We start from the raw sequence: 111015 nt of genomic DNA on the forward strand, positions 1-111015 counted from the left end.
ACCCTCGGCATGCTCGGTCACGGTGAACTGGGCGGGGCCGTGGCGCGCCTGGCCGAAGCCTTTGGCATGCGCGTGCTGCTCGGGCAGTTGCCCGGGCGCCCGCCTCGTGAAGACCGTTTGCCCCTGGATGAACTGCTCCCGCAGGTCGATGCGCTGACCTTGCACTGCCCGCTCAACGAACACACCCGCAACCTGATCGGCACCCGCGAACTGGCCCTGCTCAAGCCCGGCGCCTTTGTCATCAACACCGCCCGCGGCGGCCTGATCGACGAGCAGGCGCTGGCCGATACCTTGCGTTCCGGCCATCTGGGCGGTGCCGCCACCGACGTGCTGAGTGTCGAACCACCGGTCCATGGCAACCCGTTGCTGGCCAAGGACATCCCACGCCTGATCATCACCCCGCACAGCGCCTGGGGCGCGGTGGAGTCACGCCAGCGCATCGTCGAGCAGTTGTGCGAAAACGCCGAGGCGTTTTTTGCCGGCAGTCCGCGTCGACAGGTCGGTTAAGCCGCGTCTGGCTCTGATAAACTGCGCCACTTTTTCAGGAGCCCTCACCCATGGACCCGCGCAGTGAAGTGTTGCTTCGTCAGGCCGAGCTTTTCCAGGGCTCGCTGTTGCTCGCAGGCTTGCCCGCCGACGACCTGCTCGGCAAGCTACCGGCCGCCCACGGCTGGAGCTGGCATGCCGGCGATCAGACGGCTATCGATGCCCGTTTTGGCGGTCGCAGCCATTTCGGCGTAGAGCCACCTGCCCAGGCTTTCGACGCAGCCGTACTGTTCCTGCCCAAATCCCGCGAGCTGGCCAACTACCTGCTCAATGCCCTGGCCTCGCGCCTGGCTGGACGCGAGCTGTTTCTGGTCGGGGAAAAGCGCGGCGGCATCGAAGGCGCGGCAAAACAGCTGCATGCCTTTGGCAAGCCACGCAAGCTCGACAGTGCCCGCCACTGCCAGCTGTGGCAAGTCACCGTAGAACACGCACCGGAAGCCAGGTCGCTGGAAAGCCTGGCCGAACATTTCGAACTGGAGCTGGCTGACGGGCCACTGAAGATCGTCAGCCTGCCTGGCGTGTTCAGCCATGGCCGTCTGGATCGCGGCAGCGCCCTGCTGCTGGAAAACCTTGATCAACTGCCGGTCGGCCATGTCCTCGACTTCGGCTGTGGCGCCGGCGTGCTCGGTGCGGCGATCAAGCGTGGTTATCCACAGAGCCGGATCACCCTGCTTGATGTCGACGCCTTTGCCGTCGCCAGCAGCCGCCTGACCCTGGCGGCCAATGGTCTGGAAGGTGAGGTGATCTGCGGTGACGGCATCGATGCCGCACCCCGTGATCTGGATGTGATCCTGAGCAACCCGCCATTCCACACCGGCGTTCACACCAATTACCAGGCCTCGGAAAATCTGCTGAGAAAATCAGCCGATCATCTGAAAAAAAGCGGAGAAATGCGTTTAGTCGCCAACAGCTTCCTGCGCTATCAACCGCTGATTGAAGAAGCGCTGGGCAATTGCCGGATACGCGCCGAAGGGCAAGGCTTTCGCATCTACCAGGCAACACGCGGTTAAAATCAGCGCTTGCCGAAACGGATTTGCCTAGGCAGAATCCGCTCCGTCCTAGGGGAGTAGTCTCCCGCGAGCACCCAGCTCGCCCGGTACGCGTCAACATACTTGGTCCACAGACCATGGCGCGTGCGACCCACGGTCCGCACAGACGGACCCAGGGTTTGACAAGACCTATGACACGCACACCTTACCCGGGGCGGGAAGGCTGTACGTGTCATAGCCGTGTCGACCCGCCCCCGTAGGAATCCTGATGCTGGAATCATTGCTCGTCCCGACCGCGATCGTGGCCCTCGCCGAAATTGGCGACAAAACCCAATTGCTCGCGCTCATCCTCGCTGCCCGCTTCCGCAAGCCCTGGCCGATCATCGCCGGCATCATCGCCGCGACCCTGGCCAACCATGCGGCTGCCGGTGCTGTCGGCGCCTGGGTCAGCACCTTCTTCTCCGCCGCCACCCTGCACTGGATCCTCGCTGCGAGCTTCGCCGCCACCGCCTTGTGGACACTGATTCCGGACAAGATGGATGACGACGAGGCCAGCACCGCGCGGCGCTTCGGTCCGTTCCTGACCACCCTGATTGCATTCTTCATCGCGGAAATCGGCGACAAGACCCAGGTCGCCACAGTGATGCTGGCGGCTCAGTATCCGCACCTGATCATGGTGATCATCGGCACTACCCTGGGCATGCTGATTGCCAACGTGCCGGTCGTGCTGGCGGGCAACTTTGCCGCCGAGAAGCTGCCTTTGACCCTGATCCGTCGCCTGGCTTCGGCCGCGTTCTTCGTGCTGGCCGCCGTGGCGGTGTATTCGGCGATGCAGGTCAGTGGCTGGATAGGCTGATTGGTGTTGAATTCATCGCCGGCAAGGCCGGCTCCCACAGGTCCCGCGCTGTACAGGCCATTGTGGGAGCCGGCATTGCCGGCGATAGGCCGTAAAAAGCGGCCCCGACTCGGCTTACTTTTTAGCCTGCTCGTACAACGGCATCACCTTCGGAATCGCCGCCCGCAACGAAGCCTGACGGCTGGCAGAAGCCGGGTGAGTACTCATGAACTCAGGCTGCGAGCCCCCCGACGCCTGGCTCATTTTGTCCCACAGGGTGATCGCGGCGTTAGGGTTGTACCCAGCACGAGCGGCCAGCTCCAGGCCAATCAGGTCGGCTTCGTTCTCGTTCTCGCGGCTGTTGGGCAGAGTCATGCTGTACTGCACCACAGTGTCGGCAATTGCCAGTGTGTCCTGGCCAAGGCCGAGCAAGGCGCCCGCGCCCTGACGCGCCATCTGCACACCATAGGCCTTGGACATGGCTTCACGGCCATGCTCACGCAAGGCGTGGGCGATTTCATGGCCCATCACCGCGGCGATCTCGTCGTCGGTCAGCTTCAGCTTGTCGATAAGCCCGGTGTAGAAAAAGATCTTGCCGCCAGGACCGCAGTTGGCATTGAGCTCGTCACTCTTGATCAGGTTGACTTCCCAGTTCCACTGCGCCGCATCCGGACGGAACTTCGGTGCCTGGGCAATCAGGCGGTCGGCAATAACCTGGACACGCTTGGCCTCGGCACTGGTCTTGTCGAGCACACCCTTGCTCGAAGCCTCGCCCAGGGTCTGCTGGTACGACTGGGCATACATCTGGTTGACCTCATCGGTCGACAGCATGCTGAACATATATTGCTTACGCTCGACACCCACGGCACCGCCGCTGGTGGTGCTCACTGCCTGGCATCCGGAAAGCAGTACGCTGGCGCTCAAGGCGCCGACAACTAATGACTTACGCATGAAAACACTCCATTCGAACATGCCGCGTATCCTAGGCTGACTCGACTGAGCCCGCTACACCCCACACGAAGATTTCTCTGGACGACACTCATGCTTTGACCCGCACACGCCGATAACGCAAGGCAGACGAAATTTCTTGTGCTTGGAGCCCTTCATGAAGTTCAGGTCGATCCAGTTTTCCGTTGCGGCCCTGGCCGGCGCCATTGTCTTAAGCATAGTTGCCGCTCTGGTGCTTTACGCCGTGTATTCCGGCCAGCGCACCCAGGAGCTGGTGCAGACCCGCACCCAGCAGCAATTCGAGGCAGTGATCGAGCAGCGCCTGACTGCCCTGGCCCGCACGCAGGTCAGCGAAATCCAGCGTGGCCTGGAAGCACCATTGCTGATCGCCCGCGGCCTGGCCACCAGCAACGCCATGCTGGGTATGAAGGATGCCAACGGCAACCCGCTGCTCAAGATCGAGCGCGAACAACTGATCGCCCTGCTCAAGCAGACAGCCGTGACCAACCCGTTGATCCTGGGTACTTACCTGGGCTGGGAAGCCAACGCCCTGGACCATGACGACAGCCGCTTCGTCGGCACCTCCGTCACCGGTATCGACAGTGCCAACGGACGCTTTCTGCCCTGGTGGTTTCGCAACGATGACGGCAGCCTCGGCCTGGACAAACTGGCCGACGTCAATGACCAGACCGTTCTCGCTACCGGCGTACGAGCCAGTGAGTACTACCTGTGCTCGCGAGAGTCGAAAAAGGCCTGCGTGATCGACCCGGCGCCTTACAAGGTAGGCGACAAGATGGTCATGCTCGCCTCTTTCGTCGAACCGATCCTGATCGATGGCCAGTTCCAGGGGATTGCCGGTGCCGACCTGTCGGTAAACTTCATCCAGGAGCTGCTCAATACTGCGGATAAACAGCTCTATGACGGTGCTGGCGAACTCGCACTGGTCTCCGGCAACGGCCGCCTGGTGGCGTTCACCAAAGACCCGAGCAAGTTCGGCGAGAAAGCCCGTGACGTCCTCGACGCCAGTGTCGCCACTACCCTGAGCCAGCTCAGCGGCGAAAACCTGCGCTACGAGGTCAACCAGAACGCCGGGCGCATCGAGCTGTACCTGCCGTTCAAGATCGGCAATACCGATGCGCGCTGGACGCTGCTGCTGGAGTTGCCGCTGAGCGCGGTTATGGCTGACGTGAACAAGCTCCAGGACGAACTCAGCGCCCAGCGCAGCACCGACCTCACCGGTATGACCCTGATGGGCCTGGGCATCGCCGCCCTCGGCTTGCTGGTGATCTGGCTGCTGGCTCACGGCATCGCCCGTCCGCTGCGCCAGATGGTGGCCATGCTCGACGACATTGCCCAGGGCGAAGGTGACCTGACCCGCCGCCTGAGCAGTGACCGCGCCGATGAACTGGGCTCGATCGCCAAGGGCTTCAATACCTTCCTGGCCAAGCTGCAGGCGATGATCAGCCAGGTAGTGGCCTCGGTGCAGAAAGTCAGCGATTCCTCGGAGCACACTGCCGACATCGCGATCCGCACCAATCAGGGCGTACACAAGCAAATGGCCGAGATCGACCTGGTGGCCACCGCCGTGCACGAGATGACCGCTACCGCCCAGGATGTGGCGCGTAACGCCACCCATGCCGCCCAGGCTGCCAGTAACGCCGACCAGGCGGCCCATCAGGGCCTGCAGATCGTGCGTAACACTTCAGACTCGATCAGCGCCCTGGCCGAAGAGATTGGCCGCGCAGTCGGCGTGGTACAGACCCTGGCCCGCGACAGCGAGAACATCAATGCGATCCTGACGGCTATTCGCGCCATTGCCGAACAGACCAACCTGCTGGCACTCAATGCGGCCATCGAGGCGGCACGCGCCGGCGAACAGGGTCGCGGTTTTGCCGTGGTTGCCGACGAGGTGCGCAATCTGGCGCAGAAGACCCAGCAGGCCACTGAAGAAATCCAGCAGATGATTCAGCAACTGCAGCAGGGTACCCGCGATGTCGTAAGGGTCATGGAAGACAGCCAGGGCAAGACCGATGACAGCGTGCAGCAGGCAGCTCGCGCTGCAGAGGCGCTGGAGAGCATCACTCAGGCGGTATCGGTGATCAACGACATGAACACCCAGATCGCCAGCGCTGCGGAAGAACAGAGCGCAGTGGCTGAGGATATCAACCGCAATGTGATCAATATTGGCCAGGTGGCCAATGAAGTGGCCGGCGGCGCGGATGAGTCGAGTACCGCCAGTGCCGAGCTGACCAAGCTGGCCGAGCAGCAGCGGCGGTTGATCAATCAGTTCCGGGTGTAAACCTGTAGGAGCGGATTCATCCGCGAAGGGCTGTGTAGCAGCCCAGCTTCTGGGGCCGCGCTGCGGCCCATCGCGGATAAATCCGCTCCTACAAAGCCGGGGTCAGGCACTCCGGCCCATTAAGCTTCGGATCATTGACAAAATTGGCCAGCACCCGCTCACGCAGCGGCGCCTGGCTGCTCGCCAGCAATTCATACAACCGCGCCACAGGTGTCTCAGGATCGAGCCAGGCCGCCTGCCCCGCCGCATCGAGCATCAGCGGCCGCCGTTGATTCACCGCCGCCTGGGTTACCACTGCGGTGCTCAACCAGACCTGATCCTGCACCGGATAGGCCTCCCAGATCGCCGCAAAGAACAGCGAAGAACCCTCCCCCGGCGTCAACCAGTAGGGGCGCTTGCGCTGGGTACCGCGCCATTCATAAAAGCCGTTGGCCGGCATCAGGCAACGGCGCAGGCGAAACGCCTCGCGAAACATCGGTTGCTCGGCCAGGGTTTCGGCCCGGGCATGGGCAGGTGTGCGCGACAGGTCGGTGAGCCAGGCCGGGGTCAGCCCCCAGCGTGCTCGCGCCAGCTCCAGCTGACCCTCTTCGAGGCGGCGCTGGATCAGCACCGAGGCGCCGGGGGAGATATTCCATTGCGCCTGCTGGTCACTGGGAAATCCCGGCAACGCAGCAAAGGCGGGAGACCAGCGAAACAGCGCATAACGTCCACACATGAGGGCAAAAACCTAGCAAATCAGGGTTCCGGGGATAGTCTCCGGTTCGTCGCCCGCAAGTGGCTGGGCAGTATTGTACGCGGCGATCAGCTGGCGTGCGCAGTCGGCCTGTTCATCGGCGACCGCCAAGCCCAGCAGGCCGTGCACCGGCAGGTCGCCGATGGCCCCCATCAGGTCACGACCCACCAGGTGCACCTGGATACCTTCACTGGCGAGCATGCCGATCAGCATTTCAGCTTCCAGCAGGTTTTCCGGATCATAGATTCGCTGCATCAGTCATTCTCACCGTAAACGTCCAGCATCCATTCCTCACCATGCACTTGAAGCACGAATCTGATCGGCTTGCAGCAGACCTGGCAGTCCTCGATGTATTCCTGGTCACCGCCAGACAGGTCCACTGTCGTTTCGACTTCTTCACCACAATAGGGGCAATCGTAGATCGCAGTTTCCAGCATCGCGGCCTCCCGAGTGACTTGTGCGTATAATTGCCGGTCTATTTACAGGACCTGCGCGTGCTCGAGCCGTTTTTCGAGCCCCGGCCCTACCTATTACCCTAGCCGTTTCCAACAAGAGAGCATGATGGGCGAATTCGATGCCATCCGACCGTACGACGACGCTGAGGTCCCTGCCGTTCTGGCACGCCTGCTCAGCGACCCGGCATTCCTCGATATCCTCACCCACTTCCGCTTCCCGCGCATGGCCGGAGCTTTCGGCTGGCTGCTCAAGCCGCTGATCGCCCGGCGCCTGCGCAAAGAGTTTGCCGGTGTCAGTTGCGTTTCGACCCTGCAGGACAAGGTCGAGTACTACGTCGACCATACCATCGAGCGGGCTACCGACGGCGTGACCTACACCGGCGTCGAGCTGCTCAAGTCCGGCACCGCTTACCTGTTCCTGGCCAACCACCGTGACATCGTCATGGACCCTGCGTTCGTCAATTACGCGGTGTACCACGCCGGCCTGCCGACGCCGCGGATCGCCATTGGCGACAACCTGCTGCAAAAGCCGTTCGTCAGCGACATGATGCGCCTGAACAAAAGCTTCATCGTCCACCGCTCGATCAGCGGGCGCCGGGAAAAACTGGCGGCCTACCAGCTGCTCTCGGCCTACATCAACCATTCGATCCGCAACGACGGGGCGTCGATCTGGATTGCCCAGGCTGAAGGCCGGGCCAAGGATGGTGACGACCGCACCGATTCGGCAATCCTGAAAATGTTCCACATGAGCCGCAAGGACGAGCCGTTCGGTGCGGTGATCCAGTCGCTGAACCTGAGCCCGGTGTCGATCAGCTACGAGTACGACCCGTGCGATCAGGCCAAGGCCCGCGAGCTGTATATCCGCGCCACCACTGGCAGCTACACCAAGGCGCCGGGTGAAGATGACGTCAGCATTGCCCAGGGCATCACCGGCTATAAGGGACGGGTGCACATCAACTTTGCCCCGCCGGTGACGGCATTCTTCGAGGACACCAAGCAGCTGGCGGTGGAAATCGATCGGCAGATTCTCGGCGGCTACCGGCTGTTCCCGGTGCATTACCTGGCCTATGCGCAATGGGCTGAGGCCGATCCTGCCCTGCAGGTGCCGACGGCGGCCAAGCTGTTCCCGGCCGACGAACTGGCCCGCGCCCAGGCCGAGTGGCAGCGTCGTCTGGACGCCTGCCCGGCCGAGCAGCAGCCGTACCTGGTGCAGCAGTACGCGACGCCGGTGCGCAATCAGTACCGGGTTAAAGCTGGGTTGGCGCTTTGATCATCGCGGGGCAAGCCCGCTCCCACTGGAGGTACCAAGTGCCCTGTGGGAGCGGGCTTGCCCCGCGATTACGGTTCAGACCCAGGTACTGAACCAGGACAGCAGCAAGGCCAGCGCCAGGAAGGCAAAGCCGAGGATGTAATAGAAGCGGTTGATGCGCAGACCCATGCCATCGACCACCGCTTCATCGGCGGCCATACCGGCCAGGGTTTGCGCGGCACGGCGCCGGGCGCTGTGCAGCAGCAGCCCGCCTGGGCAGGTCAACACCAGGGCCAGCAGGTTGATCAGCTTGGCCGGATGGGCGGCAAACAGCCCCCAGATCACTTGCAACGACATCGCAGAACCTCAGAAGAAGTACATCGAAACACTCGACACGGCGCGCATTCTACCCAAGCGCCACGCGTATTCCTGCCCTTTGCGACAAACGACGATTAATTTCCGCCGTCATACGTTCGTCATCAACACACGCCACCCTACCGGCCTTCGCAACGAACCGGAGCTTGTCATGCTGCACGCCGAAAACCAGGACCGCCTCTACCTGATCGCCCAGAGCGACGAGCAGCAGGCCTTGATCGATGGCCTGGCCTTCAACGTTCAGGACCGCCAGTGGCTGGTTTACTGCGCCCTGGGCGGCCATGCCCACGACGACCTGCCGGAGGTCGATGGCCAGACCGGCATCAGCGTGTTGGACTTCTACGTCGAAGCGGCCTGAAGCCAGAAACACAAAAGCCCGATGCCTGCACTGCAGCCATCGGGCTTTTACTTGTGTGCGAACTGCCCGGCTTATTCGCCCAGGATCTGGCCGATGGCCTGGTCCTTGAACAGACGGGTCAGGGCGTCGCTGAGGACGTCGCTCACCAGCTTGGTGTTGGTTTCCTGGTTTGGCGCCATGCCGAAGCGCTGGTCCAGGGAGGCACCATAACGGCCGCTGTAGCGACGGTTGGCATTGGACACGTCAGCTTTGAAGGTCGCACCGATGGTGGCTTCCGTCACGTACATGCCTTCTTTGGGCGACTGGTACTTCAGCTCGGCCAGGGTCACGGTCAGTTGCGGCGCGTTGTAGGCGTTTGGCGTCGGGGTGAAGCCCAACAGGCGCACGGCGGCTTCAGCCTGGGCTTGCAGCTTCGGCAGGATGTCGTTGCCTGTCACGGTGATGGCGCTGGTTTCAGGGTACAGGCCACCGCGGGTGCCCAGGGTTTGCGAAGCGCGGCCATCGACCACCTTGACCACCACCGGCTGGCCGTGACCGACCGGGGCGAGCTGGGCGGTGAGTTTGGGTTGCGGGCTGAGTTGTTGCGGGCTGTGGGCACAACCGGCCAGGGTCAGACTGGTCACCGCGATCAAACCGAACAACAAACGTTGCAACATGCTCATCTCTCCAGAATAGGCAGCAAAGGCCGCCAGTATAACCAGCACGACGCGGCCCAGCCATCGCCATGCCATTAGCGAATAAGACCGGCGCGAGCGCTGCCGGTTCGCTGTCACATTGGTTTAATCACCTGGCGACTATGCTGGCGCCCAGAACTCTCAAAGAGGTAGACCGCCATGTCCTGGTTCTGGGCTTCACTGTTCAACCGCCGGCCAATGCGCAGCTTCGCACGACTCGACGCCCAGGGTCTGTGCCTGGCCTTCAAACAGTGCGCAATCCGGCCTGATGCTGGCAACTGGGTGGAAATCGACGAAATTCGCCTCAGCTGGCTCAACCGTCCCCTGCCCGCCAGCGCCCGGGTTTGTGCGCGTCCCCGCGGTAACTGGGTACAGCGCAGCCTGGCCGCCTGAACCGTGCATCAATAAAAGTCGCTAATAAAGATCATTTCTGCCCGAGACATCGTTATAATCTCCCCCCGATTATAAGGACGTCTCCTGATCGGGCCTCGCAGCACCGCCAATGTTCACCATCGGCATCCTCCGCACCGCCCACAGAGAGCCTTCCACACAGGTCTTGCACCAGCCAGTGTGCCCGCAATATTCGGCCCTCTGCTCTGCCTGAACCTGCCGGGCCTGCCATCGCGCAGACCATTTTGAGGTTCACGACTCCAAAAGAGCGTGAAAAAACGGGTTTTCACAACTTCACGAGAGTGTGGCGAGCAATGAACAGTCTGGCATGTGCAAAAGCACCTAAAGTGTCCCGAACAGCCCTGAACAGCTGGCAACAGTACTCATCCAGGATGAGTGCCTGAGGCCGGTCCATAACGCACGACGGACACCTTGACCATAAGTCGAATTGCCGCACCGGTCTTAAAATGCGTTCATAGGCAACGCAAAGCCCGTTTGGCGGTGTCCGCTGAAGTTGCAAAAACTGCGAAGAATCGGACATGGCGATCCTGGCCAAGCCAGAGATCCTATGCTGTCAATTTGGTGCTGTAGATTTTGGAGACGCGTTAAATGGCGCAGAACGAAGCAGTCGATGTAGTACTGGTAGGGGCAGGCATCATGAGTGCCACCCTGGCCGTACTGCTCAAGGAACTCGACCCGGCGATCAAGCTGGAAGTCGTCGAGTTGATGGATTCGGGTGCCGCGGAAAGTTCCAACCCGTGGAACAACGCCGGGACCGGCCATGCCGGACTGTGTGAACTGAACTACACGCCGCAGGCTGCCGACGGCAGCATCGACATCAAGAAAGCGGTGCACATCAACACCCAGTTCGAGGTGTCCCGGCAGTTCTGGGCCTACCTGAGCAAGAAAGGCGCGTTCAGCTCGCCACGGGCGTTCATCAACCCGGTGCCGCACCTGAGCTACGTCGAAGGTGACAAAGGTGTCGATTTCCTCAAGAAGCGCTTCGAGCTGCTCAAGCAGCATCACGCCTTCAGCGAGATGGAGTACACCGAAGACAAAGCGCTGATGAACGAGTGGATGCCGCTGATGATGCCGGGTCGCCCTGCCGACCAGAAAATCGCCGCCACCCGCGTCATGAAAGGCACCGACGTCAACTTCGGCACCCTGACCAACAAACTGCTCAAGCACCTGGCCAGCGCGCCGGATGCTCAGGTCAAGTACTGCAAGCGGGTCACTGGCCTGCGCCGTAACGGCAGTGGCTGGACCGTCAGCATCAAGGACGTCAACAGCGGCAGCAGCCGCGACGTCAACGCCCGCTTCGTCTTCCTCGGCGCCGGTGGCGCGGCCCTGCCGCTGCTGCAGCAGTCGGGCATCGAAGAGAGCAAAGGCTTTGGCGGCTTCCCGGTCAGCGGCCAATGGTTGCGCTGCGATAACCCGGAAGTGGTCAAGAAGCACCAGGCCAAGGTTTACAGCCAGGCCGCAGTCGGTTCGCCGCCAATGTCGGTGCCACACCTGGACACCCGCGTCGTCGACGGCAAGACCTCGCTGCTGTTCGGTCCGTATGCCGGCTTTACCACCAAGTTCCTCAAGCATGGCTCGTTCCTCGACCTGCCGCTGTCGGTGCGCATGAGCAACATCGGCCCGATGCTCGCCGTGGCCCGCGACAACATGGATCTGACCAAGTACCTGGTCAGCGAAGTGATGCAGTCGATGGAGCAGCGTCTGGACTCGCTACGTCGCTTCTACCCCGAGGCGAAAGCCGAGGACTGGCGCCTGGAAGTGGCCGGTCAGCGCGTGCAGATCATCAAGAAAGACCCGAAAAAAGGCGGCATCCTGCAGTTCGGTACCGAACTGGTAGCAGCCAAAGACGGTACCCTGGCCGCTCTGCTGGGCGCCTCTCCTGGTGCTTCGGTGACGGTATCGATCATGCTTGAGCTGATCGAACGCTGCTTCCCCGAGCAAACCAAGGGCGCCTGGGCGGCCAAACTCAAGGAAATCTTCCCGGCCCGGGAAAAGGTCCTGGCTGCAGACGCTGCGCTGTATCACAAGATCAGCGCGCACAACGACGAGGTCCTGGGCCTGGTCGAAAACAGCCCGGCGCAGCACTACGCGTAACGCACCGGCATAAAAAAACGCCCTTCGGGGCGTTTTTTTATGCGCGCAGGATAATCAACCGCGGGCCTTGTCGATGATCTCGATGTACTCAGCGGCGTTGCGCTGGTCGCGGATCTGATCAACAAAGGTCTTGCCGTGCTCGTCTTTACCGTCCAGGTCAAAGCCAGCCGCAACGAAGAAACCGACAAAGCGCTCGAAGTCGTCGATACGCAGGCCGCGATAGGCCTTGATCAGTTTGTGCAGCGAAGGTGAAGTGGCATCCGCCGGTTCGAACTGCAGGAAGGATTTGACGTACTCGTCGCTGATCTCATCCCCAATCACTTGCTTCTTGTCTTTACGCATTGCCGACTCCAACTGAACCATCACGGACATTTTCACGGGCCGGCAGTTTACCCCTGCCCGGCACCACCACTCAACGCGCGCGTACGGCGCCGGTATGCAGATCGGCCCAGACGTGGCCGTTGGCATAACTGAGAAACTGCACGTAGACGGTGTTGTTGCGCAGCAGGTCGACAATCACCTGATACTGACTGATCGGGTAGTTCAGGCTCAGGACTTTGCGTTTGTCATCGAATACCGGTTTTTTCAGGCTCTTGCTCTCGGCATCGAAACTGATCAGCACCTGGCTGACCGTTGCCCCCTTGTTCATGGGCTTGCCCTTCAGGCGCAGGATCAAGGGTGAAGTCACCGGAATCGGCTGCTGGTTGGACTGACGCTGGTTGCCCACCACCACTGAGTAATCGGTGACCTGCAGCAGTTGCTGGGCTTCCGGGGCTTCCTGGCGTAGCGCCAGGTCGTCGGGCGGCAGGAACTGACTGTGCAAGGGGGCAGCAGCCAGGGGCATGCTCAGTAGCAGGAGAAAGGGGACAATCGCACGCATGACAGGCTCCTTGAGGCGGCCTGGCACTCTAGCATGGGATGACGCCATCGCGGGGCAAGCCCGCTCCCACAGTTCAATATCCTGTAGGAGCGGGCTTGCCCCGCGATCGGACCTCAGAGTCCTTTGACGGCAAAGATACCGTTGGCGTTGCGCCAGTAACCCTTGTAGTCCATGCCATAACCGAACACGTAACGGTCAACGCAGCTCAGGCCACAGAAATCAGCCTTGAGCTCTGCACTGGCCTTGCGGTCGTGATCCTTGTCGATCAACACGGCGGTGTGCACGGCGCGGGCACCGGCGTGCTTGCAGAAGTCGATGATCGCGCTGAGGGTGTGTCCTTCGTCGAGGATGTCGTCGATGATCAGCACGTCACGGTCGATGAACGAGACTTCCGGCTTGGCTTTCCAGAACAGATCGCCACCGCTGGTCTGATTGCGGTAGCGAGTAGCGTGCAGGTAGGACGACTCAAGCGGGAACTGCAGGTGAGTCAGCAGCTTGCCGGCGAAAATCAGACCACCGTTCATCACGCAGAACACCACCGGGTTGCTTTCGGCCAGCACTTCGCTGATCTGCGCGCCAACGCGGGCAATGGCGGCCTCTACTTCGGCTTCGTTGTACAGGCAGTCAGCCTCTCGCATGACTTGACGGATATGCTCGAGATCAGCGGACATGGCGCTCTCCAGGGGGCTGCAAATGAGAAAAGCGGGCAAAGGTACGCATCCAAAGGCGTCAGATCAAGCATTTATGGACTAACGTCCAGAATGCCTATAGGACACACACGGCTGAATAGATTAATCTACCGCGGTTTTTTTGCCCGCCCCCGGAGCTTTCCCTATGCCTACCCGTGAGATCCGCCATCCGCTGATCCGTCACAAGCTCGGCCTGATGCGCCGCGCTGATATCAGCACCAAGAACTTCCGCGAACTCGCCCAGGAAGTCGGCACGCTCCTGACCTACGAGGCCACCAAAGACCTGCCACTCGAAACCTACGAGATCGAAGGCTGGTGCGGTAAGGTCCAGGTCGAGAAAATCGCCGGTAAGAAGATTACTGTAGTACCGATCCTGCGCGCCGGTATCGGCATGCTCGACGGCGTACTCAGCCTGATTCCAGGCGCCAAGGTCAGCGCCGTGGGCGTTGCCCGCAACGAGGAAACCCTCGAAGCGCACACCTACCTGGAAAAACTCGCCCCGGAAATCGACGAGCGCCTGGCGCTGATCATCGACCCGATGCTGGCCACCGGCAACTCGATGGTCGCCACCATCGACCTGTTGAAGAAAGCCGGCTGCAAGGACATCCGCGCCATGGTCCTGGTTGCCGCCCCTGAGGGTATCGACACCGTCGAGAAGGCCCACCCGGACGTACAGATCTACACCGCTTCGATCGACGAGCGCCTGAACGAGCACGGCTACATCATTCCGGGCCTGGGCGATGCTGGTGACAAGATCTTCGGTACCAAGCAGAAGGACGCCTGAACATGCAGGATGAGTTCAACGACCCGCTCTGGCGCCAGGTCGTCTCCGGCGCGCAGATGCTCTTTGTAGCCTTCGGCGCGCTGGTGCTGATGCCGCTGATCACCGGCCTCGACCCGAATGTCGCGCTGTTCACCGCAGGTTTGGGAACTCTGCTGTTTCAGGTAGTCACCGGCCGTCAGGTACCGGTATTCCTCGCTTCGAGTTTTGCCTTCATCACCCCGATCATTCTCGCCAAAGGCCAGTTCGGCCTGGCCGAGACCATGGGCGGGGTCATGGCGGCCGGTTTCGTCTACACCTTCCTCGGCCTCGCGGTGAAGATCAAAGGCACCGGTTTCATCGATCGCTTGCTGCCGCCTGTGGTGATCGGCCCGGTGATCATCTCGATCGGCCTGGCCATGGCTCCGATTGCCGCCAACATGGCGATGGGCAAGGCCGGTGATGGCACCGAACTGCTGCCTTACAGCACGGCGATGATGATCTCCATGCCAGCGCTGCTGACCACCCTGATCGTCGCGGTGTTCGGCAAGGGCATCTTCCGCCTGGTACCGATCATCGCGGGTGTGCTGGTGGGCTTTGGCCTGTCGTTCTACTTCGGCGTGGTCGATACCGCCAAGATTGCCGCTGCACCGTGGCTGGCGCTGCCGCACTTCACTGCGCCGGCGTTCAACTGGCAGGCGATCCTGTTCATCGTGCCGGTTGCTCTGGCGCCGGCTATCGAGCATATCGGCGGCGTGATCGCGGTAGGTAGCGTGACCGGTCGGGACTACCTGAAAAAGCCCGGCCTGCACCGCACCCTGCTCGGTGACGGTATCGCCACCACCACTGCCGGCCTGTTCGGTGGCCCGCCCAACACCACCTACGCCGAAGTTACTGGCGCGGTGATGCTGACCAAGAACTACAACCCGAAGATCATGACCTGGGCGGCGGTTTTCGCCATCACCCTGGCCTTCATCGGCAAGTTCGGTGCCTTGCTGCAGAGCATTCCGGTGCCGGTGATGGGCGGGATCCTCTGCTTGCTGTTCGGCTCGATTGCAGCGGTGGGCATGAACACCATGATCCGCCACAAGATCGATCTGGGCGAAGCGCGCAACCTGGTGATCGTTTCGGTGACCCTGGTGTTCGGTATCGGCGGCGTGCTGGTCGGTACGGGTACCGGTCCGGACGATTGGGGCCTCAAAGGCATCGCCCTGTGTGCAGTGGTGGCGATTGCCCTGAACCTGCTGCTGCCAGGTAATGACAGCTGGAAGCATAAGGCGCAGAACGACCAGTTGCCTTGAACTGCTCTTCTTGTAGGAGCGGATTTATCCGCGAAGGGCCGCAGTGCGACCCTAAATAGGCCTGCTATGCAGGCCATCGCGGATAAATCCGCTCCTACAGCGCTTTTTCGCACATCCCCTTCAACGCCTGTACCCACTGCGGGTGATCGTTCAGGCACGGCACCAGCAGCAACTCCTCCCCGCCCGCCGCAACAAACTGCTCACGCCCGCGATCGCCGATCTCTTCCAGCGTCTCGATACAGTCGGCAACAAACGCCGGGCACATCACCAGCAGCTTTTTCACCCCTGACTTACCCAGCTCGTCCAGACGGGTTTCGGTATAGGGCTCGATCCATTTCGCCCGGCCCAAGCGCGACTGAAACGACACCGACCACTTGCCGTCGGGGATGCCCATTTTTTTCGCAAACGCCTGCGCCGTACGCAAACATTGGCCGCGATAGCAGACAGCAAGCATCTCGGGCGTTGAATCGCGACAGCAATCCTCAGCCTGGAAATCATGCTTGCCAGTCGGATCGAGCTTCTTCAAATGCCGTTCGGGCAAGCCATGGAAACTCAGCAGCAGGTGGTCGTAATCCTGCTCAAGGTAAGGCCGGGCACTTTCCACCAAGGCGTCGATGTAATCTGGCTGGTCATAGAATGGCTGCAGCACAGCCATCTCCACTGGCAACTTGTGCTCGGCGATTACCTGCCTGGCCTGCTCGACCACGGTGGTCACCGTGCTATCGGCGAACTGTGGATAAAGCGGCGCCAAGGTAACCTTGCGCACGCCTTGCGCGGCCAGACGCTGCAGCACCGTCGGCAAGGACGGCTCACCATAACGCATGGCGATTTCCACCGGCCCATGCTGCCAATGCTCACGCATCGCAGCCTGCAGGCGGCGGGTCAGCACCACCAGTGGCGAGCCTTCATCCCACCAGATCGAGGCATAAGCATGAGCCGACTGCTCAGGACGCTTGATCAAAATCAACGACACCAGCAAACGACGCACCGGCCAAGGCAGGTCGATGACGTAGGGGTCCATCAAAAACTGATTGAGATAGCGGCGCACATCGGCCACCGAAGTGGAGGCCGGTGAGCCCAGATTGACCAGCAGCAGAGCGTGATCGGTCATGCAACGTCCTAATTTCAGAGGCGCCTGGACAAATCATCCAGCGCCGATTGCAAATCATTGAAGCGGAAAGTGAACCCCGCAGCGAGCAAACGCACCGGGCGTGCCCGCTGTCCGCCCAGCAGCAGGGTCGACAGCTCGCCCAACCCGGCCTTCAGCACCAGTGCCGGCAACGGCATCAATGCAGGACGATGCAGGGCGCGGCCCAGGCACCTGGCAAACTCGCGGTTGCGTACAGGTTCCGGGGCGCAGGCATTATAAGGACCGCTGGCGTCCTTGTGCTGCAAGAGAAAATCAATCAGGGCGACCTGGTCGTCTATATGAACCCAGGGCATCCATTGCCGGCCATCGCCAATCGGCCCGCCCAGGCCCAGTTTGAACGGCAGGCGCAGGCGCGACAAAAAGCCTCCCTCACTGGACAGCACCAGACCGGTACGCACCAGCACCACGCGTATGCCCAAGGCCTGGGCGTGTTGTGCGGTTTCTTCCCAGGCAATGCACAGCTGACTGGCAAAATCCTCCTTGACCGGCTGCGAGGCCTCGGTCAGCTCACGTTCACCACCGTCGCCATACCACCCTACCGCTGACCCGGAAATCAGCACCTCAGGGCGCTGTTGACGGCTTTCGAGCCAGGCAAGCAACTGCTCGGTAAGGGTGATCCGGCTGCTCCACAGCAGCGCACGCCGACGCGTGCTCCATGGACGATCGGCTATCGGTGCGCCGGCCAGATTGATCACCGCATCGACAGGATCATCCGCGCCTAAAGCCTCGAGCCGAGCGATACCCTGCACACCGACCCCACACAATTTACCCACCTGTTCAGGGCGCCGGCTCCAGACCGTCAAACGATGCCCTTGCGCCAACCAGCGCTGGCAAAGCTGTTGACCTATCAATCCCGTACCGCCGGTCAGCAATATATGCATGGCTGTGTCCTCACATGGCGCACCCTGGTCTATTTTTAAGATCAAGGCACTTTTTTGACCGATCACTCTCGGATAAACATAGGCCAACCTGCGGTAATGAACGGAAGCACCTTATACAGAACTTACAGGATGTAAAGGTTTGCCCGGCAGAAGAGAAGTCTGCTCCCATAAGGTTCGAAGAGGCCATCATGACTGTACCTATTGCCATCATCGGTGCCGGTATCGCCGGGCTGTCAGCAGCCCAGGCACTGCAAAAAGCCGGGCAGACCGTCCACCTGTTCGACAAGGGGCACGGCAGCGGTGGCCGCATGGCCAGCAAACGCAGCGATGCCGGCGCCCTGGACCTCGGCGCCCAGTATTTCACTGCCCGTGACCGGCGCTTTGTCGATCAGGTCCAGCAGTGGGTCGCCGCCGGCTGGGTCGCAGAGTGGAAACCCCAGCTTTACAACTACCAGAATGGCGTCCTGAGCCCATCGCCGGACGAACAGACCCGCTGGGTTGGCGTACCGCGCATGAGTGCCATCACCCGCGGCCTGCTCAAAGATGTGACGGTCAATTTCAGCTGCCGGATCGCAGAGGTCTACCGTGGCCAGAAGTTCTGGCATCTGCAGGATACCGACGGCTGCAGTCATGGCCCTTACAGCCGGGTAGTGGTTGCAGTGCCGGCGCCCCAGGCGACCCAGCTGCTGGCTGCAGCGCCCAAACTCGCCGCCACCGCCGCCAATGTGCAGATGGACCCGACCTGGGCAATTGCCCTGGCTTTCGATACCCCGCTGGACACCCCGATGCAGGGATGCTTCGTGCAGGACAGCTCGCTGGACTGGCTGGCTTGCAATCGCAGCAAACCGGGCCGTGATGAGCACATGGACACCTGGGTCCTGCATGCCACCTCAAGTTGGAGCAAACAGCACATCGACCTGAGCAAAGAAGCGGTGATCGAACAGCTCTGGGGTGATTTCGCCGAGCTGGTTGGTTGCGTGGTACCAGCCCCAAACTTTTCCCTCGCCCACCGCTGGTTGTACGCTCGCCCGGCCAACAACCACGAATGGGGCGCCCTGGCCGACGCCGACCTGGGGCTCTATGCCTGCGGCGACTGGTGCCTGTCCGGACGCGTCGAAGGCGCCTGGCTCAGCGGCCAGGAAGCCGCACGCAGATTGCTCGAGCACCTGGAATGACTGCGCCGCAGCGTTGCGGATAATTCCTATACGAGAATCATGCAAAACAATTGACTCGCCTACATTTACTCCTATGATAAACCTGTACATAAATATTCTTATGTACAAGATTATTCGGAGTTCGCCATGGACGCGTCGCACGCCGCTCGCAAACCCAGAATCGCTGTCAGCGCCTGCCTGACCGGTGCCGAGGTTCGCTACAACGGCGGTCACAAGGCCTCTCGACTCTGCAACGACGTACTGGGACAGTATTTCGATTTCATTCCGGTCTGCCCGGAAATAGCCATTGACCTCGGCGTTCCACGCGCGCCCATTCGCCTGACAGGCGATCCCGCCGACCCACAAGCGGTCAGCAGTTATGATCCGGCACTGGACCTGTCTGGCCCGCTGCGCGCCTATGGGCAGCAGATGGCCACGGACCTCACAGATATCTGCGGCTACATCTTCATGCAGAAATCGCCGTCCTGCGGGCTTGAACGGGTCAAGGTCTACAAGGCCAACGGCTATCCCGCCCACGAAGGCGGCCGCGGTCTTTATGCCGCCGCCTTTTGCCAGCAACGCCCGGACTTGCCGGTCGAAGAAGACGGCCGCTTGTGCGACCCGGTCCTGCGGGAAAACTTCATCACCCGCGTGTATGCCTTCGCCGCTTGGCAGCAGCTACTCGCCGAGGGGCTCAGCCGTGGCGCTTTGATCGCCTTCCATGCGCGGTACAAGTACCAATTGATGGCCAACAACCCGCATCAGTACAAAACACTGGGCAAGCTGCTGGGCAGCATGACCCGCGACGATGATCCGCTGGAACTTGGCCCCCGTTACTTCAGCCAGTTGATGCAGGCGCTACGCCGCTGCGCCAGCCGCGGCAACCACAGCAATGTGCTGCTGCACCTGAGCGGCTATCTGCGCAAGGTGCTGAGCGAAGACGACAAACTGGAAATCCGGCAACTGATCCACCAGTACCACGACGGCATCGTGCCATTGGTGGTGCCCCTGACGCTGCTCAAGCATCACTTGCGCGGTCATCCCGATCCCTACGTGCTGCAACAGGTCTACCTGCAACCGCACCCGGAAAACTTGAGCCTGCGCAATGCAATCTGAACAAACACCATGCAACTGATCTGGCTGCGCAGCGACCTGCGCGTAGACGACAACACCGCATTGTCCGCCGCATGCGAACAGGGGCCGACCCTGGCGGTCTGGCTGGTCAGCACACAACAGTGGCGCAGCCATGATGACGCCCCATGCAAAGTCGATTTCTGGTTACGTAACCTGGCAGCATTGAGCGAGCGCCTGGCCACGCTGAACATCCCGTTGCTGGTGCGCGAAGCCGATACCTGGGACCAGGCCCCTGATGTGCTGCTGCAGCTCTGCCGCGAGCACCAGATTCAGGCACTGCACCTGAACGAAGAGTACGGCATCAACGAAAGCCGTCGCGATCAGGCTGTCAGCGAGATGCTGTCGCAGGCGGGCATTGCCGTGCATCGCCACCTGGACCAGTTGCTGTTCAGACCCGGCAGCATCCTCACCCGCAGCGGTGGCTACTTCCAGGTCTTCAGCCAGTTTCGCAAAGCCTGTTACGAACGCTTGCACCTGGGCGTGCCAAGCCTCCGACCGCTGCTAATACCCCAGACACCGCTGGCGGTCGCCAACGACGCGACCCCCACTCAGGTGCCAGATTTCGCCGTGCCACCTGCCAGCCTGAGCGATCTCTGGCCTGCCGGTGAAACCGAAGCCCATGACCGCCTGCAGCGCTTTATTGATGAGGCCGTTGATGACTACCAGTTGCAACGGGACTTTCCCGCCGTTGCCGGCACCAGCCAACTCTCGCCTTATCTCGCAGCGGGCGTCATCTCCCCTCGTCAGTGCCTGCTTCGTGCCCTGGCGCACAACCACGGCGAGTTTGACAGTGGCAACACCGGGCTGGTGACCTGGATCAACGAGCTGATCTGGCGTGAGTTCTACAAGCACATCCTTAACGGCTACCCGCGGGTGTCGCGCCACCGCGCCTTCCGCCAGGAGACCGAGGCACTCCCCTGGCGCCACGCACCCGATGAGTTGAAAGCCTGGCAGGAAGGACGCACCGGCATTCCGATCATCGACGCTGCCATGCGCCAACTGCTTGCCACCGGCTGGATGCACAACCGACTGCGGATGGTCGTGGCGATGTTCCTGACCAAGAACTTGTTGATCGATTGGCGCGAAGGCGAGCGCTTCTTCATGCGCCACCTGATCGATGGCGATCTGGCGGCTAACAATGGCGGCTGGCAGTGGAGCGCCTCCACCGGAACTGATGCGGTACCTTACTTCCGGATATTCAATCCGATCAGCCAATCCCGGCGTTTCGACAGTCAAGGCTGGTTTATCAAGCGCTGGTTGCCAGAGCTGGCAGCCTCCGATGAAAAAAACATTCATAACCCAATGCCACTTGCACCGTTATTTGCTACAAATGATTATCCACAACCCATTGTGGACCTCGGTAGCAGTCGCCAACGTGCCTTGAATGCGTTCAAGAATTTATCCACACGGCAGGTTGAGGAATCGCCTTTTGAATAACTCCATTGCCAATCGTGTCTGGGTTACCGGTACCAGCAACGGTCTTGGGCTGGCGCTGGTCGAGCAGTTACTTGAACAGGGCTCACGAGTAGCTGCCAGTGGCCGGACTTGTGAACTCTTGTATGACTTGTCTCTGCAGTATCCTGAAAGTTTGCTGTTACTTGACGGCAATCTGAGCGAGCCGTATGCAGCACAAGAAGCCGCCAGACAAATCACTGATCACTGGGGTGCGCTCGACTGCCTGATTATCAACGCTGGAACTTGCGACTATCTGGCGATCGATACGCCGGCCCCGGCCATTTTCGAAGGGATTGTCAGTAGCAACCTCAGCGCCACCCGGCATTGCCTGGAGAGTGCCCGGCCTCTGTTGCAACACGACAACCCGCCTCAGGTGGTTGGTATTCTCAGCCGCTATTCAGTGCTGCAGCTGGATGACCCCAGCCAACCGGCGACAGTGGACAATAGTTTGATCCAGCTGCTCAACAGCCAGCGCGCCGCCCTCGCCGCCCAGGCCATAGACCTGACGATCATTGCTCCACTGGATCTGAAGTTTGCGCAGGTGTCGGAGCAGGTTGCTCCAGAACAATGGACGGCGCACACCGCCGCTGAGGTCATCCTCGATCGCCTGCCTGATCGGCCCGCCAACCTGGTGCTGGAGGCCCTGCACCTGAACGACCTCTGGCCACTACCCAGGTAGCCTCTCAGCCCTGCAATCACTGCAGGGCCGAAGCAGGTTTACAACGGCATGCGGTAATGGAGTGCGTAGCTTTCCGTACCATCGTTAGGTGTTTGCAGCCCGCCATTGGAATAGTGGATGGCGCGCACGCCGACTTCATGACCGCCGGCGAATCGCAGACCGAAACCGATCCGGTCTTCGAACTGGAAAGATGATCCCAGTTCATTGTTTTCAATCTCTGTGCTGGAGAATGCCGCTACCCCGATACCCGCCTCGATATAGGGTTTGACTGATTCGCCAGCAAACTCATAGACGAACACCGGTGCGAAGGAAAGACTGTGGTTACTTGCCGTCTCGTCTCCATCCCAATAGGTGTAGCCCGCATCCCAATAACCGGTAATCCGGCCAACACTAGTTTGCCACCAACTGGCATCCCAGTTCGATTGCAGCCCCAGGCGATAGGTCATGGTCGATTCGCCGGTCTGCCCAACCGAAAAAGAAACATCTGCCGCTTGCGTTGAAAACGATTGCCCCAGGGTTACGGCTGCAAGTGCAGCCACACAAAGCAGTTTCTTCATGAGAAACGTCCTTTTCCTAATGCTATTGTTGGTTCTTCTGTCTCGTCGGACAAAATGATAGAAATCGGTGCGGCGGCGTTAGTTCAGCAGAATGTTCAGTGCCCATCACACTTCTTACACTGAGAAGCTTCGCACACTGTCAGATTTATTCCACAACATTGGAAGTATCTTTCGCAAATGTTCCGGGCTTGAACTGGTCCAGAACTGTGCCTCACGCGCAGGGCCATCAGACAGCAGCCGCCGCTCGCCCAGCAGCCGTTGCAACTGGCGGGCGACGGCAGCACCGGTGTCGATAATGGCAATGGATGGCGGCACCATCTGTGCCAGCAGCGGCTTGAGGAAAGGGTAATGCGTACAACCCAGGATCAAGGTGTCGCAGCCCGCTGCAAGCAAGGGCGTCAAATAGCCCTGCAGCAAGTCACGCAGGGCCGGACTGCTCAGATCTCCCGCCTCGATGCACTCGACCAGCCCGGGGCACGGCTGAGTCACTACCCGTATGTCGTTGGCAAAACGGTCGAGCAGAGCAGCGAACTTGGCGCTCTGCAGCGTGCCGGTGGTGGCCAGGACCCCTACCACGCCACTACGGGTAGCGGCAGCAGCGGGCTTTACCGCAGGCTCCATCCCGACCAATGGCCAGTCCGGATATTGCTCACGCAAGTTGGCTACCGCAGCGACGGTGGCGGTGTTGCAGGCGAGCACCATGGCCTTGGCACCTTGCTCGCGGAAAAACTCGGCGACCAGGCGGCAACGCTGACGGATGAACTCAGGAGACTTCTCGCCATAGGGAATATGTCCGCAATCGGCGACGTACAGCAGTGACTCATTGGGCAGCAAGCGCTGGATTTCTGCCAGCACCGACAAACCACCGACACCGGAATCGAAGACGCCTACCGGCGCTGCCACCTGATCAGTCATCGTGCCCGCCACAGACACTGCACCCCGGATCACGCTTGACGCGCAACTCACGAAAGCGACTGCCCAGCGCGTCGATCAGCAGCAAGCGCCCGACCAGTGGCTCACCAAAACCAGCCAGAAGCTTGAGCGCTTCAAGGGCCTGCAAGCTGCCCACCAGACCTACCAGTGGACCGACGACCCCGGCTTCGCTACAGGTCAGCTCGGCTTCACTGCCATGACCATAGAGGCAGTGGTAGCAGGGGCTTTCAGGGCGGCGCGGATCGAACACCGACAACTGCCCTTCCAGGCGGATCGCCGCACCACTGACCAACGGTTTGCCTTGTGCCACGCAAGTGGCATTGACCGCCTCGCGGGTGGCGAAATTGTCGGTGCAGTCGAGCACCAGGTCGACCGCCTGCACAGCGGCCGTCAGAGAGTCTTCATCCAGAGCGCTACGGTGGGCAACCAGGCGCACTTCGGGGTTGATCGCCTGCAAACGCTTCAACGCCGAGTCGACCTTGCTCAGCCCCACCGAGGCAGTGTCGTGCAGGACCTGACGCTGCAAATTGGTCAGGTCGACCGTGTCGAAATCCGCCAGGTGCAGTTCACCGACACCCGCTGCCGCCAGGTACAACGCCACGGGCGAACCCAGGCCGCCGAGACCGACGATCAATACCCGGCTGTCTTTGAGCCGCAACTGTCCGTCGATATCGACCTGAGCCAGGAGGATCTGCCGGCTGTAGCGCAATAGTTCCTGATCACTCAGCACGACAGTCGCCCCAGGCTGATTCGTTCATGGCCGCCGAGATCGATGCGGCTTTCGATTTGTTCGAAGTCGTGCTGAGCCAGCAACTCGCGCACCGCTGCAGCCTGATCGTAACCGTGCTCGAGCAGCAACCAGCCACCCGGCTGCAGATGTGCAGGCGCCTGGCTGATGATGACGCGCAGGTCGTCCAGGCCATCGGCCCCCGCCACCAGCGCGCTACTCGGTTCAAAGCGCACATCGCCCGCCACCAGGTGCGGATCTTCGGCAGCGATATACGGCGGATTGCTGATGATCAGATCAAAGCGCTCGCCCTTCAGGGCGTCGAACCAGTGGCTGCTGCGCACCTGGACATTGTTCAACTGCAAGCGCTGGCGGTTGCGCTCGGCCAGGGCCACAGCCTCAAGCACGCGGTCCACCGCCATGACCTGCCACTGCACCCGCTCACTGGCCAGGGCCAGGGCAATGGCGCCGGTACCGGTGCCCAGGTCCAGCACGCGAACCGGGCTCAGCGGCAACAGCTCAAGGGCAGTCTCGACCAGCAGCTCGGTGTCCGGGCGCGGAATCAGGGTATGCGGTGCTACTTCCAGATCCAGGTTCCAGAAACCTTGCTGCCCGAGAATGTAGGCTACCGGCTCGCCGCTACGGCGGCGCTGCAGGTACTCGGCGAAGACCAACGCCGCTTCGCTGCTGACGATCCGCTCAGGCCAGGTATGCAGATAACTGCGCGACTTGCCGATGGCGGCCGCCAACAGCAGCTCGACATCCAGGCGCGCGGTTGGCGAATCCGGTAGCTCCGCAGCGCGGAGCAGGCTGGCGATAATCGTCATTTACTCACCCAGTGCAGCCAGTTGGTCAGCCTGATACTCGGCCAGCAGCGGCTCGATCACCGCGTCCACGCCACCGGCCAGGACATCATCGAGGGAATACAAGGTCAGGTTGATACGGTGATCCGTAACCCGGCCCTGTGGATAGTTGTAGGTACGAATCCGTTCGGAGCGGTCACCCGAGCCGACCAGCAGTTTACGTTCGCTGGCAATGGCATTCTGCGCAGCGCTGGTCTGCATGTCGTTGAGCTTGGCCGACAGCCAGGACATCGCCCGTGCACGGTTCTTGTGCTGGGAGCGTTCTTCCTGGCACTCGACCACAATACCTGTAGGCAAGTGGGTGATGCGCACCGCCGAGTCGGTCTTGTTGATGTGCTGACCACCGGCGCCGGAGGCACGGTAGGTATCCACGCGCAGGTCGGCCGGGTTGATCTCGATCGCCACATGTTCGTCGGGCTCGGGCAGTACCGCCACGGTGCAGGCCGAGGTGTGAATACGGCCCTGGGATTCGGTTTCCGGCACGCGCTGGACACGGTGGGCACCGGACTCGAACTTCAGTTTGCCATAGACATAGTCGCCCTCGACCCGGGCGATGATTTCTTTGTAGCCGCCGTGTTCACCCTCGTTTTCCGAGAGAATTTCCAGGCGCCAGCCACGACGTTCGGCGTAGCGCGAATACATGCGGAACAGGTCGCCGGAGAAAATCGCCGCCTCGTCACCACCGGTACCGGCGCGGATTTCCAGGAACACGTTGCGCCCGTCGTTGGGATCCTTGGGCAGCAGCATGCGCTGCAGCTGGTTCTCCAGTTCGGCCAGTTGCTCCTTGGCTTCGCGCACTTCCTCTACGGCCATTTCGCGCAGGTCGGGATCGCTGTCCTTGAGCAGCGCCTGGGCACCGGCCAGGTCGTCCTGCACCTTGCGCCACTGGGCGTAGGTCGCAGCCACGGGCTCGACTTCGGCATATTCGCGGGAATAGGCGCGAAAGCGAGTCTGGTCGGAAATGACTTCAGCATCACCCAGCAGGGCGGTCAATTCCTCGAAACGGTCCTGGAGGGTGTCCAGCTTATTGAGCAGCGACGCTTTCATTGCGGGGTTTTATCCGTCGAACCCTCATTGAGGGCAAAGAGTTCCTGAGCCATGGCCAACGCATCGAGGCGGCCTTCGGCAGAGAGCTTTTTCAGTTGCACACTGGGTGCATGGAGCAATTTGTTGGTCAGCCCGCGCGCCAGTTGCACCAGCACCTCTTCGGCGCTGCCACCATTGGCCAGCATGCGCTGGGCCTTTTGCAGTTCTTCGTCGCGCAGGCGCTCGCTCTGCTGACGGTATGCCTTGAGCACATCCACCGCCGCCAGCTCGCGCAGGCGCACCATGAAGTCTTCGGCGCCCACCGAGACCAGCTCTTCGGCGGCCTGGGCAGCGCCCTGGCGGCTCTTGAGGTTCTCGGCGACCACATCGTGCAGGTCATCGACGGTATACAGGTAGACGTCGTCCAGCTCACCGACTTCTGGCTCGATGTCGCGCGGCACGGCGATATCGACCATGAAGATCGGCTTGTGCCGGCGCTGCTTCAGCGCACTTTCCACCGCGCCCTTGCCGAGGATCGGCAACTGGCTGGCAGTGGAGCTGATGACGATATCGCTGTTGACCAGCTCCTGCGGAATATCCGCCAGCAACACCGCATGGGCGCCAAACTGCTCGGCCAGGGTACTGGCCCGCTCCAGGGTGCGGTTGGCGACCACGATACGCCGTACGCCCTGCTCGTGCAGGTGCCTCGCCACCAGGGTGATGGTTTCGCCGGCGCCAATCAACAGCGCCTGGCTGCGACCCAGGTCGCTGAAGATCTGCTTGGCCAGGCTGACAGCGGCAAAAGCCACCGACACCGGGTTTTCGCCGATGGCGGTATCGGTGCGCACCTGTTTGGCGGCACTGAAGGTCGCCTGGAACAGTCGGCCAAGCAGCGGACCGATGGTCCCGGCTTCGCGCGCCACGGCGTAGGCAGACTTCATCTGCCCGAGGATCTGCGGCTCGCCAAGCACCAGCGAGTCGAGCCCGGACGCCACCCGCATCATGTGCCGGACCGCATCATGGTCCTCATGGATGTAGGCACTGGCGCGCAGTTCATCGAGGCTCAGCTTATGGTATTCGGCCAACCAGCGCAGAATGCTCTCTGCTGCCAGGTGGTCCTGCTCTATATAGAGTTCGCTGCGGTTACAGGTCGAAAGGATCGCAGCCTCACGGCTGGCGGTCAGTCGGCAGAGCTGCTGCAAGGCGTCCACCAGCTGCTCAGGTGTAAACGCCACGCGCTCGCGTACGTCTACCGAGGCAGTCTTATGGTTGATACCGAGGGCAAGAAAGGCCATGCAAGGTCGCTGATTATGACGAGAAGCCGATAATTGTCCTACTTCGCAGGTTTCAGAACAACCACCGCTCGCTATTGTCTCTATAGTCTACCTCTACCGAGACCTTCGCTTATGGGTTTGCCCCGGCGCTTGTGTCATGATGATCCGACCGCTGGTAAGCCGCCCAAATCCTCATTATGAATAGATCCTACGCGTTATTCCTTGCCTTGGCCCTGCTCCAGGGCTGCCAGACCCTGGCCCCCGACTCGACGGATGCCCAGGCGCCTGCCCTCGATGCCGCACAAAAGCCGGCGGACAAGCCGGTGGTCTATGGGTCGTTTACCCAGGAAACCGTGTACAACCTGTTGAGTGCGGAACTGGCCGGCCAGCGCAATCGCTTTGATATAGCCCTGGACAACTATGTCAGTGAGGCAATCAAAACCCAGGATCCCGGCATTTCCGAGCGCGCCTACCGCATTGCCGAATACCTGGGCGCCGATCAATCCGCCCTGGATACCGCACTGATCTGGGCGAAAAACGCTCCGGACAACCTCGACGCGCAACGCGCTGCTGCCATCCAGCTGGCACGCGGCGGCCGCTACGACGACTCCATGGTCTATATGGAGAAAGTGTTGCAGGGCAAAGGCGACACCCATTTCGATTTCCTCGCCCTGTCGGCCGCCGAAACCGACCAGGACACCCGCGACGGCCTGCAGAAGAGCTTCGATCGCCTGCTGCAGAAATACCCGGACAATGGCCAGCTGGTATTCGGCAAGGCCTTGCTTCTGCAGCAGGACGGTAATTCCCAGGCGGCACTGGATTTGCTGGAAGCGCATCCGCCCGAAGAAGGCGAGATCGCTCCGGTGCTGCTGCGCGCGCGCCTGCTGCAAAGCGTGGGCCGCGGTGAAGAAGCCCTGCCATTGCTGCAAAAAACCATCCGCCAGAACCCGGACGACAAGCGCCTGCGCCTGACCTACGCCCGCACCCTGGTGGAACAGGATCGCCTGGACGACGCCAAGGTCGAGTTTGCCAGCCTGCTCGAGCAATACCCGGATGACGACGAGCTGCGTTACTCCCTGGCGCTGATCTGCCTGGAAACCAAGAACTGGGATGAAGCGACCGGATACCTGCAAGAACTGATCGAGCGCGACAGCCACGTCGACTCGGCGCACCTGAACCTGGGGCGCATCCATGAAGAGCGCAACCAGCCGCAGGCAGCCCTGGACGAATACGCCCAGGTCGGACCGGGCAACGATTATCTGCCAGCACAACTGCGCCAGGCCGACATCCTTGTGGCCAATGGCCGTAGCACAGAAGCGTCACGGCGCCTGGCGCTGGCCCGCGACACCCAGCCGGACTACGTCATCCAGCTGTACCTGATCGAAGCCGAGGCACTGGGCAACAACGACAAGGATGCCCAGGCCCTGCAAGTACTGGAACAAGCCCTGAAGCAGTATCCAGACGACAACAACCTGCTGTACACCCGCGCCATGCTGGCCGAGAAGCGCAACGACCTGGCCCAGATGGAAAAGGACCTGCGCAGCATCATTGCCCGCGAGCCGGAAAACGCCATGGCCCTGAACGCCCTGGGCTACACCCTGGCCGACCGCACCACGCGCTATGCCGAAGCCAAGGCGCTGATCGACAAGGCTCACCAGATCAACCCGGACGACCCCGCGGTGCTCGACAGCCTGGGTTGGGTCAACTATCGCATGGGCAATCTCGACGAAGCCGAGCGCCTGCTGCGCCAGGCCCTGGAGCGCTTCCCCGACCACGAAGTCGCCGCGCACCTGGGCGAAGTGCTCTGGGCTAACGGCAAGCGCCGCGAAGCACGCCAGATCTGGGCCAAAGCCATCGAAGCCCAACCCGACAGCCCTATCCTGCGCAAGACCGTCTTGCGCCTGACCGGTTCCGAGACTCTTTAAGCCTATGTTTTTGCGCCACTGCATCACCTTCAGCCTGATCGCCCTGCTCGCCGGTTGTGCCGGCTTCGGTTCCCGTGAAGCCCTCCAGGGCCAGGGCAGCCCGGAATTGTGGCGCGAGCACAAACAACAGCTGAGCACCCTCGACGGCTGGCAGATCAACGGCAAGGTCGGGATCCGCGCGCCCAAAGATTCCGGCAGCGGTACCCTGTTCTGGCTGCAGCGCCAGGATTACTACGACATTCGCCTGTCCGGTCCGCTGGGCCGTGGCGCCGCACGCCTGACCGGTCGCCCGGGCGGGGTTGTGCTTGAAGTTGCCAATCAGGGCCGCTTCGAAGCGAAAAACCCGGAGGCCCTGCTCGCAGAACAGCTCGGCTGGGAATTGCCGGTATCGCACCTGGTCTGGTGGGTACGCGGCCTGCCCGCACCGGACAGCAAGAGCCAGCTGACCCTGGGCCGCGACAGCCGCCTGGCCAGCCTCAAGCAGGATGGCTGGGACGTAGAGTACCTGAGCTATACCGAGCAGAACGGCTACTGGCTGCCCGAGCGCCTCAAGCTGCACGGACAAAATATCGACGTGACCCTGGTGGTCAAGGACTGGCAGCCGCGCCAGCTGGGGCACTGAGATGGCCCCGTTGACCCTGCCGGCCCCGGCCAAGCTCAACCTGATGCTGCACATTCTTGGTCGCCGCGACGATGGCTACCACCTGCTGGAAACCCTTTTCCAGTTTCTCGACTACGGCGATGAGCTGTCGTTTGCCGTGCGCGAAGACGGCGAAATCCGCCTGCACAGCGACATCGAAGGCGTCCCCCATGACAGCAACCTGATCGTCAAGGCCGCCCGTAAACTGCAGGCCCTGAGCGGCTGCAGGCAAGGCGCCGACATCTGGCTGAAAAAAATCCTGCCCATGGGCGGCGGTATCGGCGGTGGCAGTTCGGATGCCGCCACCACCCTGCTCGGCCTCAATCACCTGTGGCAACTTGGTTGCAGCGAAGACCAACTGGCAGAACTGGGCCTGAGCCTGGGCGCCGACGTGCCGGTTTTCGTCCGTGGCCACGCGGCATTCGCCGAAGGCGTCGGCGAGATCCTTACCCCGGCAGACCCGGAAGAACCCTGGTATGTCGTGCTGGTGCCACAAGTATTTGTAAGTACAGCAGAAATTTTTTCACATCCGCAGTTGACACGTGATTCCTTGCCCCTTAAGATGCGCCCCGTTCCCAAGGGAAACAGTCGAAATGACTGCCAACCGGTAGTAGAGCAGAGTTACCCAGAAGTACGTAACTCACTGAGTTTGCTAAGCAAATTCACTGATGCTAGGCTCACCGGAACTGGAAGTTGTGTGTTTGGGGCCTTCCCAAGCAAAGCTGAAGCTGATAAAGTTTTGGCCCTTCTTGCAGATACCCAAACAGGATTTGTAGCAAAGGGAAGCAACATTTCAATGTTGCATCGCAAGCTGCAAAGTCTGCTCTAGGAATCGAGTACAAGGTACTCGCAGCAACAAATACAGGGGCGTCGCCAAGCGGTAAGGCAGCAGGTTTTGATCCTGCCATGCGTTGGTTCGAATCCAGCCGCCCCTGCCATTTTCCTTATACTCATCCAGGTATACCCTCAGCCTTCAGGTACTGCGCGTGTCCAAGATGATGGTCTTTACGGGGAACGCTAACCCCGATCTGGCTCGGCGTGTCGTACGTCAGCTGCATATCCCTCTCGGTGACGTCTCTGTCGGTAAATTCTCCGACGGCGAAATCAGCACTGAGATCAATGAAAATGTTCGCGGTAAAGACGTTTTCATTATTCAGCCGACTTGCGCGCCAACCAACGATAATCTGATGGAACTGGTAGTGATGGCTGATGCCTTCCGCCGCTCCTCAGCGTCTCGAATCACTGCCGTGATTCCTTACTTCGGATATGCCCGCCAGGATCGCCGTCCGCGTTCGGCGCGTGTAGCTATCAGCGCCAAAGTCGTCGCTGACATGCTCACCGTCGTTGGTATCGACCGTGTTCTCACTGTCGACCTGCACGCTGACCAGATCCAGGGTTTCTTCGATATTCCGGTAGATAACATCTACGGCTCCCCCGTTCTGGTGGATGACATCGAAGACCAGCGTTTCGAGAATCTCATGATCGTGTCCCCGGACATCGGCGGCGTCGTGCGTGCACGTGCTGTTGCCAAGTCCCTGGGCGTCGATCTGGGTATCATCGACAAACGCCGTGAAAAGGCCAATCACTCCGAAGTGATGCATATCATCGGCGACGTCGAAGGACGTACCTGTATTCTCGTCGACGACATGGTCGATACCGCCGGCACTCTGTGCCATGCGGCCAAGGCCCTGAAAGAACACGGCGCTGCCAAGGTTTATGCCTACTGCACGCACCCTGTCCTGTCGGGTCGGGCGATCGAGAATATCGAGAACTCCGTGCTGGACGAACTGGTGGTTACCAATACCATCCCGTTGTCCGCAGCTGCACAAGCCTGTGACCGTATCCGTCAACTGGATATCGCACCGGTAGTTGCTGAAGCGGTTCGCCGCATCAGCAATGAAGAATCGATCAGCGCGATGTTCCGCTGAGGGCTTTGCCCTCGCGAACCTTTCGTTGACGAAAAGCGCCCCGCCCCAACACCTGTTGTTGGGGCGGGGCTTTTTTGCCCACCCCGTTTGGCGCTGGTCGCAAACGCCTGCGGGAGATGGCTATTTTGGAGATACAAAATGACTGATTTCATCCTGAACGCCCAAGCGCGTACCGACCTGGGGAAAGGTGCGAGCCGCCGCCTGCGTCGTCTCGCCTCTTCCGTTCCTGCTGTAGTTTACGGCGGTGACAAAGAGCCAGTTTCCATCACCATGCTGGCTAAAGAAGTTGCCAAGCTGTTCGAAAACGAAGCTGCTTTCAGCCACGTTATCGAGCTGAACATCGACGGCAAGAAAGAAAACGTCGTTGTTAAAGCCATGCAGCGTCACCCAGCCAAGCAGTTCATCATGCACGCTGACTTCGTCCGCGTTGTTGCTGGCCAGAAACTGACCGCTATCGTTCCGGTGCACTTCATCAACGAAGAAGCTCCGATCAAGAAAGGCGGCGAAATCTCCCACGTAGTGGCTGAGATCGAAGTTTCCTGCGAAGCCAAAGACCTGCCTGAGTTCATCGAAGTCGACCTGGCCAAAGCCGAAGTCGGCACCATCATTCACCTGTCGGACCTCAAAGCTCCGAAAGGCGTTGAGTTCGTTGCTCTGGCCCACGGTGATGACAAAGCTGTTGCCAACGTTCACGCTCCGCGTGTTGCGCCTGAAGCTGCAGAAGGCGCTGCCGAGTAATCTACTCAGCACGCCGGCGTTGATCGGGTTACAGTGCCCCGCACTGTAACCCCCAACTCCAAGGAAGAGCCCCTGACGTGACCGCCATCCAACTGATCGTCGGCCTGGGAAACCCTGGCCCCGAATACGAACAGACCCGGCATAACGCAGGGGCTCTTTTCGTAGAACGCATTGCCAGCGCCCAGCGTGTCAATCTGACTGCTGACCGCAAGTATTTCGGCCTGACGGCTAAATTCAGCCATCAGGGCAAAGACGTTCGTCTACTGATTCCGACCACCTACATGAACCGCAGCGGCCAGGCCGTTGCTGCACTGGCGAACTTTTTCCGCATCCCGCCAGATGCCATCCTGGTGGCCCACGACGAACTCGACCTGCCGCCCGGCGTCGCCAAGCTCAAGAAAGGCGGCGGCCATGGTGGGCACAACGGCCTGCGCGACATCATTGCGCAGCTCGGCAACAACCAAGACTTTCACCGTCTGCGGCTTGGCATCGGCCACCCGGGTGACAGCAGCAGGGTCTCCGGTTTTGTCCTGGGCAAGGCGCCGCGCGCCGAACAGGAAAAGCTGGACGCCAGTATCGATTTTGCCCTCGGCGTGCTGCCGGACATCCTCGCCGGCGACTGGACGCGTGCGATGAGAGAGCTGCACAGCCAGAAGGCCTGACTCCACGAAGAGGGATTCACCATGGGTTTCAATTGCGGCATCGTCGGTCTGCCCAACGTCGGCAAGTCCACCCTGTTCAACGCCTTGACCAAATCCGGTATCGCGGCTGAGAACTTCCCCTTCTGCACCATCGAGCCGAACAGCGGCATCGTACCGATGCCTGATGCACGCCTGGATGCGCTGGCGGCCATCGTCAAGCCGAACCGCGTGCTGCCGACCACCATGGAATTCGTCGACATCGCCGGCCTGGTTGCCGGTGCCTCGAAAGGTGAAGGCCTGGGCAACAAGTTCCTGGCCAACATCCGCGAAACCGACGCCATTGCTCATGTGGTGCGCTGCTTCGAAGACGAGAACGTGATTCACGTCTCCAACAGCGTCGACCCCAAGCGCGACATCGAGATCATCGACCTGGAACTGATCTTCGCCGACCTCGACAGCTGCGAGAAGCAACTGCAGAAGGTTGCGCGTAACGCCAAGGGCGGCGACAAGGATGCCCTGGCCCAGAAAGCCATCCTCGAAAAACTGATCCCGCACTTCACCGAAGGCAAGCCTGCGCGCAGCCTGATGAAGAGCATGGCTGACGACGAGAAGGCACTGATCCGTGGCTTCCACCTGCTGACCAGCAAGCCGGTGATGTACATCGCCAACGTTGCTGAAGACGGCTTCGAGAACAACCCGCACCTGGACGTCGTACGCGCCATCGCCGAAGAAGAAGGCGCTGTCGTGGTACCGGTGTGCAACAAGATCGAAGCGGAAATCGCCGAGCTCGACGAAGGCGAAGAAAAGGACATGTTCCTTGAGGCCCTGGGCCTGGAAGAGCCTGGCCTTAACCGCGTGATCCGCGCAGGCTACGGCCTGCTCAATCTGCAGACCTACTTCACTGCCGGTGTTCAGGAAGTCCGCGCCTGGACCGTGCGTGTCGGCGCCACCGCCCCTCAGGCGGCAGGCGTGATCCACACCGACTTCGAGAAAGGCTTCATCCGTGCCGAAGTAGTCGCCTATGACGACTTCATCCAGTACAAGGGTGAAGGCGGTGCGAAAGAAGCCGGCAAATGGCGTCTGGAAGGCAAGGACTACATCGTCAAGGACGGTGATGTGATGCACTTCCGCTTTAACGTCTGATCGTAGTGCGGCAATAAAAAGCCCCCGTGACCTTTGCAGGTCCGGGGGCTTTTGCTTTGCTGTGGGGCACCAGCGCCCGCGCATTGGTTCAGAAATTTCTGAACTGATTATTTGTCGCCAGCGATTCCCCCCGCCGCCAGGCCTCACCAGAATCGCCCCACGATAATTACAATAACCGTGAGGCCCCCTCGTGGACCAAACTCTCCAGGACCAGGTGCGGCAAGCCGCCGCCGACCTCGTCGACGCCTTCGCCAGTAATGACACTGCACGCTACTTCGCTTGCTTCAGTGAAGACGCCAGCTTTCTGTTCCACACACTGCCCCAACCTCTGCACTCGCGCCTTGCCTACGAACAACTCTGGCAGCAATGGCAAGCCGAAGGCTTCGCCGTGCTCGGCTGCCACTCAAGCAATGCCAGCGTCAGCCTGCAGGGCGAAGTCGCAATCTTCATGCACGATGTCGCCACCCATATCCGCCTTGCCGGCGAAGAACATCACCTCGAAGAACGGGAAACCATCGTCTTTCGCCGAGAGCGTGATCGCTGGCTTGCCTGTCATGAGCATTTGTCGACCGCCTGCGCAGCCTGACCTTCCTGGCGGCCTTGCCGCCACTGCCAACGCCCCCTAAAAAATGGTCCGCGCCTTCGCGACGACCTATAACAACAGCGCTGGAGCCCTACGATGAGCCAATCGAGTGGTATCGAAACCAACGGCGTCGAGCAGATCCCCGACGATCAACGCCACGCCACCCCAACCGACCTGTTCCGCCTGATCTTTGGTGGCGCCAATACATTCGCCACCGCCGTACTGGGCAGCTTCCCAGTACTGTTCGGGTTGTCTTTCGAGGCTGGCTTGTGGTCGATCATTCTAGGGGTCGCTGTCGGCGCTCTGATCCTTGCCCCGATGGGCTTGTTCGGCGCCCTCAATGGAACTAACAACGCAGTGTCCTCCGGTGCCCACTTCGGCGTGCACGGACGTATCGTCGGCTCCTTCCTGTCGCTGCTGACGGCCGTGGCGTTCTTTTCCCTGTCGGTATGGAGCTCCGGCGACGCTCTGGTCGGTGGTGCCAAGCGCCTCGCAGGACTGCCGGAGACGGACCTGACTCTGGGCCTGGCCTACGGCCTGTTTGCCATCTTGGTACTGATCGTCTGCATCTACGGTTTCCGCTTCATGCTGTGGGTCAACAAAGTTGCCGTGTCGGCTTCAAGCCTACTGTTCCTGCTCGGCATCTTCGCCTTCGCCGGACCGTTCGACACTCAGTTCGCCGGCAGCGTCAATCTCGGCCAGCCTGGCTTCTGGGCCGCGTTCATTGGTGCGGCGATCCTGGCCATGAGCAACCCTGTTTCGTTCGGCGCCTTTCTCGGCGACTGGTCGCGCTACATCCCGCGCCAGACACCCAAGTCACGGATCATGCTGGCAGTCATCGCCGCTCAGGCCGGCACGCTGATTCCGTTCCTCTTCGGTCTTTGCACCGCAACACTGGTCGCCACCCAGGCACCGCAATACATCGAGGCCAACAACTATGTCGGCGGCCTGCTGGCCATCTCGCCGACCTGGTTCTTCCTGCCGGTGTGCCTGATTGCCGTGATCGGTGGTATGTCCACCGGCACCACTGCGCTGTACGGCACCGGCCTGGACATGTCCAGTGTGTTCCCGCGCCTGCTCAGTCGCGCGGGCGCCACGGTATTGATCGGCGTGGCCGCGATCGCCTTCATTTTCATCGGCCGCTTCACCTTCAATCTGGTGCAGAGCGTGTCCACTTTCGCGGTTCTGATCATTACCTGCACCAGCCCCTGGATGGTTATCATGATTCTCGGCCTGATCACCCGTCGCGGTTTCTACCATGCCGACGACCTGCAGGTGTTTACCCGCGGCGAGAGCGGTGGCCACTACTGGTTCCAGCATGGCTGGAACTGGCGCGGCATGGGCGCCTGGATTCCCAGCGCGATAATCGGTCTGTGCTTCGTCAACCTGCCAGGACAGTTCGTCGGTTCGCTGGGCGACCTGGCCGGCGGCATTGACCTCAGCCTGCCGGTTACCCTGGGCCTGGCCGCGGTGCTCTACCTGACCCTGCTCAACCTCTTCCCGGAACCTGCAGGCGTCTTCGGCCCGCAGGGGCCGCGCTGGGTGCGCAGCAAAAGCGCTGCAGGCTCAGCGCAGTACAGGCGCTCAACTGAACCATTGACCTGACGCCGTCTCCCGAGCGAGGGGCCGGACTATACTCGAACAGCTTGATAATTCAGGATTCCCCCTAAGCTGACGAGGCACTGCATGATGGCCAAAAAGAAGGATAAGGAAAAAGGTCTTGAACCGATGCGCCGCAAAGACTATGAGCAAGAGCTGAAAGCACTGCACGTTGAATTGGTAAAACTGCAGCAGTGGGTGACGGCCAAAGGCTTGAAAGTCTGCATCGTTTTCGAGGGACGCGACGGTGCCGGTAAAGGTGGCACGATCAAAGCCATCACCGAGCGCGTCAGCCCACGAGTGTTCCGTGTTGTAGCGCTACCGGCACCGACCGAACGGGAAAAGAGTCAGATCTATGCCCAGCGTTACATTCAGCACATGCCGTCTGCGGGCGAAGTCGTGATCTTCGACCGCAGTTGGTACAACCGCGCCGGGGTCGAACGGGTCATGGGCTTCTGCTCCGAGGACCAGGCGAAAAAATTCCTGGCGGTGACACCGCTGTTCGAAAAGATGCTGGTCGAGTCCGGCATCATCGTCATCAAGTATTGGCTGGAGGTCAGCGCCGAAGAACAGCAACGGCGTCTGGAGGAGCGCATCACCGACGGTCGCAAGATCTGGAAGCTCTCCCCTATGGACCTGAAGTCGTTCGGCCGCTGGGACGACTACACCCGCGCACGCGATGAGATGTTTGCCGCTACCGATTCCTCTTGGGCCCCCTGGTACATGGCGCCCTCCGAAGACAAGCGCCGGGTGCGCCTGAACATCATCAGCCACCTGCTCAAACAAGTCCCCTACAAGGACATCACCCACGAACAGCAGATCAAACTGCCCAAGCGCGGCAAGATCGGACGCTACAAGAGTGCCGACTACCCATTCCGCCAAATTCCCGAGCGATTCTGAACGGGCTTGCGGCACTATCAGGGCTTAGCCCGCGACGGCAAGGCGTCTGGCCTTACGGTTGGCGCTGCGGGCAAAGCACACGAACAACGCGGCCATGACCGCCAGCGCCATGGGCAAACCATGGGGCGCGACATCCATGGCCGCACCGCTGACCAGCGGTCCGACCAGGCTGCCAACGCCCCACAACAACCCAACGCTGGCATTCGCGGTCACCAAATCCTGACCCTTGAACTGCTGGCCAATCAACACCAGAGCCAAGGTATAGACACCTCCGGCAACGGCCCCCAGCACTACCAGGGCCGGCCACAGCAGCCACTGCACCTGCAGCAACCAGGGCAAGGCCAGGCCGATCAGCATCGCCACCACACCGCAGACCAGATGCACCAAGGTCCGTTCGCTGCGGTCAGCCAGCCAGCCCAGCGGTAGCTGGAACAGCATGTCGCCGGTCAGGATCACCGTCACCATCAACGCCGCCACTCCCACGGCAAAGCCATGGCTTGAGGCATATACCGGCATCAACGACAGAATCACCGCATCGAAGAACGAGAAGAACAGAACGCCCATGCACAGCGCCGGTGCCACACGGAAAAAGCCTGCCAGGGAGAAGCTCTTGCCGCCCTCCTCGCCATGCTCGACGTGATCGTTGGGCACTGTCAGCACGATACACAGCAGCGCCAGGCCATAGCAGGCGGTAACCACTGCAGTCACCCAGGCGCTTTGCGCACCGACCAGCGCCAGCATGGCCGGGCCGAGCATCTGAAAGCCGGTGAACGCCGTGGCGTACAGCGCCATGACCTTGCCGCGGTTGTGCTCTTCGCTCAGTTCATTGACCCAGGACTCGCCAAGAATGATCGCGATGCCCATACCGATACCCAGGCCCAAACGCAGCAACGCCAGCAGGTAAATCGAGGAAAACGCCCATTCGAGCAGGCCGATACTCAAGGTGCACAGCCCAAAGCACAGCAGGTAGATGGTGCGTCGGGTCAGGTGCCGGCAGCAGGCATCGACCATGAACGCCGAGAGCATCATCCCCGCCGCCGGAATGGCCGAAAGAATGCCGATCTGCAATGTACTGGCGCCTGTATCGAGCAGACGCAGAGACACCAACGGCAGGCTCGCGCCCAGGCTGAAACCAACAACCGATACCGCGAACAACAAGCCCAGCAACAAACGCGTATTCATTACAACTCCAGACTCACCGGCGCAGGTGCGACATCGCACCCGCGCAGGCGCATACATGACCAAATCAAGTGCACTACAGGCGAGCTCGGCCACGGCAGGACGCCGGGCAATCAGCCGCCAGGTCAGGAGGTGTGAAGGTGAGGCGAGAAGGTAAAGGCGAACAGCACACTGCGCCGACGCTTGAGCACGGTATCGCTCGGCCAGTCGCAGCCACGGGTCAGGATGACCGGCTGAGGGGGCGCGAATGTAAGGCGGAGGCGGCTCATACGTCAGTTACACAGAAAGTAATGGGCGGCACTCTAGGAGAAGCCATGCCACCCGTCAATAGCCCGTCCTTGAGCCTTCAACGCTTACCAGTAGAAGGCAGGAGGATCGCCAGTAGACCGAACAACGGCAGGTACGAGCACAGGCTATAGACGTACTCGATGCCCTTGAGGTCGGCCAGGTAGCCCAGCAACGCCGCGCCGATACCGCCAAAACCGAACATCAGGCCGAAGAAAATCCCGGCGATCATGCCGACATTGCCCGGCACCAGCTCCTGGGCATAAACCACGATGGCCGAGAACGCCGACGCCAGGATAAAGCCGATGATCACGCTCAGCACGCTGGTCCAGAACAGGTCCGCGTAAGGCAGCAACAGGGTGAACGGCGCCACACCGAGGATCGAGAACCAGATCACCGCCTTGCGCCCGATGCGGTCACCGATCGGCCCGCCGAAGAACGTCCCGGCAGCCACCGCACCGAGGAACAGGAACAGGTGCAACTGCGAACTGGCCACCGACAGGTCGAACTTCTCGATCAGGTAGAAGGTGAAGTAACTGGTAAGGCTGGACATGTAGAAATACTTGGAGAACACCAGCAGACCCAGCACCACCAACGCACCGGTCACGCGCCCGCGCGATAGGCCGTGAGTTGCCGCCTGGCCGGCCTTGGCCTTGAACAGGTTCAGGTGTTCGCGATACCAGCGGCTCAAGCCATAGGTCACCAGCACCGCAAATATAGCGAACAGGCCAAACCAGGCAACATTGCCCTGGCCGAACGGAATGATGATCGCCGCGGCCAGCAAAGGACCAAACGCAGAGCCGGCATTACCCCCCACCTGAAAGGTCGACTGTGCCAGACCGAAGCGCCCGCCCGAGGCCAGCCGGGCAATGCGCGAGGTTTCCGGGTGGAACGTCGAAGACCCGATCCCCACCAGCGCCGCCGCCAGCAGAATCATCGGAAAGCTACCGACATACGCCAGCATGACGATCCCCACCAGCGTGCACAGGGTGCCCAGCGGCAGCAGGTTCGGCATCGGCTTGCGATCGGTGTAGAAACCCACCCAGGGCTGCAGCAGCGAGGCGGTGATCTGGAAGGTCAGGGTAATCATCCCCACCTGGGCAAAACTCAGCCCGTAGTTGGCCTTGAGCATGGGGTAGATCGACGGCAGCACCGCCTGGATCAGGTCGTTGATCAGGTGCGCCAGGGCGCAAGCGGCGATGATCCGCATGACCAGCGGGCTGCTCTGGGCAGGCGTGGCGCTGGCGGGCGAAATGGACGAGGCACTGCTTACAGCCATGACAAGGTCTTCCATCCGGTGGTTGGGATCCAATTATCCAGAATTCGTTAGCAAGCGCACTATTCTTTTCGACGAACGTGACCTTGACTTTCTTGCTAATGATTCTCAATAGCTATAGCATTTTGTGCGCTTCCCAGCACTTGCTTCCCGCTCAGAGCATCACACTGCCATGAACTCTTCCCCCACCTCAGTATTACCGACCGAGCCTGGCTACCGGGCACACAAAGCGCAACGACGCGAGGCCCCGCGCTCCTGGCTGGGCTGGACAGTCGCCGCCTGTGTTTTGCTGATCGGCGCGCTGGTGTTGACGGTGCAGCTGCCTTACCTGCAACGACTGAATAGCGATGTGGCCAGCGCCGTCGGCGAACGTCGGCAGATCCAGCTGGCCGACGGTTCGAAACTGATACTCGACAGCGCCAGCGCGGTGGATGTCGACCTGCGCGGACCGTTACGCAAGGTGCGTCTGGTTCAGGGGCAGGTGTTCCTCGATGTGATCCATGATGGCCGCCCCTTTGTGGTCGAAGTCGATGACGCCCGGATTCAGGTGCTTGGCACGCGTTTCTCGGTCAGCCGTGGTCGTGACCGCAATGAAGTGATCCTGCTCAAGGGCAAAGTGGAGGTCAGCAGCGCTTTCGGCGAAAAGCGCATGCTCGCCCCTGGCCAACGCCTGAGCCTGCGTGGCGGTGGTCTGGGCCAGGTCGAGAATGTCGATGCCGAACGCCTGTTGGCCTGGAGTGACGGCCAGTTGCGTGCTCGCGATGTGCCGTTGCGCGATGTCTTGCAACGGCTGGCCGACTATCAGGGCAGCCGCCTGCTGCTGCTCGATGAACAGGCCGGACGACGTCTGGTCAGTGGTAACTTCAACCTCAATCAGGCCGCCGATGCCTTCGCTGCCCTGGCCACCACAGAGCAGTTGCGCACCCACAACCTGGCCGGGCAATTGATCATCGTCCGCTGATCAGCACCGGTGCCACACCACGTAGCTGGTGCTGCTGAGCTAGCTGTCCGCTAAGCAGTTGATCGCACGATGAATTTTTTTAAAAAAGAGTGTTGACAGGTATCCGTTTAAAGCGAATAATGCGCGCCACTTGGCTACATAGCTCAGTTGGTTAGAGCATAGCATTCATAATGCTGGGGTCCGGGGTTCAAGTCCCTGTGTAGCCACCAAGTACCGAAAAATGGCTTACCGCAAGGTAGGCCATTTTTTTTTGCCTTGTGCAATCAACGGGGCCTTCAAGGCCGCTCAAGTGACACACGCGTGATCAAGGGCGTGTAATGCTCGATCCTGATCGGCAAGCTGCGCGCCAGCATGCGCAGTGCCCGCTGACTGTCGTCGGCGGGCAGTACCGCAGTGACCCGCAGCAACTCCAGGTCCTTGGGGTCATACAGCAAGTAGCCCCGATGATTGCGTGCCAGGCGCTCAAGCACCTGGTCCAGGGGCTGATCGCGCACCAGCAGTTGATGTTGCTCCCAGGCCTGTTCAACCCCTGCCGCATCGATAGACTGCAGCGCCCCCGGTCCCGTCGCATCGAAGCGCACCGCCTGCCCGGCCTGAACCACTACGCGCTTGCCGGCACTGTCGACTTCTGTGGTCAATTCGATCATCGCTACCCGGCTGAAGTCAGGCAGTTGCTCTACGACAAAACGGGCGCCCAGCGCTCGCACACTGCCGTGCTCGGTCAGCACCAGGAACGGTCGCGTGGCATCCTTGGCCACGTCCAGCCGTATTTCTCCTTGCACCAGGCGCACCGTACGGCGCTGACCATCGAACTGCAGATCAACGGCGGTACTTCCATCCAGACTGATGCGGCTGCCATCGGGTAGCTGCCGGGTGCTCCATTGGCCGCTGCCGGTGCGGATGTCAGCCAGCAGGTAAGACGGCGGAAACTGCTGCAACGCCAAGCCGATCGGCAACAGCAGCAACGCAGCCAGCGCCAGTGCCTTGATCGGCTGTCGGGCTGCACGCCGTCGGGCAAGGCTGTCAAGGACCGCCCGCGCCGGTTCACGCGGCAGATCGCGCAGCGCCGCCATGCTTCCCTGCAAACGCTCGATAGCCTGCAGATGCTCAGGGTCGGCGTCGAGCCAGTCACGAAAGGCATTGCGCTCGGCAGCGCCGACTTCACCATCCAGGCGCACCAGCCATTCAGCCGCCTCTTGCAGCACTTGTGCAGAAGGTGATTTGTTCATAGGCACCGGCACCGAGCAGACGCATGAAGGTTTTCTGCGCCATGTCCGCAGTGTTGTGCGGGCAATCCTGCTCCTCAGCGCACGTTGGCCAGTACCACCGCCAGCCCCAGACCGATCAGGGCCACACCGATCACCCGATCGACCAGCAACTGCCGATCAAGCATGACCCGACGCAAGGATGCCGAGGAGAAGAACAGCGCGACCTGGCTGAACCACAACCAGTGAGCCACAGACATGAACAGACCATAACCAAGACTGGTCGCCAGCGAACTGCCCGGTTGCACTACCTGAGTGTAGGCACTGACCACGAACAGCATGGTCTTGGGATTGAGGGCATTGGTCAGAAAACCCGAGCGAAAGGCGGCGAACACGCCAAGCTGGCTGGAAGCGGTGCCGCCATCGAGGGAAATCCGCGTGGTGTTGGTCAACGACTTGTAACCCAGGTAGATCAGGTAGCCCGCCCCCAGCACTTTCATTGCCAGAAACAATGACGGGGTCTGACTGATGATCAGGGCAATGCCCAGCACCGTGTACAACACATGCACCTGCACGCCCAGGGCGATGCCCAGCGCGGCGGACAAACCGGCACGCCGGCCAAAGGCGTAACTGCTGCGGGTGACCATGGCAAAGTCCGCGCCCGGGCTGATCACCGCCAGGACGGTGAACACGGCAACGGCAATGAGTTCGTTCACGAAAAGCTCCTCGATCTGCTAAAAAATCGCACAGGTAGGAGCGGGCTTGCCCCGCGATCACTCTGCACACGCCGCCATTATCGAAAGCTTCGCCTGCGGCAAAAAGCGATTTATAGTGCGCTGAATCCGCTAGTTTTCCTCACAGATATGAAACTTCCCGCACTCTCCGCCTTTCGCTATTTCGACGTGGCCGCCCAGACCCAAAGCTTTGTGCGCGCCGCCGAGTTGCTGAACGTCACCCATGGCGCCGTCAGCCGTCAGGTGCGCCTGCTGGAAGAGTCTTTGGGGGTGGAGTTGTTCGAGCGGCGCAATCGCGCAATCTTCCTTACCCCGGCCGGCCGCGCCCTGCATGGCACTACCCTGTCGGTGTTCGAGCAATTGCAAGGCGCGGTACATCGCCTGCAACAACAGGCGCGGGAAAACGTGCTGGTGCTGTCATGCGAGCCAACCATCGCAATGAAATGGCTGATCCCGAGGCTGCCGGCCTTTCATACCGCCCATCCCGATATTCACCTGCACCTGGTGGCTGCCGGTGGCCCCATCGACTTTTCCCGCAGTGGCGTCGACCTGGCCTTGCGCCGCGATGATTTTCGCTGGGACGCCAGCCTGCATGCGCTGAAGATCTGTGACGAATGGGTGGGGCCAGTGAGCAGCGTCAACCTGACCATCGCGAGCCAGGGCCTGGACGGCCAGCGCTTGCTGCACAGCGCATCACGGCCCAACGCCTGGAGTACCTGGCTGCGCCTGAGCGGCGAGTCGCCCCGGGATACCCAGCGTGCCGACTACGAACATTTCTACCTGTGCATCCAGGCGGCCGTGGCCGGCCTGGGGGTGGCGATGGCTTCATTCCTGATGGTTCAGGACGAAATCGATAGCGGTCAGTTGCAAGCGCCGCGCAGCTTCGTCCAGGACCAATCGGCGTACTACCTGCTCTGTCAGCAAGCAATGGCCGACGACGACAAATGCCGACGCTTCGCCCAGTGGGTCAGCGCACAGGCCGAAGCCTGCCTGGCTCATTTGCTCTGAGGCTTATAGGCCGTTGGCAACGCGCAGAAAGACGAGCCGGCGCTGAAGTCCCCGCCCCAGGTGCGAAAGCCCGCCGTGTCGATATGAATGCGCCCTGATGGATAACGCCCCAAGCCCATGTTCCAGACCTTGCCCTGGGTCTGCCAGAACTGGCACAACGGATTGGGATCGGCCCAGGATGGCAACAACACATCCACCGCAAACGCCCGGGTATGCGCACTGTCTACGGCGCCGCCAGCGCAGCGGTTCAGGCGCAGATCGCGGTAGCTCGAAACCACTTCATAGCGCTGCAGCACACCCTGATCCCCCAGGGTCTTGAGCAGTTGCAGGGTCGAACGCACCGCTGGCCACTGCGCCGCTGGTGCCACCGCAAAGGGCTGTGCCGAACACAGGCGCCAGTCACTGGCCGAACGCAACAGCTGATAGATCGGCACCACGCCATACAACCGCGCATCCACCAGCATCTGGCGAAACGCCCGGGTTTCATGGTCGCCGGCCCATTGGGCAAACATGTACAGGTCGCGCTCATCAGCGTGCGAATGAGCGCTGCACAGTAGTGTCAGTATAAATCCTGCGTGGATACCAGCCCTGCTCCATGATGCCATCAGCCGCTCTCCTTCCCTGCGCCAGGAATCATAAGGAGTTAAGCATGAACATCACTGGTTATCGCGGCTGATCAGTCCTGCGGGCGCAAGCGATACTGCGGCGGCAACTGATCCAGGCCACTGATGGTCGCATTCAGGCTCTTCCAGCGGCCGTCCTTGATGCCATAGATGCAGCCATGGACCGACAGGCTCTGACCGCGGTGCCAGGCATTCTGGACAATGGTGGTGTGACCGACGTTGGCCACCTGCTGAATCACGTTCAGCTCGCACAGGCGATCGACCCGTTCCTCTTCGGTCGCAAGCTTGGCCAGCTCCACCCGATTCTCGTAATACAGGTCGCGAATCGAACGCAGCCAGCCGTCGATCAGGCCCAGTTGCCGGTCCTGCATCGAGGCGCGGACACCACCGCAACCGTAATGCCCGGTCACCAGGATGTGCTTCACCTTGAGCACATCCACGGCGTACTGGATCACCGACAGGCAGTTCAGGTCAGTGTGCAGCACCACATTGGCGACATTACGATGCACGAACAGATCACCCGGCAACATGCCGACGATCTCGTTGGCCGGCACTCGTGCGTCGGAACAGCCGATCCAGAGGAATTCAGGGGTCTGCTGGCGGGCGAGTTTGGCGAAAAAATCCGGATCTTCCTGCTTGATCGCATCGGCCCAGCGTGCGTTGTTATCAATCAGTTCTTGTAGATCGTGCATGTTCGCTTCTCATCAGTTGGATGTTGCCTGGCTACAGTGACGCTCACTTACTCGAACAAGGTACAGGCCATGACCAGCGCATCTTCGCGACCACCGGCAACCGGGTAGTAATCGCGGCGCCGCCCGATTTCATTGAAGCCGTAACGCTCGTACAGGCGATACGCCGACTGGTTGCTGGCGCGCACTTCAAGGAAGCACTCACGGCCGTTCATCGCGTAGGCGCGTTTCATCAGTTCTTCCAGCAGGCGCAAGCCCAGGCCGCGGCCCTGGCTCTCCGGCTTGACGGTGATGTTGAGCAGGTGCGCTTCGTCGATGATCACGTTGATCACCCCGTGGCCCACCTGCTGCTCGCCTTCGAACATCAGCCAGATTTCATAGGATTTTAGCCCGTCGAGGAAAATCCCCCGGGTCCAGGGGTGGCTGAAGGCTGCGTATTCGATCTTCAGTACGGCATCCAGATCCGCCTCGGTCATCCGGCGGAAACTGATCGTGTCACTCATCGCTTGGTTTCCAGCGCGCCATCAGCCGGCGCATGGCTTGCCAGACGTCCGCCTTGCGTTGCGGCTCGTCCATCAACAGTTCAAGGCCAGGCAAGGCCCAGGCAGTGCCCAGCCCCTCGACCGGCAACTCGCGGTAATAAGCCTCGGCGTCCGCCTCACCGGCAAAACGCACGGCAGGCAGGCCAATCAGCCATAAACAGACACAGGGAGCCTCTTCAAGCCGGGCCTGAATGAAGCCCTGAACAAAATCGGTTGCGGCCTGTGGCCCCTGGTCGAGGTTGCCGCGCACCAGCAACGGCCAACGCACCGGTTCGCCAACGATCTGCGGGCTGTCGGGCAGACCGGCGGCGCGCAGCATGTCCTTGAGCAGCAAGTAAGAGGGGTCGCGGCTCTGGAACGGCTGGCCAGTAGCCAACTCCACCAACAGTAGGCAACTGCCGGCACGCAGCAGTTGCAGGGCGAAGCGCGGCGGCGGCACCGCTACCGGCCTGGCCACTACCGGGGCCGCTTCAGCCTCTTCAACCGGCTTGCTGGCGGCCTTGGCCGTACTGCCAGGGCGCGGGATCTCGATTTTCGGTCGCTCGCCACTGCGCGCCACTGGCGCATTGACCGCCACCCGTGCCGGCTCCACCTGCGGCGCGTCGAACTCGGGCAGCACCTCAGGCGCCAGCGGCAGCAACAGCTCCGGGCGCGACGGGGCGGCGAACGGCAGTTCGGTACGCGGTAGCCAGTGCACCACTTGCATGGCGTTGAGGTAAGCGCGGCGGCGGGACTCGATTAACAAGAAGGATCGGCCATCTGTGGATAAGTCAGGGCCGATATTCTAACGTTGTTCGCCGCTCGGCGCCGCTGTTGATCGGCAGAAAACCGCCCGACAGCAGGTTCAAACGATCAGGGGGTGAATCGACAGGCACCTGATGCAGTACAATCGGCGCTTTTATTTGGCAACGAGTCGACCCGCCAATGATCGAACCCAAGCGCGTCCTGCGCGCCCTAGCCGAACACTGGGCCTTGCTTGAGCCGTTGTGCGAGCGCTTCGACGGGGGCACCCTGAGCCTCAGCGAACTGCGCCAGCAACTGGCCAACCAGCAGTTGGAGAGCACGCCCCAGGACATCACCAGCCTGCTCGACGTCTGGATCCGCCTGGATATCCTCGTGCCGGTAGCGAAAAGCCCCAACCGCTTCGAGCTCAACGCACAGATTCACGACTTCCTCGCCTACCTGCGCCGCGAGCACCGCCTGGGCCTGTGCCTGGAGATCGAGGCCTACCTACGCCACCTCGAGCGTCTGGCCGGACACATCCAGGACGCCTTCGAGATTCGCGACGGCAACGACCTGGCGCGCCAGCTGCGCCTGCTCGACATGCGCGTACGCGATGTCCTGAAGAAACTCGACAACGACGAACAGGCGCTGGTCGCCGTGGCCGAACGGGCCAAGACCAGCGACCGCCAGATCCCCCTGCGCCAGCGTTACGCCGAGGTTCTTGCAACCTGGGATGAATATGTCGAGCCGATGATCCAGTTGGTCAATGCCGATGGCGCCTTCGAACAGGGCGTGCGCAAGGTCGAAACCGTGCTGCTGCGTCTGCTCGGCGAACAGGCCCGCCTCGGCCACCTGGTTGATGACGACATGTTGCTGCGTACCCATGCGCGCATCCTCGAGATGCAGACCAGCGCCCAGCTGACCCTGCGCCATGCCCGCGAACTGCTGCTGCCACTGCGCGAAGAAGCCCGCCGCCACAACGCGGTGACCCGTGGCGCCGCCCTGGCCCTCTCGGTGATCCGCCGCAAGGGCCTGGATGCAGTCCCGCAGGCGGCCATGCCGATGTTCACCCGCCCGCAGAGCACCTTCCTCGGCAGTGCCAGCCAGGTCGAAGCCTACGTGTATGCCCTGGCCCGCTTCGAACCCAAGCCGGCCAAGTTCCCCAAGGCGCACAAGAGCCACAAGGGCGAAGCCCCGCGTGCGCCGCGCACGGTCAAGGAAATGCTCGAGCGCTGCGAAGGCGCCCTGCCGCTGCCGGACCTGATGGTCTGGCTGCTGGAGCAGGAGCCCGAAGGCGCCACCGACGAATTGCTGTACTGGTTCTCGCGCCTGTCGCGGGAAAAACGCTTTACCCGCGAGCGCCTCGAGCGCCGCGAATACATCACCCGCGAACACCTGGTCAGCCTGCGCTCCTTCGCCCTGACATCGAGCCGCGATCCATCGCCTGAGCCTACTGCGAGCCCTGCCCATGCATCTTGATCTTTCCGAACTGCCTCAGCTCGCACCGATCTTCCGCGAGCTGTTCAAGGGCTTTCACATCAGCCGCCGCGACCCGGAGCTGTACGCCCAACTGTCGAACTTCCAGGACCAGTACCGCGGCCTGTTCAAGGCCCTGGGCTTCGAACTGGTGTGCGACACCCGTGGTTTCTACTATTTCGTCCCGGAGCTGGCCGCCGCGCAGGTCAACAAGACCGCCCAGCGCCTGTCGCTGTTCACCTTCATCCTGGTTGAACACCTGGCCGACCAGGGCCGCGATCCGATGTCGGTCCTCGATGGCGGCAGCCTCGGCCGCGATGAACTGCCATCGATGCTGGAAAAATACCGCGACCTGTTCATTCAGGCCGAAGTGCAAACCCCGGACGAGCTGGAAGAGAAGATCATGCGCCGCATGACCCAGCTCGGCTTTGCTCACGAAGAAAACGGTATCTACCGCTTCCTGCCGCCGATGCACCGCTTCCTCGATGTCTGCCTGTCGGTCCAGCAAGACCGCGACCTGGCCGCCAGCCTGCACAGCGCCCTGCCGCTGCCAACGCCGGTACTGGTCGAGGAAGAAAGCCCTGAAGAGCTGAACCGCACCGACGACCCGCTCGACCTCAGCCCGTTCGAAGAAAGCGAAGAAGACGCCTTGGCCCGAGCCATCGCCGAAGAGCAACAGGAGATTGACGCATGAGCCAGGAACGCTACGGCATTCGCCGCTTCGCACTGCTCAACACCGCCGGCTACAGCCTCGGCCTGTTCCCCCTGGAACACCCGCTGTCGGTCTACGGTGCCAACAACCTGGGCAAGAGTGCCTCGATCAACGCCCTGCAGTTCCCGATCCTGGCGCGCATGTCCGACATGAGCTTCGGCAAGTACAGCCTGGAACAGTCGCGCCGTTTCTACTTCGCCAGCGACACCAGCTACATCCTCTGTGAGGTCAACCTGCCTCACGGCCCGCACGTGATCGGCGTGGTCGGTCGTGGCCCGGGCGGCGGTTTCGGCCACCAGTTCTTCGCCTACGCCGGCGAGCTGGACCTGGCGCACTACCAGAAGGACGACACCTGCCTGCGCCAGAAGGAGTTGTTCAACAACCTGGAGCGCAATGGCCTCAAAGCCTACGAGCTCAAGCCTGACGAACTGCGTCGCCTGCTGGTCGGCGGCCACACTTCGATCCCGCTCGACCTCACCCTGATCCCGCTGCGCTCCACCAGCGAGCAGAGCCTGAAAACCTTCCGCGCGCTGTTCATCAACCTGCTGCACATGCGTGAAATTACTGCAGCCAAGCTCAAGCAGCTGTTCCTCGATGCCTTCGAGCACAGCCTGCGCTCGGGTAGCGTCGACTACATCGCCGCCTGCGAAGAGGCCTTCCGCGACGTGCGCCGCATGGAGCAGGACTACAACTCGCTGGTCGCTGCCGGCCCGCTGGTCGAGGCCCTGGCCAACGGCGTGGCCCAGCGCGACATCCTGCGCGGCAAGCTGCATCGCCTGTCGCCGCTGCTCGATTCGTTGCTCGGCACCTGGCAGGACTACGCCAGTGCCCGTAAAGAAGAACTGGTGATCCAGGCCGAGCACTACAAGAACGAACAGGACCACCTGCAGAACGACCAGCGCGGCGGCACCCAGGAGCTGATGCGCCTGGAACGCGAAATCACTGGCGTGCAGCGCTGGCTCGGCGAGCTGTCGGTGCTCAAACACCGCTTCGCCCTGGTCGACGACGTCAAGGTTCTGGAGCAGCAACTGCTGGCCGCCAAGGACGCCCACGACGAACTGGCCGGTGCATTGGCCCAGTCCCGTCAGTTCAGCGCCGAAGACCTCGAAGAGCGTCTGCGCGATCTGGAAAAGCGCCTGAAATCGGTCAAGCAACAGCTCGACCATGCCGACAACAACAGCTACGCCCGCCTGCGCGAAGAGTTCTCGCAGCAGGACGTCGAGCGCCTGATGCGCCTGTTCAACGGCGCGCTGTTCAGCCTGCCGCTGGGCGAGCGCGGTATCGAGCTGGATGACAGCGACGTCTGGGTCAAATCCCTGGAAGCGGTGCTCGACGGCTTCATGGGCGAGCGCTTCGAAGCCCCGGGCCTGTCGATCGACCTGTCGCACATCGAGCCGCCTGCCCTGCAGGCCCTGGCCGACCGTGCCGCGCTGCGCGACCAGAAAGAACGTCTGGAGAAAGAGCTCAAGCAGCTCAAGACCCAGCAAGCGGTGGCGGCCGACCGCGCCGCGAGCAAGACCCAGACCGAAGCCCTGTACCAGCAGGTACTGGACGCACAAAAGGCCCTGGAAGATTTCCGCCGCAGCCAGACCCTGGCCGCCGAGGAAGGCGACAAGCTCGAACAGCTGGCGCAGATGGAAGCCGCCCAGGACGAACTGAAGCGCTCCAGCGACGCCTTCACCGAACGCGTCCAGCAACTGTCGGCCAAGCTGCAACTGGTCGGCCGGCAGATCGCCGACATGGAAGCCAAGCAACGCACCCTCGACGACGCCTTGCGCCGCCGCCAGTTGCTGCCGGCCGACCTGCCGTTCGGTACACCGTTCATGGAGCCGGTCGATGACTCCATGGACAACCTGCTGCCCCTGCTCAACGACTACCAGGACAGCTGGCAAGGCCTGCTGCGGGTCGACGGCCAGATCGAAGCGCTGTACGCCCAGGTGCGTCTCAAGGGCGTGGCCAAGTTCGACAGTGAAGACGACATGGAGCGCCGCCTGCAGCTGTTGATCAACGCCTACTCGCACCGTACCGAAGAAGCCCTGACCCTGGGCAAGGCACGCCGCGCGGCCGTCACCGACATTGCCCGGACCCTGCGCAACATCCGCAGCGACTACGACAGCCTCGAGCACCAGCTGGCGCTGTTCAACCGAGAGATCAACAAGCGTCAGGTCTCCAACCTGGAGAGCTTCCGCATTGTCCTGGCGCCGAACAAGGAAGCGCTCAAGCACATCGACCAGATCATCCACAGCGCCGGCCAGTACGAAGAAGGCGAGACCCTGTCGGTGTTCGACCTGAGCGCCAGCGCCGAGCAGGACAACAAGAACGAAGAGGCCAAGGAGTACCTGGCGCGCCTGGTAGCGGCCAACCACAACCAGTTGGGTCTGAAGGACCTGTTCGAACTGGCCTTTGAGATCACCAAGGTCGGTGGCCAGCCGGTGATCCACACCGACATCGACGGCGCGGCATCCAACGGCACCACCATGACCATCAAGGCGCTGACCAACATGTACTTGTTGCTGCACCTGATGGACCGCGACCTGGCCGGTCGCGTGCGCCTGCCGTACTACCTGGACGAGGCAGCCGACATCGACGAACGCAACCAGGCGGCATTGCTGGAAACCAGCCTGCAGCTGGGCTTCGTACCGATTCTGGCGAGTGTGAAGCCGCAGGTCTCGGCGCATGTCGCCATCGACCTGGAAGGCGGTAGCGGGCCGAACGGGATCTACATCGACGAGGCAGACTGGAAGTACATCAGCCGCCGGGATGTGGAGAAGGCGGTAGTGCGCAAAGAAGAAGAGGAAGAAGCTTCAGCCTGAAGCTAATCGCGGGGCAAGCCCGCTCCCACCAGTGGGAGCGGGCTTGCCCCGCGATGAATTCAACCCGGTGTTACTGCTGGGCCCACGGCAAGATCGGAATCGCCGTCACCGCGTTCTGCGGGCTGCCTTCGATCAAGCGATCCGAGTACACCAGATAGACCAGGGTATTGCGCTTCTTGTCGAGGAAGCGCACCACCTGCATGGTCTTGAACACCAGCGAGGTGCGCTCCTTGAACACCTCATCACCGTCCTTGAGCTGCTCCTTGAAGCGAATCGGCCCCACCTGGCGACAGGCGATCGACGCTTCGGCACGGTCTTCAGCCAGGCCCAAGCCACCTTTCACACCACCGGTCTTGGCCCGCGACAGGTAGCAGGTCACCCCTTCCACCTTCGGGTCATCGAAAGCCTCGACGACGATACGGTCGTTCGGCCCGACAAACTTGAACACCGTCGACACCTGACCGATTTCCTCGGCCGAGGCCAGTACCGGCAACGCCAGCAGTGCAGCTGTCACTATCCCTTTGAGCACGGTTGTTTCCTCAGACCAGAATCAGGTTGTCGCGATGCACCAGCTCCGGCTCGGCGCTGTAGCCCAGCAGGCTTTCGATCGCTTCAGACGACTGTCCGATGATTTTCTGCGCCTCAAGGGCGCTGTAATTGGCTAGACCGCGGGCGACTTCCAGGCCATCAGGACCGACGCAAACCACCATCTCGCCACGGCGGAAGCTGCCCTGCACGGTCTTGACCCCGACCGGCAGCAGGCTCTTGTTGTCCTTGCGCAAGGCCTTCACCGCGCCGTCGTCGAGCACCAGGGTGCCACGGGTCTGCAGATGCCCGGCCAGCCATTGCTTGCGCGCCGCCAGCATGCCGCGCTCAGGCGACAACAGGGTGCCAAGACGTTCGCCAGCCTTGAGGCGGTCGAGCACGCGCTCCAGACGCCCGCCAACGATGATCGTATGGGCACCGGAACGTGCAGCCAGACGCGCAGCACGCAGCTTGGTCTGCATGCCGCCACGGCCGAGGGCACCACCAGTACCACCGGCTACCGCATCCAGGCTCGGATCGTCGGCACGGGCTTCATAGATCAACTTCGCATCGGGGTTGTTGCGCGGGTCGGCATCGAACATGCCGTCGCGGTCGGTGAGGATCACCAGCAGGTCGGCTTCGACCAGGTTGGCCACCAACGCGGCCAGGGTGTCGTTGTCACCGAAACGGATTTCGTCGGTGACCACCGTGTCGTTCTCGTTGATCACCGGCACCACGCCCAGCTCGACGAGCGTGCGCAAGGTACTGCGGGCGTTGAGGTAACGCTTGCGGTCGGAGAGGTCATCGTGGGTCAGGAGGATCTGCGCGGTGTGCCGGCCATGCTCGGCAAAGCTCGATTCCCAGGCCTGCACCAGGCCCATCTGGCCGATTGAAGCCGCAGCCTGCAGCTCGTTCATCGCACTCGGTCGCTTGGCCCAGCCCAGGCGGCTCATCCCGGCGGCAACCGCCCCGGACGACACCAGAACCAATTCCACACCCGCCTCATGCAACGCTACCATCTGCTCGACCCAGACCCCCATGGCCGCGCGATCCAGGCCCTTGCCATCTGCTGTCAGCAGGGCACTGCCGATCTTCACCACCCAGCGCTGCGCACCCGTCACCTTGCTCCGCATCTTCTTCCAACCTATATAGATCTTTAGATACTAAAACGCCGCTCCAGAGAGCGGCGTTTAGTGTACTGCAACGAATCAGTCGCGCACGTAAATGATTTCCGGACCGTCTTCGTCGTCCTCATCCCAATCGTCGTCATCGTCGTCGCCGATGTCGTGCACGCTCTTCACGCCGCTACGGCGCAAGGCACGCGCGTCGTCCAGCGCCTGCAACTGGGCACGGGCTTCGTCTTCGATACGCTGATCGAGGTCAGCCAGCTCTTCGGCGTAGGCCGGGTCGTTGGCCAGGCGGTCGGCGCGGTCTTCGAGGTAGCGCATGATGTCGCGGCTGAGCTGCTCGGTACCCTGCTTGGAGATCGCCGAGATCACATAGACCGGGCCTTCCCACTGCAGACGCTCGACCACTTCCTTGACGCGCTCGTCACGCTCGTCGTCCATCAGCATGTCGGTCTTGTTCAGCACCAGCCAGCGGTCACGCTCGGCCAGCGACGGGCTGAAGCGGGTCAGCTCGTTGACGATCACTTCGGCGGCATCGGCGCTGCTGCTTTCATCCAGCGGCGCGAGGTCGACGAGGTGCAGCAGCAGGCGGGTACGCGCCAGGTGCTTGAGGAAGCGGATACCCAGGCCGGCACCGTCGGAGGCGCCTTCGATCAGGCCGGGAATGTCGGCGATGACGAAGCTCTTCCAGCGGTCGACGCTGACCACGCCCAGGTTTGGCACCAGGGTGGTGAACGGATAGTCGGCGACTTTCGGCTTGGCGGCCGACACCGAACGGATGAAGGTACTTTTGCCGGCGTTCGGCAAGCCCAGCAGACCGACGTCGGCCAGTACTTTCATTTCCAGTTTCAGGTCACGCTGCTCACCCGGCTTGCCTGGGGTGGTCTGGCGTGGCGCACGGTTGGTACTGGATTTGAAACGGGTGTTGCCCAGGCCGTGCCAGCCGCCCTGAACCACCATCAATTTCTGGCCAGGCTTGACCAGGTCGCCGATGACTTCCTGGGTGGCGGCGTCGATCACCGTGGTGCCGACCGGCACGCGCAGGATCAGGTCGTCGCCTTTCTTGCCGGTGCAGTCGGTGCTGCCGCCGTTGGAGCCGCGCTGGGCGTCGAAATGACGGGTGTAACGGTAGTCGACCAGGGTGTTGAGATTCTCGTCGGCAACCATGAACACCGAGCCGCCGTCACCACCGTCACCGCCGTTGGGACCACCGTTCTCGATGAATTTTTCGCGGCGGAAGCTCATGCAACCGTTACCGCCATCACCGGCTTTGACCCGGATCGATACTTCGTCAACAAACTTCATAAAAACCGCCTCTCGTCAGCTGGACGAGCTGAGTGACACAAAGACATAAGGCTCTTGCAAAAGTGAGCGCGGCGGCCCCGTCACGACAGTAACAACCCACGCCGGCAGCCCATACAAACAGCTTTGCAAGAGACTCACCCCACAAACGAAAAAGCCCCGTCGCGAGACAGGGCTTTTCCAGCGTTCGCGCGATTACTCGGCGACAACGCTCACGTAACGACGACCGAAGGCGCCTTTTACTTCGAACTTGATCTTACCCGCGATCTTGGCGAACAGGGTGTGATCCTTGCCCATGCCAACGCCGTAGCCAGCGTGGAATTGGGTGCCGCGCTGACGCACGATGATGTTGCCAGGAATGATAGCCTGGCCGCCATACATCTTCACGCCAAGGCGTTTGGCTTCTGAGTCGCGACCGTTACGGGTACTACCACCAGCTTTTTTGTGTGCCATGGTTCAATTCTCCAGAAATGGATTCAGGCGATTAAGCCGAAATACCGGTGATCTTGATTTCGGTGAACCACTGGCGGTGGCCCATACGCTTCATGTGGTGCTTACGGCGGCGGAACTTGATGATGCGAACTTTGTCGTGACGACCTTGGGAGATCACTTCAGCAACAACTTTGGCACCAGCAACGACTGGAGCGCCGATGTTCACGTCGTCGCCATTGGCAACCAACAGAACGCGGTCGAAAGTCACGGATTCGCCAGTGGCGACTTCCAGTTTTTCGATTTTCAGGTATTCACCTTCGGCGACTTTGTACTGCTTGCCACCGGTAACAATTACTGCGTACATGGGTATTTCTCCGATAATCCTGCTCACCCAGCTCTTTATAGGAAGAGTATTGGCTGGCATGGCTGCATAGGGCTGGAACGGCCCAGTGCAATTGCGTAAGGCAGGTGCTGCCCAGGAAGTTCAGGGTGCGCGATTGTACGCAAGCCGCTCGCCCCTTGCAAGTCCCGCCCCCGGCCTGCGGGGACCGCGCCTTGACACGCCGGGACCCGCGACCTAGCATGCCGCGCAACCTTTATGGAGCACCTGTGGCCGATGCAACCCCAAGCTTTCTACCGAGCGGTAGCGGACGACTTCAGCGCCGTTGACGAGATTATCAAGAAACAGCTGACTTCGCGTGTACCGCTGGTATCGAAAATCGGCGACTACATCACTTCAGCCGGTGGCAAGCGCTTGCGCCCGCTGCTGGTGCTGCTGTGTGGCAAGGCCCTGGGTCGCGAAGGCGACGACGTGCGCCTGCTGGCCGCCACTATCGAATTCCTGCACACCGCCACCCTGCTGCACGACGACGTGGTCGACATGTCCGGCATGCGCCGCGGCCGGTCCACCGCCAATGCCCTGTGGGGCAACGCACCGAGCGTGCTGGTTGGTGATTTCCTCTATTCGCGCTCGTTCGAGATGATGGTCGAACTGGGCTCGATGCCGGTCATGCAGATCCTCTCCAAGGCCACCCGGGTCATCGCCGAGGGCGAAGTCCTGCAGCTGTCCAAGGTCCGCGACGCGAGCACCACCGAAGAAGTCTACATGGACGTCATCCGCGGCAAGACCGCGATGCTGTTCGAGGCCTCGACCCACAGTGCCGCCGCCCTGGCCCAGGCCACCCCTGAGCAAAGCGAAGCGCTGCGCACCTTCGGTGATCACCTGGGCGTAGCCTTCCAGCTGGTCGACGACCTGCTCGACTACAAAGGCGATGCGCAAACTCTGGGCAAGAACGTCGGCGACGACCTGGCCGAAGGCAAGCCAACCCTGCCGCTGATCTACACCATGCGCGAAGGCACCGCCGAACAGGCTGCACTGGTGCGCCAGGCGATCCAGAAAGGCGGCATCGAAGACCTCGAAAGCATCCGTGCGGCGGTCGAAGCTTCCGGCTCTTTGGACTACACCGCGCAACTGGCCCGCGACTACGTGGCCCGCGCCATCGCCTGCCTGGACGTGCTGCCAGCCAGCGAGTACCGCGATGCCCTGGTGGAACTGAGCGAATTCGCGGTCGCCCGTACCCACTGATCCCGCCTCTGGCCCATCGCTCGATGGGCCCGATTACCCTCTGACGGACAAAACCCTATACAATGTAGGTTTTGTACCTGTACGTCTTGAGGAACCCTAGTGAGCACTTTGCCACCCTGCCCTAAATGCAACTCCGAATACACCTACGAAGACGGCGCCCAGCTGATCTGCCCCGAGTGCGCACACGAGTGGTCCGCCGCCGGTGAAGCCGAGGCAGTGAGCGATGAAGCGGTCAAGAAGGATTCGGTGGGCAACGTCCTGCAGGACGGCGATACCATCACCGTGATCAAGGACCTGAAGGTCAAAGGCACCTCGCTGGTGGTCAAGGTCGGCACCAAGGTCAAGAACATCCGCCTGTGCGATGGCGACCACGACATTGACTGCAAGATCGACGGCATCGGCCCGATGAAGCTGAAATCCGAATTCGTCCGCAAGGTCTGAGTCCCGGTAGTTTCGGGGCTGCCAGCCAGCCTCGAAACATTTCGCCAAACACCGTTGGGCGATTTTTTCCCAATAGTCTCTTGCTATTTTGATAATAAGAATTATTCTCATTGAACGCTTTCAAGGAGAATAGCCATGACTTATCTGATAGACGCCTGGCTTGACCGCCCGCATCCTTACCTGCGCATCCTGCACCGGGAAACCGGCGAAGTCTGTGCCGTGCTCGAACAAGAAGCACTGGACGAACTGCGCGATCAGGGTGACCTGGACCTTAACGGTTTGAATTCAAGTGAGCCGATTGTGCTCAAGGAACTGGTGAGGAACCTGTTCCTGTTCTGCTATGCGCGGGCGTTGCGCCCTGGCGGTGGAGCCGAGTGGAACTGAAAAAGCATCGCTGGCAAGGCCAGCTCCCACAGAGACCCGGTTGATCTTTAGATCAGTGCAATCCTGTGGGAGCCGGCCTTGCCGGCGATGAGGGCCAAAAGGCCCTGCGCAGTGCTTACAGTACGTCCAGCAGCTCGACGTCGAACACCAGTACGCTGTGCGGCGGGATGCTGCCAACGCCCTGAGCGCCGTAAGCCAGCTCGCTCGGAACGTACAGGCGCCATTTGCTGCCGGCGTTCATCAGTTGCAGGGCTTCGGTCCAGCCAGCGATCACGCCGCTGACCGGGAACTCTGCTGGCTGACCACGCTCGTAGGAGCTGTCGAACACAGTGCCGTCGATCAGGGTGCCGTGGTAGTGAGTGCGCACGCTGTCGTCACGGGTCGGCTTGGCGCCTTCACCAGCGGTCAGCACTTCGAACTGCAGGCCCGAAGCCAGGGTGGTGATGCCGTCACGCTTGGCGTTTTCAACCAGGAAGGCCTTGCCTTCACCAGCAGCAGCTTCGGCCTTGGCCGCGGCTTCAGCCTGCATGATTTCACGGATGACCTTGAAGCTGGCCGACAGGTCTTCTTCGCTGACGCGGCTGTCTTTGCCGTTGAAAGCGTCGGTCAGGCCGGCCAGGATTGCGTCCAGGCTAACACCCGGTGGCGGGTTGTCACGCAGTTGGCCACCCAGCTGACGGCCGATGCCGTAGCTGACGCGAGTTTCGTCGGTAGACAGGTTGATTTCGGACATTTGCTTGCTCCGCTGCAGGGCGCACGACAACCGCGCCCTTTATGAAAAGGGCGAGCAGCCTAGCACACTGCGGCAAAGCAGTTCAGCTACCAGGCAGAACGGCGTGGCATCGGGATTTTCAGGTCACCGTCACCGGCGCTGCCTGCGCCGCACATCTCGTCATCCATCGACCAGTGCACCATGTGCACCGGCACGGCTGGCAAGCCATTGAGCAGACGCTGCGCATCGACCACAGAATGCACTTTCACGCGCTGTCCATGTTTGTCATCCAGTGGATGGGCATGGCCTTTCACCCGTGCTTCGATAATGAAATCGCCGCCTTCGAGGGCGATCAGGTTGAGTTCTTCGACATGGCCGGCCCTGGCCTCGGTGCTCAGTTGTTGAAGGTTCATGGTGATACCTCGCGACGGGAACGTGAGCAGGTACTTCAAATGACCGTTCATTTTTTGTACAGCCGGCGCCAAAGCACAAGGCAAAAACGCAACCGCCCGTCCGTTTTGCAACGGACGGGCGGTCATGTGAGTCGCTAAGCGGGTCGATCAGTGCTTGGTCAGCTTGTCCAGGTAACCCATGGCGAAGGCCGATACCACGAAGGTCATGTGGATGATCACGTACCACATCAGGTACTCGGTCTCGATGTTGCGTGCATCCATGAACACCCGCAGCAGATGGATCGAGGAGATCGCCACGATCGACGCCGCCACCTTCATCTTCAGCGAAGACGAGTCCATCTTGCCCAGCCAGTTGAGCTTTTCCTTGTCTTCGTCGATGTCCAGCTGGGAAACGAAGTTCTCGTAACCGGAAATCATCACCATCACCAGCAGACCACCGACCAGGGCCATGTCGATCAGCGAAAGGATCACCAGGATCAGGTCAGCCTCGGCCAGCGAGAAGATATTGGGCAGTACATGGAAGATCTCCTGGAAGAACTTCAGTGCCAGCGCCAGCAGGCCCAACGACAGACCAAAATAGATCGGGGCGAGCAGCCAGCGCGAGGCATACATCGCATTTTCGATAATACGTTCCATTGAAAACTCGTCAGGTGGCAAAAAAAGCGAGCGCGAGTATAACAGCCAGCCATGACAGAAAAAGCCCGTGGCACGCTGCCACAGGGGCAGCGCCGGGCGTTGTTGCGGTGCCTGCGGATCGACGCTTCAGGTTTCCGGGTTGAACTGGAAGTCGCCGACGTGATGGACACGCTCACCATTGATCCGGCGTAACTGGGCCTGCAGATGCACGCACCAGATCTGCGGATCGTCGGCCACCTGATAGCCATGCAGGGTCAGGCTGTCGACAATCGCGTCGAGCACCGACTCGGCCACAAACGGCCCGTGAAAAGGCCCCTGGGCTTTGATCGCGGAAGGTTGCTCGCCAGCCATGCCGGCGGCAAATAAAAGGGTCCACATGCCGTTGTCACCGGCCAGTGGGCGAATGCTGCATTCAATGCGGGTCACCAGGCCCAGGCATTGGCGGGTGAGGCTGAGGCTGCGCGGCATGGCGACGATCCTCGGTAAACCCTGGTTCAGCCCTGCGGGCAAGGCTGTTTCGATCCTGTAATGACTACGATCCCTGAATTGAAGAATAGAAGAAATCCGCTGCCGCGTGGAAAAACCGGCGCCCAGCGGTCATGACCGCTGCGGCGCCGATTATTTGACTCAGGACGACTTCACCTGAGCCAGGGCTTGCTCGGCATGCTCTTTCTCGGCCTCTTTGAGCTCCTCTTCGCTGATCATCTCGGCGATCACCCGCAGACGCTCTACCACGCGGGCGTTGACGCTGCCCTCGGGGAATTCGCCTTCGGCATCCGGCTCACCGGCCGGCTCGCCGACCAGCAGGCTCAACGCCTCGTCAGCCTGGCTGACCGCATAGACGTGGAACATGCCTGCACGCACCGCCTGCAACACGCGCTCGTCGAGCATCAGCGTGGCGACGTTGGCACGCGGAATGATCGCGCCCTGCTCGCCCGTCAGTCCGCGGGCCTCGCACAGGCGGAAGAAGCCTTCGATTTTCTCGTTGACCCCGCCAACCGCCTGCACTTCGCCGAACTGGTTGATGGAACCGGTGATGGCAAAGCACTGCTTGAGCGGGGTTTTCGACAGCGCCGAGATCAGCGTGCAGGCCTCGCCCAGCGACGCACTGTCACCGTCCACGTAACCGTAGGACTGCTCCAGGGCAATACTCGCGGAAATCGCCAGGGGGAACTCCTGGGCATAACGGCTGCCCAGGTATCCGGTGAGGATCATCACGCCTTTGGAGTGAATCGGCTGACCGAGGTTGACCTCACGCTCGATATCGACAATGCCGCTGCCACCGGGATAAACCGTGGCGGAGATGCGCGCGGGGATACCGAAGGCCGAATCACCGACTTCCAGCACGGTCAGGCCGTTGCACTTGCCGACCGCAGCGCCTTCGGTGTCGATGAGGATGATCCCGGCCAGCATGTCGTCGAGGATGCGCTGCGAGACCCGGCCGGTGCGGGTCGCCTTGGCCTTGAGCGCCCGTTCGATATGACCGGCATCGGTCATCTCGTCGTTGGCCAGGTGACGAATGAAATCCGCCTCGCTGACCAGCTGGAACAGGTCGCCAATACGCGCCGACAAACGCCCCTGATGTTCGGCCAGGCGCGCACTGTAGGTCGCCAGACGCGCCACCGCATCGGCGCTCAGCGGTGCCATGCCCTCCTCGCTGGTGCGGGTCTTGAGCAACTGGGCGAACTGCTCCAGGCTCTCGTCGACCATGGGGATGTCTTCGTCGAAGTCCACCAGCACCCGGAACATTTCCTGGAAGTCCGGATCGTGGTCCTGCAAGGCGTAGTACAGCTGGCGCGAGCCGATGATCACCACCTTGATGTTCAGCGGCAGCATCTGCGGGTTCAGCGTGACGGTGGCCAGGCGGCCATATTCACCGAGCGGCGACTCCATCTTCAGCTTGCGCGATTGCAGGGCGCGCTTGAGCGCATCCCAGACAAACGGCTCACCGAGCATCTTCTCCGCTTCGAGGATCAGGAAGCCGCCATTGGCCCGGTGCAAAGCGCCGGGGCGCAGCTGGCGGTAGGTGGTGTAGAGCGCGCCCTGGTCGGTGCTGTATTCGATCCGGCCAAACAGGTTGTCGTAGGTCGGGTGCGGCTCGAACACCACCGGAGCGCCACCACTGACGTGATGGCCGACCACCAGGCTTGGTGCGTATTGCTCTTCCAGCAGCTTGCGCGCCTGGGCGTCAGTCTTGCTGTCATCGACCAGTTGCTCGACCACGGTACGCAGCAGATAAACCTGCATACCCTGCAGGTAGGCACACACGGCAGCATTCTCGGCGTACTTTTCAGACAGCGGCGCAAGCAAAGGCTGGAGCGCCAGGGTGATGGTTTCTTCGTTCAGTTGGCGCAGCTGATTGTTCGATTCGCGCTTCCACTGCGGCAGGCTGGCCAGCTCTTCATTGAGGCGCTCTTCAAGGACGGCGATATCTTCATGGAAGCGCTCGCGCTCGGCCTCCGGCAACTGGGCGAATTCCGCCTCGTCGAGCGCCTTGCCATCGGCCATCGGCGTGAAGGCGACGTTGCTGCTGTCGCGGTACAGGGCCACGTCCTTTTCCAGCGAAGCGCGCTCGATGACATCCAGGGCACGGTCATAGCGCTGATTGAAGGCGCGGTCGATGGCGCTTTTCTTCTGCTGGTAGGACGGGTGCTCGAACACCGCCGGGAAGGTGGCCAGCAGGTTGTCGATCAGACCGCCGATATCGCTGATGAACGCCCCGGCGCTGCCCGGCGGCAGTTCCAGGGCGCGCGGCTCGCGCGGCTCGTCGAAATTGTTGACGTAAACCCAGTCCGACGGCGTTTGCAGGCGCTTGCCTTCGGCCTTGAGGTAACGTTTGACGAACGAGAAACGCCCGGTGCCGGGCTCACCCATGACAAACACGTTGTAACCGGGACGGGGCATGGCGACGCCGAACTGCAAGGCTTCGACAGCACGTTCCTGGCCAAGCACACCGCGAAAAGGCTCCAGATCATTGGTGGTGGAAAAGGCGAACTGTTCGGCGGAAAACGGCCGGGTCAAGGCTTCTGGCGCAAGACGCAGGCTCGCAGCGACAGGATCGGGCATCGGGCTTCCTTACTTCGGCGGGGCAGATGACGGCATTCTGGCGCCGCCTGCCCGCGCCTTGCAAGGCTCATCAGCACAATATGTCGCAGGGTCGAAAACCCGCGCCAGATCAACCTTCCTCAGCAATTTTTCGCAATAAATCACGGAACCCTTAGATCGTGCCTAAACTCCATTACTGCGCGGCTGGGTAAACAACCGACCCGCCCCTGGCAACTCTGCTGACAGACATGCCAGACAACCCTGACCTTTGCTATCGACGACTAGAAAGAGAACAAAGCTATGAAACGGATTCTTCTGGGTACTCTGTTCACCGCGGTTTCCCTCAACGCCATGGCCCAGGCCCCTGGTGGACCGGACTGCGGCTGGGGCAACATGCTGTTCGAGGGCCAGCGCGGCACACCGGCCCACTTCCTCGCCTCCACCACCAACGGTACATCCGGCAACGCTACATTCGGCATGACCTCGGGCACCAACGGCTGCTCGACCAACGCGGCACTGACCTATGGCGGTAAATCCTGGTTCGCCATGAACGGCATGATGAACGAGCTCTCCGAAGACATGGCCAAAGGTCAGGGCGAAGCGCTGACCACCTACGCCGTGGTACTTGGCGTCGCCCCGGAAGACCGTGCGCACTTTGCCGCCGTCACCCACCAGCACTTCCAGGAAATCTTCAAGACTGCGGATGTGACTGCCGAAGACGTTCACAGCAACACCCTGGCGGTACTCAAAAGCGATCCACGCCTGGCCAAATACGCGCCCCAGGCTTAAGCTCGGCCCACCCGCCCCAGGCCGGGGCGGGTTGTTTCCTGCCTCTATCGGCATCATTCAGACGTAGTTGCCCGACATGCTCAAACGCCTTGCCTACCTGGCGCTCTGTGCCTGCGCCCCGCTGCAAGCTGCTCCCTCGTTCGATGACACGCGCCTTGCGCAACTGGCCGCCGACCGTTACTGGATTTCCCTGGGCCACTACGAGACCGCCAAGCTCGGCGGCTGGCGCAGCTATGTCGATGACCGGCGCTTCTTCCTCGCCGAGGACGGTGCCCACCATCCCGACCAGGAGCTGCGTGCCACGCTGCAGGCCCTGTATGCACCGGCCAGTCTGGGCGACAAACATGCGCAATGTGTATTCCCGGCACGCACCCGCTGGCTGCGCGAACAACTGCAGCTCGATGACCTGCCGGCGCCGGACTGCAAGGAATACACCCAGTGGTACAAGGACGTCTCACCGCACAGTGCGGTAATGATCTTCCCTGCCGCCTACCTCAACAGCCCCTCGTCGATGTTCGGCCACACTCTGCTGCGCATCGACCAGGCCGACGTGCAGAGCAACGAGACCGCCCTGCTCAGCTATGCGATCAACTTCGGCGCCTACATCGAAGGCAACGACAACAGCATCCTCTACGCCTGGAAAGGCCTGATGGGCGGCTATCCGGGACTGTTCGCGCTGGTGCCGTACCAGGAAAAACTCTCCGAGTACCGCAGCCTGGAAAACCGCGACCTGTGGGAATACCGCCTTAACCTGACGCCGGAAGAAACCGGGCGCATGGTCGAACATGTCTGGGAGCTCAAACAGATTCAGTTCGACTACTTCTTCTTCGACGAAAACTGCTCCTACCGGCTGCTCGAATTGCTTCAGGTCGCCCGGCCGGGCCTGGATCTCACTTCACAGTTTCCCCTGACCGCGATTCCCACCGACACGGTCAAGGCGGTCAAGCAGTCGGGCCTGGTGGAACGCATCGACTATCGGCCGTCGCGCGAGCGCGAATTGCTGGAGCGCGCCAAGCCGCTGGACGCCGCGGAGCAGCAACAAGTGCTGGCGGTCAGTGCCGATACGGCGCACCTGCAAAGTGCCGAGTTCAGCGCCCTGCCGCGCGAGCGCCAGGCGCTGGTCCAGGATGCCGCCTACCGCCTCGAACGCTACCGCGCCAACGGTCAGGAGCGCGACCCGGCACGTACCCAACGCAGCTTCGAGCTGCTGCGGGCGATCAACCGCAACCCGGCGCCAGAACTGGATATCGAACGCCCGGGCCTGCCTGAAGATGGCCACCAGTCACGTACCTGGCAACTTGGCGTAGGTACCCGCGAAGACCGCGCCTTTGCCGAATACGGCTTGCGCATGGCCTACCACGATCTCAACGACAACGCCTATGGCTTCCCCCTCGGCGCACAGATCGAGATCCTCCAGCTCAAGGTGCGCCAGTACGAGAACAACGACTGGCAGGTCCAGCGCCTGGACCTGGCCACCATCCGCTCGCTGACGCCGCGCAACGACCTGCTGCAACCCTGGTCGTGGCAGGTGACCGGCGGCCTTGAGCGGGTGCTGGGCAAGCATGACGATGAAGTGCTGGTCAGCCACGTCAATGGCGGCGCGGGCGGCACCTGGCAACTGGCCGACGAAATGCTCGGCTTTGCCCTGGGTACGGTGAGGGTCGAACATAACAACGACTTCGCGGAGTTCATTGCTCCGGCTGCCGGCTTCAACACCGGTCTGCTGTGGCGCAATCCGTTGGGCAATCTGAGTGTCGAGGCGAAGGCCGATTATTTCACCAATGGCGAAGTGCGCCGTAGCCTGAGCCTGAACCAGCAGTGGGAGCTGTCCCGTGACCTGGGTTTGCGCCTGAGTGCCAAGCGTGAATTCAGTCAGCTGGCGACGGCGCAGAACGAGGTGATGCTGGAGTTGAAGTGGTACCACTACTGATCCTATCGCGGGGCAAGCCCGCTCCCACAAGCACTGTGGGAGCGGGCTTGCCCCGCGATAGCTTCACACCGTTTTGACGCATCACCGACAACTGCTCACCTAGACTTATCCACAGATTGCGGAGAGTCCGAAGATGCAGCGGTGCGGGTGGGTGCTGGGCGTAATGATGTTACTTACAGGTTGCCAATCAACCCACGAACAATTGATCAACCAAGGCTATCCACCCGCCTATGCCGATGGCTTTCAGGACGGCTGCAGCAGCGGTCGCCAGGCAGCCGGGGTAATGGCCGGGGATTTTCGCAAGGACGTGCCCCGCTACCTGCACAATCGCCAGTACGAAACCGGCTGGGACGACGGTTTCCGCCAGTGCCATGCCATGCAGGAAAACCAGGACTTGCAGGACTACCGTGCGCGTCATTGGGATGAACGCGACGAACAGTGGCAGGAAGAGAAAGACCGCGATGCGGCGCGCGCCTACCGACGTAAATAGGTCGCGAACGGACAACCCCGACACCTCTTGATCTGTCAGCATGGTCTCTATGCATAGGAGGCCATCAATGAGCCGAGCATTCGTCAACGAAGACCAGGCTGCCGCCCAGGCCGACCAGCCGGTGGAACGCAAGATCAGCGAACAGCCCAACTACGTCACTGCCCAGGGCCTGGCCCAGTTGCAACAACGGCTAGTCGAGCTGCACGCCCTGCACAGCGAATTGCAGGCCCAGGGCGAGCACACCGACAAGCAACGCCTGGCCGACACAGAGCGCGACCTGCGCTACTTCACTGCCCGCGTACAGAGCGCCCAGGTCGTTGCCAAGGCGAGCGCATCAGACAAGGTGCAGATTGGCAGTCGGGTGATTTTTATCGATGAACAGAACCAGCAGCACCAGGTGCAGTTGGTCGGTGAAGATCAGGCCGATGCTGGCAAGGGCCTGATCAACTGGGGCTCACCACTGGGCCGGGCACTGCTGGGAGCTGCGCCCGGTGACGAGGTACTGTGGCGACGACCGGCAGGGGATCTGTCGATCGAGATCGTCGCCATCGAGCCTGAGGTTTAGACCACGCCCTGGGCCAGCATGGCGTCGGCAACCTTGACGAAGCCGGCGATGTTGGCGCCTTTGACGTAGTTGATCCGGCCGTTTTCCTCGCCATAGTGCACACAGGCGTGGTGGATCGACTGCATGATGTTGTGCAGTTTGCTGTCCACTTCGCCAGCGGTCCACAGCAGGCGCATGGCGTTCTGCGACATTTCCAGGCCGCTCACCGCAACACCGCCAGCGTTGGAGGCCTTGCCCGGAGCGAACAGGATGCCCGCCTCGATAAAGATATCCACAGCGTCGAGAGTGGTCGGCATGTTCGCGCCTTCAGCCACGCAGATGCAGCCGTTACGCAGCAGGGTGCGGGCGTCTTCGCCATTCAGTTCGTTCTGGGTGGCGCACGGCAGGGCGATATCGCATGGCAGGTTCCATGGCGTCTGGCCCTTGCGGAACTCCAGGCCGAAACGTTCGGCCAGCTCGCTGATGCGGCCGCGCTTGACGTTTTTCAGCTCCATCAGCGCATCCCACTGCTCGTCGGTCATGCCGGCTTCGCAGAACAGGGTGCCTTCGGAGTCGGACAGCGAGATCACCTTGCCGCCCAGGTCCATGACCTTGCGCGCGGCATACTGGGCAACGTTGCCGGAACCGGAGATCGCCACGCGGCGACCGTCGATGCGCAGGTCCTGACGCTTGAGCATCTCTTCGGCGAAGTACACGCAACCATAGCCGGTCGCTTCCGGACGGATCAGGCTGCCACCGTAGGTCATGCCCTTGCCGGTCAGCACCGAGGTGAACTGGTTGGCCAGACGCTTGTACTGGCCGAACATGAAGCCGATCTCGCGAGCGCCGACACCGATGTCACCGGCTGGCACATCCAGATCCGCGCCGATGTGGCGGTACAGCTCGCTCATGAAGGCCTGGCAGAAGCGCATGACTTCGGCATCGCTCTTGCCCTTCGGATCGAAGTCCGAGCCACCTTTGCCGCCGCCCATGGGCAGCGAGGTCAGGGAGTTCTTGAACACTTGCTCGAAGGCCAGGAACTTCAGCACGCCGAGGTTCACCGAGGGGTGGAAACGCAGGCCGCCCTTATACGGGCCGATGGCGCTGCTCATCTGGATACGGTAGCCGCGGTTGACGTGGACCTTGCCCGCGTCATCAACCCACGACACGCGGAACAGGATTGCCCGCTCAGGTTCGACCATACGTTCAAGAATGCCGGCCTGAAGGTAATGCGGATTGGCCTCAAGGAATGGCCAGAGACTGCGCAGCACTTCTTCGACTGCCTGGTGGAACTCAGGCTGGGCAGGGTCGCGCTGTTTCAGGCGCGCAAGGAAATCTTCGACGGATTCGATCATAGACACTTCACCAGATAGAGATTTGGACTTATTGGTTTTTTTCCAGACTCTACCAAGAACCAGTCGCACCGGAACAGAGCGAGATGTCGTTTTTATGAAATTAAATGGTGCATTTGTATAAGTGTATACATTCTCGGGGCAAGCCCGCTCCCATAGCCCCGCGAAAAAAAACGGGACCCGAAGGCCCCGTTTCAGTGCAAAACCCGAAGGGTTATGCCAGTTTTTTGTGCCGTACCCGGTGTGGCTGGGCAGCAGCTTCGCCGAGACGCTTCTTGCGATCGGCTTCGTACTCGGTGTAGTTGCCTTCGAAGAACACCGCTTGCGAATCATCTTCGTAAGCCAGGATGTGGGTCGCCACACGGTCCAGGAACCAGCGATCGTGAGAGATCACAATGGCGGCACCCGGGAAGTCCAGCAGGGCTTCTTCCAGCGAACGCAGGGTTTCTACGTCGAGGTCGTTGGACGGTTCGTCGAGCAGCAGGACGTTGCCGCCCTCTTTCAGGGTCAGGGCCAGGTGCAGACGGCCACGCTCACCACCGGAGAGGTCCTTGACGAACTTCTGCTGATCGCCGCCCTTGAAGTTGAAGCGACCGACGTAGGTCCGCGACGGGATCTCGTAGGTGCCGATACGCAACTGGTCGGAACCGTCGGAGATCTGCTGGAACACGGTCTTGTTGCCATCCAGGTCTTCGCGGCTCTGGTCAACGCAGGCCAGTTGCACGGTTTCACCGATCTCGATGCTGCCCGAGTCCGGCTGTTCCTTGCCCATGAGCATGCGGAACAGGGTCGATTTACCGGCACCGTTACCGCCGATCACGCCGACGATGGCGCCTTTAGGCATGCTGAACGACAGGTTGTCGATCAGTACGCGGTCGCCATAGCCTTTGGTGACGTTCTTGAATTCGATGACCTTGTCGCCCAGGCGCGGACCGGCCGGGATGTAGATCTCGTTGGTTTCGCTGCGCTTCTGGAATTCCTGCGACTGCATTTCTTCGAAGCGTTGCAGACGGGCCTTGGATTTGGACTGACGAGCCTTGGCGCCTTTGCGCACCCACTCCAGTTCTTCCTTCATGGCCTTTTCGTGGGCCGACTGCTGCTTGGATTCCTGGGCCAGACGATCAGACTTGGCTTCCAGCCAGCCTGAGTAGTTGCCTTCGTACGGAATACCGGCGCCGCGGTCGAGTTCGAGGATCCAGCCAGCGACGTTGTCGAGGAAGTAACGGTCGTGGGTAATCGCTACCACGGTGCCCGGGAAGTCGTGGAGGAAGTGTTCCAGCCAGGCGACGGAGTCGGCATCCAGGTGGTTGGTCGGTTCGTCGAGCAGCAGCATGTCGGGGGCCGACAGCAGCAGACGGCACAGCGCCACACGGCGCTTTTCACCACCGGACAGGTGTTCGACCTTGGCCTCCCACGCCGGCAGGCGCAGGGCATCGGCAGCGACTTCCAGCTGGCGCTCGAGGTTGTGGCCGTCGCTGGCCTGCAGGATGGCTTCAAGCTTGGCCTGTTCGGCGGCCAGCTTGTCGAAGTCGGCATCCGGCTCGGCGTAAGCGGCGTAGACCTCGTCCAGACGCGCCTGGGCGTCCTTGATCACGCTGACCGCTTCCTCGACCACTTCACGAACGGTCTTGCTCGGGTCCAGCTGCGGTTCCTGTGGCAGGTAACCGATGTTCAGGTCCGGCATCGGACGGGCTTCGCCGTCGAACTCTTTGTCGACGCCAGCCATGATCTTGAGCAGGGTGGATTTACCCGAGCCGTTCAGGCCGAGCACGCCGATCTTGGCGCCGGGGAAAAACGACAGGGAGATGTTCTTCAAGATTTCCCGCTTCGGCGGGACAACTTTGCCCAGCCGATGCATGGTGTAGACGTATTGAGCCATGGAAAAACCTAGCGTCAGAGACGAAAAAATGAGCGCGAAACAAATGAAGGGAGCCGCAGCCCCCAGGAAAGGGCCAAAGCTACCGCAATGCGCCTTGTTGGGCAAACCGCCGACGAACAGGGCTGGCACTTTGCCACATTTGCGGGCATGCTAGCCGCCCTTCGGGCGTCAGGCTTATAGTGCGTGACCAGAGTAGCCGCCAGGGACCGTGGCGCTTGCAAGCCAGCAGCTCTAAACCTGCCATCCAGCCATACCGCAGGATCATCGCTTGACCAATCTCACTCAGCCGACATCCCTGCGCACGCCGTCCAGCGCACCCGGCTCTGCATTACGCGGTTCTCTGAAAAGCGCGCTGGCTCTGCTGGTCCTGCTGTTGCTCGGCTTGCTGCTCTGGCAACTGGTCGACCAGTACCGCCACACCCAGGCCGACCAGTACCAGCACAGCCTTAATGCCAGCGCCGAACTGGCCGATCACATGGCCCTGAGCATGTCGCTCAAGGCGCAGGTGGCCCACAACATTGTTCAGCCTTACCGTTCGTCGCCAAGCCCTGCGCAACTGCCGGATATCCTCGCGAAACTGCAGGCCCGACTGCCGGCCTTGCAGAGCCTGGTGTGGATCGATTCCCAAGGCAAGGTGCTCAGCGACAGCCTCGGCGCCACCCCGGATCGTCATGTTGTGGATGAGCTGCTGCGGCTCAACCAGGGCCATGACCATTACTACAGCAACAGCGCGGACAATCGTCTGATCTACCTGCTGCTGCGCCAGCCGGGCGATACCCCGGGTTACTGGCTGCTGCGCCTGGGCCCGGCCTACTACAGCGAACTGACTTCACATCTGGACCGCCCCAACCACCCGTTGTGGCTCCTGGAAAACAGCCGCACCGGTGAGATCATCAATCGCCATCAACCGGCGCCGGGCAGTGACGAACCGCTGCAAAGCGTAATGCTCGCGTTCCTCGACAACAGTACCTGGCAACTACGCGGCCTGTTCGATGCAGGATTGGCCCGCGAGCAACTGCTGCCGGCGCTGATCGGCAAGTGTCTGCTCGGCCTGTTCTGCGCCCTGCTGCCCTTGCTTGCCTTGATCAATATGCGTCGCCGCCACCGCATGCTGCAGGAGAGCCGTCGGCGCTATCACGATATTTTCGAAGGCACTGGCGTTGCCCTGTGCGTGCTCGACCTCTCCGGCTTGCCTGTGCAGCTGCAGCGTCATCGTCTGCGCAGCCGCCAGGCCTTACAGCAACGCCTGGCCTTCGACAGGGCACTGCGGCGGGTCTTGCTGCAGGAACTCAAGGTCACCGAGGTCAACCAGGTGGCCCTGCAACTGCTGGGGGTCAACTGCTGCGATGCTGCCTGGAACTGCCTGGTCGAGGGCACGCAAGCCGGTATCGAAGGCATCGGTGTGCAACTGGTTGAAGCGGTGCTGGACAACCAGCAGCAGCTGGAACTGGAAGTCCGCCTGCCGATCGCCAACGGCCAGGACCTGCACCTCTGGCTGATGGTGAAATTCCCCGAGCAGCGCCGCGACTATGAAGCGGTGATCCTCAGCATCAGCGACATCACCAGCCGCAAGCAGGTCGAGCTGTCGTTGCTCGAGCGCGAAAGCTTCTGGTCGGACGTCGTGCGTACGGTGCCTGACCAGTTGTACGTGCAAGATGTGCAAAGCAAGCAGATGATCTTCAGCAACCGCAACCTCGGCCAGACGCTGGGTTACCACCGTAGCCAACTGGCACAGATGGGCGAACGTTTTTGGGAGATCCTCCTGCACCCGGACGATGCCCAGCTGTATTGGCGAGTTCGCCAGCAATTGCTCGACACCGGCGGTGTCGAGCAATTGCATTGCCAACTGCGTTTCCGTCATTACGATCAACGCTGGCGGCGCTTCGACATTCGTGAGCAAGCCCTGACCCGCGATGGCAACGGCGTTGTCACCCGCATCATCGGCGTTGGCAAGGACGTGACCGACCAGATCGAGGCCAGCGAGTCGCTGCGCGACAGCGAACAGCGTTATCGCATGCTCGCCGAAAGCATCAGCGATGTGATCTTCTCCACCGACAACCAGTTGCAGCTCAACTATGTCAGCCCATCGGTACAGGCTGTGCTGGGCTATGAGGTCGACTGGATCTTCGACAACGGCTGGCATTCGACCATTGCCAACCCTGCGCAGTTGACCGGCATTTATAATCTGGTCGAACGCGTCAATCGGGCCTTGAGCAACCCTGAGCAACTGGAGCAACTGCGTACTCAACTGCCCAACCAGCTGTTCCTGTTCGATTGCCTGCGCGCCGATGGCCGCAAGATTCCGATCGAATTGCGCCTGGTGCTGGTCTGGGACGATCAGGAGCGTTTCGAAGGGATCCTTGGGGTCGGCCGCGACATCAGCCAGCAGCGCCGCGCCGAGAAAGACCTGCGCATGGCCGCCACGGTATTCGAACACTCGACATCGGCGATCCTGATCACCGACCCGGCCGGTTATATCGTCCAGGCCAACGAAGCGTTCAGCCGGGTCAGCGGCCATGCCGTGGCCGATGTGCTCGATCAATTGCCGAGCATGCTGACTGTGGACGAACACCAGGAAGCGCACCTGCGCTATGTGCTCAAGCAGCTCAACCAGCGCGGCACCTGGGAAGGTGAAGTGTGGCTCAAGCGTCGCAATGGCGAACATTACCCGGCCTGGGTCGGCATCACCGCAGTGCTCGACGACGAAGGCGACCTGGCCAGCTACGTGTGCTTCTTCACCGACATCAGCGAACGCAAAGCCAGTGAGCAGCGCATTCACCGCCTGGCTTATTACGACGCCCTGACCCACCTGCCCAACCGCACCCTGTTCCAGGACCGTCTGCATACGGCCCTGCAGCAGGCTGACCGGCAAAAATCCTGGGTGGTGTTGATGTTCCTCGACCTCGACCGCTTCAAGCCGATCAACGACTCCCTCGGCCATGCCGCCGGCGATCGCATGCTCAAGGACATGGCCGAGCGCCTGCTCGACTGTGTCGATGATGATGACACCGTGGCGCGCATGGGCGGTGACGAGTTCACCCTGTTGCTGCAACCGCGGGCGACTCGGGAGATGGCCCTGAACCGCGCCATCAATGTCGCCGAGCAGATTCTTGGCAGCCTGGTACGACCGTTCGTTCTGGAAAACCGCGAATTCTTCGTCACCGCCAGTATCGGCATCGCCCTGAGCCCGCAGGACGGCAGCGAACTCAGCCAGCTGATGAAGAACGCCGACACGGCCATGTATCACGCCAAGGAGCGCGGCAAGAACAACTTCCAGTTCTACCAGGCCGACATGAACGCCAGCGCCCTTGAGCGCCTGGAACTGGAAAGCGACCTGCGCCATGCCCTGGAGCAGAATGAATTCATTCTTTATTACCAGCCGCAGTTCAGCGGTGACGGCAAGCGCCTGACCGGTGCCGAGGCCCTGCTGCGCTGGCGTCATCCGCGTCGCGGGCTGGTGCCGCCGGGCGACTTCATTCCGGTGATCGAAGAGCTGGGGCTGGTCGTGGATGTCGGCGACTGGGTGCTCAAGGAGGCCTGCCGCCAGCTCAAGGTCTGGCATCAGGACAAGGTGCAGGTGCCCAAGGTCTCGGTGAACATCTCGGCGCGGCAGTTCTCCGACGGCCAGCTCGGCACGCGGATTGCCACCATCCTCAAGGATACTGGCTTGCCACCGGCATGCCTGGAGCTGGAGCTGACCGAAAGTATTCTGATGCGCGAAGTCAACGAGGCGATGGTCATCCTCGACAGCCTGAAAAAGCTCGGCCTGAGCATTGCGGTCGATGACTTCGGTACCGGCTACTCGTCACTCAACTACCTCAAGCAGTTCCCTATCGATGTACTGAAGATCGACCGCACCTTCGTCGATGGTTTGCCCGAAGGCGAGCAGGACGCGCAGATCGCCCGGGCAATCATCGCCATGGCCCACAGTCTGAACCTGGCGGTGATTGCTGAAGGTGTGGAAACCCACGAGCAGCTGGAGTTTCTGCGCGAACACGATTGCGACGAGGTGCAGGGCTACCTGTTCGGGCGGCCGATGCCGGCCAACCAGTTCGAGGCGCAGTTCAGCAACGAAACCTTGTTTATGTTCGAGTAGGTTTGCAGCTTGTCGCTCATGAGCCCCATTTGTCTGCGACATGATGCCCTTTCATATGCCAGACAAAAGCTGATGAGGTAGAATGCCCGCCTATTTCAGCACGATCCTTGAGGACCGCCATGTTCAGCCGTGATTTGACCATTGCCAAGTACGACGCCGATCTTTTTGCCGCCATGGAGCAAGAAGCTCAGCGCCAGGAAGAGCACATCGAGCTGATTGCTTCGGAAAACTACACCAGCCCGGCAATCATGGAAGCCCAGGGCTCGGTGCTGACCAACAAATACGCCGAAGGCTACCCAGGCAAGCGTTACTACGGCGGCTGCGAATACGTCGACGTGGTCGAGCAACTGGCCATCGACCGTGCCAAGGAACTGTTCGGCGCCGATTACGCCAACGTCCAGCCGCACGCTGGCTCGCAAGCCAACAGCGCCGTTTACCTGGCCCTGCTGTCGGCCGGTGACACCATCCTGGGCATGAGCCTGGCCCACGGTGGTCACCTGACCCACGGTGCCAACGTCAGCTCTTCGGGCAAACTGTACAACGCTGTCCAGTACGGTATCGACGCCAACGGCCTGATCGACTACGACGAAGTCGAGCGCCTGGCCGTCGAGCACAAGCCGAAGATGATCGTTGCCGGTTTCTCTGCTTACTCGCAGATTCTGGACTTCCCGCGCTTCCGCGAAATCGCTGACAAGGTCGGTGCCTACCTGTTCGTCGACATGGCCCACGTTGCCGGTCTGGTTGCTGCTGGCATCTACCCGAACCCGGTACCATTCGCCGACGTCGTCACCACCACTACCCACAAGACCCTGCGTGGTCCACGTGGCGGCCTGATCCTGGCCCGTGCCAACGCCGACATCGAGAAGAAGCTGAACTCCGCAGTCTTCCCGGGCGCCCAGGGCGGCCCGCTGGAGCACGTTATCGCCGCCAAGGCGATCTGCTTCAAGGAAGCGCTGCAGCCTGAGTTCAAAGCCTACCAGCAGCAGGTCGTGAAAAACGCCCAGACCATGGCTGGTGTGTTCATCGAGCGCGGTTTCGACGTGGTTTCCGGTGGCACCGAGAACCACCTGTTCCTGCTGTCGCTGATCAAGCAAGAGATCTCCGGTAAAGATGCTGACGCTGCCCTGGGCAAAGCCTTCATCACCGTCAACAAGAACTCGGTACCGAACGACCCACGCTCCCCGTTCGTCACCTCCGGCCTGCGCTTCGGCACTCCGGCTGTGACCACTCGTGGCTTCAAAGAAGCTGAGTGTAAAGAACTGGCCGGCTGGATCTGCGACATCCTGGCTGACCTGAACAACGAAGCGGTGATCGACGCCGTTCGTGAGAAGGTCAAGGCTATCTGCGCCAAGCTGCCGGTATACGGCAACTGATCGCAGTCGCTTGATGTGAAAAAGCCCGGCTCTTGAGCCGGGCTTTTTTTGGCGCCCTCGGTAGGAGCGGGCTTGCCCCGCGATTACGATTTGTCAGTCACATAGCATCGCGGGGCAAGCCCGCTCCCACCGACGACAAGGCCTCAAACCCTTCGCGGATCTTCGCCTCCGGCAAATCATCGGCAATAAACACCATCACGCTTTCACGCGTCTCCCCTTCTGCCCACTCGGTATCCCAGTCAAAACCATAGAGCTTCAGCACGCCCTGGAACACCAGGCGGCGATCCTCACCCGCAATGCTGAGCACACCTTTGTAGCGCAACAACTGCTTGCCATGGTCTTCCAGCAACTGGTTCATGAAGTCGCTGAGCCGGTCGATATCCAGCGGCGTATCGGTGCGCAGCACCAGGCTGGAGATGCGATCCGGCGTGACCGGTTGGCTGACCGGACGCAGGCTCAGGCCGCCACCGAGGTCGGCATTGAGGTTGAAACCTCGCACATCAAGCAGTTCGGCCAGATCAATACGACCGTGCTCGACCACCCGGATCGGTGCGCGGCGGTTGATGCGCCCCAGCCGATCGCTCAACGCCTTGAAGCTGTCAGCATCGACCAGGTCGGTCTTGCTCACCAGCAGGCGGTCGGCAAAGCCTACCTGGGCCTGGGCGATCGCCTGGGTCAGGTGCTGCTCGGCGTGGGCGGCATCGACCAGGGTGATGATGCCGTCGAGGATGTAGCGCTCGCGCAGTTCCTCGTCGATGAAGAAGGTTTGGGCCACCGGCGCCGGATCAGCCAGGCCCGTGCACTCGATCACCAGGCGGTCGAAGGCGATCTCGCCAGCGTCCAGACGCTCCAGCAGCAGGTACAAGGCTTTGGTCAGGTCGGTGTGGATGCTGCAGCAAACACAGCCGTTGGCCAGGGTCATGACCTGCACCGGTTCATCGCCAAGCAACTGGGTATCGATGCCGGCGTCACTGAATTCGTTTTCGATCACAGCGATCTTCAGGCCATGTTCGGCCTTGAGCAGATGGCGCAGCAAGGTGGTCTTGCCGGCCCCCAGAAAACCGCTGAGTACTGTTACCGGAATGGGCGCGTGCAAACGGAAAATCTCCTGAACTGAAAATGACTGTGGGAGCACGGCAAGCCGGGCTCCCACAGGTTCAACTGCCGTCAGTAGCTGTCGTTCAACAGCACTTGGGCCCGGACTTGCCACCGTAACGGGCCTCTTGGCGTTCGCGGAAGAACGCCTCGTAGCTCATCACCGGTTTGTCCGGGTGCTTGGTCTGCATATGCTCGACGTAGTTGTCGTAGTCGGGCATGCCGACCATCAGGCGGGCTGCCTGCCCCAGGTACTTACCCAGTCGACCGAGATCGTTGAACATCACTGCATTCCTCTTGGATTACGCATCTGGCAGCGCCTGGAACGGGGACTCTTTGTCAGTCCGTTCTTTTTTACCCAGGGCGGCAATACCGACCTTGAGGGCGAAGAACAGGATGCTGAAGACCACGAACAGGAACAGGATCGTCAGGCCAGCGTTGGTATAGGCGTTGAAGATCACGTGCTGCATCTGGCCGATATCCTTGGCCGGTGCCAGTACCTGCCCGGCGTCGAGCGCCACGCTGTACTTGTTGGCCAGTGCCAGGAAGCCGACCGCCGGGTTCGGATCGAACAGTTTGATGAAGCCGGCGGTGGTGGTGCAGATCAGCAGCCATACAGCTGGCAGCAGCGTGACCCACATGTAGCGCTGGCGCTTCATCTTGATCAGGACCACGGTACCGAGCATCAGCGCGATGCCGGCGAGCATCTGGTTGGAGATGCCGAACAGCGGCCACAAGGTGTTGATACCGCCCAACGGATCGATCACACCTTGGTACAACAGGTAGCCCCAGAGCGCCACGCAACCGCCAGTAGCGAGCAGGTTGGCACCCCACGATTCGGTGCGTTTGAGCGCCGGTACGAAGCTGCCGAGCAAATCCTGCAGCATGAAGCGACCGGCACGGGTGCCGGCGTCCACTGCGGTGAGGATGAACAGCGCCTCGAACAGGATCGCGAAGTGGTACCAGAAGGCCATGGTGTTTTCACCCGGCAGGACCTGGTGCAGGATCTGCGCGATACCCACCGCCAGGGTCGGCGCACCACCGGCACGGGCGAGGATGGTGTGTTCGCCAATGTCCTTGGCCACCGCTTCCAGCGCATCAGGCGTGATGGCAAAGCCCCAGCTGCTGACCGTCTGCGCCACCGACACCACGTCGGAGCCGACCACTGCCGCCGGGCTGTTCATGGCAAAGTACACGCCCGGCTCGATCACCGAAGCGGCAACCATGGCCATGATCGCCACGAACGACTCCATCAGCATGCCGCCGTAACCGATGTAACGGGCGTTGGTTTCGTTATCCAGCAGCTTGGGCGTGGTGCCCGAGGAGATCAGCGCGTGGAAGCCCGACACCGCGCCACAGGCGATGGTGATGAACAGGAACGGGAACAGGGTGCCTTTCCATACCGGACCGGTACCGTCGGTGAACTGGGTCAGCGCCGGCATTTTCAGCTCGGGGGCGATGATCAGGATACCGATGGCCAGGCCAACGATGGTGCCGATCTTGAGGAAGGTCGACAGGTAGTCTCGTGGCGCCAGCACCAGCCACACCGGCAGTACCGCAGCGACAAAGCCGTAACCCACCAGCATCCAGGTGATCTGCACACCGGTGAAGGTGAATGCCGGGCCCCAGACCGGATCAGCGGCAACCTGGCCCCCCAGCCAGATCGACAGCAACAGCAGCACCACGCCGATCAGCGAGATCTCGCCGATACGGCCCGGGCGGATGTAGCGCATGTAGATGCCCATGAACATCGCGATCGGAATGGTCGCCATCACCGTGAACATGCCCCATGGGCTCTCGGCCAGGGCCTTGACCACGATCAGCGCCAGCACCGCGAGAATGATGATCATGATCAGGAAGCAGCCGAACAGGGCAATGGTGCCCGGAATCCGGCCCATTTCTTCGCGGACCATGTCACCCAGCGAGCGACCGTTGCGGCGGGTGGACAGGAACAGGACCATGAAGTCCTGCACCGCACCGGCCAGCACCACGCCGGCAATCAGCCAGAGCGTGCCGGGCAGGTAGCCCATCTGCGCGGCCAGGACCGGACCGACCAATGGGCCGGCGCCAGCGATGGCGGCAAAGTGGTGACCGAAAAGGATGTGTTTGTTGGTCGGTACATAGTCCAGACCATCGTTGTTGAGCACCGCCGGGGTAGCCCGACGTGGGTCCAGCTGCATCACCTTGGTGGCGATGAACAGGCTGTAGTAGCGGTAGGCGACCAGGTAAATGGCCACCGAAGCGACGACGATCCACAAGGCGTTGATGGCCTCGCCACGACGCAGGGCGACCACACCCAGCGCACAGGCTCCTATGACTGCCAGCGCCAGCCACGGAATGTGGCGTAGCAGGCTATTATTGTTGTTCATGGTTTGCTTCCAGCTAGTGGATAAAAGACAGCCTTTCGAGTCTAGCGATCCTGACAGGAAAGACCACCCCCCACGTTGGTCTAGAGCCTTCAACGCGGGTTGAACAAAACTCGTTATGCGCCCTTGCGCGGACCTTGGCAAGTGCTGAGCTATAGTCAGGAAGAACCCCGGAGTGCCTGAACATGAGCGACCACCAAGAACGTCGACGTTTCCAGCGTGTTGCCTTTGATAGCCCCACTGAACTGCGCCAGGGCGAGCGATGCTGGCCGGTCGAGCTGATTGACCTGTCCCTCAAGGGCTTGCTGATCAAGTGCCCGGAGCCGTGGGACCCCGACCTGACCCAGGATTTCGAGGCCCTTGTCCACCTTGGGGAGCAGGTAACGTTATGGATGCAAGTGGAACTGCGCCATGAAGAAGGTAATCGACTGGGTTTTGTCTGCCTGCGCACTGATATCGACTCATCGTGTCATTTGCGCCGTTTGGTGGAACTCAACCTGGCCGACAACCCCGAAATGATGCGTGAACTGCGAGAACTGATCGAAATTTAAAATAACTTAGCTTGCTATCGGATTTCCCTCTCGTTACGTTTTTGTCCACTCGGACAGCTTTTTTACCCCTCCTATCCGTTTTCACGCAGCCTTGCGAGGCCTGCGTTTGCGTGTTGGAACGATAAGTGCATTCACTTAAGCACCCAAATTGAGCGTCTGACTGTTCCTACGCCAATCTAAAAATTGTATACAATTGTTCTGGCTTCATAGCGTAGGACTTGTCTACAGTAGCGCCACAACAATAAAACAGAGACCCCGCCTCATGAATACGTCCTCCTCTAGCACGTCTTCAGCAGCACGTCCCGAAGACGAGAACCTTGGCCTGGGTGCCAACCTGGCGTACGGCCTGCAACACGTATTGACCATGTATGGCGGCATCGTCGCCGTGCCTTTGATCCTCGGTCAGGCCGCTGGCCTGACACCGGCGGACATTGGTCTGCTGATCGCTGCGTCGCTGTTTGCCGGCGGCCTGGCAACCCTGTTGCAAACCCTCGGACTGCCGTGGTTCGGTTGCCAGTTGCCGCTGGTACAAGGGGTCTCGTTTGCCGGTGTCGCGACCATGGGCGCGATCCTCAGCAGTGAAGGCGGTGGCGGCTTGCCCGGAGTATTGGGTGCAGTCATGGCCGCGTCGTTCATCGGTTTCCTGATCACCCCGGTGTTCTCGCGAATTACCAAGTACTTCCCGCCATTGGTGACCGGTATCGTCATCACCACCATCGGCCTGACTTTGATGCCCGTTGCTGCGCGTTGGGTCATGGGCGGTAACAGCAAGGCCCCGGATTTCGGCAGCATGGCCAACATCGGCCTGGCCGGCCTGACTTTCGTCATCGTGCTGGTGCTAAGCAAGCTCGGCAGCGCCACCATCTCGCGCCTGTCGATCCTGCTGGCCATGGTCATCGGTACCCTGATCGCCTGGTCGCTGGGCATGGCTGACTTCAGCAAGGTGCTTGAAGGCCCGCTGGTGGCAATGCCAAGCCCGTTCCACTTCGGTATGCCGACCTTCCACATCGCGGCGATCCTGTCGATGTGCATCGTGATCATGGTGACCCTGGTGGAAACCTCGGCCGACATCCTCGCCGTCGGTGAAATCATCGACACCAAGGTTGACTCCAAACGCCTGGGCAATGGCCTGCGCGCTGACATGGCGTCGAGCATCCTGGCGCCGATCTTCGGCTCCTTCACCCAGAGCGCCTTCGCCCAGAACGTCGGCCTGGTCGCGGTGACCGGGGTGAAAAGCCGCTACGTCGTAGCGACCGGCGGGGTGATCCTGGTGGTGCTCGGCCTGCTGCCGATCATGGGCCGGGTGATTGCCGCAGTACCGACCTCGGTACTCGGTGGTGCCGGTATCGTGCTGTTCGGCACCGTGGCCGCCAGCGGTATCCGTACCCTGTCCAAGGTCAGCTACAAGAACAACGTCAACCTGATCATCGTCGCCGCCTCGCTGGGCTTCGGCATGATCCCGATCGCCGCGCCGAACTTCTACGCGCAATTCCCCAACTGGTTCGAGACCATCTTCCACTCCGGCATCAGCTCGGCAGCGATCATGGCCATTGTCCTGAACCTGGTGTTCAACCACTTCACCGTGGGTAACTCCGATCAGCAATCGGTATTCGCCGCTGCCTACGAACGTACCATCCACTACTCGGATATCTCCGCCCTGCGTGACGGCGACTACTTCGAGGACGGCAAGCTGTTCAACGCCGAAGGCAAGGAGGTGCCGGTGATGGGCGAAGGTGAACACGGCGAGCCTCCGGCACGACGAGAGGCCGTCTCGGAGCATTGATCAACGCCAGGGTAATACACAAGGGCCGGTGCATCTGCACCGGCCCTTTTTGTTTCAGCATGCCAGCCGATTACTCGAACAGCGCATCAAGCGCTTGCTCCAGTCGCGTCACGGCAATTATCTGAAGCCCCGCCGGCGCTTCCTTGGGCGCATTGCCTTTGGGTACGATGGCGCGCTTGAAGCCATGCTTGGCCGCTTCTTTCAGGCGCTCCTGGCCGCTGGGCACCGGACGCACCTCACCCGACAGGCCGACCTCACCGAACACCAGCAAGCTGTTATCCAGCGGACGGTTGCGCAAGCTGGACATGATCGCCGCCATCAACGCCAGGTCGGACGCAGTCTCCAACACCTTGACCCCACCGACCACGTTGAGGAAGACATCCTGGTCATGGGTCGGAATGCCGCCATGGCGATGCAGCACCGCCAGCAGCATGGCCAGGCGGTTCTGGTCCAGGCCCAGGGTGACCCGGCGCGGATTGGACAGGTGGCTGTCATCGACCAGCGCCTGGACTTCCACCAGCATCGGCCGGGTGCCCTCCCAAGTGGCCATGACCACACTGCCGGGAACCTCTTCCTGCGCGCGGGTGAGGAAGATCGCCGATGGGTTGGAGACCTCCTTCAAACCGCGATCGGTCATGCCGAACACGCCCAGTTCATTGACCGCACCGAAACGGTTCTTCACCGCTCGCAGCAAACGCAGGCGGCCGTCGGATTCGCCTTCGAAATACAGCACGGTATCGACCATGTGCTCCAGCACGCGCGGGCCTGCCAGCGCACCTTCCTTGGTGACATGACCGACGAGGAAGATCGCCGTGCCGCTTTGCTTGGCGTAACGCACCAGCAACGCGGCGCTCTCACGCACCTGGGAGACACCGCCAGGCGCCGACTGCAACTGCTCGGTGAAGATGGTCTGGATCGAATCGATCACCATGACCTTGGGCTTTTCTACCCGGGCAGTGGCGATGATCGCCTCGATGCAGGTTTCGGTCATTACCCGCAACTGATCCTGGGGCAATCCCAGGCGCCGGGCACGCATCGCCACCTGTTGCTGGGATTCTTCGCCGGTGACATACAGTGCTGGCATGCGCGTAGCGATGGCGCACAGGGTTTGCAGGAGAATGGTCGACTTGCCGATGCCCGGGTCGCCACCGATCAGTACCACTGAACCGTCAACCAGGCCACCGCCCAATACCCGGTCCAGCTCGGCGCTGGCGGTGCTGAAACGCGGGATCTCTTCGACGCTGACCTCGGCCAGGGTCTTGATCTGCGCCTGCTGCCCGGCCCAGCCGGTGCGGCCACTGGGCGCCGCTGCAGCGCCGCTTTCCAGCACGGTCTCGACCAGGGTGTTCCAGGCCCCGCACTCACCGCACTGTCCGGCCCATTTCGGAAAGGTCGCGCCGCACTCAGTGCAGCCGTACATGCGCTTGGCCTTGGCCATGGGGGACGGTCCTCGGAAAAAGGGACCATGATAGCCGACCTGCGTGACCTGGGCGGCCACATAAAACGACAAAACTATTCGATATAACTGCAGTCTGTAGCAGCAGCGCGGAGCATGAAGCGTGTAGCTGAATTACACTGCGTTTACCAAACTCATCTGTTACAAGGAATAAACCATGGGCGTGCTCAGTGAATTCAAGGCCTTTGCGGTCAAAGGGAATGTGGTCGACATGGCCGTCGGTATCATCATCGGCGCCGCCTTTGGCAAAATCGTTTCATCCTTTGTGGGTGATGTGATCATGCCACCAATCGGCTTGCTGATCGGCGGTGTCGACTTCAGTGATCTTGCCGTCACCCTCAAAGCTGCCGAAGGCGATGTCCCGGCAGTGGTGCTGGCCTATGGCAAATTCATCCAGACCATTCTCGACTTCATCATTGTCGCCTTCGCGATCTTCATGGGCGTCAAGGCGATCAACCGCCTGAAACGCGAAGAAGCCGAAGCGCCAAGCTTGCCACCGGTACCGACCAAGGAAGAGGAGCTGCTTACCGAGATCCGCGACCTGCTCAAGACGCAGAATCGGCAGCCCTGAATCCGTCCCGGGGCCGCTATGCGGCCCATCGCAGGCTGTCGCCAGCTCCTACCAGTAGTTTTCTACCGCCACCTGCCCGGGGCGGCGGCTCAGGCTCAGGTTCAGGCCACGCTGTTTGAGCACCTGCCGGGTGTCGTCGATCATCTGCGGATTACCGCAGAGCATTACCCGCGAATGCTCCGGCGTCAGCGCCAGGCCTGCGGCGCGCTCAAGCTCTCCATTCTCGATCAGGGTGGTGATGCGCTCATTGAGTGCGCCGGGATGCTGTTCGCGCGTGACCACCGGAATGAACTGCAACTTGCCGGCAAACTCGGCCAGGTAGTCACGCTGCTCCAGACCGGCAATCAGGTCCAGGTACGCCAGCTCCTTGGCTTCTCGCACCGAATACACCAGTTTGATCGATTCGAAGCGCTCCCAGACTTCAAAGTCCTGCAGGATCGAGACGAACGGTGCGATGCCGGTTCCTGTGGCCAGCAACCACAGATCACGGCCATCGACAAAACGGTCCAGGGTCAGAAAGCCGAAGGCCTGACGATCGATCAACAAGCTGTCGCCTTCCTGCAGACGACTCAGCTCGCTGGTGAATTCCCCTCCCGGCACCACGATGGAAAAGAAATCCAGGTGCTCGTCAAACGGCGACGAGACCATTGAATAAGCGCGCCAGACCACACTGCCATCGGCCTTGGTCACCCCCAGACGGGCGAACTGACCGGAGCGGAAGCGGAACCCCTGATCACGCGTAGTGCGCAGGCTGAACAGGCTTGGGGTCAGCGGCTGGACGTCGAGCAACGTCTGGCGGGTGAACTTTTCAGCACTGGCAGTCATGACTTACTCCAAAAAACAGATGCGCCCAGTGTCGCGCAATCGCGCCAGGATAAACACCGCTGGATTGTAGTGGCATCGTTTCAGTCAGCTTCGGCGCCCCGGCCTTCATGCCAGTCAAAGATCCAACCTGAAGCAAAATTGCACTTGCTTGTAGCGAAAAAAACTCAGCAGCATAGTCGGGTATTTTCTACACTGGTTTTTCAAGACAGAGAAGTTTGGATCCAATCAGCAGGAGGCTGTTGCCATGCCCCATTGGAAGGAAGAACAGTTGCAACAACTGCTCAATGAAACAAATCATCAACGGATGTTTGATCAGGCAGCGTCTCTGGCACAACAACTCGGCATGGAATACTTTTCATTCACCACGCGCATCCACACCGCGTCCCAGCAGCCAACGTTCAAGACCTACAACAACTATCCCACAGCCTGGAACGAGCGCTATCAGCGCTGCAACTATTTGAACATCGACCCGATAGTCGCCCATTGCCATACCTCGTTGCTGCCCATTCTCTGGGACGATGACACCTTTCGACAGACACCTGAATTCTGGGAACAAGCCCGACTGCACGGGCTACGGTACGGCTGGAGCCAATCAGCACACGACCTGCATCAAAACGAAAGCATCTTGAGCGTGGTCCGCAGCAATACACCGGTCGATACCAATGAGTTCTACAATACGGCCGGGAACACCATCTGGCTGTGCAACCTGATGCACACACTGGTGCTGAACCGACAGTCAACCAGCCCCACTCCTTGCTTTCACCTTTCCGCCCGTGAAACCGAAGTGCTGAAGTGGTCTGCAGCTGGCAAAACCGCTGCCGAATGCGCCCGCATCCTCGCCCTGTCGCAAAGCACGGTAAACTTCCATATCCGCAGTATCATCACCAAGCTGAACACCAGCAACAAAGCCGGCGCCATTGCGATTGCTGCACTGAGCGGTCTGTTGAACTAGCCCCTTGCCAGTCAAAGCCCTGTAGAATCATGCCTCTGCAAAGCGCGACCGACTGCGTCGCGCGACCATGTCTCAGAGCCTTAATGCCATGCCCTTGTTGACCAGCCCCTTCGCCGAGCTCGATCTGCTTCGCCAGCCCGAGCAAGCCAACGATCCCTTGCAAGCCTTCGACGCTGCCGACGAGTACCTGCTGCAACATCTGGCCGAGCAAGCGCCAGAAGCCGGTACCCGCGTGCTGGTGCTCAATGACAGCTTCGGGGCCTTGGCGATCAGCCTGAGCCGCCACCTGCAGGTCACCAGCAGCGGCGACTCGTACCTGGCTCGCCTGGCGCTGGAGAAAAACCTGGTGCGTAATGGCCAGGCGTTCGACGCGCTGCCATTCATTGCGGCCAACACCAACTGGCAAGGCCCGTTCGACCGGGTGCTGGTGCGCGTGCCCAAGACTCTGGCCCTGCTCGAAGAGCAACTGATCCGCTTGCAGGCTCATCTGGCTCCCGGTGCCCAGGTGATTGCCGGCGCGATGATCAAGCACCTGCCACGCGCTGCCGGTGATCTGCTGGAAAAATACATCGGCCCGGTACAGGCATCGCTGGCGCAGAAAAAAGCCCGCCTGCTGATTGCCACGGTAGAGGACAAAGGCGCATTCACCTCCCCCTACCCAACGCGCTACCAACTGGATGCGCCACGCCTGGAACTGCTCAACCATGCCAATGTGTTCTGCCGTGAAGGCCTGGATATCGGCACCCGTGCGTTCCTGCCTCACCTGCCCAACAACCTCGGCTCAGCCCGGGTCGCCGATCTGGGTTGCGGCAATGGCGTGCTGGCAATCGTCAGTGCCTTGAGCAACCCGCAAGCCCACTACACCCTGGTCGATGAGTCCTACATGGCCACCCAGTCGGCGCTGGAAAACTGGCAAGCGGCGCTTGGCGAGCGTGAAGTCAGCGTACGCGCCGACGACGGCCTGGCTGGCCAGCCGGCACAATCGCTGGACGTGGTGCTGTGCAATCCGCCCTTCCACCAACAACAAGTGGTCGGCGACTTCCTCGCCTGGCGCATGTTCCAGCAGGCCCGCGAAGCGCTGGTGGTCGGCGGTGCGCTGTACATCGTCGGTAACCGTCACCTGGGTTACCACAGCAAGCTGGCGCGCTTGTTCCGCGGTGTTGAGCAAGTGGCGGCGACACCAAAGTTCGTGGTGCTCAAAGCGCGTAAATGATGCAGTAGCCAAAAAAAACCCTTCGCAGCTCACACTGCGAAGGGTGGTAAATCCGCCGCAAGGCGGGATGGGAAATGCGCTATTAGTGGGTGCTTAATCCAGCGGCAGCCATAAACATGCGCATCAGCCAGGCAACAATCCCCAGGGCCACCACGCTGCCGGCCCAGATCACCGCCAGCCAGCCCAGCCGTTGCCAGAGCGGCTTTTTCTCTTCATCGAAGGTGTGTTTGCCGGTCATTGCCAGGCCCTCCTAGTGGTAGCCATCCTCGTGGGTCACCTTGCCGCGGAACACGTAATAGCTCCAGAAGGTGTAGCCAAGGATGAACGGAATGATGAACAGCGCCCCGACCAGCATGAAGCCCTGGCTCTGCGGTGGTGCGGCAGCGTCCCAGATCGAAACCGACGGTGGAATGATGTTCGGCCACAGGCTGATGCCAAGGCCACTGTAGCCCAGGAAGATCAACGCCAGGGTCAGCAGGAACGGGGTGTAGTGCGCATTGCGTGCCACCGCCTTGAGCAAACCGTAGAGGGTCACCAGCACCAGGATCGGTACCGGCAGGAACCAGAACAGGTTAGGCAGGGTGAACCAGCGCGAAGCGATCTCCGGGTGCGCCAGCGGCGTCCAGATACTGACGATACCGGTCACTGCCAGCAGCACCAGAGCCAAAGGACGCGCCAGGTCATGCATCTGCAGTTGCAGCTTGCCCTCGGTTTTCATGATCAGCCAGGTGCAGCCGAGCAAGGCATAGGCAACGATCAGCCCCAGCCCGCAGAACAGACTGAACGGAGTCAGCCAGTCGAAGGCACCACCGGCATAGCTACGGTCGACCACCTTGAAACCTTCAATGAAGGCACCCAGAGCCACGCCCTGGAAGAAGGTCGCCGCGAGCGAACCGCCGATAAACGCCTTGTCCCAGAGGTGACGCTTTTCGGCCGTGGCCTTGAAGCGGAACTCGAATGCCACGCCGCGGAAGATCAAGCCAACGAGCATCAGCATCAGCGGCAGGTAAAGTGCCGACAGCACGACCGCATAGGCCAGCGGGAAGGCGCCGAACAGCGCCGCACCGCCGAGTACCAGCCAGGTTTCGTTACCGTCCCAGACCGGCGCGACGGTGTTCATCATCACGTCACGGTCCTGCTCGCCTTTGACGAAGGGGAAGAGAATGCCAATCCCCAGGTCGAAACCATCCATGACCACGTACATCATGATGCCGAAGATAATGATCACGGCCCAGATCAGTGGAAGATCAATACCCATGACTCAGTTCCCCTTGTTCAGGCTGGTGTGCTCGCGATCGTCGTGATCGTCATCAGCGGCAGACAACGGCCGTGCCGGCGTGCGTTTCTGGCCAGGTCCGCCTTTGATGGGTTCTTCGCCCTCGCCGGTTTTCGGCCCTTTGCGCACCAGACGCATCATGTAGCCCAGACCCGCACCGAACAGGGCGAAATAGACCACCACGAACATCACCAGAGTCACGCCCAACTGGGTATAGCTGTGGTTCGAGACACCATCGGCAGTACGCATCACGCCATAGACCACCCAGGGCTGACGGCCAACCTCGGTAGTGAACCAGCCGGCGAGGATCGCGATCAGGCCGGACGGGCCCATCCACAAGGTCAGGTAGAGGAACGGACGCGAGCTGTAGATCTTGTCGCGCTTGCGCAGCCACAGGCTCCACAGGCCGACGAAGATCATCAGCATGCCCAGACCTACCATGATCCGGAACGACCAGAACACCACGGTGGAGTTAGGCCGGTCTTCCTTCGGGAACTCCTTCATCGCCGGGACTTGCTTGTCCAGGCTGTGGGTCAGGATCAGACTGCCCAGGGCCGGGATTTCCAGCTTGAAGCGGGTGGTCTCGGCTTCCATGTCGGGAATGCCGAAGAGAATCAGCGGGGTCGGCTCGTCACCGACATTCTCCCAGTGACCTTCGATCGCAGCGATTTTCACCGGCTGGTGCTTGAGGGTGTTCAAGCCATGGAAGTCACCGATCACCGCCTGAATCGGCGCCACGATCAAGGCCATCCACATTGCCATCGAGAGCATTTTGCGGATCGCCGGGTTGTCACGCCCACGCAGCAGGTGCCAGGCCGCCGAAGCGCCAACGAAGAACGCCGTGGCAACGAACGCCGCGGTGGCCATGTGCAGCAAGCGATAAGGGAACGACGGGTTGAAGATCACCGCGAACCAGTCCACCGGGATCACGACGCCGTTGACGATTTCGTAACCCTGCGGGGTCTGCATCCAGCTGTTGGAGGCAAGAATCCAGAACGTGGAAATGATCGTACCGATGGCCACCATGACCGTGGCAAAGAAGTGCAGGCCACGGCCGACACGGTTCCAGCCAAACAGCATGACGCCGAGGAAACCGGCCTCGAGGAAGAAGGCGGTAAGCACTTCATAGGTCAAAAGCGGCCCGGTGATGGAGCCGGCAAAGTCGGAGAACTTGCTCCAGTTGGTGCCGAACTGATAGGCCATGACCAGACCGGAGACCACACCCATGCCGAAGTTGACGGCAAAGATTTTCGACCAGAAGTGGTAAAGGTCACGGTAGACACTGTTGTTGGTCTTCAGCCACAAGCCTTCGAGCACCGCCAGGTAACTCGCCAGGCCAATGGTGATGGCCGGAAACAGGATGTGAAAAGACACGGTAAACGCGAACTGGATTCGGGCGAGATCTAGGGCCTCTAATCCGAACATAGTGCTTCCTCTGTCAGGTAATCCGGCGTCAGGCGATGGGCCTTGGCGCCAACTGCCCCCACGGTAGTTGAGTGTGGCTAGTTGGAATTGTTCTGAGTACTTCACAACGCAGGGAATTCGGCCGTTCTGGCCCACCGTTGCAAATGAAACTATTGATCCAGATCAACGGCTGCCTGAAAGGATAGTCCTGAAAGGTCCGCGCGGTTGTGTGGTTCATTGCCGCAGATCAGTTGTGCACGGTTTTGTGCGCCCCAAAACAGTGCACAAGCGGCGCATTACCCGACCTTCTTGTAACTCGCCGTTACAAACTGGTGATAATCTGCACCGCTGTTTCCCTCGCCGAGGCTCTGTTTCGCCGATGTCAGCCCATCCGCCGCTGTTGTTGCGTCACCACCGCCCTTTCCTCGCGTTCTGGTTGGCGCGGGTGTGTACCGCCAGTGGCTTCCAGATGCTCACCGTGGCCATCGGCTGGCACCTGTACCAGTTGACCGGCAACGTCCTTGACCTTGGCCTGGTCGGCCTGGTGGAGTTCGCCCCGCGGGTACTGTTCATGCTGCACACCGGGCATGTCGCCGACCGCTACGACCGGCGCCGCGTTGCCGCCCTGTGCCAGACGGCTCAGGCCTTCATCGCCCTGGCTCTGGTGGTCGGCAGCAGTACCGGCAATGTCAGCCGCGAACTGATCTTCATCCTCGCCTTTCTGCTCGGCAGCGCCCGCTCCTTCGAAATGCCGGCGACCCAGGCACTGCTACCGAACGTAGTGCCCTCTGCGCTATTTCCCCGCGCAGTAGCGGCCTCGGCCTCGGCGATGCAGGCGGCAACCATCGTCGCCCCCGCAGTGGGCGGTTTTCTCTATGCATTTGGCAGTGTCTGGGTGTACGGCCCGACGGTGCTGCTGTACGTGACGGCTTGCCTGCTGACCCTGAGCCTCAGCGTGCGACCGCAAGCGCCTCAGCAAGGCCGCGCCAGCCTTGATTCCTTGCTGGCTGGCATTCGCTTTATCCGCAGCCGACCGGACATCCTCGGCGCCATCTCCCTGGATCTGTTCGCCGTATTGCTGGGCGGCGCAACCGCACTGCTGCCGGTGTTCGCCAAGGACATTCTGCTCACCGGCCCCTGGGGCCTGGGCCTGTTGCGCTCGGCGCCAGCGGTGGGAGCCTTGCTGATGTCGCTGTGGCTGGCGCGCTTTCCCGTGGAGCGCAAGGTCGGCCGGGTGATGTTCACCGCTGTCGGGATCTTCGGTGTGGCCACCATCGCCTTCGGCCTGTCGACCTCGTTCTGGTTTTCGCTGGCGGTGCTGGCTGTGCTCGGGGCAGCCGACATGATCAGCATGGTGATTCGCGGCGCCTTCGTGCAGCTGGAGACTCCGGATGAGATGCGTGGCAGGGTCAGTGCGGTGAACGGGCTGTTCATCGGCGCGTCCAACCAGCTTGGCGAATTCGAGTCAGGGCTGACTGCGCACTGGTTCGGTACAGTGCCGGCAGTGGTGCTCGGCGGGGTCGGGACGCTGGTGGTGACCGGGGTGTGGATCAAGCTGTTTCCGAGCCTGGCCGGAAGGGATCATATGCACAGCAAGCCCCCGGGTTGATCTCAAGGGCCTTGCCGGCGATGAGGTCAGAACTGTTATACCTGCAACTGCCCCGCAACTCGGTTACGAGCCGCCTTTCCCGCCACCTGTTCCACCAGTGTCAACGCAAACGCCAACGCCGCTCCCGAACCCTGGGCAGTAATGCAGTTACCATCCACCACCACCGGCTGATCGACAAAACTGCATCCGGAGAGCTGCTGACTGGCATCCGGATGACAGGTCATGCGTCGCTGACGCAGCACCCCGAAAGCCTGCAATGCCAAGGGCCCTTCGCCAATCGCGGCAAAAAACTTGCCGGCTTTGGCCTGCTCCACTACCCGCTGTGTCAGCGGTTGGTGCACCGCCATGTGCTGCACTCCTTTCTCGCCCCCCGGCAACACGATCAGCTCGAACGGCTGGGCAAGCAAGTCCACCAACATGCCGTCGGCGGTCAAGCGCGTGCCACGGGCGCAGGTAAGCATGCGCCGGCCTTCGATGCTGGCTACCACCACTTCCACTTCGGCGCGGCGCAACACATCGATCAGGGTCACGCTCTGCAGGTCATCCACGCCTTCAGCAATTACGATCAGGGCTCTGTGGGTCATCACTGCACTCCGTCGGGGGTATGGATAAAGCGTAGTCGCTCACAGCATGAGGGTCAGTTGGCACTCGTAGCCCTTGCGGGCGCGATAGCCATCACCGCTGTCAACCCAGCCGGTCCCCCGGTACAACGCCAGGGCGGCGTGATTGCCTGGTTCCACCGACAATTGCAGGCGGCGAACATCCGGCCAGCAAGCGCGAACCCAATCGGGTAATGCCTGCATACAAAATCGTCCCAGACCGCGCCCCTGTACGCGTCGATCCACCTGCAAGGCATTGATCGTGGCCGCATCGGCCGCGGCCCAGGGCGGCAGGAACGCCCCGCGCTGGAGCAACAGAAAGGCCCTGGGCTCGGCATCGAGCAATAGCACCACGCCGCGCATGTCATCGCTTTCAGTACCCAGCAGGATGTACAGCACGCTGGCCATATCGCCGCAATAGCGCAGTTGCTCGGGCTGCACCTGGATGCCGACCAGCTGGTCGCGCTGGGCCTGGCTCAGGTCGCGGTAATCAATCAGTTGCACAGCGGGCTCTCATGAGGGGGATGTGGGGGAATCGGCGCAGAACCTGCAGATATCTGCAGTGTATCGCGACAATAATTACCGCTGGCCAAGCATGCTGGTATGATGCGCGGCTTTTTTCCGGCCCAATCAAATTCCACAAACCGTCCGGTACGGTCTGTGCTTTGCTGAGGGGGTCGATACATTCACGGCGCCGGGGCGCGCCACGGGGAGCAGGCATGCTGGAAAGGCTGTTTCAACTAAAAGCACACGACACCAATGTCCGCACCGAAATTCTCGCGGGCGTGACCACCTTCCTGGCCATGGCCTATATCCTGTTCGTCAACCCGAGCATTCTCGGCGAGACCGGCATGGACAAGGGCGCGCTGTTCGTTGCCACCTGTCTGGCAGCTGCCATCGGCTCGACCACCATGGGCCTGATCGCCAACTACCCGATCGCCCTGGCGCCGGGTATGGGCCTGAACGCCTTCTTCACCTACACCGTGGTCCTGCACATGGGCCACACCTGGCAGGTGGCCCTTGGTGCGGTATTCATTTCGGCGGTGCTGTTCTTCCTGCTGTCGATCTTTCGTATCCGTGAGTGGATCGTCAACAGCATTCCGCTGCCACTGCGTTCGGCCATTGCTGCCGGTATCGGCCTGTTCCTGGCACTGATCGCCCTGCACAACGCCGGTATCGTCGTCGACAACCAGGCGACCCTGGTGGGCCTTGGTGACCTCAAGCAACCGGCGCCAATCCTCGCCACCCTGGGCTTTTTCCTGATTGTCGCCCTGGAAGCACTGAAGGTTCGTGGTGCCGTACTGATCGGCATCCTGGCGGTGACCGTGGCCTCGATCGGCCTGGGCGTCACCCCGTTCGCGGGCGTGGTCTCGATGCCGCCTTCGCTGGCCCCGACGTTCCTGCAGCTGGACATCAAGGGCGCCCTGGATGTCGGCCTGATCAGCGTGATCTTCGCCTTCCTGTTCGTTGACCTGTTCGACAACTCCGGCACCCTGATCGGCGTTGCCAAACGCGCCGGCCTGATGCGCAAGGACGGTCACATGCCGAAGATGGGCCGCGCCCTGATCGCTGACAGTACCGCGGCCATGGCCGGTTCCCTGCTCGGCACCTCGACCACCACCAGCTACATCGAGTCGGCTGCCGGCGTGAGTGCTGGCGGACGCACCGGCCTGACCGCCATCGTCGTCGCCATCCTGTTCCTGCTGGCGCTGTTCTTCGCCCCGCTGGCCGGTAGCGTGCCGGCCTTCGCCACCGCACCAGCACTGTTGTTCGTCGCCGTGTTGATGGCTTCGGGCCTGGCTGAAATAAACTGGGACGACGTTACCGAAGCTGCGCCAGTGGTGATCACCGCCCTGGCCATGCCGCTGACCTACTCGATCGCCAACGGCATCGCCTTCGGTTTCATTTCCTGGACTGCGATCAAGCTGCTCTCCGGCCGTCGCCGCGACCTGAACCCGGCGCTGGTGATCCTCTCGGTCCTGTTCGTCATCAAGCTGGGCTGGTTCAACGCATGAGTGCTGTCTTAGACCCTTCGACCTACACCCAGCAGCTCGACGCCAAGGCTGCACGCCTGCGCGAGCTGCTGGCGCCTTTCGATGCCCCGGAACCGGCGGTGTTCGACTCGCCCCGCGAGCACTACCGCCTGCGCGCCGAGTTCCGCCTGTGGCGTGAGAACGAGCAGCGCTTCTATGCGATGTTCGCTCCGGGCGAGAAGCACACGCCGATCCTGATCGAAGACTTCCCGATCGCCAGCCTGCGCATCAATGAACTGATGCCGCGGCTCAAGGCCGCCTGGCAAGCCAGCTCGGCGCTGAGCTTCAAGCTGTTCCAGGTCGAGTTCCTCACCACCCTGGCCGGCGATGCGATGATCACCCTGTGCTACCACCGTCCCCTGGACGAGCACTGGGAGGCCGCGGCGCAGCAGCTGGCCAAAGACCTGGACGTCAGCATCATCGGCCGCTCCAAGGGCAAGCGTGTGGTGATCGGTCGCGATTACGCGGTAGAAGAACTGCAGATCGCCGGACGCAACTTCCGCTATCGCCAGCCGGAAGGCGCCTTCACTCAGCCTAACGGCGCGGTGAACCAGAAGATGCTCAACTGGGCCTACGAGGCCCTCGGCGAGCGCCAGGACGACCTGCTCGAGCTGTACTGCGGCAACGGCAACTTCACCCTGCCGCTGGCGACCCGGGTGCGCAAGGTGCTGGCCACCGAGATCAGCAAGACCTCGGTCAACGCCGCCCTGCATAACCTCGACGACAACGCCGTGGATAACGTGCGTCTGGTGCGCCTGTCTGCCGAAGAGCTGACTGAAGCACTGAACGAAGTTCGCCCGTTCCGCCGTCTGGAAGGCATCGACCTGAAGAGCTACCAGTTCGGTAGCGTGTTCGTCGACCCGCCGCGTGCCGGCATGGACCCGGACACCTGCGAGCTGACCCGGCGCTTCGACAATATCCTGTACATCTCCTGCAACCCGGAAACCCTGGCGGCGAACATCGCCCAGTTGCACGACACACACCGCATCGAACGTTGTGCGTTGTTTGACCAGTTTCCGTATACCCATCACATGGAGAGTGGGGTGTTGCTGGTTCGCCGTTGACCCCGGTGTTGCAGGCGCCGGCTCTGCCAGCGCCTGCAACGGGCCGCAGATATCAAGGAGCATCGCCCTCTGATGGACCAGTTCAGCGCCATGCAATCCTTCCGCCGGGTGGTCGAGCACGGCAGCTTCAGCGCCGCTGCCGCCCTGGCGGGGCAATCCCATACGGTGCTGTCGCGGCAGGTGAAGAACCTCGAACGCCAGCTCGGCAGTCAACTGCTCAACCGCACCACCCGGCGCCTGCAACTGACCGAAGCGGGTGCGCTGTTCTACCGACACTGCGTGCAGATTCTCGACCAGATGGAGGCAATGACGCTGGAGCTTTCCGAGCACCAGCAGCAACCCTCCGGCACCTTGCGCCTGAGCGTCTCCAGTGCGTTTGGCGAACTGGAACTGGGCCACTGGCTACCCGGCTTCGTCGAACGCTTCACCGAATTGCAGATTGAACTGAGTTGTACCGACCGCTTCGTCGATATGCTCGATGAGGGTATCGACCTGTGCCTGCGGGTCACCGATCACTTGCCGGACTCCAGCCTGGTGGCACGCACGCTGGCGCCAAGTGAAGTGATACTGGTCGCCGCAGCGTCGTACCTCAAGCGCCTGCCAACCGCCATCACGGCCGACAACCTGGGCGAGCATCCGCTGCTCGGCTACAACCGCCTCGCTCAACCGCAGCGCCTGCAACTGGTCGGGCCTTCGGGCAGCCAACGCGAGGTGCTGATGCCCAGCCGTGTCAGCGCCAACTCGCCGATGGCACTACGGGCCGCCGCTATCGGTGGCCTGGGCATCGCCAGCTTTGACCGTTTCATCGTCCACGACGCCTTGCAGGATGGCCGCCTGGTGCAACTGCTGCCGGACTGGCAACAACCTGCGCGCACCCTGTATGCGCTCTACCCGCAAAGCCGCTACCTGGCGCCCAAGGTTCGTGCACTGCTGGATTACCTTCAGGACTACTATCGGGCTCCACGTTGGCAGATGTAATTGGTGCAAAAAACGCACAAATCATGGCCTCTTACGGGCGTATTTCTGCATCAAGCGTTCAATTAACCTTCGCGCACTCCACTCAACGAAGGTTATCGCCATGAAAGCTTTGAAAACCTCCCTGTTCGGCCTGATCCTGACCGCCTCTACCACTACCGTGTTGGCCCAGAACGAGATCAAACCAGAAGCACTGATCTCGCTGCCCAACGCCGCTCTGCAATGGCAAGCAGTACCCAACACAAACGGCGCCGTCACTTACGCCAACACTGAGGGGAATATTTTCGGCAAGGGCAACTACTCGGCCTTTGTCACCTTCAAGGCAGGCACCGACAACGGTCTGCATACCCACAGCCAGAGCCTGCCAACAGTGGTCCTGAAAGGCACTTTCTACGCCGTGATCGATAAGGTGCGCACCGAGTATCCAGCGGGCTCGTACTACAAACTGCCGGCCAATCTGGTGCATGAAAGCGGCTGCACCGCCGCGGCAGATTGCCTGCTGTTCCAGTACCAGGCCGAGAACTTCGACCTGGTACCGGTGAAAGGCTGAGCCCGGGCCCGCTCCTTCAGCTCAGCCCCGCGCACATCAACAAGGGCACCTGCTGGTCTTCATCCGTCAGCGCACCATGGTGCCCTCGCCATTGACTGGCGTGCATTTCCACTTCGCTGCGAATGATCCCCCCCGCTCCGGTCGGCACCACGATCAGGTCGCCAATCCGCGCCTCGGCCTGGCTGAGCAAGACATCTCCAAACAAGCCCGCAGCAATCGCCTGGGCCTTGGACAACACCTGGTACTGCTCGCCCAAGTGATTCTGCCAGCGCTGGTGCACACGGTCCTGCTGGCTCGGCACGTACAGGTAGCGCGCGCGGATATCACCGGCGATGGCGCGCACGCCCTCCTGCAACACCGGGTCGAGGTCGAAGTCACGCACCTGGTCGCTGTCCAGCGCCAGCATGCCGTGGTCGGCGATGACCATCAACTGCACCCGCTCCGGCAGCTTGCGGGCGATGGCCTGAGCCAGCTGGTCGGCAATTTCCAGTTGCTTGAGCCAGCCCTCGGAGCCCGGACCGAACAGGTGCCCGGCAAAATCCAGGTCGCCGAAATAGCCAAAACAGAAGGCCGGATCTTCAGTCGCCAGCGCTGCATTGATCAGTTCCGGGTAGGCGTCATAGGCCGGGGCCGGGAGTATCCGTCCGGCCTTGTAGATCGCCTGGCTGAACGCCGAGTTGGCATAGCGGCCGAGCATGACCGTGCTGATGGCAATGCCCTGCGCGCTGGCCAGGCTCCAGGCATCGGGCGGCACGATGAACGATTCCGGTGCCGGAGCTGCAGCTGGCTGTGCTTCGGCTTGTAGCGCAGCAGTGGTCCACGACAACGGCGACAACTCGGTCTGCTGATCCAGGGCAAAGCTGCAGCCGACAATGCCATGCGCACCGCTGCCAAGCCCCGAGGTCACCGAGGCCAGGCTGGTGGCGGTGGTCGCCGGAAAGCCCACGCGAAAATACGAATCCGGCTGCATCAATGAGGCGAGGAATGGCGCGTGCCGGGCATGGGCCTGGAGCAGGTTCCAGCCCAGGCCGTCGATCAGCAGCAGGCAGGTCGCCTGCGAGCGATCCAGGCGGAAGCTGTTGCGAAAGCCCTGGCCACCGAGGGTGGCGAAGATCGACTGGGTCAGGTTGGCCAGGCCCGGCCAGGTTTCACCCAGCAACTGCGAGTCGTTGAACGGCATTGCCATGTCTCCCTCCGTGGGCAGGTGCGAATCAACAGGTGTAGCACAGGCTGTGCGATCAGCGCACAGAAAAACGCCCGCGACCGCGTTCATCGATTGACCAAATTAACCAATCGGTACATTTTCAGCGAAAGCCTCTTCCCAAGAACAACAATGGAGTTTTCCCATGAATCCGGCCCCCTCTCCTGGCATCCTCGCCGGCCTGATCGGTGCAGGTATCCAGGCCTCACGCACCCCGGCACTGCATGAGCACGAAGGCCATGCCCTGGGTCTTAACTACCTGTACCGATTAATCGATCTGGATCAGTTGAAACTCGACAGCAGCGCTCTGGAGCAACTGCTCAGCGCTGCCGAGGCCATGGGTTACACCGGCCTGAACATCACCTTCCCGTGCAAACAGGCAATCCTGCCGTTGCTCGATGACCTCTCTGCCGAGGCCCGAGGCATTGGCGCGGTCAATACCGTGGTGCTCAAGGACGGCAAGCGTATCGGCCACAACACCGACTGCCTGGGTTTCGCCGAAGGCTTTCGCCGCGGCTTGAGCGACGCGCCACGTCGTCAGGTGGTGCAGATGGGCGCAGGCGGTGCCGGGGCTGCGGTGGCCCATGCGCTGCTGGCCGAAGGGGTCGGGCAGTTGACGGTATTCGATGTCGAGTTGGCTCGGGCTCAGGCGCTGGTGGATAACCTCAATGCGCATTTCGACGGCAGCCGTGCCCGCGTCGGGCACGACCTGGCCCATGCATTGGGCGAAGCTGATGGCCTGGTCAACACCACACCGATGGGTATGGCCAAACTGCCGGGCATGCCGGTGCCCAAGGCATTGCTGAGGGCTGATCTGTGGGTGGCGGAGATCGTCTACTTTCCGCTGCAAACCGAACTGCTGCGTGAGGCCCGGGCCCTGGGCTGTCGCACCCTGGATGGTTCGAACATGGCGGTGTTTCAAGCGGTGAAGGCGTTTGAGCTGTTCAGTGGCTTGCAGCCGGATGCGGCGCGGATGCTTGAACACTTCAATAGTATGGGTAGCTGAAAAGCATCGCGGGGCAAGCCCGCTCCCACAGTGGGAGCGGGCTTGCCCCGCGAAGATCAGGCTTGCAGGAAACGCAAAACCGACTCGCAAATCATCTCGCGATGACGCGCCTTGAGCGCCGCATCTTCGAAATCAACCTGGAAGATCTCGCCAAAGGTGTTGCGGTTCGATACCCGGTAGAAGCAGAACGAACTGATCAACAGGTGTACGTCCAGCGCCTCCAGGCCCTGACGGAAGACCCCTTCGGCAGCCCCGCGGCGCAGGATCTCGTCCAGTGCATTGAGCACGGTCTTGTTCATCGAGCGAATCACCGCAGAGCGCTTCACATACTCGCCGTGATGCATGTTCTCGTTGCAGACGATACGCACGAAATCGACGTTGCGATCATGGTGATCGAAGGTGAACTCCACCAGCCGGCGAATGCCCTGACGCGGCTCCAGCTCAGCCAGGTGCAGGCTGCTCTCGGTGTTGCGAATATCACCGTAGAGCTTCTCCAGTACCTCGACGTACAACTGCTCCTTGCTGTTGAAGTAGTAGTAGATCATGCGTTTGGAGGTCTGGGTGCGCTCGGCGATGGCATCGACCCGGGCGCCAGCCAGCCCTTGCTGGACGAACTCGCTGATCGCCGCCTGGAGAATATTCTCGCGGGTCTTTTCCGGATTGTTCTTGCGCCCCTTGCGCGCCACTGGTTCAGGGGCGGCGCAGAGTGCTGGAGTAGTTGTCATACGGGACTCGTGGCCAACGGTTAACCCGGTGATTATGAGCCCCGGGAGATAAGGAAGAAAGCCTGCTGGCCCCCGCCCTACAAGCGGGCCTGTGCCGGGGCGCCCGCACGGGCCTTGGCCATGGCCGCCAGACGCACGGCGACGTTGGCCGCGCCGTAGCCGCTGTAGCCATTGCGCCGCTGCAGGACCTCGAAGAAAAAGCGCTCCTCGAACGGTTCGGTATACACGTGAAACAGCTCGCCGCCCTGGGCGTCACGGTCATAGAGCACGTTGTAATAAGCCAGCTCACTGAGGAACTCGTCGTCGAAATCAAAGCGCGCAGCCAGGTCGTCGTAATAGTTGAGCGGGATGTCGAGCAACGCCACACCGGCCTCCTTGGCTTGCTTGACCGCGGCAAAGATGTCGTCGCAATCGAAGGCGATGTGATGCACACCCGAGCCGCGGTAATGCGACAGGGCATGAGCGATGGCCGTATTGCGGTTTTCCGAGATGTTCAACGGCAGGCGGATCGAGCTGCAACGGCTGCGCAGCGCCCGGCTTTTTACCAGACCATAAGGATCAGGCAGGACCACTTCGTCATCGGCGGTGAAGTCCAGCAGGCTTTTGTAGAACAGCGCCCAACTGTCCAGGCCATCGGCCGGCAAGGCCAGGGCCATGTGATCGATGCGCTTGAGACCGAGGCTGTTACCCGAGGCTTGCACCAGGCTGAAATCGGTATCGTAGATGGTCCGCCCTTCGGCGTCTTGATCGACCAGGTAGATCAGGCTGCCATCGGGCGCACGCACCGCCGCCAGCTCGCGCTCGTTCGGTCCGACCAGGCCGCGGTAAGGCTGGCCATGAAAGGCCACCGCGCGAGCCAGCGCCTGGGCACTGTCCTTGACCCGGATTGCCGTAGCGCACAAGGACGGGCCATGGCTTTCGAAAAAGTTGTGGGCAAACGAATAAGGCTCGGCGTTGAGGATCAGGTTGATATCGCCCTGGCGCAGCAAACTGACATTCTTCGAGCGGTGGGTACCGGTGCGGGTGAAGCCCAGGCGTTCCAGCCAGTTACCCAGCTTGGCGCCGAGGGCGTCGTCAACGGCAAATTCAAGAAACTCGATGCCATCGTAGGCACTGGCTGGCGGTGGCGCGAACAATAGATCGTCCTGCGCTTGCGAAGTCTGCTGTGCAAGGCGCTGGCGGGTCTTCTCCTCCAGATACAGCAGCGAACGCAGACCGTCGGCGGCATTGGCGCGCGGTGGCGCGGCGCGGAAACCATCGTTGAAGATTTCCAGCGACAACGGCCCGCGATAGCCGCTGGCCAGAATCGGTGCCAGAAAGCCCGCCAGATCGAACTCGCCCTGCCCCGGGAAGCAGCGAAAATGCCGGCTCCACTCCAGTACATCCATCGCCAGCAGCGGTGCATCAGCCATCTGCACGAAGAAGATCTTGTCGCCAGGGACCTCGGCGATCGCACTCGGGTCGCCCTTGAGCGACAGGGTATGAAAACTGTCGAGAATCATCCCCAGGCTGGCATGGTCCGCGGCCTTGACGATGTCCCAGACCTGCTGCCAGGTGTTCACATGCCGGCCCCAGGCCAATGCTTCGTAGCCGATGCGCAGATCGCGAGCCCCGGCGCGCTCGGCCAGCAGACGCAGGTCGTCGACCAGCACCTGGCGCTCGCCCAGTGAATCGGCAGCCACGTTGCTGCACACCAGCACCAGATCAGTTCCCAGCTCCTGCATCAGGTCGAACTTGCGCTCGGCACGGTCCAGGTTGCGCGCCAGACGCTCACGACGGCAGCCTTCGAAATCGCGAAACGGCTGAAACAGGGTGATTGCCAGGCCCAGGTCGGCGCAGCGCTGGCGGATTTCCCGCGGGCTGCCGGCGTAGTAGAGCAAGTCATTTTCGAAGATCTCGACCCCGTCAAAGCCCGCGGCGGCAATGGCGTCGAGTTTTTCAGGCAAGGTACCGCTCAAGGACACGGTGGCAATTGAACGCTGCATTTTTATGGCTCCGATGGGCAGGCAAAACCCGGATACTGCGAGTATTGGCGCTGCACACTTTTTGCTCAATCAAAAAGGTACTAACTGGTTAGTTTTGTGTTCGATTATCGCCCATAATAGCGTTCTACGAATTGACCCTTTTTTGACCACAGGCGCACCATTTCGACACCGGGCAGTGATGCTCGACGCGCCAAAAGCGCCTCGACCCCTGCCGTTCCAACCGACCGCCGTACACCCCGGCGTCCTTAGCGTTGCGTAACCCAGGCTTGACCCATAAACATAAAAATACGGGTAACCCTCCCATGATCCATTCGCACAGTTCCCGCATGGCCCAGCCGCTGGCCAGCAACCCGCACGCCGGCATCGGCGACAAGATCCGTGGCGCCATGGCAGTCGGCAAGACCCGTTGGGCCATGCTTGCCCTGGTGTTCTTTGCCACGACCCTGAACTACATCGACCGCGCCGCCCTAGGCGTCATGCAGCCGATCCTGGCCAAGGAAATGAGCTGGACGGCGATGGATTACGCCAACATCAACTTCTGGTTCCAGGTCGGCTATGCCATCGGCTTCGTCCTCCAGGGCCGGTTGATCGACCGCATCGGCGTCAAGCGCGTGTTCTTCTGCGCGGTGCTGCTCTGGAGCCTGGCCACCGGAGCTCACGGCCTGGCCACTTCGGCGGTGGGTTTCATGGTCTGCCGCTTCATTCTCGGCCTGACCGAAGCCGCCAACTACCCGGCCTGCGTCAAGACTACCCGCCTGTGGTTCCCGGCCGGCGAGCGGGCGGTGGCCACCGGCATCTTCAACGCCGGGACCAACGTCGGAGCGATGTTCACACCGATGCTGTTGCCGCTGATTCTCACCGTCTGGGGCTGGCAGGCCGCATTCATGGGCATGGCCGCCCTGGGCCTGGTGTGGGTGATTTTCTGGGGCCTGAAGTACTTCAATCCGGAAGACCACCCAAGCGTCAGCAAGGAAGAACTGGCCTACGTGCAGGGCGAAAAGGAACCGGAGCAGGCCCGCGTGCCCTTCTCGCGCATTCTGCGCATGCGCGGCACCTGGGCCTTCGCCCTGGCCTACTCGATGACCGCACCGGTGTTCTGGTTCTACCTGTACTGGCTGCCGCCGTTCCTCAACCAGCAGTACAACCTGGGCATCAGCGTGACGCAGATGGGTATTCCGCTGATCGTCATCTACATCAGCGCCGACTTCGGCAGTGTTGGCGGGGGCATTCTCTCGTCGTTCCTGATTGGCCGTGGCATGGCGCCGGTCAAGGCTCGCCTGCTGTCGATGCTGCTGTTTGCGATCACCATCATCGGCGTGATCTTCGCCGCAGGCGCCAGCAGCCTGTGGGTTGCGGTTCTGGCCATCTCCCTGGCAATCGCCGCGCACCAGGCCTGGACCGCCAATATCTGGAGCCTGGTGATGGACTACACGCCCAAGCACATGATGAGTACGGTGTTCGGTTTCGGTGGCATGTGCGCGGCCATCGGCGGGATGTTCATGACCCAGTTGGTGGGCTACATCCTGACCACCACCAACAACAACTACACCTTGCTGTTCACCATGATCCCGGCCATGTACTTCATTGCCCTGACCTGGATGTACCTGATGGCCCCGCGCAAGGTGCCGAAGGTCGAAGGCTAAGGCTTGCGCTGCAACCAGGCAGCGCCCAGGCCACTGAGGCAGATCAGCGCGATACCGACCAGCCCGGCCATGTCCGGGCTGTGTCCGAACAGCACCAGGCCGAGTATCCCGGCGAACACGATCTGACAGTAACTGAACGGCGCCAGCATGGCCGGTGGCGCGTGGCGGAAAGCCTGGGTCAGGAACAGGTGCGCGGTCATCCCGCAGGTACCGAGCGCCACCGCCATCAACCCGTGGATCAGGTTCGGCGTTTGCCAGAACATCGGCACGATGGCACTCATCACCAGCGTATTCATCACACCGGTAAAGAAGTTGCTGGTAGTCGGGCTGTCGATGCCGCTGAGCTTGCGCGTCAGCAACTGATAGAAACAAAAGCACAGCGCCGAGCCGAAGGGCAGCAGCACAGCAGGCGTGAACAGTGCCCCCCCTGGGTGAATGATCACCGTCACCCCGACGAAACTCACCAGCACCGCTACCCACTGGCCGCGTGTGACCTTCTCGCCCAACAACGGCAGTGACAGCGCCGTCACCAGCAGCGGCGCAAGAAAGTTGACGGCAGTTGCTTCCGCCATGGGTATGTACTGCAAGGCCGTGGTGAACAACAGACTGGTGCCCAGCAAGCACAGTGCCCGCAAAGCCTGCAGCCCTGGCCGACGCGTACGCAGCACACGCAATCCGGACTGTGGCAGGAAGATCGCCATCATCAGCAGGGTGTGCACCAGGTAGCGCGCCCACACCACCCAGATAATCGGATAAAAGCCGGCCAGGTACTTGGACAGCGCGTCATGGCTGGCAAACAGGAAAGTTGCCACGACCACCAGCAAAATGCCCCGCAATGGCTGGCTGGCATCGTTGAGCGCAGTGGGACGGGGCATGAGGTCGGCTCGCGGGTCTTATTCTGTGAGTGCGTTATTTAGAACCAAGTTCCACTTTCAATGCAAGCACAAAAACCGCAAGGCAGTACGTTCTTACCTGTGCGGGCAGATGCAGTGTGTCCCGCGATGGATCAAACGAACAATTCGGACGCAGGACTTGCCGCCGATAACTCCGCCGCCGCCGCCAGCAGCACCGGCGCCAGCGCGTGCATTCGCGCTTCACTCATCCGCGCGCTGGGCCCGGCAACGCTGAGCACCCCCACCGTATGACCATCCACGGGATGGCGCACCACTGCCGCCAGTGCCGAGGTGCCCACCGCCGAACTTTCTACCACCCAGGCATAACCATGCTCACGGGCCAGACGCAAGCGCTCGAGTAATTCAGCTTTGGAGGCAGGCGCGTTGGGGCCGAACTCCTCGCGCTTGGCGATGCCCTGGCGTTCGACCAGCTGCAAGGCTTCATCATCACTCAGGCTGGACAGCCAGGCGTGTCCGGAAGCGGTGTAGAACAGCGGCGCATCACGGCCCATGTCCGGATCGTAGCGCAACCCCGAACGCGCGCCCTGGGCCTTGGCGATCCAGGTCTGGCGGTCACCCTCGACCACACCCAGGCGCACCAGTTCACCGGTGTTGTGGGCCAGCTCATCAAGGATAGGTTGAACGATGTCAGCGCCGCTGCTGGCCAGGTAACGAAAGCCCATGGCCACCAGACGAGTGCTCAGGTGATAGCGACTGCTCTCCAGGTTCTGGCGCACATAACCGAGCCGCATCAACTCGGCGAGCATGCGATGCGTGGCACTCTTGGGAATGTCCAGCTCATCGGCCAGGGTCTGCAGGGGCAACCCGCGCGGTTCGCTGGTGAGGCGTTCGAGAAGGCTGAACGCGCGTTCGATCTGACTGCCGGCCATGGTCATGGTCCCTGAAATTTGTGCCGATTTTAAAGAGCCACGGCGAAAGCGCAAATTTAAAGGGACAGGCACAATCGCGGGGCAAGCCCCGCGACAGGCGCACACACATCAGAAATCGAAAAACACCGTCTCGCCCTCACCCTGAATGCGGATGTCAAAGCGATACGCCAACTTGCCATCCACCTCACAGCGGGTCGCCACCAGGGTCTCGCGCCGCTGCGGCTGCTCGATCAGGTTAAGCACCGGACACTGGGCGTTGGCCTGGGCCTCGTCATCGAAGTACAGACGCGTCTGCAGATGGATGTTGATCCCGCGGGCAAACAGGCTGACGTTGATGTGCGGCGCCATCGGCACGCCAGCCGCGTTGCACACCACACCTGGCTTGACGGTGTGCAGGGTCCACTCACCCGCATCGAAGGTGGTGGCGGTGCGGCCGAAGCTGTTGAACGGTTGCTCCAGGTCGAAATCGCCCTGGTACTGGCCATTGTGGTCGGCCTGCCAGAACTCCAGGAACGAATCCCTGACCAGATGGCCGTTACCGTCATAAACGTTGCCGAACACCAGGATATGTTCACCCGGCGCATCGGCCCGGGCCATGCGGTTCCAGATCTCCTGGTCGCGGGTCGGGTTGCCGGCGGCCTCCAGGGCCAAACCAATGTGCACATACGGGCCGGCAGTCTGCGAAGGGGTTTCCGGCAGCAGTTCGATAGGCATGGGAAACCTCCTCAGCGGTTTTCGAAGTGGGTCTTGCGCTGGCCGCGCAGGACGATGTCGAAGCGATAGGCCAGGCAATCCATCGGGTTGGCGTTGCTCATGTCCAGCCGCGCGATCAGGCTCTGCACCGCCTCGGGGTTGGCGATCGACTTGACGATCGGGCACATCGGGATCAACGGATCACCTTCGAAATACAGCTGGGTGATCAAGCGGGTGGCAATCGACGGGCCGCTGATCGACACATGGATATGCGCCGGACGCCAGTCATTGGGACCATTGCGCCAAGGGTACGGACCCGGCTTGATGGTGCGGAAGCTGTAGTAACCCTCGCTGTCGGTCAAGGCACGACCAACGCCACCGAAGTTGGGGTCCAGCGGTGCCAGGTAACGGTCGTTCTTGTGACGGTAGCGGCCACCGGCGTTGGCCTGCCAGATTTCCACCAGGGTATGTGGAACCGGTTTGCCGTACTGGTCACAGACACGCCCGGCGAGAATGATCCGCTCGCCAATGGGCAGCCCGCCGTTGTTGAAGTTGAGCAGCAGGTCATGGTCATGCTGGCCGAACTTCAAGTGAGAAAAGTCCGGGCCTGTGCTTTCGCTGATCGACTGCGGAATGCTCACCAGGGCCTGACGCGGCGAACGGGCAATGGAAGTTTTGTAATCCGGAGTAAGGGCCTTCGGGTGCCAGTTGCGATCACGGATAGCGAAGCGACTATTGTCTTGCGCAGACATGCCGTTCTCCTGTCTTGGAATTATTGGAACGCCTGGGCGTGGCAGGCGAGCTTGCAGTTTCCGGCATGTCCGGCCTGAGGAATATTGAAAATAACCCCGCCTTGGATAACCAAATGGTTATGTGTCTATCAGGAATCTGACAGAGCGATACGCGGTGAACTAATCTTTGTGCTCATGTTTCCAAGCGCGGGAGAGCACTCATGCAATGGCGAAAAGGCAGGCGTAGCGACAATGTGGTCGATGCCCGTGGCGAGGGTGGCGGCGGCATGCGCTTCGGCGGTGGCAAGGGCCTGAGCATCGGTGCGATCCTGCTGATCGTCGGCATCGGCTGGATGACCGGGCAAGACCCGCTACAAATCCTCGGCCAGTTGACCGGACAGATGGGCCAGCAGAGTGCGCCAGTCAGCACCAACACCGGCAAGGCACCACCGGCCAACGACGAGCAAGCCGAATTCGTCGCCTCGATCCTCGGTGACACCGAAGACACCTGGCGGGCGATCTTCGCCCAGGCCGGGCGCCAGTACAAAGACCCGACCCTGACCCTGTTCAGCGGCCAGATCAACTCGGCCTGCGGCTTCGCCTCCTCGGCGGTCGGCCCGTTCTACTGCCCGGCTGACCAGAAGGTCTACCTGGATATGAGCTTCTTCCGCGAAATGGAACAGCGCTTCGCGGCTGCCGGCGATTTCGCCCAGGCCTATGTCATCGCCCACGAAGTCGGCCACCATGTGCAGACCCTGCTCGGGGTGTCGGCCAAAGTCCAGGCCGCGCGTCAGCGGGGTGAGCGGATGGAAGGCGATAACGGCCTGCTGGTGCGTCAGGAACTGCAGGCCGATTGCCTGGCCGGCGTCTGGGCGTACCAGGCGCAACAACGCCTGAACTGGCTCGAACCCGGCGATATCGAGGAAGCCCTGAACGCCGCCAACGCCATTGGCGACGACCGCCTGCAACAGAAAGGTCAGGGCCGAGTGGTGCCGGACTCCTTTACCCACGGCACCTCGCAGCAGCGTGTGCGCTGGTTCAAGACCGGCTTTGCCAAGGGCGATATCAACCAATGTGACACCTTCACCAGCCGCGCCCTCTAATCCCCTCCTGTAGATCTGCGGCAGCCCTGAGCCTGCCGCGGAAATACGCCGAAACTACCGTTGAGCATTTTTGCTGAAAAAGCGTTTCAGCTCCGGCGCAAGCCGCCGATATATCCTGCTCAGAAGATCGGCTGGCCTTCAAAAACAACAACCTTCCAGCGATATGGATCAAGAAGCACAACATTCCTGGAGGGATCGTATGAATAGCTGGTTTGCCAACATCAGCGTCAACCTGAAACTCGGCCTGGGCTTCGGCCTGGTGCTGCTGCTCACCAGCCTGCTGGCCCTGACCGGCTGGAACAGCATGGGTGGGCTGATCGATCGCAGTAACTGGATGAGCGACATCACCCAGCTCAACGGTGACCTGACCGATCTGCGCATCACCCGCCTGCAGTACATGCTGACCAACGGCGACGATGCCGCCGCCGGCGCTGTCCAGGTCAAGTTGAATGCCTTCAGTGAACAGCAGCAAAAGCTGCTGAAAAGCTTCAAGAGCCCGGAAAACGTCAAGTTGCTCCAGGAACTGGGCCAGACCATCAGCGCGTATCAGATTTCGATCAACAAGATGCGCGCCGGCTACAAGACCAGCATGGCCGCGCGCGATGCGATGAACCTGGCCGCTGCACGCGCCATCGACCTGGTCGAGGCGATCAACCGCGACATCCTCGCCCTGCCTGAAGGTGACGCCAGCCGCCTGGAGCAATTCCGCACCATCACCCAGGCCAAGGAGCAGCTGTTCCAGGTGCGCCTGGCCGTGCGCAGCTACATTGCCGACATCAGCAGCGAAACCGAACAACTGGCGCTGCGCCAGCTCGATGGCGCCCTGGCCGAGATCGCCAGCCTGAACCGCCAGATGCCAAACGAAGCAGCACGCATCCAGCAGTTCGAAAGCGCAGTGCTGGCCTACCGTGACGCCGTGCGTCAGTTCCGCGATGCCACTGCCGATGTTGCTGTCGCTCGTCAGGAAATGACCGTACAAGGCGCCACCATCGTCAAGATCAGTGACGCGCTGTACAAGATCCAGCTCGAACGCCGTGACAACGAAAGTGCCCAGGCCCGTACCCTGCAGCTTACCGCCACGCTGCTGGCGTTGCTGGTTGGTGTGCTGGCCGCGGTGATCATTACCCGCCAGATCACCCGGCCGCTGCGCGAAACCCTGGCCGTGGTGGAAAAGATCGCCGCCGGCGACCTCACCCACGACCTGCGCGTTACCCGTCGCGACGAGCTTGGTGTGCTGCAACAGGGCATCCAGCGCATGGGTTCGACCCTGCGCGATCTGATCAGCGGCATCCGCGATGGCGTCACCCAGATTGCCAGCGCCGCCGAAGAACTATCGGCCGTGACCGAAGAAACCAGCGCCGGGGTCAACAGCCAGAAAGTCGAGACCGACCAGGTCGCCACCGCCATGCACGAAATGGCCGCCACCGTGCAGGAAGTCGCGCGCAATGCCGAGCACGCTTCGTCTGCGGCAACCGACGCCGATGCGCAAGCGCGAGCCGGTGACCAGGTGGTTGCCGAGGCGATCAGCCAGATCGAACGCCTGGCCGAAGAAGTGCACCGCTCCACTGAAGCCATGGGCCTGCTGCAACAGGAAAGCCAGAAGATTGGCAGCGTCATGGACGTGATCAAGTCGGTGGCCGAACAGACCAACCTGCTGGCGCTCAACGCCGCCATCGAAGCGGCCCGTGCCGGTGAAGCCGGACGTGGTTTTGCCGTGGTTGCCGACGAGGTTCGTGGCCTGGCCCAGCGCACGCAGAAGTCCACCGAAGAGATCGAAGAGCTGGTCGCCGGCCTGCAGAGCGGTACTCAGCAGGTGGCCAATGTAATGCTCGGCAGCCGTAACCTGACCGACAGCAGCGTCGAACTGACCCGCAAGGCCGGTGCCTCGCTGGAAAGCATCACCCGCACAGTGTCGAACATCCAGTCGATGAACCAGCAGATCGCCGCGGCAGCCGAGCAGCAGAGTGCGGTGGCCGAACAGATCAGCCGCAGCATCATCAACGTGCGCGATGTGTCGGAACAGACAGCAGCGGCCAGCGATGAAACCGCGGCGTCCAGTGTTGAACTGGCGCGTTTGGGTAATCAGTTGCAGACCATGGTCAGCCACTTCCGCGTGTAAAGCACTACCTCGGTGGGAGCGGGCTTGCCCCGCGATGCGATTTGCCTGACAGATCGCTATCGCGGGGCAAGCCCGCTCCCACCGGGATTAGTTACTTAACGACCTGCCCTACCCCACGCCCACGCGGATCGGAAGCAGTTTCCAGCGCCGTACCACTCACACGGATCGCCTGGATATCGCCCATCTCCCAACCCTGATCTTCCAGGGTGTAGCCCATCTTCTTCAGCTCATCCGCGACCTTGCCGGTCAGTGGTGCATAAGCGTCAAAGTAAATGGTGTCCTTAGGCAGCAACTGGTGATGCACGCGCTGCGCGGCTACAGCTTTTTCCAGCGGCAGGTTGTAGTCATACAGGTTGTTCAGCACCTGGAAGATCGAGGTGAAGATCCGCGAACCGCCCGGTGTACCCAGTACCAGGGTGACCTGACCATCACGGGTAACCAGCGTCGGCGCCATCGAAGAAAGCATGCGCTTGCCCGGCTCAATGGCGTTGGCGTCGCCGCCGACTACACCGAAGGCGTTGGCCACACCCGGCTTGGAGCTGAAGTCGTCCATCTCGTCGTTAAGCAGGAAACCTGCACCTTTAACCACCACACCACTGCCGTAGTCCCAGTTCAGGGTGTAAGTGTTGCTGACCGCGTTACCCTGTTTGTCGACGATGGAGAAGTGCGTGGTCTGATGCGGTTCCAGGCCCGGACGGACTTTCTCGGTGTCGGAGATGGCGGTCGGATTGACCTCCTGGGCACGCTTGGCGATGTAGTCTTTGGCGATCAGCTTATCCACCGGCACCTTGGAAAAATCCGGGTCACCCAGGTAGTCGGCACGGTCAGCGAACACCCGCTTCTCGATTTCCGCCAGCAGGTGAATGTAGCGCGCCGAGTTCAGTTCGACACCCTTGAAGTCGGTCGCACGGTTTTCCTTGATGCCCAGCAGTTGCGCCAGCGCGACCCCGCCGGAGCTTGGCAGCGGCGCGGTATAGACCATATTGCCGCGCCACTCGATGCCCATCGGCTCACGCCACACCGCTTTGTAATCCTTGAGGTCGTCTTTGCTGATCAGGCCCTTGTCGGCCTGCATCTGCGCGACCAGCAGGTCGGCGGTCTTGCCCTGGTAGAACTCGCTGACACCTTTGTCGGCGATACGCTCCAGGGTTTGCGCCAGCTCCGGCTGCTTGAAGGTCTCGCCGACTTTCATGTTGCCGAAATAATCATTGAAGTTGGTGCTGTCCTTGAACAGGCCCAAAGCATCTTCACGGTATTGATACTGCTTGGCAGCGATCTTGAAACCGTTCTTGGCGTAGCCCACGGCCGGGGTGATCAGCTCGGCCCATGGCAGCTTGCCGAACTTCTGATGCGCCTCCCACAAGCCCATCACCGTACCCGGCACGCCAGCGGCGCGGGAACCGACCAGGCTCAGGTTCTCGATGATCTCGCCCTTTTCATCCAGGTACATGTTGCGGCTGGCAGCCTTGGGCGCCACTTCGCGGTAGTCGAGGAAGTAGGGTTTACCATCCATGTACAGGGTCATGAAACCGCCGCCGCCGATGTTGCCGGCTTCGGGGTAGGTCACGGCCAGGGTGAAGGCGGTGGCGACAGCGGCGTCTACCGCGTTACCGCCCTTCTTGAGAACTTCGGCGGCCACCTGTGCACCATATTGATCGGGTGCGGCCACCGCGCCACCTTCCAACGTCACAGCGTAAGCCGATGAACTGGCGAGTATTGCGGCACTCAGGCCCAGGGTTCGGAACATCACAACGCGCATGAAAGCTTCCTTGGTGTTGTTTTCGTTGAACAGCCATTAAGGCTGATGTCAGAAAACTAATCAAACACCGCAGGAAAAATCGCCGCTCGCAGGAAGCTTATGTCGCAGCGAGAGCGATCAGCAGGCGTAGACCGCCAGCTTGTGCTGGATGAAATCGAGGAAGCACTGAATGCGCAGGGCCAGCTGCGAGTTGCGGTAATACACCGCGTTGATCGGTTGCCGATAGCCACTGTTGTGCCCGGGCAAAACCACCTGCAAACGGCCGCTGCGAATATCTTCGTGAGTCATGAAGTGCGACAGACAGGCGATACCCTCACCGGCCAGGGCCAGCTCGCGCAAGGTTTCACCGCTGGAAGCCGACAGGCTCGGACGAATCAGCAGGCGGTCCCCCTCGACATGGCGCAACGGCCAATGGTTGAGGGTTTCGGTCTGGGTAAAACCGAGCAGCGAATGCGCCTGCAGGTCTTCAACCCGCTCCGGTGTGCCATGGCGCGCCAGGTACTCGGGGCTGGCCAGTACGCTCAGCGGGCTGCAACCGAGGGAGCGGGCATGCAGGCTGGAGTCGGCCAGCTCGCCGATGCGAATGGCGACATCGGTGCTCTGTTCGATCAGGTCGATGATCAGGTCACTGGTGTTGAGCTCCAGCTGGATCTGCGGGTACAACGCGCGGAACTCGCCGACCCAGGGCACGATGGCATGCAGCATGAAGGGCAAGGCGGCATTGATGCGCAGGCGTCCGGAAGGCGTCTGGTGATGCACCGACAGGTGCTCTTCAAGTTCGTCCATCTGTTGCAGGATCGACTTGGCCCGTTCGAAGAAGAATCGCCCTTCTTCGGTCAGGTCCATGCGCCGGGTGGTACGGTTGATCAGCGTCGTGCCGAGCTTGGCTTCCAGGCGCGACAGGGTGCGGCTGATCGCCGAAGGCGTCTGCCCGCTCTGTTCGGCGGCGGCGGAAATCGAGCCACACTCGATCACCGAGACAAACACCTGTAATTCATCGGACCTGGCTTTCACGGCTGTACCTTGGGGTGAGCAACAGCCGTGATAGATAGCCGCTTGGCGCGGCCAGCGCAAGGTTTCATCAGGCCGGGATCTGGAAAACCCGGGCCAGGTGCTGCTCGTAGGCGGCCACTGCGGC

General features: G+C 61.2%; 110 protein-coding genes, 2 tRNA genes, 1 pseudogene and 1 riboswitch (2 of these 114 running past the window's edge). Of the genes and pseudogenes, 55 read left to right on the top strand and 58 right to left on the bottom strand.

Annotated elements, in window-relative coordinates:
• The 3 genes from ACVI9W_RS08555 to ACVI9W_RS08565 all read left to right on the top strand — a co-directional run.
• Positions 1–507: the 3' portion of a 2-hydroxyacid dehydrogenase gene (locus tag ACVI9W_RS08555; protein WP_461529750.1), read on the top strand. The gene continues 459 nt to the left of window position 1, outside the view; the window shows 507 of its 966 coding nt (coding positions 460–966); its start codon lies off the left edge, out of view; the stop codon is at positions 505–507.
• A 50-nt stretch (positions 508–557) separates the two neighbouring features.
• Positions 558–1556, top strand: coding sequence for a methyltransferase (locus ACVI9W_RS08560; RefSeq protein ID WP_461529751.1), 999 nt, complete (start codon positions 558–560; stop codon positions 1554–1556).
• A 38-nt stretch (positions 1557–1594) separates the two neighbouring features.
• Positions 1595–1716: riboswitch (yybP-ykoY riboswitch) on the top strand.
• An 87-nt stretch (positions 1717–1803) separates the two neighbouring features.
• The gene (locus tag ACVI9W_RS08565; protein ID WP_010225776.1) at positions 1804–2391 is read left to right on the top strand and encodes a TMEM165/GDT1 family protein; all 588 of its coding nucleotides are present in this window, start codon (positions 1804–1806) and stop codon (positions 2389–2391) included.
• 114 nt (positions 2392–2505) lie between these two features.
• Here ACVI9W_RS08565 and ACVI9W_RS08570 read toward each other — a convergent pair whose 3' ends face one another.
• Entirely contained in the window at positions 2506–3321 is an 816-nt protein-coding gene (locus ACVI9W_RS08570; protein WP_461529752.1) for a M48 family metallopeptidase, read from the bottom strand.
• A gap of 1246 nt (positions 3322–4567) precedes the next feature.
• Here ACVI9W_RS08570 and ACVI9W_RS08575 point away from each other — a divergent pair.
• Positions 4568–4762: pseudogene (locus ACVI9W_RS08575) on the top strand (HAMP domain-containing protein); the annotation flags it as partial.
• Positions 4763–4873: 111 nt separating this feature from the next.
• Positions 4874–5617 (top strand): methyl-accepting chemotaxis protein, encoded by a 744-nt coding sequence (locus ACVI9W_RS08580; protein ID WP_408635435.1) that lies wholly within the window; start codon positions 4874–4876, stop codon positions 5615–5617.
• An 88-nt stretch (positions 5618–5705) separates the two neighbouring features.
• On the opposite strand, the gene ACVI9W_RS08585 is transcribed toward ACVI9W_RS08580, so the two are convergent.
• From ACVI9W_RS08585 to ACVI9W_RS08595, 3 genes are read right to left on the bottom strand one after another with little or no spacing between them, the layout of a single operon-like run.
• Positions 5706–6332: an SOS response-associated peptidase gene (locus tag ACVI9W_RS08585; protein WP_342623283.1), complete on the bottom strand. Its 627-nt coding sequence runs from the start codon at positions 6330–6332 to the stop codon at positions 5706–5708.
• A 12-nt stretch (positions 6333–6344) separates the two neighbouring features.
• Entirely contained in the window at positions 6345–6605 is a 261-nt protein-coding gene (locus ACVI9W_RS08590) for a putative signal transducing protein (protein ID WP_461529753.1), read from the bottom strand.
• Complete coding sequence (locus ACVI9W_RS08595) at positions 6605–6787, bottom strand: CPXCG motif-containing cysteine-rich protein (RefSeq protein ID WP_010225771.1); 183 nt, start codon at positions 6785–6787, stop codon at positions 6605–6607. The genes ACVI9W_RS08590 and ACVI9W_RS08595 overlap by 1 nt, the downstream gene beginning before the upstream one ends.
• A gap of 121 nt (positions 6788–6908) precedes the next feature.
• Here ACVI9W_RS08595 and ACVI9W_RS08600 point away from each other — a divergent pair, with 121 nt between their 5' ends.
• Positions 6909–8075 (top strand): 1-acyl-sn-glycerol-3-phosphate acyltransferase, encoded by a 1167-nt coding sequence (locus ACVI9W_RS08600; RefSeq protein ID WP_461529754.1) that lies wholly within the window; start codon positions 6909–6911, stop codon positions 8073–8075.
• Between the two features lie 75 nt (positions 8076–8150).
• Here ACVI9W_RS08600 and ACVI9W_RS08605 read toward each other — a convergent pair whose 3' ends face one another.
• The gene (locus ACVI9W_RS08605; RefSeq protein ID WP_038614703.1) at positions 8151–8411 is read right to left on the bottom strand and encodes a hypothetical protein; all 261 of its coding nucleotides are present in this window, start codon (positions 8409–8411) and stop codon (positions 8151–8153) included.
• Positions 8412–8580: 169 nt separating this feature from the next.
• On the opposite strand from ACVI9W_RS08605, the gene ACVI9W_RS08610 reads away from it, so the two are divergent.
• Positions 8581–8787 (top strand): hypothetical protein, encoded by a 207-nt coding sequence (locus tag ACVI9W_RS08610; protein ID WP_038614706.1) that lies wholly within the window; start codon positions 8581–8583, stop codon positions 8785–8787.
• A gap of 71 nt (positions 8788–8858) precedes the next feature.
• On the opposite strand, the gene ACVI9W_RS08615 is transcribed toward ACVI9W_RS08610, so the two are convergent.
• Positions 8859–9443, bottom strand: coding sequence for a YajG family lipoprotein (locus ACVI9W_RS08615; protein WP_038614708.1), 585 nt, complete (start codon positions 9441–9443; stop codon positions 8859–8861).
• A gap of 177 nt (positions 9444–9620) precedes the next feature.
• Here ACVI9W_RS08615 and ACVI9W_RS08620 point away from each other — a divergent pair, with 177 nt between their 5' ends.
• Both ACVI9W_RS08620 and mqo read left to right on the top strand, forming a co-directional pair.
• Complete coding sequence (locus tag ACVI9W_RS08620) at positions 9621–9854, top strand: hypothetical protein (protein WP_461529755.1); 234 nt, start codon at positions 9621–9623, stop codon at positions 9852–9854.
• 606 nt (positions 9855–10460) lie between these two features.
• Entirely contained in the window at positions 10461–11966 is a 1506-nt protein-coding gene (mqo, locus tag ACVI9W_RS08625) for a malate dehydrogenase (quinone) (RefSeq protein WP_461529756.1), read from the top strand.
• A 54-nt stretch (positions 11967–12020) separates the two neighbouring features.
• Here the strand turns inward: mqo and ACVI9W_RS08630 are convergent, their stop codons facing one another.
• The 3 genes from ACVI9W_RS08630 to ACVI9W_RS08640 all read right to left on the bottom strand — a co-directional run bounded on the left by ACVI9W_RS08630 (position 12021) and on the right by ACVI9W_RS08640 (position 13517).
• Positions 12021–12308 (bottom strand): PA4642 family protein, encoded by a 288-nt coding sequence (locus ACVI9W_RS08630; RefSeq protein WP_157194234.1) that lies wholly within the window; start codon positions 12306–12308, stop codon positions 12021–12023.
• A gap of 70 nt (positions 12309–12378) precedes the next feature.
• The gene (locus ACVI9W_RS08635; RefSeq protein ID WP_157194236.1) at positions 12379–12846 is read right to left on the bottom strand and encodes a hypothetical protein; all 468 of its coding nucleotides are present in this window, start codon (positions 12844–12846) and stop codon (positions 12379–12381) included.
• 113 nt (positions 12847–12959) lie between these two features.
• A complete protein-coding gene (locus ACVI9W_RS08640) occupies positions 12960–13517 on the bottom strand; it encodes a hypoxanthine-guanine phosphoribosyltransferase (RefSeq protein WP_157194238.1) in 558 nt (185 codons plus the stop codon).
• Between the two features lie 163 nt (positions 13518–13680).
• Here ACVI9W_RS08640 and upp point away from each other — a divergent pair, with 163 nt between their 5' ends.
• Entirely contained in the window at positions 13681–14319 is a 639-nt protein-coding gene (upp, locus tag ACVI9W_RS08645; protein ID WP_038614720.1) for a uracil phosphoribosyltransferase, read from the top strand.
• A gap of 2 nt (positions 14320–14321) precedes the next feature.
• Positions 14322–15596 carry a uracil-xanthine permease family protein gene (locus tag ACVI9W_RS08650; RefSeq protein ID WP_191832759.1) on the top strand — a complete coding sequence of 425 codons (1275 nt, stop codon included), beginning with the start codon at positions 14322–14324 and terminating at the stop codon, positions 15594–15596.
• 94 nt (positions 15597–15690) lie between these two features.
• Here the strand turns inward: ACVI9W_RS08650 and hemH are convergent, their stop codons facing one another.
• Both hemH and ACVI9W_RS08660 read right to left on the bottom strand, forming a co-directional pair.
• Entirely contained in the window at positions 15691–16707 is a 1017-nt protein-coding gene (gene hemH, locus ACVI9W_RS08655; RefSeq protein ID WP_461529757.1) for a ferrochelatase, read from the bottom strand.
• A 14-nt stretch (positions 16708–16721) separates the two neighbouring features.
• Positions 16722–17627, bottom strand: coding sequence for a TIGR01777 family oxidoreductase (locus ACVI9W_RS08660; RefSeq protein WP_461529758.1), 906 nt, complete (start codon positions 17625–17627; stop codon positions 16722–16724).
• Between the two features lie 188 nt (positions 17628–17815).
• Between ACVI9W_RS08660 and ACVI9W_RS08665 the strand changes: the two genes are divergently transcribed.
• The 4 genes from ACVI9W_RS08665 to ACVI9W_RS08680 all read left to right on the top strand — a co-directional run bounded on the left by ACVI9W_RS08665 (position 17816) and on the right by ACVI9W_RS08680 (position 22049).
• Entirely contained in the window at positions 17816–18802 is a 987-nt protein-coding gene (locus tag ACVI9W_RS08665) for an NAD(P)/FAD-dependent oxidoreductase (RefSeq protein WP_461529759.1), read from the top strand.
• Positions 18803–18928: 126 nt separating this feature from the next.
• A complete protein-coding gene (locus tag ACVI9W_RS08670) occupies positions 18929–19897 on the top strand; it encodes a YbgA family protein (RefSeq protein ID WP_461529760.1) in 969 nt (322 codons plus the stop codon).
• Between the two features lie 9 nt (positions 19898–19906).
• Positions 19907–21352: a deoxyribodipyrimidine photo-lyase gene (gene phrB / locus ACVI9W_RS08675; RefSeq protein WP_461529761.1), complete on the top strand. Its 1446-nt coding sequence runs from the start codon at positions 19907–19909 to the stop codon at positions 21350–21352.
• Positions 21345–22049, top strand: a complete 705-nt coding sequence (locus ACVI9W_RS08680) for an SDR family NAD(P)-dependent oxidoreductase (protein WP_461529762.1) — start codon at positions 21345–21347, stop codon at positions 22047–22049. The genes phrB and ACVI9W_RS08680 overlap by 8 nt, the downstream gene beginning before the upstream one ends.
• A 38-nt stretch (positions 22050–22087) precedes the next feature.
• Here ACVI9W_RS08680 and ACVI9W_RS08685 read toward each other — a convergent pair whose 3' ends face one another.
• The 6 genes from ACVI9W_RS08685 to hemA all read right to left on the bottom strand — a co-directional run bounded on the left by ACVI9W_RS08685 (position 22088) and on the right by hemA (position 27450).
• Positions 22088–22606 carry an acyloxyacyl hydrolase gene (locus ACVI9W_RS08685; RefSeq protein WP_038614736.1) on the bottom strand — a complete coding sequence of 173 codons (519 nt, stop codon included), beginning with the start codon at positions 22604–22606 and terminating at the stop codon, positions 22088–22090.
• Positions 22607–22720: 114 nt separating this feature from the next.
• Positions 22721–23521 carry a glutamate racemase gene (gene murI, locus ACVI9W_RS08690; RefSeq protein WP_461529763.1) on the bottom strand — a complete coding sequence of 267 codons (801 nt, stop codon included), beginning with the start codon at positions 23519–23521 and terminating at the stop codon, positions 22721–22723.
• The gene (locus tag ACVI9W_RS08695) at positions 23514–24269 is read right to left on the bottom strand and encodes a molybdopterin-synthase adenylyltransferase MoeB (RefSeq protein WP_461529764.1); all 756 of its coding nucleotides are present in this window, start codon (positions 24267–24269) and stop codon (positions 23514–23516) included. Before ACVI9W_RS08695 ends, murI begins: the two co-directional genes overlap by 8 nt.
• Entirely contained in the window at positions 24263–25093 is an 831-nt protein-coding gene (prmC, locus tag ACVI9W_RS08700) for a peptide chain release factor N(5)-glutamine methyltransferase (RefSeq protein ID WP_461529765.1), read from the bottom strand. The genes ACVI9W_RS08695 and prmC overlap by 7 nt, the downstream gene beginning before the upstream one ends.
• A complete protein-coding gene (gene prfA / locus ACVI9W_RS08705) occupies positions 25094–26176 on the bottom strand; it encodes a peptide chain release factor 1 (protein ID WP_422418749.1) in 1083 nt (360 codons plus the stop codon). It abuts the gene before it with no gap.
• Positions 26173–27450, bottom strand: a complete 1278-nt coding sequence (gene hemA, locus ACVI9W_RS08710; protein ID WP_461529766.1) for a glutamyl-tRNA reductase — start codon at positions 27448–27450, stop codon at positions 26173–26175. The genes prfA and hemA overlap by 4 nt, the downstream gene beginning before the upstream one ends.
• Before the next feature lie 176 nt (positions 27451–27626).
• Here hemA and ACVI9W_RS08715 point away from each other — a divergent pair, with 176 nt between their 5' ends.
• The 11 genes from ACVI9W_RS08715 (at position 27627) to ppk2 (ending at position 37526) form a co-directional block, all read left to right on the top strand.
• Positions 27627–29354, top strand: coding sequence for a tetratricopeptide repeat protein (locus ACVI9W_RS08715; RefSeq protein WP_461529767.1), 1728 nt, complete (start codon positions 27627–27629; stop codon positions 29352–29354).
• Between the two features lie 4 nt (positions 29355–29358).
• The gene (gene lolB, locus ACVI9W_RS08720) at positions 29359–29976 is read left to right on the top strand and encodes a lipoprotein insertase outer membrane protein LolB (RefSeq protein ID WP_461529768.1); all 618 of its coding nucleotides are present in this window, start codon (positions 29359–29361) and stop codon (positions 29974–29976) included.
• 1 nt (position 29977) lies between these two features.
• Positions 29978–30823 (top strand): 4-(cytidine 5'-diphospho)-2-C-methyl-D-erythritol kinase, encoded by an 846-nt coding sequence (ispE, locus tag ACVI9W_RS08725; protein WP_461529769.1) that lies wholly within the window; start codon positions 29978–29980, stop codon positions 30821–30823.
• A gap of 34 nt (positions 30824–30857) precedes the next feature.
• Positions 30858–30932 (top strand) — tRNA-Gln (locus ACVI9W_RS08730).
• A gap of 48 nt (positions 30933–30980) precedes the next feature.
• Positions 30981–31922, top strand: coding sequence for a ribose-phosphate pyrophosphokinase (locus ACVI9W_RS08735; protein ID WP_009405962.1), 942 nt, complete (start codon positions 30981–30983; stop codon positions 31920–31922).
• Between the two features lie 138 nt (positions 31923–32060).
• Complete coding sequence (locus tag ACVI9W_RS08740) at positions 32061–32660, top strand: 50S ribosomal protein L25/general stress protein Ctc (protein ID WP_157194267.1); 600 nt, start codon at positions 32061–32063, stop codon at positions 32658–32660.
• Positions 32661–32737: 77 nt separating this feature from the next.
• Positions 32738–33322 carry an aminoacyl-tRNA hydrolase gene (gene pth, locus ACVI9W_RS08745; protein ID WP_038614756.1) on the top strand — a complete coding sequence of 195 codons (585 nt, stop codon included), beginning with the start codon at positions 32738–32740 and terminating at the stop codon, positions 33320–33322.
• Between the two features lie 21 nt (positions 33323–33343).
• Positions 33344–34444, top strand: coding sequence for a redox-regulated ATPase YchF (gene ychF / locus ACVI9W_RS08750; RefSeq protein WP_342623310.1), 1101 nt, complete (start codon positions 33344–33346; stop codon positions 34442–34444).
• Between the two features lie 190 nt (positions 34445–34634).
• On the top strand, positions 34635–35030 hold the full coding sequence (locus ACVI9W_RS08755; protein ID WP_461529770.1) for a YybH family protein: 396 nt from the start codon (positions 34635–34637) through the stop codon (positions 35028–35030).
• Positions 35031–35123: 93 nt separating this feature from the next.
• Positions 35124–36632, top strand: a complete 1509-nt coding sequence (locus ACVI9W_RS08760) for a purine-cytosine permease family protein (protein WP_461529771.1) — start codon at positions 35124–35126, stop codon at positions 36630–36632.
• An 84-nt stretch (positions 36633–36716) separates the two neighbouring features.
• Positions 36717–37526 (top strand): polyphosphate kinase 2, encoded by an 810-nt coding sequence (gene ppk2 / locus ACVI9W_RS08765; RefSeq protein ID WP_461531806.1) that lies wholly within the window; start codon positions 36717–36719, stop codon positions 37524–37526.
• Positions 37527–37550: 24 nt separating this feature from the next.
• On the opposite strand, the gene ACVI9W_RS08770 is transcribed toward ppk2, so the two are convergent.
• From ACVI9W_RS08770 to ACVI9W_RS08780, 3 genes are all read right to left on the bottom strand, one after another.
• Positions 37551–38708, bottom strand: coding sequence for an MFS transporter (locus ACVI9W_RS08770; RefSeq protein WP_461529772.1), 1158 nt, complete (start codon positions 38706–38708; stop codon positions 37551–37553).
• Between the two features lie 122 nt (positions 38709–38830).
• Complete coding sequence (locus tag ACVI9W_RS08775; RefSeq protein ID WP_461529773.1) at positions 38831–38974, bottom strand: hypothetical protein; 144 nt, start codon at positions 38972–38974, stop codon at positions 38831–38833.
• 77 nt (positions 38975–39051) lie between these two features.
• Positions 39052–40269, bottom strand: a complete 1218-nt coding sequence (locus ACVI9W_RS08780; RefSeq protein ID WP_461529774.1) for an MFS transporter — start codon at positions 40267–40269, stop codon at positions 39052–39054.
• A gap of 169 nt (positions 40270–40438) precedes the next feature.
• Here ACVI9W_RS08780 and ACVI9W_RS08785 point away from each other — a divergent pair, with 169 nt between their 5' ends.
• Together ACVI9W_RS08785 and ACVI9W_RS08790 are read left to right on the top strand one after the other, a co-directional pair.
• Positions 40439–41227, top strand: a complete 789-nt coding sequence (locus ACVI9W_RS08785) for a FecR family protein (RefSeq protein WP_461529775.1) — start codon at positions 40439–40441, stop codon at positions 41225–41227.
• Positions 41228–41359: 132 nt separating this feature from the next.
• Positions 41360–41436, top strand: a tRNA-Met gene (locus ACVI9W_RS08790).
• Positions 41437–41502: 66 nt separating this feature from the next.
• On the opposite strand, the gene ACVI9W_RS08795 is transcribed toward ACVI9W_RS08790, so the two are convergent.
• Positions 41503–42456 (bottom strand): FecR family protein, encoded by a 954-nt coding sequence (locus ACVI9W_RS08795; RefSeq protein WP_461529776.1) that lies wholly within the window; start codon positions 42454–42456, stop codon positions 41503–41505.
• 74 nt (positions 42457–42530) lie between these two features.
• Complete coding sequence (locus tag ACVI9W_RS08800) at positions 42531–43148, bottom strand: LysE family translocator (protein WP_461529777.1); 618 nt, start codon at positions 43146–43148, stop codon at positions 42531–42533.
• A 147-nt stretch (positions 43149–43295) separates the two neighbouring features.
• Here ACVI9W_RS08800 and ACVI9W_RS08805 point away from each other — a divergent pair, with 147 nt between their 5' ends.
• The gene (locus tag ACVI9W_RS08805) at positions 43296–44174 is read left to right on the top strand and encodes a LysR substrate-binding domain-containing protein (RefSeq protein ID WP_461529778.1); all 879 of its coding nucleotides are present in this window, start codon (positions 43296–43298) and stop codon (positions 44172–44174) included.
• On the opposite strand, the gene ACVI9W_RS08810 is transcribed toward ACVI9W_RS08805, so the two are convergent.
• The 4 genes from ACVI9W_RS08810 to ACVI9W_RS08825 all read right to left on the bottom strand — a co-directional run bounded on the left by ACVI9W_RS08810 (position 44162) and on the right by ACVI9W_RS08825 (position 46773).
• Positions 44162–44755, bottom strand: a complete 594-nt coding sequence (locus ACVI9W_RS08810) for a D-Ala-D-Ala carboxypeptidase family metallohydrolase (RefSeq protein ID WP_461531807.1) — start codon at positions 44753–44755, stop codon at positions 44162–44164. The genes ACVI9W_RS08805 and ACVI9W_RS08810 overlap by 13 nt on opposite strands.
• Positions 44756–44850: 95 nt before the next feature.
• On the bottom strand, positions 44851–45489 hold the full coding sequence (gene can, locus ACVI9W_RS08815) for a carbonate dehydratase (protein WP_038614773.1): 639 nt from the start codon (positions 45487–45489) through the stop codon (positions 44851–44853).
• 47 nt (positions 45490–45536) lie between these two features.
• Entirely contained in the window at positions 45537–45989 is a 453-nt protein-coding gene (rimI, locus tag ACVI9W_RS08820; RefSeq protein ID WP_422422530.1) for a ribosomal protein S18-alanine N-acetyltransferase, read from the bottom strand.
• The gene (locus tag ACVI9W_RS08825; protein ID WP_157194289.1) at positions 45982–46773 is read right to left on the bottom strand and encodes an energy transducer TonB; all 792 of its coding nucleotides are present in this window, start codon (positions 46771–46773) and stop codon (positions 45982–45984) included. The genes rimI and ACVI9W_RS08825 overlap by 8 nt, the downstream gene beginning before the upstream one ends.
• A 179-nt stretch (positions 46774–46952) precedes the next feature.
• Here ACVI9W_RS08825 and mksB point away from each other — a divergent pair, with 179 nt between their 5' ends.
• The 3 genes from mksB to mksF are packed head-to-tail and all read left to right on the top strand — an operon-like array spanning position 46953 to position 51752.
• Positions 46953–48230: an Mks condensin complex protein MksB gene (mksB, locus tag ACVI9W_RS08830; protein WP_461529779.1), complete on the top strand. Its 1278-nt coding sequence runs from the start codon at positions 46953–46955 to the stop codon at positions 48228–48230.
• Entirely contained in the window at positions 48220–48921 is a 702-nt protein-coding gene (gene mksE / locus ACVI9W_RS08835; protein WP_038614780.1) for an Mks condensin complex protein MksE, read from the top strand. The genes mksB and mksE overlap by 11 nt, the downstream gene beginning before the upstream one ends.
• A complete protein-coding gene (mksF, locus tag ACVI9W_RS08840) occupies positions 48918–51752 on the top strand; it encodes an Mks condensin complex protein MksF (protein WP_461529780.1) in 2835 nt (944 codons plus the stop codon). The genes mksE and mksF overlap by 4 nt, the downstream gene beginning before the upstream one ends.
• A 70-nt stretch (positions 51753–51822) precedes the next feature.
• Here the strand turns inward: mksF and ACVI9W_RS08845 are convergent, their stop codons facing one another.
• The 5 genes from ACVI9W_RS08845 to rplU form a co-directional block, all read right to left on the bottom strand.
• Positions 51823–52281 (bottom strand): CreA family protein, encoded by a 459-nt coding sequence (locus ACVI9W_RS08845; RefSeq protein WP_038614784.1) that lies wholly within the window; start codon positions 52279–52281, stop codon positions 51823–51825.
• 10 nt (positions 52282–52291) lie between these two features.
• Positions 52292–53410 (bottom strand): glutamate 5-kinase, encoded by a 1119-nt coding sequence (gene proB, locus ACVI9W_RS08850; protein WP_038614787.1) that lies wholly within the window; start codon positions 53408–53410, stop codon positions 52292–52294.
• 75 nt (positions 53411–53485) lie between these two features.
• Positions 53486–54709, bottom strand: coding sequence for an Obg family GTPase CgtA (gene cgtA, locus ACVI9W_RS08855; protein WP_422422526.1), 1224 nt, complete (start codon positions 54707–54709; stop codon positions 53486–53488).
• A gap of 192 nt (positions 54710–54901) precedes the next feature.
• Positions 54902–55159 (bottom strand): 50S ribosomal protein L27, encoded by a 258-nt coding sequence (rpmA, locus tag ACVI9W_RS08860; protein WP_010225698.1) that lies wholly within the window; start codon positions 55157–55159, stop codon positions 54902–54904.
• Positions 55160–55190: 31 nt separating this feature from the next.
• A complete protein-coding gene (gene rplU / locus ACVI9W_RS08865) occupies positions 55191–55502 on the bottom strand; it encodes a 50S ribosomal protein L21 (protein WP_038614793.1) in 312 nt (103 codons plus the stop codon).
• Between the two features lie 252 nt (positions 55503–55754).
• Between rplU and ACVI9W_RS08870 the strand changes: the two genes are divergently transcribed.
• From ACVI9W_RS08870 to ACVI9W_RS08880, 3 genes are all read left to right on the top strand, one after another.
• Complete coding sequence (locus ACVI9W_RS08870) at positions 55755–56723, top strand: polyprenyl synthetase family protein (protein ID WP_157194294.1); 969 nt, start codon at positions 55755–55757, stop codon at positions 56721–56723.
• 99 nt (positions 56724–56822) lie between these two features.
• Positions 56823–57164, top strand: a complete 342-nt coding sequence (locus ACVI9W_RS08875) for a zinc ribbon domain-containing protein YjdM (RefSeq protein WP_038614799.1) — start codon at positions 56823–56825, stop codon at positions 57162–57164.
• Positions 57165–57299: 135 nt separating this feature from the next.
• A complete protein-coding gene (locus tag ACVI9W_RS08880) occupies positions 57300–57548 on the top strand; it encodes a PA4570 family protein (protein WP_038614802.1) in 249 nt (82 codons plus the stop codon).
• 115 nt (positions 57549–57663) lie between these two features.
• Here ACVI9W_RS08880 and ACVI9W_RS08885 read toward each other — a convergent pair whose 3' ends face one another.
• The 5 genes from ACVI9W_RS08885 to ACVI9W_RS08905 all read right to left on the bottom strand — a co-directional run bounded on the left by ACVI9W_RS08885 (position 57664) and on the right by ACVI9W_RS08905 (position 62375).
• The gene (locus ACVI9W_RS08885; protein ID WP_191832792.1) at positions 57664–58281 is read right to left on the bottom strand and encodes an FKBP-type peptidyl-prolyl cis-trans isomerase; all 618 of its coding nucleotides are present in this window, start codon (positions 58279–58281) and stop codon (positions 57664–57666) included.
• 86 nt (positions 58282–58367) lie between these two features.
• A complete protein-coding gene (locus tag ACVI9W_RS08890; protein WP_461529781.1) occupies positions 58368–58673 on the bottom strand; it encodes a DUF6482 family protein in 306 nt (101 codons plus the stop codon).
• Positions 58674–58820: 147 nt separating this feature from the next.
• On the bottom strand, positions 58821–59309 hold the full coding sequence (locus tag ACVI9W_RS08895; protein ID WP_038614811.1) for a TIGR00645 family protein: 489 nt from the start codon (positions 59307–59309) through the stop codon (positions 58821–58823).
• A gap of 126 nt (positions 59310–59435) precedes the next feature.
• Entirely contained in the window at positions 59436–59777 is a 342-nt protein-coding gene (locus ACVI9W_RS08900; RefSeq protein WP_038614813.1) for a PA4575 family protein, read from the bottom strand.
• Between the two features lie 159 nt (positions 59778–59936).
• Entirely contained in the window at positions 59937–62375 is a 2439-nt protein-coding gene (locus ACVI9W_RS08905; RefSeq protein WP_461529782.1) for a Lon protease family protein, read from the bottom strand.
• Positions 62376–62654: 279 nt separating this feature from the next.
• Here ACVI9W_RS08905 and ACVI9W_RS08910 point away from each other — a divergent pair, with 279 nt between their 5' ends.
• The 4 genes from ACVI9W_RS08910 (at position 62655) to ACVI9W_RS08925 (ending at position 66128) form a co-directional block, all read left to right on the top strand.
• Complete coding sequence (locus tag ACVI9W_RS08910; RefSeq protein WP_461529783.1) at positions 62655–63143, top strand: DUF3015 domain-containing protein; 489 nt, start codon at positions 62655–62657, stop codon at positions 63141–63143.
• Between the two features lie 76 nt (positions 63144–63219).
• Entirely contained in the window at positions 63220–65073 is a 1854-nt protein-coding gene (locus tag ACVI9W_RS08915; RefSeq protein WP_461529784.1) for an Lnb N-terminal periplasmic domain-containing protein, read from the top strand.
• 133 nt (positions 65074–65206) lie between these two features.
• Complete coding sequence (locus tag ACVI9W_RS08920; RefSeq protein ID WP_422420955.1) at positions 65207–65563, top strand: hypothetical protein; 357 nt, start codon at positions 65207–65209, stop codon at positions 65561–65563.
• Between the two features lie 67 nt (positions 65564–65630).
• A complete protein-coding gene (locus ACVI9W_RS08925; RefSeq protein ID WP_461529785.1) occupies positions 65631–66128 on the top strand; it encodes a GreA/GreB family elongation factor in 498 nt (165 codons plus the stop codon).
• On the opposite strand, the gene gdhA is transcribed toward ACVI9W_RS08925, so the two are convergent.
• Positions 66125–67462: an NADP-specific glutamate dehydrogenase gene (gene gdhA, locus ACVI9W_RS08930; protein ID WP_422420958.1), complete on the bottom strand. Its 1338-nt coding sequence runs from the start codon at positions 67460–67462 to the stop codon at positions 66125–66127. The genes ACVI9W_RS08925 and gdhA overlap by 4 nt on opposite strands.
• A 211-nt stretch (positions 67463–67673) precedes the next feature.
• Positions 67674–69338 (bottom strand): energy-dependent translational throttle protein EttA, encoded by a 1665-nt coding sequence (gene ettA, locus ACVI9W_RS08935; RefSeq protein ID WP_461529786.1) that lies wholly within the window; start codon positions 69336–69338, stop codon positions 67674–67676.
• 268 nt (positions 69339–69606) lie between these two features.
• Between ettA and ACVI9W_RS08940 the strand changes: the two genes are divergently transcribed.
• Positions 69607–73434: a bifunctional diguanylate cyclase/phosphodiesterase gene (locus ACVI9W_RS08940; RefSeq protein WP_461529787.1), complete on the top strand. Its 3828-nt coding sequence runs from the start codon at positions 69607–69609 to the stop codon at positions 73432–73434.
• A gap of 119 nt (positions 73435–73553) precedes the next feature.
• The gene (gene glyA, locus ACVI9W_RS08945) at positions 73554–74807 is read left to right on the top strand and encodes a serine hydroxymethyltransferase (protein WP_461529788.1); all 1254 of its coding nucleotides are present in this window, start codon (positions 73554–73556) and stop codon (positions 74805–74807) included.
• A gap of 97 nt (positions 74808–74904) precedes the next feature.
• Here glyA and yjiA read toward each other — a convergent pair whose 3' ends face one another.
• The 3 genes from yjiA to ACVI9W_RS08960 all read right to left on the bottom strand — a co-directional run bounded on the left by yjiA (position 74905) and on the right by ACVI9W_RS08960 (position 78271).
• Positions 74905–75903: a GTPase gene (yjiA, locus tag ACVI9W_RS08950; RefSeq protein ID WP_461529789.1), complete on the bottom strand. Its 999-nt coding sequence runs from the start codon at positions 75901–75903 to the stop codon at positions 74905–74907.
• Positions 75904–75988: 85 nt separating this feature from the next.
• The gene (locus ACVI9W_RS08955; RefSeq protein WP_008094130.1) at positions 75989–76186 is read right to left on the bottom strand and encodes a YbdD/YjiX family protein; all 198 of its coding nucleotides are present in this window, start codon (positions 76184–76186) and stop codon (positions 75989–75991) included.
• Between the two features lie 18 nt (positions 76187–76204).
• Positions 76205–78271, bottom strand: coding sequence for a carbon starvation CstA family protein (locus ACVI9W_RS08960; protein WP_461529790.1), 2067 nt, complete (start codon positions 78269–78271; stop codon positions 76205–76207).
• A gap of 182 nt (positions 78272–78453) precedes the next feature.
• On the opposite strand from ACVI9W_RS08960, the gene ACVI9W_RS08965 reads away from it, so the two are divergent.
• Positions 78454–78819, top strand: coding sequence for a PilZ domain-containing protein (locus tag ACVI9W_RS08965; protein ID WP_038614850.1), 366 nt, complete (start codon positions 78454–78456; stop codon positions 78817–78819).
• A 262-nt stretch (positions 78820–79081) separates the two neighbouring features.
• Complete coding sequence (locus ACVI9W_RS08970; RefSeq protein WP_461529791.1) at positions 79082–80602, top strand: nucleobase:cation symporter-2 family protein; 1521 nt, start codon at positions 79082–79084, stop codon at positions 80600–80602.
• Positions 80603–80672: 70 nt separating this feature from the next.
• Here ACVI9W_RS08970 and radA read toward each other — a convergent pair whose 3' ends face one another.
• The gene (gene radA, locus ACVI9W_RS08975; RefSeq protein ID WP_461529792.1) at positions 80673–82040 is read right to left on the bottom strand and encodes a DNA repair protein RadA; all 1368 of its coding nucleotides are present in this window, start codon (positions 82038–82040) and stop codon (positions 80673–80675) included.
• Between the two features lie 175 nt (positions 82041–82215).
• On the opposite strand from radA, the gene mscL reads away from it, so the two are divergent.
• On the top strand, positions 82216–82629 hold the full coding sequence (gene mscL / locus ACVI9W_RS08980; RefSeq protein WP_274297043.1) for a large-conductance mechanosensitive channel protein MscL: 414 nt from the start codon (positions 82216–82218) through the stop codon (positions 82627–82629).
• A 48-nt stretch (positions 82630–82677) separates the two neighbouring features.
• Here the strand turns inward: mscL and ACVI9W_RS08985 are convergent, their stop codons facing one another.
• Positions 82678–83454 (bottom strand): ferredoxin--NADP reductase, encoded by a 777-nt coding sequence (locus tag ACVI9W_RS08985; protein ID WP_038614861.1) that lies wholly within the window; start codon positions 83452–83454, stop codon positions 82678–82680.
• A 244-nt stretch (positions 83455–83698) separates the two neighbouring features.
• Here ACVI9W_RS08985 and ACVI9W_RS08990 point away from each other — a divergent pair, with 244 nt between their 5' ends.
• Together ACVI9W_RS08990 and ACVI9W_RS08995 are read left to right on the top strand one after the other, a co-directional pair.
• A complete protein-coding gene (locus ACVI9W_RS08990) occupies positions 83699–84406 on the top strand; it encodes an autoinducer binding domain-containing protein (RefSeq protein WP_461529793.1) in 708 nt (235 codons plus the stop codon).
• An 88-nt stretch (positions 84407–84494) separates the two neighbouring features.
• Positions 84495–85619, top strand: a complete 1125-nt coding sequence (locus tag ACVI9W_RS08995; protein ID WP_461529794.1) for a methyltransferase — start codon at positions 84495–84497, stop codon at positions 85617–85619.
• 82 nt (positions 85620–85701) lie between these two features.
• Here ACVI9W_RS08995 and ACVI9W_RS09000 read toward each other — a convergent pair whose 3' ends face one another.
• From ACVI9W_RS09000 to ACVI9W_RS09010, 3 genes are read right to left on the bottom strand one after another with little or no spacing between them, the layout of a single operon-like run.
• Positions 85702–85857, bottom strand: a complete 156-nt coding sequence (locus ACVI9W_RS09000) for a DUF2474 domain-containing protein (RefSeq protein WP_038614870.1) — start codon at positions 85855–85857, stop codon at positions 85702–85704.
• 12 nt (positions 85858–85869) lie between these two features.
• A complete protein-coding gene (cydB, locus tag ACVI9W_RS09005; protein ID WP_038614873.1) occupies positions 85870–86877 on the bottom strand; it encodes a cytochrome d ubiquinol oxidase subunit II in 1008 nt (335 codons plus the stop codon).
• 3 nt (positions 86878–86880) lie between these two features.
• Positions 86881–88320, bottom strand: coding sequence for a cytochrome ubiquinol oxidase subunit I (locus ACVI9W_RS09010; protein WP_461529795.1), 1440 nt, complete (start codon positions 88318–88320; stop codon positions 86881–86883).
• Between the two features lie 358 nt (positions 88321–88678).
• Between ACVI9W_RS09010 and ACVI9W_RS09015 the strand changes: the two genes are divergently transcribed.
• Positions 88679–89908: an MFS transporter gene (locus ACVI9W_RS09015; RefSeq protein ID WP_461529796.1), complete on the top strand. Its 1230-nt coding sequence runs from the start codon at positions 88679–88681 to the stop codon at positions 89906–89908.
• A 35-nt stretch (positions 89909–89943) separates the two neighbouring features.
• On the opposite strand, the gene ACVI9W_RS09020 is transcribed toward ACVI9W_RS09015, so the two are convergent.
• Positions 89944–90492 (bottom strand): DJ-1 family glyoxalase III, encoded by a 549-nt coding sequence (locus ACVI9W_RS09020; RefSeq protein WP_461529797.1) that lies wholly within the window; start codon positions 90490–90492, stop codon positions 89944–89946.
• Positions 90493–90531: 39 nt separating this feature from the next.
• Positions 90532–91011, bottom strand: coding sequence for a GNAT family N-acetyltransferase (locus ACVI9W_RS09025; protein ID WP_461529798.1), 480 nt, complete (start codon positions 91009–91011; stop codon positions 90532–90534).
• 215 nt (positions 91012–91226) lie between these two features.
• Here ACVI9W_RS09025 and ACVI9W_RS09030 point away from each other — a divergent pair, with 215 nt between their 5' ends.
• The 4 genes from ACVI9W_RS09030 to ACVI9W_RS09045 all read left to right on the top strand — a co-directional run bounded on the left by ACVI9W_RS09030 (position 91227) and on the right by ACVI9W_RS09045 (position 95129).
• Positions 91227–92522, top strand: coding sequence for an NCS2 family permease (locus ACVI9W_RS09030; RefSeq protein ID WP_422421036.1), 1296 nt, complete (start codon positions 91227–91229; stop codon positions 92520–92522).
• Entirely contained in the window at positions 92519–93604 is a 1086-nt protein-coding gene (gene trmA / locus ACVI9W_RS09035) for a tRNA (uridine(54)-C5)-methyltransferase TrmA (RefSeq protein ID WP_461529799.1), read from the top strand. Before ACVI9W_RS09030 ends, trmA begins: the two co-directional genes overlap by 4 nt.
• A gap of 72 nt (positions 93605–93676) precedes the next feature.
• A complete protein-coding gene (locus tag ACVI9W_RS09040) occupies positions 93677–94582 on the top strand; it encodes a LysR family transcriptional regulator (protein WP_461529800.1) in 906 nt (301 codons plus the stop codon).
• A 100-nt stretch (positions 94583–94682) separates the two neighbouring features.
• Positions 94683–95129 carry a cupin domain-containing protein gene (locus tag ACVI9W_RS09045; protein ID WP_461529801.1) on the top strand — a complete coding sequence of 149 codons (447 nt, stop codon included), beginning with the start codon at positions 94683–94685 and terminating at the stop codon, positions 95127–95129.
• Between the two features lie 16 nt (positions 95130–95145).
• On the opposite strand, the gene ACVI9W_RS09050 is transcribed toward ACVI9W_RS09045, so the two are convergent.
• A complete protein-coding gene (locus ACVI9W_RS09050) occupies positions 95146–96315 on the bottom strand; it encodes an alkaline phosphatase family protein (RefSeq protein WP_461529802.1) in 1170 nt (389 codons plus the stop codon).
• Between the two features lie 160 nt (positions 96316–96475).
• Between ACVI9W_RS09050 and ACVI9W_RS09055 the strand changes: the two genes are divergently transcribed.
• Positions 96476–97336 carry a shikimate dehydrogenase gene (locus tag ACVI9W_RS09055; RefSeq protein ID WP_461529803.1) on the top strand — a complete coding sequence of 287 codons (861 nt, stop codon included), beginning with the start codon at positions 96476–96478 and terminating at the stop codon, positions 97334–97336.
• A gap of 56 nt (positions 97337–97392) precedes the next feature.
• On the opposite strand, the gene ACVI9W_RS09060 is transcribed toward ACVI9W_RS09055, so the two are convergent.
• Positions 97393–98061: a TetR/AcrR family transcriptional regulator gene (locus tag ACVI9W_RS09060; RefSeq protein WP_038614903.1), complete on the bottom strand. Its 669-nt coding sequence runs from the start codon at positions 98059–98061 to the stop codon at positions 97393–97395.
• A 77-nt stretch (positions 98062–98138) separates the two neighbouring features.
• A complete protein-coding gene (gene quiC, locus ACVI9W_RS09065; protein WP_461529804.1) occupies positions 98139–100046 on the bottom strand; it encodes a 3-dehydroshikimate dehydratase QuiC in 1908 nt (635 codons plus the stop codon).
• 302 nt (positions 100047–100348) lie between these two features.
• On the opposite strand from quiC, the gene ACVI9W_RS09070 reads away from it, so the two are divergent.
• Entirely contained in the window at positions 100349–101689 is a 1341-nt protein-coding gene (locus tag ACVI9W_RS09070; protein WP_461529805.1) for an MFS transporter, read from the top strand.
• On the opposite strand, the gene ACVI9W_RS09075 is transcribed toward ACVI9W_RS09070, so the two are convergent.
• The 4 genes from ACVI9W_RS09075 to pcaH all read right to left on the bottom strand — a co-directional run bounded on the left by ACVI9W_RS09075 (position 101686) and on the right by pcaH (position 104917).
• Positions 101686–102564 (bottom strand): DMT family transporter, encoded by an 879-nt coding sequence (locus ACVI9W_RS09075; protein ID WP_461529806.1) that lies wholly within the window; start codon positions 102562–102564, stop codon positions 101686–101688. The genes ACVI9W_RS09070 and ACVI9W_RS09075 overlap by 4 nt on opposite strands.
• A 131-nt stretch (positions 102565–102695) precedes the next feature.
• Complete coding sequence (locus ACVI9W_RS09080; RefSeq protein ID WP_461529807.1) at positions 102696–103472, bottom strand: IclR family transcriptional regulator; 777 nt, start codon at positions 103470–103472, stop codon at positions 102696–102698.
• Between the two features lie 108 nt (positions 103473–103580).
• A complete protein-coding gene (gene pcaG, locus ACVI9W_RS09085; RefSeq protein ID WP_461529808.1) occupies positions 103581–104186 on the bottom strand; it encodes a protocatechuate 3,4-dioxygenase subunit alpha in 606 nt (201 codons plus the stop codon).
• 11 nt (positions 104187–104197) lie between these two features.
• The gene (gene pcaH / locus ACVI9W_RS09090; protein ID WP_157194323.1) at positions 104198–104917 is read right to left on the bottom strand and encodes a protocatechuate 3,4-dioxygenase subunit beta; all 720 of its coding nucleotides are present in this window, start codon (positions 104915–104917) and stop codon (positions 104198–104200) included.
• Positions 104918–105117: 200 nt separating this feature from the next.
• Between pcaH and ypfJ the strand changes: the two genes are divergently transcribed.
• Together ypfJ and ACVI9W_RS09100 are read left to right on the top strand one after the other, a co-directional pair.
• Positions 105118–105999: a KPN_02809 family neutral zinc metallopeptidase gene (gene ypfJ / locus ACVI9W_RS09095; protein WP_461529809.1), complete on the top strand. Its 882-nt coding sequence runs from the start codon at positions 105118–105120 to the stop codon at positions 105997–105999.
• Between the two features lie 199 nt (positions 106000–106198).
• On the top strand, positions 106199–108118 hold the full coding sequence (locus ACVI9W_RS09100) for a methyl-accepting chemotaxis protein (RefSeq protein WP_461529810.1): 1920 nt from the start codon (positions 106199–106201) through the stop codon (positions 108116–108118).
• Between the two features lie 91 nt (positions 108119–108209).
• On the opposite strand, the gene ggt is transcribed toward ACVI9W_RS09100, so the two are convergent.
• From ggt to ACVI9W_RS09115, 3 genes are all read right to left on the bottom strand, one after another.
• Complete coding sequence (gene ggt, locus ACVI9W_RS09105; protein WP_461529811.1) at positions 108210–109877, bottom strand: gamma-glutamyltransferase; 1668 nt, start codon at positions 109875–109877, stop codon at positions 108210–108212.
• 117 nt (positions 109878–109994) lie between these two features.
• Complete coding sequence (locus ACVI9W_RS09110; RefSeq protein ID WP_461529812.1) at positions 109995–110891, bottom strand: LysR substrate-binding domain-containing protein; 897 nt, start codon at positions 110889–110891, stop codon at positions 109995–109997.
• A 67-nt stretch (positions 110892–110958) separates the two neighbouring features.
• Positions 110959–111015: the 3' portion of an NADPH:quinone oxidoreductase MdaB gene (locus ACVI9W_RS09115; RefSeq protein WP_038614936.1), read on the bottom strand. The gene runs 534 nt beyond the window's last position; 57 of the gene's 591 nt are visible here — the last part of the coding sequence; the start codon falls outside the window, past its right edge; the stop codon is at positions 110959–110961.

The sequence above is a fragment of the Pseudomonas sp. 210_17 TE3656 genome (assembly GCF_054821965.1).

What these genes read in the sequence shown, in the direction of transcription:
- ACVI9W_RS08560 (WP_461529751.1), top strand. Translation starts at nt 558, where the DNA reads ATGGACCCGCGCAGTGAAGTGTTGCTTCGTCAGGCCGAGCTTTTCCAG.
- ACVI9W_RS08565 (WP_010225776.1), top strand. Translation starts at nt 1,804, where the DNA reads ATGCTGGAATCATTGCTCGTCCCGACCGCGATCGTGGCCCTCGCCGAA.
- ACVI9W_RS08570 (WP_461529752.1), bottom strand. Translation starts at nt 3,321, where the DNA reads ATGCGTAAGTCATTAGTTGTCGGCGCCTTGAGCGCCAGCGTACTGCTT.
- ACVI9W_RS08580 (WP_408635435.1), top strand. Translation starts at nt 4,874, where the DNA reads ATGGCCGAGATCGACCTGGTGGCCACCGCCGTGCACGAGATGACCGCT.
- ACVI9W_RS08585 (WP_342623283.1), bottom strand. Translation starts at nt 6,332, where the DNA reads ATGTGTGGACGTTATGCGCTGTTTCGCTGGTCTCCCGCCTTTGCTGCG.
- ACVI9W_RS08590 (WP_461529753.1), bottom strand. Translation starts at nt 6,605, where the DNA reads ATGCAGCGAATCTATGATCCGGAAAACCTGCTGGAAGCTGAAATGCTG.
- ACVI9W_RS08595 (WP_010225771.1), bottom strand. Translation starts at nt 6,787, where the DNA reads ATGCTGGAAACTGCGATCTACGATTGCCCCTATTGTGGTGAAGAAGTC.
- ACVI9W_RS08600 (WP_461529754.1), top strand. Translation starts at nt 6,909, where the DNA reads ATGATGGGCGAATTCGATGCCATCCGACCGTACGACGACGCTGAGGTC.
- ACVI9W_RS08605 (WP_038614703.1), bottom strand. Translation starts at nt 8,411, where the DNA reads ATGTCGTTGCAAGTGATCTGGGGGCTGTTTGCCGCCCATCCGGCCAAG.
- ACVI9W_RS08610 (WP_038614706.1), top strand. Translation starts at nt 8,581, where the DNA reads ATGCTGCACGCCGAAAACCAGGACCGCCTCTACCTGATCGCCCAGAGC.
- ACVI9W_RS08615 (WP_038614708.1), bottom strand. Translation starts at nt 9,443, where the DNA reads ATGTTGCAACGTTTGTTGTTCGGTTTGATCGCGGTGACCAGTCTGACC.
- ACVI9W_RS08620 (WP_461529755.1), top strand. Translation starts at nt 9,621, where the DNA reads ATGTCCTGGTTCTGGGCTTCACTGTTCAACCGCCGGCCAATGCGCAGC.
- mqo (WP_461529756.1), top strand. Translation starts at nt 10,461, where the DNA reads ATGGCGCAGAACGAAGCAGTCGATGTAGTACTGGTAGGGGCAGGCATC.
- ACVI9W_RS08630 (WP_157194234.1), bottom strand. Translation starts at nt 12,308, where the DNA reads ATGCGTAAAGACAAGAAGCAAGTGATTGGGGATGAGATCAGCGACGAG.
- ACVI9W_RS08635 (WP_157194236.1), bottom strand. Translation starts at nt 12,846, where the DNA reads ATGCGTGCGATTGTCCCCTTTCTCCTGCTACTGAGCATGCCCCTGGCT.
- ACVI9W_RS08640 (WP_157194238.1), bottom strand. Translation starts at nt 13,517, where the DNA reads ATGTCCGCTGATCTCGAGCATATCCGTCAAGTCATGCGAGAGGCTGAC.
- upp (WP_038614720.1), top strand. Translation starts at nt 13,681, where the DNA reads ATGCCTACCCGTGAGATCCGCCATCCGCTGATCCGTCACAAGCTCGGC.
- ACVI9W_RS08650 (WP_191832759.1), top strand. Translation starts at nt 14,322, where the DNA reads ATGCAGGATGAGTTCAACGACCCGCTCTGGCGCCAGGTCGTCTCCGGC.
- hemH (WP_461529757.1), bottom strand. Translation starts at nt 16,707, where the DNA reads ATGACCGATCACGCTCTGCTGCTGGTCAATCTGGGCTCACCGGCCTCC.
- ACVI9W_RS08660 (WP_461529758.1), bottom strand. Translation starts at nt 17,627, where the DNA reads ATGCATATATTGCTGACCGGCGGTACGGGATTGATAGGTCAACAGCTT.
- ACVI9W_RS08665 (WP_461529759.1), top strand. Translation starts at nt 17,816, where the DNA reads ATGACTGTACCTATTGCCATCATCGGTGCCGGTATCGCCGGGCTGTCA.
- ACVI9W_RS08670 (WP_461529760.1), top strand. Translation starts at nt 18,929, where the DNA reads ATGGACGCGTCGCACGCCGCTCGCAAACCCAGAATCGCTGTCAGCGCC.
- phrB (WP_461529761.1), top strand. Translation starts at nt 19,907, where the DNA reads ATGCAACTGATCTGGCTGCGCAGCGACCTGCGCGTAGACGACAACACC.
- ACVI9W_RS08685 (WP_038614736.1), bottom strand. Translation starts at nt 22,606, where the DNA reads ATGAAGAAACTGCTTTGTGTGGCTGCACTTGCAGCCGTAACCCTGGGG.
- murI (WP_461529763.1), bottom strand. Translation starts at nt 23,521, where the DNA reads ATGACTGATCAGGTGGCAGCGCCGGTAGGCGTCTTCGATTCCGGTGTC.
- prmC (WP_461529765.1), bottom strand. Translation starts at nt 25,093, where the DNA reads ATGACGATTATCGCCAGCCTGCTCCGCGCTGCGGAGCTACCGGATTCG.
- prfA (WP_422418749.1), bottom strand. Translation starts at nt 26,176, where the DNA reads ATGAAAGCGTCGCTGCTCAATAAGCTGGACACCCTCCAGGACCGTTTC.
- hemA (WP_461529766.1), bottom strand. Translation starts at nt 27,450, where the DNA reads ATGGCCTTTCTTGCCCTCGGTATCAACCATAAGACTGCCTCGGTAGAC.
- ACVI9W_RS08715 (WP_461529767.1), top strand. Translation starts at nt 27,627, where the DNA reads ATGAATAGATCCTACGCGTTATTCCTTGCCTTGGCCCTGCTCCAGGGC.
- lolB (WP_461529768.1), top strand. Translation starts at nt 29,359, where the DNA reads ATGTTTTTGCGCCACTGCATCACCTTCAGCCTGATCGCCCTGCTCGCC.
- ispE (WP_461529769.1), top strand. Translation starts at nt 29,978, where the DNA reads ATGGCCCCGTTGACCCTGCCGGCCCCGGCCAAGCTCAACCTGATGCTG.
- ACVI9W_RS08740 (WP_157194267.1), top strand. Translation starts at nt 32,061, where the DNA reads ATGACTGATTTCATCCTGAACGCCCAAGCGCGTACCGACCTGGGGAAA.
- ychF (WP_342623310.1), top strand. Translation starts at nt 33,344, where the DNA reads ATGGGTTTCAATTGCGGCATCGTCGGTCTGCCCAACGTCGGCAAGTCC.
- ACVI9W_RS08760 (WP_461529771.1), top strand. Translation starts at nt 35,124, where the DNA reads ATGAGCCAATCGAGTGGTATCGAAACCAACGGCGTCGAGCAGATCCCC.
- ppk2 (WP_461531806.1), top strand. Translation starts at nt 36,717, where the DNA reads ATGGCCAAAAAGAAGGATAAGGAAAAAGGTCTTGAACCGATGCGCCGC.
- ACVI9W_RS08770 (WP_461529772.1), bottom strand. Translation starts at nt 38,708, where the DNA reads ATGAATACGCGTTTGTTGCTGGGCTTGTTGTTCGCGGTATCGGTTGTT.
- ACVI9W_RS08775 (WP_461529773.1), bottom strand. Translation starts at nt 38,974, where the DNA reads ATGAGCCGCCTCCGCCTTACATTCGCGCCCCCTCAGCCGGTCATCCTG.
- ACVI9W_RS08780 (WP_461529774.1), bottom strand. Translation starts at nt 40,269, where the DNA reads ATGGCTGTAAGCAGTGCCTCGTCCATTTCGCCCGCCAGCGCCACGCCT.
- ACVI9W_RS08785 (WP_461529775.1), top strand. Translation starts at nt 40,439, where the DNA reads ATGAACTCTTCCCCCACCTCAGTATTACCGACCGAGCCTGGCTACCGG.
- ACVI9W_RS08795 (WP_461529776.1), bottom strand. Translation starts at nt 42,456, where the DNA reads ATGAACAAATCACCTTCTGCACAAGTGCTGCAAGAGGCGGCTGAATGG.
- ACVI9W_RS08805 (WP_461529778.1), top strand. Translation starts at nt 43,296, where the DNA reads ATGAAACTTCCCGCACTCTCCGCCTTTCGCTATTTCGACGTGGCCGCC.
- can (WP_038614773.1), bottom strand. Translation starts at nt 45,489, where the DNA reads ATGCACGATCTACAAGAACTGATTGATAACAACGCACGCTGGGCCGAT.
- rimI (WP_422422530.1), bottom strand. Translation starts at nt 45,989, where the DNA reads ATGAGTGACACGATCAGTTTCCGCCGGATGACCGAGGCGGATCTGGAT.
- mksB (WP_461529779.1), top strand. Translation starts at nt 46,953, where the DNA reads ATGATCGAACCCAAGCGCGTCCTGCGCGCCCTAGCCGAACACTGGGCC.
- mksE (WP_038614780.1), top strand. Translation starts at nt 48,220, where the DNA reads ATGCATCTTGATCTTTCCGAACTGCCTCAGCTCGCACCGATCTTCCGC.
- mksF (WP_461529780.1), top strand. Translation starts at nt 48,918, where the DNA reads ATGAGCCAGGAACGCTACGGCATTCGCCGCTTCGCACTGCTCAACACC.
- proB (WP_038614787.1), bottom strand. Translation starts at nt 53,410, where the DNA reads ATGCGGAGCAAGGTGACGGGTGCGCAGCGCTGGGTGGTGAAGATCGGC.
- cgtA (WP_422422526.1), bottom strand. Translation starts at nt 54,709, where the DNA reads ATGAAGTTTGTTGACGAAGTATCGATCCGGGTCAAAGCCGGTGATGGC.
- rpmA (WP_010225698.1), bottom strand. Translation starts at nt 55,159, where the DNA reads ATGGCACACAAAAAAGCTGGTGGTAGTACCCGTAACGGTCGCGACTCA.
- rplU (WP_038614793.1), bottom strand. Translation starts at nt 55,502, where the DNA reads ATGTACGCAGTAATTGTTACCGGTGGCAAGCAGTACAAAGTCGCCGAA.
- ACVI9W_RS08870 (WP_157194294.1), top strand. Translation starts at nt 55,755, where the DNA reads ATGCAACCCCAAGCTTTCTACCGAGCGGTAGCGGACGACTTCAGCGCC.
- ACVI9W_RS08880 (WP_038614802.1), top strand. Translation starts at nt 57,300, where the DNA reads ATGACTTATCTGATAGACGCCTGGCTTGACCGCCCGCATCCTTACCTG.
- ACVI9W_RS08885 (WP_191832792.1), bottom strand. Translation starts at nt 58,281, where the DNA reads ATGTCCGAAATCAACCTGTCTACCGACGAAACTCGCGTCAGCTACGGC.
- ACVI9W_RS08890 (WP_461529781.1), bottom strand. Translation starts at nt 58,673, where the DNA reads ATGAACCTTCAACAACTGAGCACCGAGGCCAGGGCCGGCCATGTCGAA.
- ACVI9W_RS08895 (WP_038614811.1), bottom strand. Translation starts at nt 59,309, where the DNA reads ATGGAACGTATTATCGAAAATGCGATGTATGCCTCGCGCTGGCTGCTC.
- ACVI9W_RS08900 (WP_038614813.1), bottom strand. Translation starts at nt 59,777, where the DNA reads ATGCCGCGCAGCCTCAGCCTCACCCGCCAATGCCTGGGCCTGGTGACC.
- ACVI9W_RS08905 (WP_461529782.1), bottom strand. Translation starts at nt 62,375, where the DNA reads ATGCCCGATCCTGTCGCTGCGAGCCTGCGTCTTGCGCCAGAAGCCTTG.
- ACVI9W_RS08910 (WP_461529783.1), top strand. Translation starts at nt 62,655, where the DNA reads ATGAAACGGATTCTTCTGGGTACTCTGTTCACCGCGGTTTCCCTCAAC.
- ACVI9W_RS08915 (WP_461529784.1), top strand. Translation starts at nt 63,220, where the DNA reads ATGCTCAAACGCCTTGCCTACCTGGCGCTCTGTGCCTGCGCCCCGCTG.
- ACVI9W_RS08920 (WP_422420955.1), top strand. Translation starts at nt 65,207, where the DNA reads ATGCAGCGGTGCGGGTGGGTGCTGGGCGTAATGATGTTACTTACAGGT.
- ACVI9W_RS08925 (WP_461529785.1), top strand. Translation starts at nt 65,631, where the DNA reads ATGAGCCGAGCATTCGTCAACGAAGACCAGGCTGCCGCCCAGGCCGAC.
- gdhA (WP_422420958.1), bottom strand. Translation starts at nt 67,462, where the DNA reads ATGATCGAATCCGTCGAAGATTTCCTTGCGCGCCTGAAACAGCGCGAC.
- ettA (WP_461529786.1), bottom strand. Translation starts at nt 69,338, where the DNA reads ATGGCTCAATACGTCTACACCATGCATCGGCTGGGCAAAGTTGTCCCG.
- glyA (WP_461529788.1), top strand. Translation starts at nt 73,554, where the DNA reads ATGTTCAGCCGTGATTTGACCATTGCCAAGTACGACGCCGATCTTTTT.
- ACVI9W_RS08955 (WP_008094130.1), bottom strand. Translation starts at nt 76,186, where the DNA reads ATGTTCAACGATCTCGGTCGACTGGGTAAGTACCTGGGGCAGGCAGCC.
- ACVI9W_RS08960 (WP_461529790.1), bottom strand. Translation starts at nt 78,271, where the DNA reads ATGAACAACAATAATAGCCTGCTACGCCACATTCCGTGGCTGGCGCTG.
- ACVI9W_RS08965 (WP_038614850.1), top strand. Translation starts at nt 78,454, where the DNA reads ATGAGCGACCACCAAGAACGTCGACGTTTCCAGCGTGTTGCCTTTGAT.
- ACVI9W_RS08970 (WP_461529791.1), top strand. Translation starts at nt 79,082, where the DNA reads ATGAATACGTCCTCCTCTAGCACGTCTTCAGCAGCACGTCCCGAAGAC.
- radA (WP_461529792.1), bottom strand. Translation starts at nt 82,040, where the DNA reads ATGGCCAAGGCCAAGCGCATGTACGGCTGCACTGAGTGCGGCGCGACC.
- mscL (WP_274297043.1), top strand. Translation starts at nt 82,216, where the DNA reads ATGGGCGTGCTCAGTGAATTCAAGGCCTTTGCGGTCAAAGGGAATGTG.
- ACVI9W_RS08985 (WP_038614861.1), bottom strand. Translation starts at nt 83,454, where the DNA reads ATGACTGCCAGTGCTGAAAAGTTCACCCGCCAGACGTTGCTCGACGTC.
- ACVI9W_RS08990 (WP_461529793.1), top strand. Translation starts at nt 83,699, where the DNA reads ATGCCCCATTGGAAGGAAGAACAGTTGCAACAACTGCTCAATGAAACA.
- ACVI9W_RS08995 (WP_461529794.1), top strand. Translation starts at nt 84,495, where the DNA reads ATGCCCTTGTTGACCAGCCCCTTCGCCGAGCTCGATCTGCTTCGCCAG.
- ACVI9W_RS09000 (WP_038614870.1), bottom strand. Translation starts at nt 85,857, where the DNA reads ATGACCGGCAAACACACCTTCGATGAAGAGAAAAAGCCGCTCTGGCAA.
- cydB (WP_038614873.1), bottom strand. Translation starts at nt 86,877, where the DNA reads ATGGGTATTGATCTTCCACTGATCTGGGCCGTGATCATTATCTTCGGC.
- ACVI9W_RS09010 (WP_461529795.1), bottom strand. Translation starts at nt 88,320, where the DNA reads ATGTTCGGATTAGAGGCCCTAGATCTCGCCCGAATCCAGTTCGCGTTT.
- ACVI9W_RS09015 (WP_461529796.1), top strand. Translation starts at nt 88,679, where the DNA reads ATGTCAGCCCATCCGCCGCTGTTGTTGCGTCACCACCGCCCTTTCCTC.
- ACVI9W_RS09020 (WP_461529797.1), bottom strand. Translation starts at nt 90,492, where the DNA reads ATGACCCACAGAGCCCTGATCGTAATTGCTGAAGGCGTGGATGACCTG.
- ACVI9W_RS09030 (WP_422421036.1), top strand. Translation starts at nt 91,227, where the DNA reads ATGCTGGAAAGGCTGTTTCAACTAAAAGCACACGACACCAATGTCCGC.
- trmA (WP_461529799.1), top strand. Translation starts at nt 92,519, where the DNA reads ATGAGTGCTGTCTTAGACCCTTCGACCTACACCCAGCAGCTCGACGCC.
- ACVI9W_RS09040 (WP_461529800.1), top strand. Translation starts at nt 93,677, where the DNA reads ATGGACCAGTTCAGCGCCATGCAATCCTTCCGCCGGGTGGTCGAGCAC.
- ACVI9W_RS09045 (WP_461529801.1), top strand. Translation starts at nt 94,683, where the DNA reads ATGAAAGCTTTGAAAACCTCCCTGTTCGGCCTGATCCTGACCGCCTCT.
- ACVI9W_RS09050 (WP_461529802.1), bottom strand. Translation starts at nt 96,315, where the DNA reads ATGGCAATGCCGTTCAACGACTCGCAGTTGCTGGGTGAAACCTGGCCG.
- ACVI9W_RS09055 (WP_461529803.1), top strand. Translation starts at nt 96,476, where the DNA reads ATGAATCCGGCCCCCTCTCCTGGCATCCTCGCCGGCCTGATCGGTGCA.
- ACVI9W_RS09060 (WP_038614903.1), bottom strand. Translation starts at nt 98,061, where the DNA reads ATGACAACTACTCCAGCACTCTGCGCCGCCCCTGAACCAGTGGCGCGC.
- quiC (WP_461529804.1), bottom strand. Translation starts at nt 100,046, where the DNA reads ATGCAGCGTTCAATTGCCACCGTGTCCTTGAGCGGTACCTTGCCTGAA.
- ACVI9W_RS09070 (WP_461529805.1), top strand. Translation starts at nt 100,349, where the DNA reads ATGATCCATTCGCACAGTTCCCGCATGGCCCAGCCGCTGGCCAGCAAC.
- ACVI9W_RS09075 (WP_461529806.1), bottom strand. Translation starts at nt 102,564, where the DNA reads ATGCCCCGTCCCACTGCGCTCAACGATGCCAGCCAGCCATTGCGGGGC.
- ACVI9W_RS09080 (WP_461529807.1), bottom strand. Translation starts at nt 103,472, where the DNA reads ATGGCCGGCAGTCAGATCGAACGCGCGTTCAGCCTTCTCGAACGCCTC.
- pcaG (WP_461529808.1), bottom strand. Translation starts at nt 104,186, where the DNA reads ATGCCTATCGAACTGCTGCCGGAAACCCCTTCGCAGACTGCCGGCCCG.
- pcaH (WP_157194323.1), bottom strand. Translation starts at nt 104,917, where the DNA reads ATGTCTGCGCAAGACAATAGTCGCTTCGCTATCCGTGATCGCAACTGG.
- ypfJ (WP_461529809.1), top strand. Translation starts at nt 105,118, where the DNA reads ATGCAATGGCGAAAAGGCAGGCGTAGCGACAATGTGGTCGATGCCCGT.
- ACVI9W_RS09100 (WP_461529810.1), top strand. Translation starts at nt 106,199, where the DNA reads ATGAATAGCTGGTTTGCCAACATCAGCGTCAACCTGAAACTCGGCCTG.
- ggt (WP_461529811.1), bottom strand. Translation starts at nt 109,877, where the DNA reads ATGCGCGTTGTGATGTTCCGAACCCTGGGCCTGAGTGCCGCAATACTC.